This window comes from Marinomonas spartinae (assembly GCF_016461715.1).
Lineage (GTDB): Bacteria > Pseudomonadota > Gammaproteobacteria > Pseudomonadales > Marinomonadaceae > Marinomonas > Marinomonas spartinae_A.
This window is the reverse complement of record NZ_JAEMUI010000007.1, coordinates 57,672-165,813: the sequence shown is the minus strand read 5'-3', so window position 1 is coordinate 165,813 and position 108,142 is coordinate 57,672. Positions and strand designations below refer to the sequence as shown.

Annotated in this window: 105 protein-coding genes, 1 pseudogene and 2 riboswitches; of the genes and pseudogenes, 22 read left to right on the top strand and 84 right to left on the bottom strand. The window is 44.3% G+C overall.

Features of this window, described 5'->3' with window-relative positions:
- Positions 1-218 precede the first annotated feature (218 nt).
- The 19 genes from JHD45_RS09215 to JHD45_RS09125 form a co-directional block, all read right to left on the bottom strand.
- Positions 219-503, bottom strand: coding sequence for a MazG nucleotide pyrophosphohydrolase domain-containing protein (locus JHD45_RS09215; protein ID WP_017449629.1), 285 nt, complete (start codon positions 501-503; stop codon positions 219-221).
- Positions 504-543: 40 nt separating this feature from the next.
- Positions 544-1,203: a hypothetical protein gene (locus JHD45_RS09210; RefSeq protein WP_199476217.1), complete on the bottom strand. Its 660-nt coding sequence runs from the start codon at positions 1,201-1,203 to the stop codon at positions 544-546.
- A 103-nt stretch (positions 1,204-1,306) separates the two neighbouring features.
- Positions 1,307-2,050, bottom strand: a complete 744-nt coding sequence (locus tag JHD45_RS09205; protein WP_199476216.1) for a DUF4145 domain-containing protein — start codon at positions 2,048-2,050, stop codon at positions 1,307-1,309.
- 79 nt (positions 2,051-2,129) lie between these two features.
- A complete protein-coding gene (locus tag JHD45_RS09200) occupies positions 2,130-2,726 on the bottom strand; it encodes a class I SAM-dependent methyltransferase (protein ID WP_199476215.1) in 597 nt (198 codons plus the stop codon).
- A gap of 75 nt (positions 2,727-2,801) precedes the next feature.
- Entirely contained in the window at positions 2,802-3,098 is a 297-nt protein-coding gene (locus JHD45_RS09195; RefSeq protein ID WP_199476214.1) for a DUF1889 family protein, read from the bottom strand.
- A gap of 80 nt (positions 3,099-3,178) precedes the next feature.
- On the bottom strand, positions 3,179-3,643 hold the full coding sequence (locus tag JHD45_RS09190; protein ID WP_199476213.1) for a hypothetical protein: 465 nt from the start codon (positions 3,641-3,643) through the stop codon (positions 3,179-3,181).
- An 87-nt stretch (positions 3,644-3,730) separates the two neighbouring features.
- Complete coding sequence (locus JHD45_RS09185; protein ID WP_199476212.1) at positions 3,731-4,414, bottom strand: HAD family hydrolase; 684 nt, start codon at positions 4,412-4,414, stop codon at positions 3,731-3,733.
- A 77-nt stretch (positions 4,415-4,491) separates the two neighbouring features.
- Positions 4,492-4,920: an SMI1/KNR4 family protein gene (locus JHD45_RS09180; RefSeq protein ID WP_199476211.1), complete on the bottom strand. Its 429-nt coding sequence runs from the start codon at positions 4,918-4,920 to the stop codon at positions 4,492-4,494.
- 68 nt (positions 4,921-4,988) lie between these two features.
- Positions 4,989-5,615 (bottom strand): LysE family translocator, encoded by a 627-nt coding sequence (locus tag JHD45_RS09175; protein WP_199476210.1) that lies wholly within the window; start codon positions 5,613-5,615, stop codon positions 4,989-4,991.
- A 26-nt stretch (positions 5,616-5,641) separates the two neighbouring features.
- Positions 5,642-6,262 carry a transglutaminase-like domain-containing protein gene (locus JHD45_RS09170; protein ID WP_199476209.1) on the bottom strand — a complete coding sequence of 207 codons (621 nt, stop codon included), beginning with the start codon at positions 6,260-6,262 and terminating at the stop codon, positions 5,642-5,644.
- Positions 6,263-6,859: 597 nt separating this feature from the next.
- Complete coding sequence (locus tag JHD45_RS09165) at positions 6,860-7,831, bottom strand: transposase (protein WP_199476208.1); 972 nt, start codon at positions 7,829-7,831, stop codon at positions 6,860-6,862.
- 131 nt (positions 7,832-7,962) lie between these two features.
- Positions 7,963-9,276 carry a DUF4062 domain-containing protein gene (locus JHD45_RS09160; protein WP_199476207.1) on the bottom strand — a complete coding sequence of 438 codons (1,314 nt, stop codon included), beginning with the start codon at positions 9,274-9,276 and terminating at the stop codon, positions 7,963-7,965.
- 440 nt (positions 9,277-9,716) lie between these two features.
- The gene (gene atzF, locus JHD45_RS09155) at positions 9,717-11,546 is read right to left on the bottom strand and encodes an allophanate hydrolase (RefSeq protein WP_199476206.1); all 1,830 of its coding nucleotides are present in this window, start codon (positions 11,544-11,546) and stop codon (positions 9,717-9,719) included.
- Between the two features lie 23 nt (positions 11,547-11,569).
- Positions 11,570-15,211 (bottom strand): urea carboxylase, encoded by a 3,642-nt coding sequence (gene uca / locus JHD45_RS09150; protein ID WP_199476205.1) that lies wholly within the window; start codon positions 15,209-15,211, stop codon positions 11,570-11,572.
- 266 nt (positions 15,212-15,477) lie between these two features.
- Positions 15,478-16,122 carry an urea amidolyase associated protein UAAP2 gene (locus tag JHD45_RS09145; RefSeq protein ID WP_199476204.1) on the bottom strand — a complete coding sequence of 215 codons (645 nt, stop codon included), beginning with the start codon at positions 16,120-16,122 and terminating at the stop codon, positions 15,478-15,480.
- Positions 16,123-16,124: 2 nt separating this feature from the next.
- Positions 16,125-16,865, bottom strand: a complete 741-nt coding sequence (locus tag JHD45_RS09140; protein ID WP_199476203.1) for an urea amidolyase associated protein UAAP1 — start codon at positions 16,863-16,865, stop codon at positions 16,125-16,127.
- A gap of 20 nt (positions 16,866-16,885) precedes the next feature.
- Positions 16,886-17,743: an ABC transporter ATP-binding protein gene (locus JHD45_RS09135; protein ID WP_199476202.1), complete on the bottom strand. Its 858-nt coding sequence runs from the start codon at positions 17,741-17,743 to the stop codon at positions 16,886-16,888.
- Positions 17,740-18,558: an ABC transporter permease gene (locus tag JHD45_RS09130; protein WP_199476201.1), complete on the bottom strand. Its 819-nt coding sequence runs from the start codon at positions 18,556-18,558 to the stop codon at positions 17,740-17,742. The genes JHD45_RS09135 and JHD45_RS09130 overlap by 4 nt, the downstream gene beginning before the upstream one ends.
- A gap of 99 nt (positions 18,559-18,657) precedes the next feature.
- The gene (locus JHD45_RS09125; RefSeq protein ID WP_199476200.1) at positions 18,658-19,710 is read right to left on the bottom strand and encodes a putative urea ABC transporter substrate-binding protein; all 1,053 of its coding nucleotides are present in this window, start codon (positions 19,708-19,710) and stop codon (positions 18,658-18,660) included.
- 62 nt (positions 19,711-19,772) lie between these two features.
- A riboswitch (guanidine-I (ykkC/yxkD leader) is annotated at positions 19,773-19,881 on the bottom strand.
- A 343-nt stretch (positions 19,882-20,224) separates the two neighbouring features.
- On the opposite strand from JHD45_RS09125, the gene JHD45_RS09120 reads away from it, so the two are divergent.
- Both JHD45_RS09120 and JHD45_RS09115 read left to right on the top strand, forming a co-directional pair.
- A complete protein-coding gene (locus JHD45_RS09120; protein ID WP_199476199.1) occupies positions 20,225-20,530 on the top strand; it encodes a hypothetical protein in 306 nt (101 codons plus the stop codon).
- Positions 20,531-20,619: 89 nt separating this feature from the next.
- Positions 20,620-21,261 (top strand): AAA family ATPase, encoded by a 642-nt coding sequence (locus JHD45_RS09115; RefSeq protein ID WP_199476198.1) that lies wholly within the window; start codon positions 20,620-20,622, stop codon positions 21,259-21,261.
- A gap of 35 nt (positions 21,262-21,296) precedes the next feature.
- Here JHD45_RS09115 and JHD45_RS09110 read toward each other — a convergent pair whose 3' ends face one another.
- The 15 genes from JHD45_RS09110 to JHD45_RS09040 form a co-directional block, all read right to left on the bottom strand.
- Positions 21,297-22,502, bottom strand: a complete 1,206-nt coding sequence (locus JHD45_RS09110) for an ROK family protein (RefSeq protein ID WP_199476197.1) — start codon at positions 22,500-22,502, stop codon at positions 21,297-21,299.
- Between the two features lie 329 nt (positions 22,503-22,831).
- Complete coding sequence (locus tag JHD45_RS09105) at positions 22,832-24,307, bottom strand: carbohydrate porin (RefSeq protein ID WP_199476196.1); 1,476 nt, start codon at positions 24,305-24,307, stop codon at positions 22,832-22,834.
- Positions 24,308-24,800: 493 nt separating this feature from the next.
- Positions 24,801-25,049 carry a GNAT family N-acetyltransferase gene (locus JHD45_RS22605; protein ID WP_418903774.1) on the bottom strand — a complete coding sequence of 83 codons (249 nt, stop codon included), beginning with the start codon at positions 25,047-25,049 and terminating at the stop codon, positions 24,801-24,803.
- A 384-nt stretch (positions 25,050-25,433) separates the two neighbouring features.
- Positions 25,434-25,751, bottom strand: coding sequence for a YciI family protein (locus JHD45_RS09095; protein ID WP_199476195.1), 318 nt, complete (start codon positions 25,749-25,751; stop codon positions 25,434-25,436).
- 4 nt (positions 25,752-25,755) lie between these two features.
- Positions 25,756-26,253: a GNAT family N-acetyltransferase gene (locus JHD45_RS09090; protein WP_199476194.1), complete on the bottom strand. Its 498-nt coding sequence runs from the start codon at positions 26,251-26,253 to the stop codon at positions 25,756-25,758.
- Between the two features lie 59 nt (positions 26,254-26,312).
- Positions 26,313-26,900 carry an HD domain-containing protein gene (locus JHD45_RS09085; RefSeq protein WP_199476193.1) on the bottom strand — a complete coding sequence of 196 codons (588 nt, stop codon included), beginning with the start codon at positions 26,898-26,900 and terminating at the stop codon, positions 26,313-26,315.
- Positions 26,901-26,933: 33 nt separating this feature from the next.
- Entirely contained in the window at positions 26,934-27,401 is a 468-nt protein-coding gene (locus JHD45_RS09080; RefSeq protein WP_233407729.1) for an ASCH domain-containing protein, read from the bottom strand.
- A gap of 63 nt (positions 27,402-27,464) precedes the next feature.
- Positions 27,465-27,935, bottom strand: a complete 471-nt coding sequence (locus JHD45_RS09075; protein WP_199476192.1) for a protein-tyrosine phosphatase family protein — start codon at positions 27,933-27,935, stop codon at positions 27,465-27,467.
- Between the two features lie 88 nt (positions 27,936-28,023).
- Positions 28,024-28,572, bottom strand: coding sequence for a shikimate kinase (locus JHD45_RS09070; protein WP_199476191.1), 549 nt, complete (start codon positions 28,570-28,572; stop codon positions 28,024-28,026).
- 264 nt (positions 28,573-28,836) lie between these two features.
- A complete protein-coding gene (locus tag JHD45_RS09065) occupies positions 28,837-29,373 on the bottom strand; it encodes a GNAT family N-acetyltransferase (RefSeq protein WP_199476190.1) in 537 nt (178 codons plus the stop codon).
- Between the two features lie 39 nt (positions 29,374-29,412).
- Entirely contained in the window at positions 29,413-30,195 is a 783-nt protein-coding gene (locus JHD45_RS09060) for a methyltransferase domain-containing protein (protein ID WP_067344171.1), read from the bottom strand.
- Positions 30,196-30,315: 120 nt separating this feature from the next.
- Positions 30,316-31,299: an N-acetylmuramoyl-L-alanine amidase-like domain-containing protein gene (locus JHD45_RS09055; protein ID WP_199476189.1), complete on the bottom strand. Its 984-nt coding sequence runs from the start codon at positions 31,297-31,299 to the stop codon at positions 30,316-30,318.
- A 247-nt stretch (positions 31,300-31,546) separates the two neighbouring features.
- Positions 31,547-32,440 (bottom strand): 5'-nucleotidase, lipoprotein e(P4) family, encoded by an 894-nt coding sequence (locus JHD45_RS09050; RefSeq protein ID WP_199476188.1) that lies wholly within the window; start codon positions 32,438-32,440, stop codon positions 31,547-31,549.
- 142 nt (positions 32,441-32,582) lie between these two features.
- Positions 32,583-33,449: a TauD/TfdA dioxygenase family protein gene (locus tag JHD45_RS09045; RefSeq protein ID WP_199476187.1), complete on the bottom strand. Its 867-nt coding sequence runs from the start codon at positions 33,447-33,449 to the stop codon at positions 32,583-32,585.
- A gap of 29 nt (positions 33,450-33,478) precedes the next feature.
- Positions 33,479-33,838, bottom strand: coding sequence for a Fis family transcriptional regulator (locus JHD45_RS09040; protein WP_199476186.1), 360 nt, complete (start codon positions 33,836-33,838; stop codon positions 33,479-33,481).
- Between the two features lie 177 nt (positions 33,839-34,015).
- Between JHD45_RS09040 and JHD45_RS09035 the strand changes: the two genes are divergently transcribed.
- The gene (locus tag JHD45_RS09035) at positions 34,016-35,629 is read left to right on the top strand and encodes an NAD(P)/FAD-dependent oxidoreductase (protein WP_199476185.1); all 1,614 of its coding nucleotides are present in this window, start codon (positions 34,016-34,018) and stop codon (positions 35,627-35,629) included.
- A gap of 2 nt (positions 35,630-35,631) precedes the next feature.
- Here the strand turns inward: JHD45_RS09035 and JHD45_RS09030 are convergent, their stop codons facing one another.
- From JHD45_RS09030 to JHD45_RS09020, 3 genes are all read right to left on the bottom strand, one after another.
- Complete coding sequence (locus tag JHD45_RS09030) at positions 35,632-37,056, bottom strand: MATE family efflux transporter (protein ID WP_199476184.1); 1,425 nt, start codon at positions 37,054-37,056, stop codon at positions 35,632-35,634.
- Positions 37,053-37,622, bottom strand: coding sequence for a DUF2239 family protein (locus JHD45_RS09025; protein ID WP_199476183.1), 570 nt, complete (start codon positions 37,620-37,622; stop codon positions 37,053-37,055). The genes JHD45_RS09030 and JHD45_RS09025 overlap by 4 nt, the downstream gene beginning before the upstream one ends.
- Positions 37,623-37,870: 248 nt before the next feature.
- Positions 37,871-38,272 carry a carboxymuconolactone decarboxylase family protein gene (locus JHD45_RS09020; protein ID WP_199476182.1) on the bottom strand — a complete coding sequence of 134 codons (402 nt, stop codon included), beginning with the start codon at positions 38,270-38,272 and terminating at the stop codon, positions 37,871-37,873.
- A gap of 158 nt (positions 38,273-38,430) precedes the next feature.
- On the opposite strand from JHD45_RS09020, the gene JHD45_RS09015 reads away from it, so the two are divergent.
- Positions 38,431-39,294, top strand: coding sequence for a LysR family transcriptional regulator (locus tag JHD45_RS09015; protein WP_199476181.1), 864 nt, complete (start codon positions 38,431-38,433; stop codon positions 39,292-39,294).
- Positions 39,295-39,356: 62 nt separating this feature from the next.
- On the opposite strand, the gene yccS is transcribed toward JHD45_RS09015, so the two are convergent.
- Positions 39,357-41,567 (bottom strand): YccS family putative transporter, encoded by a 2,211-nt coding sequence (gene yccS / locus JHD45_RS09010; RefSeq protein WP_199476180.1) that lies wholly within the window; start codon positions 41,565-41,567, stop codon positions 39,357-39,359.
- Between the two features lie 242 nt (positions 41,568-41,809).
- Here yccS and JHD45_RS09005 point away from each other — a divergent pair, with 242 nt between their 5' ends.
- Positions 41,810-42,607 carry a transglutaminase domain-containing protein gene (locus JHD45_RS09005; RefSeq protein ID WP_199476179.1) on the top strand — a complete coding sequence of 266 codons (798 nt, stop codon included), beginning with the start codon at positions 41,810-41,812 and terminating at the stop codon, positions 42,605-42,607.
- 92 nt (positions 42,608-42,699) lie between these two features.
- Here JHD45_RS09005 and JHD45_RS09000 read toward each other — a convergent pair whose 3' ends face one another.
- From JHD45_RS09000 to JHD45_RS08970, 7 genes are all read right to left on the bottom strand, one after another.
- On the bottom strand, positions 42,700-43,926 hold the full coding sequence (locus JHD45_RS09000) for a phospholipase D-like domain-containing protein (RefSeq protein WP_199476178.1): 1,227 nt from the start codon (positions 43,924-43,926) through the stop codon (positions 42,700-42,702).
- Between the two features lie 147 nt (positions 43,927-44,073).
- Positions 44,074-45,330: a sirohydrochlorin chelatase gene (locus tag JHD45_RS08995; RefSeq protein WP_199476226.1), complete on the bottom strand. Its 1,257-nt coding sequence runs from the start codon at positions 45,328-45,330 to the stop codon at positions 44,074-44,076.
- Between the two features lie 81 nt (positions 45,331-45,411).
- Positions 45,412-49,296 (bottom strand): cobaltochelatase subunit CobN, encoded by a 3,885-nt coding sequence (cobN, locus tag JHD45_RS08990; protein ID WP_199476177.1) that lies wholly within the window; start codon positions 49,294-49,296, stop codon positions 45,412-45,414.
- 162 nt (positions 49,297-49,458) lie between these two features.
- On the bottom strand, positions 49,459-50,541 hold the full coding sequence (cobW, locus tag JHD45_RS08985) for a cobalamin biosynthesis protein CobW (protein WP_199476176.1): 1,083 nt from the start codon (positions 50,539-50,541) through the stop codon (positions 49,459-49,461).
- Positions 50,542-50,556: 15 nt separating this feature from the next.
- Positions 50,557-51,336, bottom strand: coding sequence for a precorrin-4 C(11)-methyltransferase (gene cobM, locus JHD45_RS08980; protein ID WP_199476175.1), 780 nt, complete (start codon positions 51,334-51,336; stop codon positions 50,557-50,559).
- Between the two features lie 28 nt (positions 51,337-51,364).
- Positions 51,365-52,141 carry a precorrin-3B C(17)-methyltransferase gene (gene cobJ, locus JHD45_RS08975; RefSeq protein WP_199476174.1) on the bottom strand — a complete coding sequence of 259 codons (777 nt, stop codon included), beginning with the start codon at positions 52,139-52,141 and terminating at the stop codon, positions 51,365-51,367.
- A 282-nt stretch (positions 52,142-52,423) separates the two neighbouring features.
- The gene (locus tag JHD45_RS08970; RefSeq protein WP_199476173.1) at positions 52,424-52,783 is read right to left on the bottom strand and encodes an MliC family protein; all 360 of its coding nucleotides are present in this window, start codon (positions 52,781-52,783) and stop codon (positions 52,424-52,426) included.
- Between the two features lie 360 nt (positions 52,784-53,143).
- Positions 53,144-53,306: riboswitch (FMN riboswitch) on the top strand.
- A 142-nt stretch (positions 53,307-53,448) separates the two neighbouring features.
- Here JHD45_RS08970 and JHD45_RS08965 point away from each other — a divergent pair.
- A complete protein-coding gene (locus JHD45_RS08965) occupies positions 53,449-53,946 on the top strand; it encodes a 6,7-dimethyl-8-ribityllumazine synthase (protein WP_199476172.1) in 498 nt (165 codons plus the stop codon).
- A gap of 374 nt (positions 53,947-54,320) precedes the next feature.
- Complete coding sequence (gene cfa / locus JHD45_RS08960) at positions 54,321-55,538, top strand: cyclopropane fatty acyl phospholipid synthase (protein WP_199476171.1); 1,218 nt, start codon at positions 54,321-54,323, stop codon at positions 55,536-55,538.
- A gap of 137 nt (positions 55,539-55,675) precedes the next feature.
- Here the strand turns inward: cfa and JHD45_RS08955 are convergent, their stop codons facing one another.
- From JHD45_RS08955 to JHD45_RS08945, 3 genes are all read right to left on the bottom strand, one after another.
- Entirely contained in the window at positions 55,676-56,863 is a 1,188-nt protein-coding gene (locus tag JHD45_RS08955) for a leucine-rich repeat-containing protein kinase family protein (RefSeq protein ID WP_199476170.1), read from the bottom strand.
- 107 nt (positions 56,864-56,970) lie between these two features.
- The gene (locus JHD45_RS08950; RefSeq protein WP_199476169.1) at positions 56,971-57,345 is read right to left on the bottom strand and encodes a DUF1304 domain-containing protein; all 375 of its coding nucleotides are present in this window, start codon (positions 57,343-57,345) and stop codon (positions 56,971-56,973) included.
- Between the two features lie 146 nt (positions 57,346-57,491).
- Positions 57,492-59,675: a malate synthase G gene (locus JHD45_RS08945; protein ID WP_199476168.1), complete on the bottom strand. Its 2,184-nt coding sequence runs from the start codon at positions 59,673-59,675 to the stop codon at positions 57,492-57,494.
- Positions 59,676-60,231: 556 nt separating this feature from the next.
- Between JHD45_RS08945 and pstS the strand changes: the two genes are divergently transcribed.
- The 4 genes from pstS to pstB are packed head-to-tail and all read left to right on the top strand — an operon-like array spanning position 60,232 to position 63,962.
- Positions 60,232-61,281, top strand: coding sequence for a phosphate ABC transporter substrate-binding protein PstS (gene pstS, locus JHD45_RS08940; protein WP_199476167.1), 1,050 nt, complete (start codon positions 60,232-60,234; stop codon positions 61,279-61,281).
- A 3-nt stretch (positions 61,282-61,284) separates the two neighbouring features.
- Positions 61,285-62,286 carry a phosphate ABC transporter permease subunit PstC gene (gene pstC / locus JHD45_RS08935; RefSeq protein ID WP_199476166.1) on the top strand — a complete coding sequence of 334 codons (1,002 nt, stop codon included), beginning with the start codon at positions 61,285-61,287 and terminating at the stop codon, positions 62,284-62,286.
- Positions 62,287-62,295: 9 nt separating this feature from the next.
- Positions 62,296-63,141 carry a phosphate ABC transporter permease PstA gene (pstA, locus tag JHD45_RS08930; protein ID WP_325097280.1) on the top strand — a complete coding sequence of 282 codons (846 nt, stop codon included), beginning with the start codon at positions 62,296-62,298 and terminating at the stop codon, positions 63,139-63,141.
- A 14-nt stretch (positions 63,142-63,155) separates the two neighbouring features.
- The gene (gene pstB / locus JHD45_RS08925; RefSeq protein ID WP_199476165.1) at positions 63,156-63,962 is read left to right on the top strand and encodes a phosphate ABC transporter ATP-binding protein PstB; all 807 of its coding nucleotides are present in this window, start codon (positions 63,156-63,158) and stop codon (positions 63,960-63,962) included.
- A gap of 6 nt (positions 63,963-63,968) precedes the next feature.
- Here the strand turns inward: pstB and JHD45_RS08920 are convergent, their stop codons facing one another.
- Genes JHD45_RS08920 through JHD45_RS08910 form a run of 3 tightly spaced genes read right to left on the bottom strand, consistent with a single transcriptional unit; the run spans position 63,969 to position 65,212 of the window.
- The gene (locus JHD45_RS08920) at positions 63,969-64,397 is read right to left on the bottom strand and encodes a GNAT family N-acetyltransferase (protein ID WP_233407728.1); all 429 of its coding nucleotides are present in this window, start codon (positions 64,395-64,397) and stop codon (positions 63,969-63,971) included.
- Positions 64,397-64,852 (bottom strand): GFA family protein, encoded by a 456-nt coding sequence (locus JHD45_RS08915; RefSeq protein WP_199476164.1) that lies wholly within the window; start codon positions 64,850-64,852, stop codon positions 64,397-64,399. The genes JHD45_RS08920 and JHD45_RS08915 overlap by 1 nt, the downstream gene beginning before the upstream one ends.
- A gap of 36 nt (positions 64,853-64,888) precedes the next feature.
- On the bottom strand, positions 64,889-65,212 hold the full coding sequence (locus JHD45_RS08910) for a DUF1294 domain-containing protein (protein WP_233407727.1): 324 nt from the start codon (positions 65,210-65,212) through the stop codon (positions 64,889-64,891).
- 123 nt (positions 65,213-65,335) lie between these two features.
- On the opposite strand from JHD45_RS08910, the gene JHD45_RS08905 reads away from it, so the two are divergent.
- The 3 genes and pseudogenes from JHD45_RS08905 to JHD45_RS22595 all read left to right on the top strand — a co-directional run bounded on the left by JHD45_RS08905 (position 65,336) and on the right by JHD45_RS22595 (position 68,172).
- Complete coding sequence (locus tag JHD45_RS08905; protein ID WP_199476163.1) at positions 65,336-66,640, top strand: alpha/beta fold hydrolase; 1,305 nt, start codon at positions 65,336-65,338, stop codon at positions 66,638-66,640.
- Positions 66,641-66,864: 224 nt separating this feature from the next.
- Positions 66,865-67,623, top strand: a pseudogene (locus JHD45_RS22600) (PAS domain S-box protein); the annotation flags it as partial.
- Between the two features lie 12 nt (positions 67,624-67,635).
- Positions 67,636-68,172, top strand: coding sequence for a methyl-accepting chemotaxis protein (locus JHD45_RS22595; RefSeq protein WP_418903776.1), 537 nt, complete (start codon positions 67,636-67,638; stop codon positions 68,170-68,172).
- A gap of 96 nt (positions 68,173-68,268) precedes the next feature.
- On the opposite strand, the gene JHD45_RS22250 is transcribed toward JHD45_RS22595, so the two are convergent.
- The 21 genes from JHD45_RS22250 to JHD45_RS08790 all read right to left on the bottom strand — a co-directional run bounded on the left by JHD45_RS22250 (position 68,269) and on the right by JHD45_RS08790 (position 86,237).
- Positions 68,269-69,066: a pentapeptide repeat-containing protein gene (locus JHD45_RS22250; RefSeq protein WP_233407726.1), complete on the bottom strand. Its 798-nt coding sequence runs from the start codon at positions 69,064-69,066 to the stop codon at positions 68,269-68,271.
- A gap of 66 nt (positions 69,067-69,132) precedes the next feature.
- Positions 69,133-69,654 carry a GrpB family protein gene (locus JHD45_RS08885; protein ID WP_199476161.1) on the bottom strand — a complete coding sequence of 174 codons (522 nt, stop codon included), beginning with the start codon at positions 69,652-69,654 and terminating at the stop codon, positions 69,133-69,135.
- Positions 69,655-69,724: 70 nt separating this feature from the next.
- Entirely contained in the window at positions 69,725-70,138 is a 414-nt protein-coding gene (locus JHD45_RS08880) for a GNAT family N-acetyltransferase (RefSeq protein WP_199476160.1), read from the bottom strand.
- 88 nt (positions 70,139-70,226) lie between these two features.
- Positions 70,227-70,625, bottom strand: a complete 399-nt coding sequence (locus tag JHD45_RS08875) for a GFA family protein (RefSeq protein WP_199476159.1) — start codon at positions 70,623-70,625, stop codon at positions 70,227-70,229.
- Positions 70,626-70,903: 278 nt separating this feature from the next.
- Positions 70,904-71,437 (bottom strand): cytochrome b, encoded by a 534-nt coding sequence (locus JHD45_RS08870; protein WP_199476158.1) that lies wholly within the window; start codon positions 71,435-71,437, stop codon positions 70,904-70,906.
- A gap of 500 nt (positions 71,438-71,937) precedes the next feature.
- Positions 71,938-72,348: a GNAT family N-acetyltransferase gene (locus JHD45_RS08865; RefSeq protein ID WP_199476157.1), complete on the bottom strand. Its 411-nt coding sequence runs from the start codon at positions 72,346-72,348 to the stop codon at positions 71,938-71,940.
- Between the two features lie 89 nt (positions 72,349-72,437).
- Positions 72,438-72,920, bottom strand: coding sequence for a GNAT family N-acetyltransferase (locus tag JHD45_RS08860; protein ID WP_199476156.1), 483 nt, complete (start codon positions 72,918-72,920; stop codon positions 72,438-72,440).
- A 110-nt stretch (positions 72,921-73,030) separates the two neighbouring features.
- Positions 73,031-73,369: a hypothetical protein gene (locus JHD45_RS08855; RefSeq protein WP_199476155.1), complete on the bottom strand. Its 339-nt coding sequence runs from the start codon at positions 73,367-73,369 to the stop codon at positions 73,031-73,033.
- Positions 73,344-73,466, bottom strand: a complete 123-nt coding sequence (locus JHD45_RS22590) for a hypothetical protein (protein WP_418903773.1) — start codon at positions 73,464-73,466, stop codon at positions 73,344-73,346. The genes JHD45_RS08855 and JHD45_RS22590 overlap by 26 nt, the downstream gene beginning before the upstream one ends.
- A gap of 222 nt (positions 73,467-73,688) precedes the next feature.
- Entirely contained in the window at positions 73,689-74,561 is an 873-nt protein-coding gene (locus tag JHD45_RS08845; protein WP_199476154.1) for a DUF2806 domain-containing protein, read from the bottom strand.
- Positions 74,562-74,996: 435 nt separating this feature from the next.
- Positions 74,997-75,383 (bottom strand): type II toxin-antitoxin system YafO family toxin, encoded by a 387-nt coding sequence (locus JHD45_RS08840; protein WP_199476153.1) that lies wholly within the window; start codon positions 75,381-75,383, stop codon positions 74,997-74,999.
- Positions 75,374-75,538 carry a hypothetical protein gene (locus JHD45_RS08835; protein ID WP_199476152.1) on the bottom strand — a complete coding sequence of 55 codons (165 nt, stop codon included), beginning with the start codon at positions 75,536-75,538 and terminating at the stop codon, positions 75,374-75,376. Before JHD45_RS08835 ends, JHD45_RS08840 begins: the two co-directional genes overlap by 10 nt.
- 10 nt (positions 75,539-75,548) lie before the next feature.
- Complete coding sequence (locus tag JHD45_RS08830) at positions 75,549-75,911, bottom strand: hypothetical protein (protein ID WP_067018389.1); 363 nt, start codon at positions 75,909-75,911, stop codon at positions 75,549-75,551.
- Between the two features lie 141 nt (positions 75,912-76,052).
- The gene (locus tag JHD45_RS08825) at positions 76,053-76,430 is read right to left on the bottom strand and encodes a hypothetical protein (RefSeq protein WP_199476151.1); all 378 of its coding nucleotides are present in this window, start codon (positions 76,428-76,430) and stop codon (positions 76,053-76,055) included.
- A 779-nt stretch (positions 76,431-77,209) separates the two neighbouring features.
- Positions 77,210-77,650, bottom strand: coding sequence for a GNAT family N-acetyltransferase (locus tag JHD45_RS08820; RefSeq protein ID WP_199476150.1), 441 nt, complete (start codon positions 77,648-77,650; stop codon positions 77,210-77,212).
- A 148-nt stretch (positions 77,651-77,798) separates the two neighbouring features.
- Positions 77,799-78,440: a glutathione S-transferase family protein gene (locus JHD45_RS08815; protein WP_199476149.1), complete on the bottom strand. Its 642-nt coding sequence runs from the start codon at positions 78,438-78,440 to the stop codon at positions 77,799-77,801.
- 1,484 nt (positions 78,441-79,924) lie between these two features.
- The gene (locus JHD45_RS08810; RefSeq protein WP_199476148.1) at positions 79,925-81,589 is read right to left on the bottom strand and encodes an amino acid ABC transporter ATP-binding/permease protein; all 1,665 of its coding nucleotides are present in this window, start codon (positions 81,587-81,589) and stop codon (positions 79,925-79,927) included.
- Positions 81,561-83,336, bottom strand: a complete 1,776-nt coding sequence (gene cydD, locus JHD45_RS08805) for a thiol reductant ABC exporter subunit CydD (RefSeq protein ID WP_199476147.1) — start codon at positions 83,334-83,336, stop codon at positions 81,561-81,563. Before cydD ends, JHD45_RS08810 begins: the two co-directional genes overlap by 29 nt.
- A 5-nt stretch (positions 83,337-83,341) precedes the next feature.
- On the bottom strand, positions 83,342-83,452 hold the full coding sequence (cydX, locus tag JHD45_RS08800; protein ID WP_012069220.1) for a cytochrome bd-I oxidase subunit CydX: 111 nt from the start codon (positions 83,450-83,452) through the stop codon (positions 83,342-83,344).
- A 69-nt stretch (positions 83,453-83,521) separates the two neighbouring features.
- Positions 83,522-84,658 carry a cytochrome d ubiquinol oxidase subunit II gene (gene cydB / locus JHD45_RS08795; protein ID WP_199476146.1) on the bottom strand — a complete coding sequence of 379 codons (1,137 nt, stop codon included), beginning with the start codon at positions 84,656-84,658 and terminating at the stop codon, positions 83,522-83,524.
- Between the two features lies 1 nt (position 84,659).
- Positions 84,660-86,237 carry a cytochrome ubiquinol oxidase subunit I gene (locus tag JHD45_RS08790; protein ID WP_199476145.1) on the bottom strand — a complete coding sequence of 526 codons (1,578 nt, stop codon included), beginning with the start codon at positions 86,235-86,237 and terminating at the stop codon, positions 84,660-84,662.
- Positions 86,238-86,813: 576 nt separating this feature from the next.
- On the opposite strand from JHD45_RS08790, the gene JHD45_RS08785 reads away from it, so the two are divergent.
- Positions 86,814-87,446 carry a glutathione S-transferase family protein gene (locus JHD45_RS08785; protein ID WP_199476144.1) on the top strand — a complete coding sequence of 211 codons (633 nt, stop codon included), beginning with the start codon at positions 86,814-86,816 and terminating at the stop codon, positions 87,444-87,446.
- Positions 87,447-87,547: 101 nt separating this feature from the next.
- Here the strand turns inward: JHD45_RS08785 and JHD45_RS08780 are convergent, their stop codons facing one another.
- The 4 genes from JHD45_RS08780 to arfB all read right to left on the bottom strand — a co-directional run bounded on the left by JHD45_RS08780 (position 87,548) and on the right by arfB (position 89,999).
- On the bottom strand, positions 87,548-87,958 hold the full coding sequence (locus tag JHD45_RS08780; RefSeq protein WP_199476143.1) for a GNAT family N-acetyltransferase: 411 nt from the start codon (positions 87,956-87,958) through the stop codon (positions 87,548-87,550).
- 100 nt (positions 87,959-88,058) lie between these two features.
- Positions 88,059-88,565, bottom strand: coding sequence for a GNAT family N-acetyltransferase (locus tag JHD45_RS08775; RefSeq protein WP_233407725.1), 507 nt, complete (start codon positions 88,563-88,565; stop codon positions 88,059-88,061).
- Positions 88,566-88,609: 44 nt separating this feature from the next.
- On the bottom strand, positions 88,610-89,503 hold the full coding sequence (locus tag JHD45_RS08770; protein WP_199476142.1) for a cation diffusion facilitator family transporter: 894 nt from the start codon (positions 89,501-89,503) through the stop codon (positions 88,610-88,612).
- 82 nt (positions 89,504-89,585) lie between these two features.
- Positions 89,586-89,999: an alternative ribosome rescue aminoacyl-tRNA hydrolase ArfB gene (gene arfB / locus JHD45_RS08765; protein WP_199476141.1), complete on the bottom strand. Its 414-nt coding sequence runs from the start codon at positions 89,997-89,999 to the stop codon at positions 89,586-89,588.
- Positions 90,000-90,136: 137 nt separating this feature from the next.
- Here arfB and hisA point away from each other — a divergent pair, with 137 nt between their 5' ends.
- Together hisA and JHD45_RS08755 are read left to right on the top strand one after the other, a co-directional pair.
- On the top strand, positions 90,137-90,901 hold the full coding sequence (hisA, locus tag JHD45_RS08760) for a phosphoribosylformimino-5-aminoimidazole carboxamide ribotide isomerase (protein WP_199476140.1): 765 nt from the start codon (positions 90,137-90,139) through the stop codon (positions 90,899-90,901).
- Between the two features lie 492 nt (positions 90,902-91,393).
- Entirely contained in the window at positions 91,394-92,161 is a 768-nt protein-coding gene (locus JHD45_RS08755) for a hypothetical protein (protein WP_199476139.1), read from the top strand.
- 157 nt (positions 92,162-92,318) lie between these two features.
- Here the strand turns inward: JHD45_RS08755 and JHD45_RS08750 are convergent, their stop codons facing one another.
- Positions 92,319-92,792, bottom strand: a complete 474-nt coding sequence (locus JHD45_RS08750) for a hypothetical protein (RefSeq protein WP_199476138.1) — start codon at positions 92,790-92,792, stop codon at positions 92,319-92,321.
- A 235-nt stretch (positions 92,793-93,027) separates the two neighbouring features.
- On the opposite strand from JHD45_RS08750, the gene JHD45_RS08745 reads away from it, so the two are divergent.
- Positions 93,028-94,380 (top strand): sigma-54 interaction domain-containing protein, encoded by a 1,353-nt coding sequence (locus tag JHD45_RS08745; RefSeq protein ID WP_199476137.1) that lies wholly within the window; start codon positions 93,028-93,030, stop codon positions 94,378-94,380.
- Positions 94,381-94,465: 85 nt separating this feature from the next.
- Here the strand turns inward: JHD45_RS08745 and JHD45_RS08740 are convergent, their stop codons facing one another.
- The 5 genes from JHD45_RS08740 to JHD45_RS08720 all read right to left on the bottom strand — a co-directional run bounded on the left by JHD45_RS08740 (position 94,466) and on the right by JHD45_RS08720 (position 99,456).
- Positions 94,466-96,148 (bottom strand): diacylglycerol kinase family protein, encoded by a 1,683-nt coding sequence (locus JHD45_RS08740; RefSeq protein ID WP_199476136.1) that lies wholly within the window; start codon positions 96,146-96,148, stop codon positions 94,466-94,468.
- Positions 96,149-96,281: 133 nt separating this feature from the next.
- Entirely contained in the window at positions 96,282-96,584 is a 303-nt protein-coding gene (locus JHD45_RS08735) for a hypothetical protein (RefSeq protein ID WP_199476135.1), read from the bottom strand.
- Between the two features lie 89 nt (positions 96,585-96,673).
- Complete coding sequence (locus JHD45_RS08730) at positions 96,674-96,928, bottom strand: hypothetical protein (RefSeq protein ID WP_199476134.1); 255 nt, start codon at positions 96,926-96,928, stop codon at positions 96,674-96,676.
- A gap of 497 nt (positions 96,929-97,425) precedes the next feature.
- A complete protein-coding gene (locus JHD45_RS08725; protein ID WP_199476133.1) occupies positions 97,426-98,145 on the bottom strand; it encodes a glutamine amidotransferase-related protein in 720 nt (239 codons plus the stop codon).
- A gap of 12 nt (positions 98,146-98,157) precedes the next feature.
- Positions 98,158-99,456, bottom strand: a complete 1,299-nt coding sequence (locus tag JHD45_RS08720) for an NAD(P)/FAD-dependent oxidoreductase (protein ID WP_199476132.1) — start codon at positions 99,454-99,456, stop codon at positions 98,158-98,160.
- Between the two features lie 276 nt (positions 99,457-99,732).
- On the opposite strand from JHD45_RS08720, the gene aguB reads away from it, so the two are divergent.
- The 3 genes from aguB (at position 99,733) to rsgA (ending at position 103,208) form a co-directional block, all read left to right on the top strand.
- Entirely contained in the window at positions 99,733-100,620 is an 888-nt protein-coding gene (aguB, locus tag JHD45_RS08715) for an N-carbamoylputrescine amidase (RefSeq protein ID WP_199476131.1), read from the top strand.
- Between the two features lie 148 nt (positions 100,621-100,768).
- Positions 100,769-101,896 carry an agmatine deiminase gene (gene aguA / locus JHD45_RS08710; RefSeq protein WP_199476130.1) on the top strand — a complete coding sequence of 376 codons (1,128 nt, stop codon included), beginning with the start codon at positions 100,769-100,771 and terminating at the stop codon, positions 101,894-101,896.
- A 337-nt stretch (positions 101,897-102,233) separates the two neighbouring features.
- Positions 102,234-103,208, top strand: coding sequence for a GTPase RsgA (rsgA, locus tag JHD45_RS08705; protein ID WP_199476129.1), 975 nt, complete (start codon positions 102,234-102,236; stop codon positions 103,206-103,208).
- Between the two features lie 403 nt (positions 103,209-103,611).
- Here rsgA and JHD45_RS08700 read toward each other — a convergent pair whose 3' ends face one another.
- Entirely contained in the window at positions 103,612-104,949 is a 1,338-nt protein-coding gene (locus JHD45_RS08700; protein WP_233407724.1) for a peptidoglycan DD-metalloendopeptidase family protein, read from the bottom strand.
- Between the two features lie 614 nt (positions 104,950-105,563).
- Here JHD45_RS08700 and fdhD point away from each other — a divergent pair.
- Positions 105,564-106,415: a formate dehydrogenase accessory sulfurtransferase FdhD gene (fdhD, locus tag JHD45_RS08695; RefSeq protein WP_199476128.1), complete on the top strand. Its 852-nt coding sequence runs from the start codon at positions 105,564-105,566 to the stop codon at positions 106,413-106,415.
- Between the two features lie 49 nt (positions 106,416-106,464).
- Here fdhD and JHD45_RS08690 read toward each other — a convergent pair whose 3' ends face one another.
- Positions 106,465-107,919 carry a TrkH family potassium uptake protein gene (locus JHD45_RS08690; protein ID WP_199476127.1) on the bottom strand — a complete coding sequence of 485 codons (1,455 nt, stop codon included), beginning with the start codon at positions 107,917-107,919 and terminating at the stop codon, positions 106,465-106,467.
- Positions 107,920-108,142 lie beyond the last annotated feature (223 nt).

Sequence of the window (108,142 nt, the reverse complement as noted above, 5' to 3'; positions counted from 1 at the left end):
CTCTCTTCCATAAGAAATATACTGGTTAAATATACAGTATAGAGAAGAATCGTCAAGTTACGATGGGTGTCCCATTAAGTTAAAGCTGTAGAATGCCTTGTTAAGGGGTGAAGCACGCAACACCGATGCTACCGCATACCACCTTAATCACTTAAACCAACGCATAGTAAAAATGCCACGCGTGCTGAATCCCTCTTGAACAATTTGTTATACGCGTCCTATCGGTTGTACTTAACCTTATTCAAAACTTCTTTTAGTTCATGCGTTTTCTCAAGGTTTACATCGTGAATATTGGCTAAAGCACAAACATAGTACAAGACGTCATATAACTCTTCTGCGATTGAACCTTTGAGTTCATCTAGCGTTGGTTGCCCACGTTTACCTTTGCGAATTGATTCCGATAATTCGCCAACTTCTTCGATTAGTTTTAAAAAATAGTGTTCAGATTGCTCTGGCGCATAATCGAATTCTTTTATATGACTTTGTAACTCAGATAACTTCATAACATCCTTTTTGTATCATTTTCCATTAAGCGTATAACGCTTAATGCATAGGTGTGGCTTTTTCGCGTCCCTTGCCTTTACTTGTTACTTTTGACTTGATGTAAGCCTCAACGACATCAAATCCTGGCTTCTTAGTCAGAACTGTTTTCTCAATATTACGGCAGTAATTACCAATAGCCATTGGAGAAGTTGCGTCTATGAAACTAACCCCTTCATGCCCACCTGATAGCAACGATTCAAAGTATTCACGTTGAGGCTCTATCAAGCGAAAGTGCATATCAAAGTTACTTCTCTTTCGACTCTTATCGTTATCTTTCCTAGCTCGCAATTCATCAATACCAACATGCAATAAAACGTATGCATCGGGAAAATCTAGTAAGCCTTGCAGAAATGCTTTTGAGTAAAAGTCTAAAACCTCATTCACAGGCTGAAAATTCAGATCATCGAATATCCAGTTATACCAAACTGGCTGCAAATGATCTCCATCCAAAATGGCTACTTTTCCTAACTCTGACTCTGTTTTCGCTAACTCCCAGCGCTTTACTTGCATCCGGAAATACCAATCATCTGGCTCATTGGATGAACGCTCAAACAACTCATTCACTTCAGGTATCCGGACATATCCATACTCACTTTCCATAAATTTGGAAGCAGTACTCTTGCCAACTCCACTAGCGCCTTCGAGACATATTATGGTCATTTAACTTCCTTGAAAGTAACGCCAAGCTAAAGGGCGCAAATGGAGCGCAGCGGAATTTGCGTCCATTTTGAGCGCCGTGTTATGTGGGACATTTTTGATGTATTTATTTACCGTCTCTCTCATTGATGTGCTGCTTTGTTTCATCTGGCACGATATCTGTGTAAAGCAACGCAAGCTCTTTTGGCTTGGTAATCATTTCATCAGCAATAAAATTAAGAACATGAAATAGTTTCAATGCGATTTCTCGACCATCTTCGAGGTTTATTTGGCCTGGATGCACTGCGTTATTTCCCACGACACGAAGCAAATCCAATGCCTGTTGAATTTTTGGACTTAATCCCTCGGCTACTAGTTCTTTAATGTCATTGTTAATATTTTTCCCAGACTTTCCAAGTTGTTTGAGAAGGAGTTGTAATGCCAACCTCAATAGCGCAGTTGCCCCTTTAGGTGAATCCGTAACGATAGTAGACGCTTCAAGGTATAAATCTTGTACCTCCTGCATCATATCATTATTGGGTGGCGCCACTGACATTTGTTTTGGGTAAACAATTTCTCTGTTAACCCAAAGTGTTACTTGGTTGCATGTTGAGCATGTGGCGACAGCGAAAATATCTGGCACAAACTCTAGCATGTGCCTATCATTGGCCACTTCTACTTCGCCGATAAAGTTACTAATAGCTTCCTGCTGGTAGTCCCTAACGTGAGTTCTGTAATCATAGAAAACATGTTTAAGAATGCTGTTTGCGGCATGGCTGGCGCTATTCGCGTCGAACCAGTTCTGTTGTGATACCACGCCACAATGGGGGCATTGAAATTTTTCGCTTTTAAATGTTGGTGTTAAGTCCAAGTGTGTTCTCCAATTCATCTAAGCACGTAACGCTCGCGTAATAGGCGCGAGCTTGCGAGCATCCTAATTGACGCGTTTGTTATGTACGTTTCACCGCGACCACGGAATATGTATGCCAATGCTTCATTTTACCCAATGGAGTCTTCGATTTTTCATCACGCTCAAAGAACCTGACAATTTCAAAATCCGAGAACAGCCCCTTGACCTCAGACTCCGTTAAAGGTGTTGTTGGACTACGATAATTATTAGCCCAACTGTCTTTGAAACCCATGAAGTCACCAGCAAACACCCCACCGACTTCAATTGAAGATTTAATGTTGCCCCAAGTCGATTCAAGTTTGCCTGGGTCAGCGAAGAACAAGCTTGAGTTTGCGATAACTACCCCAGATTTTGGATAGTCGAACAATTCAAAAGAAGACTCTACGATATCCACCAATGACTTTAACCCAAACCTGTCTCTACAGATAGCTACCGATTCAGGATTAATATCGAAGCCATGAACTTGAAAACCCTGTTGCTCTAAGTACTCGATATCACTGCCTGTTCCACACCCACAGTCAGTGGCTACTTTGAGGTTTGATTCATTGAGTTGGGCTGCAAGTTCAGTACGTTTTGAATGTGGGCGAGACAGTGCCTTTTCGTAGTACTGACGCCAAATTTCAGCATTTTCATCCATAATCTTATGATTTTCCGTAAAAGTACATAACGCCCCAAACAGCCGCGTGCATTTTACGTCGGTTGCTTTGGCTTGTTATGCATTTAACCGTGCCCATACTTCTTTTTCTTTTGGGGCGCTGTCTTTGAATTTGAGACGAACACTGCCACCACTACCAATGGTGCTAGCCCACTGTACGACACTTTTAATTGGATTAGGCTGCCATTTGTTAGCTAACAGCCAATTTTCAATAAGTTGCGGCGGCAAGCCAACACCATTTTTATGAAGAGTTTTTAGCGTGACTTTAATAGTGTCTTCGTCGCTAGTATGAAGAGCAGCAATATTCGAAGTATTAGTTAAAGACTCTAAAGCTTTAATGAGAATTGGATCCACTTTATGACTCCTTCAGTTTTATAGATGCATAACGCTTGCGGCAGTTGCGCGGTCTTTTTCGCGTCAACTGCCCGTGATTGTTAAGCATCGGTAGCCAGTGAAGCAACTTCATACTCCGTTTCATCACTCACTTCCTTTGCAGAAAATTCAGGTGGTATAAACGCTAGAGCTTCGGTTTCAGTTTTGAACTCTGCTTCAAGTATCGTGGGAATACCGTTACCAACGTTTATCGACATCTCGACTCCATTGTAAGGAAAGTAATATCGATGCCTAATAACTTTTATTCCTTCCATCTTAGATAAAGAGCCATATTCAATATCCGATAGATATATATTCGTTATTGGCTCGCAAATATCCGAAGTTTTCCCATATTTCTTACAAAGCTTATATTTAGTACCAATACTTGATTCTTCTTTCCGAAGACGCAGCCGTGAATCCGCTATATATAGATCAGTAAGCACTTTAGCTTTCAGCTCAGATAAATCTGGTAGTTTGTCGTCATGTACTAACCACCTTCTTTCAATTTCTAACTCAGAGTATTTCATTCTTTAGATGCTTAACGCAGAGCTTAGCGGCGAGTGGACGCGAGTCCACAGCCCGCCGCGAAGCGGTGTATTTAAGGCTGAACTGCTTCAGCGTCTTGTTATTGCTTGCCATATGTCTCGAAATTCTGAGAATGAAGAAAGCTTATAGTCGACGAATTCTGGTTTTAAGTTGCTCTTATTATTAACCCAAATAGTCCTCATTCCTAGTTTCTTAGAGGGTTCCATGTCAGCCTTTAAATTGTCACCTATAAAGACAGAATTATCCGAACTTGCACCTAATTTTTCTAGCGCGGCGTTAAAAATAATAGGATCAGGCTTTTTAATGGAAAGCTCACCTGAAGTAACAATAACGTCGAAAAAACATTCAAGACCAAGAGCTTTTATTTTATTTCTTTGAAAGAAACCCCGCCCGTTTGTGACACAAGCTATTTTTACACCTTCACCCTTGAGGTAATTCATGCACTCAAGGACGCCATCGAATCGTTTAGAGTAGTTCTGAAAGGACTCATCAAAATACTTGAGCATATTAGCTTCAATATCCGGCTCAATATTAAATTTACTCGCTAAGTTCTCAAAGACTTTTGCTTTTGGCTGGATGATGCAGTTTTCCTTCACAAACTCGTCAATGAATTGATTGGCGTCACCACCACTATCAAGGAACTTGTTGTGCATTGACTCTGCACATGCTTTTAAGCTCTGCGCTTTATCATGAACTGTACCGTCTAAGTCGAAAAGTGCATACATCCTTTTTCCTTGCAATAACGCCAACATAAGCGGCCGCCTTGGAGTGCAACGTAAAGGCGGTCCGGTGGAGGGCCTTCAGGCCCGGAACAAACTTGAATGACTTGTTAAACGAGGCCATGCTCCCGAAGTTCCTGGAGCCACTCTTGGCCATAAAAATCACCACCTTTCTCGCCCATGAACACTTCATTTAGAAACTCATCGACAGATTCGGCCAACCACCGCATATCCCCACCATCTGCAGACTCTGCGAACACCTCGCCGCCTTGGTCGTACTTGAAAATATACCCGTTATAGTCGTTGGCAAATTCGACAAAACCTCCGCTATGCGAGACTTGGTCAAGCCCGTAAATCCGGATTTCATCGAGGTTTGAGCCACCCCATTCCATGAGTAATGCCCGGTGTTCGTTGGAAAGCCGAAATCCTTGGACCTTACAAAATTCGTCGAGCTGAGCGCGAGTAGGCGGGGCAACAACCTCACAGAGATCTTCAGCGAATAGTCCAGAATTGATAGCTTGCCTCAACTTTTCGTACATAGCGGATCTTTACGTTTAACGTTTGTGGCACGGGCGAGGAACGAGTCCTGTGCCCACATTTGTTCTATTTAGTTCGTAGATGAAAGTAATTTCAACCCCAAACCACCATAAACAACTGAAAAAATCTTTAATATTTTGCTTCTCGATTTTCGATAAAACCTTACAAATGATCTACTTGAAAATATTGACGCATACGCCACGTGAATAATTACTGAAAGAGTGAAAGTGCCAACGATTGCAGCAATTGAAACCCAAGCTGGAGCGTTGTTAAATGTAGATAATGATACTATTGCAACCCAAGCTAGCGCAGCTTTAGGGTTCGTCATCATCAGCGCGTAACCTCCGGTAAAATATCGTTTGGGTATTAACCCATGTGTCTTAGAGGTCCTATCTGAGGCTTCAGTCTTAGCTGACTTATAGGCTTTGATGGCGAGATAAATTAAGTAGCACCCTCCAAACACCTTTATCAAAAATAGTAATTCAGCGTATTTAGCTATAATCTGAGTCAGGCCTAAAACACTTAGAGTCGCCCACGTCAAAGAGCCGAATGCGATACCAAGACCAAACAATAAACCCGCAGCTTTACCTTTTTCTAGCGAGATATTAAGAACACCAAAAACATTTGGGCCTGGTGAAAGTACTGCAAAAATAAACGCAGTATATGTTAGTAACAACGCATTTATGTACTCAACCATTTCCAATTCCCTTTAAATAGAATGCCTCAATTTGCGGCGAGCGTTAGCGAGTCCAGCAACATTGACTTGTTAGCCGTGACCAGCTCGATATCTGGTAAATTATCTGCGACTTTTTGATACGTCGTACTGTTAGCAAGGATGTCCGTAACAACTTGTAATGGTTCAGCCCATATTTCGGGTAAATCAGCTTCACCTGGTGTCACTATGGGAAATGCCAATTTCTCAACTGGCGGACAAAACTCTGCCGAAACTCCTTGTTTGTTGCCCCTAGCGTCTATGCGATACCAGCCATAGCGGTCTAGATACACGGCGTTTAGGCCATGGAGGCAAAAAGGTGGAATATCTGTAATAGTTAAACGTTGATAGCATAAGCCCGCTTGAATTCCATTAGCACGCAGCAATGCCGCCAGTAGATGGCTTTTGGCATAACAATAGCCAGTACCATGTTTAAGAACATCTGATGCTTTGCAAGTTACGGGGTTTTGCTCGTAATCCCAGCTATGCTTTATCTCGTCGCGCACAAATTCAAAGCACCTACGCGTAACTTCCTCTGGCTCAGAAAGCTCACTTGCAAGAGCCTTTGCCTGTGCGAATACATCTGGATTTTTCCAATCTATAAATTCTGATGATGCTAAATATTTGTTCATAATCTCGAACTCGAAAGACGGCTAACATTTTAATAGTGCGCATGCGCGTTTAGACAATTCCAAAAAGTTCTAATGAACGCCGTAAGTAACTGAATCAAAGTTACTTTACGAAATTACTCACAGAAACTAAAACTGGAAAAACGAGCATGCGTGTTTACAGATTTATCCACAGCACGTTATTTCTGATGCGTATATTCTTATTCATTGATACTAAAAGACTTTAAGGCATGCTGCCAGTGCAGACACGCAATTTTTTGATTATTTTTCAGACAATCCGTGCCAAAAATTGGCAAGCTGAAAAAATATACTGTATATTTATACAGCTTTAGGTCAATTATCCACAAGGAGTGTGTGATGTCTTCCAGTCCTTTTCTTAACTTTATTCGTAAAGATTTTGCGGGACACCCATATTAAATACCTAGCTACATCATACAAAACTATCTTCTTCGCAGAAAGAATTTATATGGAATTCATCTTTTATCGTTTCGTTAAGGGATAACTAACTGATAAAAAAGGCTGGTTATTGGATTTTTGGGCGAGTAAATTTACTAATACATGATTGGTATATAAAGAAAGACTATGAATGCTGGAATGAAGCTAAGTGAGTAGTCGGTTATGACTGGATCTTGGTTTTCTATTTAGTTTGTTTGAATCACAATAATGCACAATAGATTGTTCGGTACCAACAACAGCACCGGTTCTTGCGCCAAATTCTGTGGCGATACAAAGCCAATTTTCTGAGGATATATTGAGTCGTTGAAGAATCGGCAACAGAGAGGCATCTATTGAACCTCGCTTATCTTCTCGGATGATTCGCCCAGTTATATCAACCAATTCAAGGTAATCTGATAATTCAAAAGGTAGGCCATCCGGCATGTTTTCTCTGGGGTTACCGACAAAAGGATAAAGCAATTTTGGTTGCTTTTGATGTTTAGCTGCGACCACACGCTTTTTAACGCTGGTAAATTCCGAGGCTTCAGGCGTTTCACTTATTTTTGCCCTTAACGGATTAAGATCAACATAAGCCATACAAGCCGCTAATGCGGCTTCATCAAGTAACGCTTGAGACTTAAATCGTCCTTCCCAAAACCTACCAGTGCAGTTGTCTTCAAAATTTGCTTGTCGAGCAATTGGCTCATTAAGCTCTTTCATGAACCAGCTAATGTCCATAAGGCGGCTTCTATAAGCTTCAGCAGACGCTTCTACCAAAGCCATTGCACAGTCTGGCAATGATTCCCCTCTTACATATTGCTGTGTAAACAAGGTGCCTTTATGTAACTTATGCCATCTTTGTAGAACCTCCAATGTAGACCACTTCGCCGCTTTTTCTGCATTGATATGCAACACCACATGAAGGTGGTTACTCATTACCGCATAGGCACAAACATCGATAGCAAAGACACTGGCTAAGAATAACAAACGCTCTTCAACCCAGCCACGGCGGTGCTCAAAGCTTGCACCAGAAACCGGATCTTCTCCACATAAAAATGCCCTACGAACACAACGAGAAACACAGTGATAGTAAGGCGTATCTTGTAAACTAACTTGCTGACTTCTAGCTCTTGGCATGACGAAACCTCTCTTCCATAAGAAATATACTGGTTAAATATACAGTATAGAGTAAAATCGTCAAGTTCCGATGGGTGTCCCATTAAGTCCGCTAGGTGTCCCATTAAGTCCGCAACTTGTTATAGCCCAACCTAAATTTCGAATTCTATGCAATTGGTTTCTACTTCCCCATATTCTTCACAAATAATCTGAATATCAATCGTATGCTTACCTGACTTCAAAGGAACTATCATATATTCGTCATCAAATACCATTCGTCTCGTATGGAGCAAATTGTCAACTTTTACTGTGATTTTCTGCCCATCTAGCTTTGTCCACCATTTCTGATTAATAGGACGAATGCGCTTCCGATTAAATGCAGGAGTTAAATTCGATAACTGAGCGAATGTACTTCCAATCCCAAGCTGGGAATGCAAGAGTGATGTTGCCGAACTCTGCTTTCTATATTCAGATTGTGCGCGATTTAAGGGATTAAATGGGATGGGAGATTTTGGCTCACTATATTTTTCGTCATTTTCATATATATAGAGTCCTTCAGAGAACTCTATATCAATGTAGACATTATTGGCCTTTGTTGTTCCGCCGTTGGAAACCTCAATTTCTAGCGGGACCGAATAGTTTTTTATTCTAAAAATCTTCTCGCATTCAATATTGTATTCATCTATCTCACTCTGACTTGGAAGTGTGTTATTATAATTCTCTATATCTTCCTCAGAAATGAACTCTGATAAATGAGCATCTACATCGTTCATGCTCAACGTGACAGGGATCACGACCTTTTCATACGAATCAAAATTATCATCGACAACTGGCTGCGTTATATCAAGTTCTATTACAGGAGCCTTTAATGAAATCTTTGATTCAAGCTCTGCCACTCGTTCTCTTAGCTCTCTATTTTCTTTACTCAGAGCTGATAACTCCTTCGAAAGAGCTTCGTCGGTGTTAGCAGTATCTCCTCTAATCCATCCTACCCCTGGCTTTTGCATAATTTGCTTCATCAGCGATATTGAAACACTTTTAATAAGCTGATCTTTTGTCTCCCAAAATTGCGCCATTTTTGAGTTCGTTAACACTAGCTCTCTAAACTTATTTATGTCAGACAGGTCATCATCTCTCTTGTTCCTAGACAAGGAAACCGTGTCATTCATTACAAATGCAAGAATTGGTATTTTTTTCTCTAAAGCATACTCGTATTCTTTTTGAGTAAAGCTAATGCCGTCAGATGTTTTTGAGCCATATCTCAAACCTAAAATGAGAATGTAATAATCGCTCACTTCAATGGTTCTTCTAATTATTTCCCATTGATCTTCATCTTCCGCACTAAACATCTCCATACCGATTGGGATGTGGTACATCTCTAAAATAGCTTTAATGATGTTTTCTCTTTCATCTGCTAAATCAGAGTAAGTTGAACTCAAAAACACTTGATATTTTGTTGATTTCAAGACGGCTCCTTGAATTCTTCTTGATAGCTATAACTACTAAGCGGTTATACAGTGGCGAAGCCATGGCTATAACCGTCTGTTGAACGGCCGCGTTATCTATAGGGGATTGGCTTTTTCAGAATTGGCGACGTCCCTGTTAATATCGCAGTGCTTTTTCTCCCTTACTAAGGGATATTCCCAAAATTTAGGCGGAATTTACGTTTATTTTTTATCACAGTACGACCCTTTTTACTCGAATCCTAAGCATTAGGCAATACTCGATCCTCAGGCTCCATGACCTGATCCGCTTTCAAGGCAATGTATTTATGCCTGAGTCTGTTAACGACTATTCAAGCCCAACTGAGGGGAATATCTTATCTCTCCAAGATAAACCACATTAGGTTCACCACACACGGAGCAGAGACACCTCATTTTTCGTTGTCTCTGCGCTTACCGTCTTACTATTCCAATGACGCCAAATACGCTCGCCAGCCTTTAAAATGGGTGATGTCTTGCGCGTCTTCGATTCCATATGGCTCACAGATAAACCCTGCCACTTGGCTGCCATCGGCGAGTGTTATTTTGCCGATGCCGAGGGGCGCGGGGATGCCGGCAACAAAGCTGCCGAGGTGTTGTGTTGGCACAGACCAAACTTCCACGTCGATGGCATTACCATTGTCTTTATCGAGTATCAACCCAGGGCGAAGCGGAGGCCCGCCCGCTAATGCGTACATGCGATACATGGTGGCGGTGGTGGTTTTGGCTTTTAGGGTGGCGCCGCGTTCCGTTAGTTGCCAGTTAAGTGGCTGGCCTGCTAAATGCGCGCCGCAAACCATGACGTCGATGGTTTTCGGGTTGCCTACAGGGGTTGTGTTGCTTGGCGTTGCCACGACCTCTAAAGCCCCTTTGTTTAGGGGAAGCGCTTGCTGAATGCGGTTGGCAATGGACATTAACATACGGTCGCTAAAAGTCGGCCCCACAAGCGTGATACCAAATGGCATGTCGTTGTCTGTCATCACAGTGGGGACGGCAATGGAAGCCAGATCAATCAGGTTCATAAAGTTGGTGTAATAGCCCAACTCGCTATTGTGCTTAATCGGCTCAGCGAGCATTTCAGCTATGGTGAAGTGGCGCCCTGCTGTAGGCGTCAGCAAACAATCCACCTTTGCCATTTGAGCCAAACAAATTTGCTTCAAATCGTTAATGCGATATTGGGCTTTAAACAAGGCCGTTGCCGGCGGTTTGCCACCCGGCGCGATGATTTCCCGCACGACAGGGAAAATCGCCTCTGGATTCTCGTCGATCAGAGGTTGTGTGGCAATGTAGCGCTCGGACACCCAAGGGCCTTCGTATAACAGTTGGGCGATTTCATCAAAGGGAGCGTAGTCGATTTCTTGAAAGGCAAAGCCCTGCTCTTTAAGCAATGCTAACGTCTCGAAATAGGCTTTTTCATAGCTTTCATCACCAAAAAATTTCAATTGATGAGCAGGAATCACACCGACGGTTAACGGCCCCGTACGTAAACCATAATGGCGAGCTTGATTGTCGAAGGGGTTCTGGCGGCTGTAGCCGTCTTGTTCATCAAAGCCTTCTGCGGCCGCGAGCGCGATATTGGCATCATCGGTGTTGTAAGCAAAAATGGTAATACAATCCAAGCTACGACAAGCGGGTACCAAACCCGTTGCCGATAACAAGCCTATGCTCGGTTTCACACCAACTAAGTTATTAAAGCAAGCCGGAACACGACCCGAGCCAGCGGTGTCAGTGCCTAAGCTGAAACTGGCTAAACCAAGGGCCACGGCAACCGCTGAACCTGAACTGGAACCACCACTGATGTAATCGTAATGAAACGAATTATGACAAGCACCATAAGGCGAGCGGGTACCGTTCAAGCCTGTGGCAAATTGGTCTAAATTGGTTTTGCCAACGGGAATCGCCCCCGCATCGATCAGCTGTTGAACCACTTGAGCCGAGGCGCTCGGTGTGTAAGCAAACGCATCACAACCTGCCGTGGTCGGAATGCCCGCCAAATCGATGTTGTCTTTAATAGCAAACGGAATTCCCCATAGGGGGTGTGTGTCCATGTCTTTGCTTTTTAAGCCTTCCAACCAAACTGCTTGTTCCGTTTCAGTTAAAAGGTGAATCCAAATGTTGTGATCTTTGTAATCGGCTGCGCGCGCTCGGATGTCCGCCATTACGCTTTCAGGGCTGGTTGTACCCGCTTGATAAGCGCTGCGCAGGGCAGAAAATCCCATGTCCAATCCACTTTGTGTTTCTAATTGCATGCCCATAGTTTGCTCCTCAATCTTCTACTTTATTCTTCAAGAACGACAATCGCTTGCCCTGCATTAACGCGGCTGCCGTCTTTTAATAACAAATTCGCTACCGCGCCTGCGCTAGGGGCATAGATGGGAATTTCCATTTTCATGGATTCTAAAATCACTAGCAGTTGCCCTGCTTGCACTTGATCCCCTTCTGCCACTTGAGTTTGCCAGACACTACCAGAGACGGGGCTATCAACGACGGTCGCGTCTTCGCTCCAGGTGATGTCGGTGGAAACGGCTTCGGCTTCGTCTGTATCAAAGTGGAATTGACCATTGGCATGCCAACGCGCTAATTCGTCTTCAAAAGCTTTATTACGACCTTGTTTGAAGCTCTCAATGCTGTCTTGGTTGTCATCAATAAAGCTTTGATAGTCAGCCAAAGAGAAGGTGCTCTCTTCGATGCGTATTGGGCTCTTATTTCCAGGGAAAGTATCATGGGGGAAGTCTTTACGGATCTGCTCCAGTTCTTCGTGGCTCACTTCGTAAAAACGAATTTGGTCAAAGAAGCGCAATAACCAAGGTTTGCTGAACGCGCTGGTCTGACGATAGCGGTTCCACATTTGTAATGTTCGGCCAACAAATTGATAGCCGCCAGGGCCTTCCATGCCATACACACACAAGTATGATCCACCGATGCCCACCGAGTTTTCCGCGGTCCAGGTACGTGCTGGGTTGTATTTGGTGGTCACTAGACGATGACGCGGATCCACTGGCGTGGCCACGGGAGCACCAAGGTACACATCCCCCAAGCCCATCACCAAATAACTCGCACTGAATAGGATGTCTTTCACCTCGTTAATGCTGTCTAGACCATTGATACGACGGATAAACTCTAAGTTACTTGGACACCAAGGGGCATTAGAGCGTACGGATTGGGCGTATTTGTCGATGGCTTCTTGGCAGGCTCTGTCATCCCACGACAAAGGCAAGTAGACAATTCTTGATGGCACGGTGAGTTCATCAAGCTGTGTGCTTAAGGCTTGCTCCGCCGCTTCTAGATGGCTTAATAAAGCCGTGTAGCTCAGTTGTTGACTGTCGTAGTGAATCTGCAAAGAGCGAATCCCCGGTGTCAGTTCGCGCATTCCGGCTAATGGGTTTTGCTCTAGCCATTGCATCAAGGCGTGAGCACGAAAACGCAAACGAATATCCAGTATTTGCTCGCCATATTCCACCAGCAGGAAGTGATCTCCCGCCGCACGATAGACGATTTCATCACCAAACCGATCCGCCGATAGCGTTTTCAGAATCGGTGTCTGCTCTTCACAAGGGAAATCACAAGGGGCAATGTCGCGTTCAAACGCGGTGAGATTTGCCAAGCCGTTATTTTGGGCGGCTTCTAAGGCCACGGCGTCTTCCAAGGTCACAGGAATAAAACGGATTTTATCCCCTGCGCGAAGTTGACCCAGCTTCCATAAATCCGCTGTAATCACCGTAGCAGGGCAAACAAAACCACCAAGGGATGGACCGTCTGGCCCTAAAATCACCGGCATATCGCCGGTAAAATCCACACTACCAAAAGCGTAAGCGTTGTCATGAATATTGGACGGATGAAGCCCTGCTTCGCCACCGTCGTTACGTGCCCATTTCGGTTTTGGGCCGATTAAGCGCACCCCGGTACGGCTGGAGTTGTAATGGATTTCCCAGTCTGTGCCGAAGAACATCTTGATGTCTTCTGGGGTGAAGAAATCTGGCGAGCCATGGGGGCCGTAGATCACCCGCAATTCATGGTGATTGCCCAGCTGGGGCACCAATTCGCTTGGGGCATGTGTGGGCAAATTATCCAAAGACGCAGGTAACGTGTGCAAGACATCGCCTGTTTGAATGGCTCTGCCATTGTGACCACCAAAGTGTCCCAGTGTGAAAGTGGATTTCGACCCCAAATAATCGGGACAATCAAAACCACCCGCTACGGCTAAATAGGCCCGTGCGCCCTGCTCTTTGATGCGACCCAAAGCTAGCGTCTCGCCCGCTTTGATGGTCACTACTTGGTTTTGCTCAATGGCTTGGCCATCGATTGTTGCATCAATCATCGCCCCACAAATGACCAGGCATGTTTCAAAGCTGAATTTCAAACTTGGCCCTTGCAGGGTAATTTCCATGGCGGCGGCAGAGTCTGGATTATTCAGCAAGCGGTTGGCGAGACGGAAATGGTAATTATCAAAAGGGCCAGATGGAGGCACGCCCACATTCCAATGATGTTGGCGACCAGGAAAATCTTGCAAGGTGGTTTGTGTACCGCCACTGAGCACATCGATACGCTCGGGCTGGTAGACATACTGGTTGAGATAACGTGTACTCACTTCTCCGCGCAGTAAAACTGGGTCGATAACCAAGTTTTTCAGGTAGTCTAAGTTGGTTTCTGTGCCATATAGCACACAGTCGTCGAGGGTGGCTTTTAACTGGGCAAAGGCGCTCTCGCGATTCGCCTGATGGATAATCACTTTCGCCAGCATAGGATCAAAATACGGCGACACTTCAATACCAGTTTCGATCCAAGTATCAATGCGAACACCCGCGTCAGCAGCAGCATTAGTATTAGCCAAAGGCCACTGAACCTGACTCAACAAACCGGCACAAGGCTGAAAATCTTTATACGGGTCTTCCGCGTAAAGGCGCACTTGTACCGCATGACCATTCGGTTTTAACGCTTCACGTTTAGTGTCTAGGGCAAGGTCTTCGCCAGCGGCAAGGCGTATCATCCATTCCACCAAGTCCACACCGTAGACCATTTCGGTGACGCCATGTTCCACCTGCAAACGCGTATTCACTTCCAAAAAGTAAAACTCGTCCGTGTCCATATCGTAGATAAATTCTACCGTACCAGCATTGCGGTACTGAACAGACGACAATAATAACTCAGCGGTTTGATGAAGCTGTTTGCGCACCTCATCGGTAAGGTTTGGCGCGGGGCATTCTTCGACGACTTTTTGGTTACGACGTTGGCTAGAGCAATCGCGCTCCCCCAGTGCTAATGCGCTCCCTTTGCCATCGGCAAAGATCTGTACTTCAATATGACGAGCGCGAGCAATGAACTTCTCTAAAAAAACGCCGTCGTCCGCAAAGTTATTGGCACCTAAACGACGCACAGAATCAAAGCTGTCTCGTAAGCCTTTCTCATCGTGGCATAGATGCATACCAATGCCACCACCACCCGCCGTGCTTTTTAGCATCACAGGGTAGCCAATAGCGCTTGCGGTTTGGCAAGCGCTGTCTAAATCGGTGAGCAATTCAGAGCCTGGCGACAGTGGTACATTGGCTTTTTCTGCCAATTCCCGTGCTCTGTGTTTCAGGCCAAACTCAATCATTTGTTCGGCGGTGGGGCCAATAAAAGCAATACCTTCTTCTTCACAGCGACGCACAAAGGCCGCGTTTTCACTCAAAAAACCGTAGCCGGGATGGATCGCCTGGGCACCCGATTGTTTGGCTATATTGAGTATTTTGTCCATATCCAAATAGGTGTCGCTGGCACTGCCTTCGCCTAAGGAATAGGCTTCATCCGCGCGTTTAACGTGTAAACTTTTGGCATCGGATTCGGCGTACACGGCCACGGAGCCAATCTGCATGGTGTTAAGCGTGCGAATAATACGAGTGGCGATGGCGCCTCGATTGGCTATTAAAACCTTATTAAACATGGTTCAACCTTGTCCGGGCCGTCCCGGAGTGAGATAAACCTCAGTGGCCGTCCACTGGGCTAACTAAAACGATCAGCTCTATCGGTCGTGACAGAGTGCTTCATGAACAAAGCCTGTATTAAACAAGCCAGAATGTCTGAGTAAAAACAGGTACAGAAAACGCTCAGTCGAAATACAGTTCCTACATTTAACGACCTGCCGCCCCCATCCATTGGGCTGCTTATTTCGTAAGCTGTTTTCTCTATCAAGCATCTCAGACTACCAATTTAGTGTTTATCCCAGACCAACATATCCACTGGCGTTGGGTTATAGCCGTTACAAGGGTTATTTAATTGTGGGCAATTAGAAATCAGCACGATAATGTCCATTTTGGCCACCATTTCCACGTATTTGCCGGGGGCTGAAATCCCATCTTCAAAGGTCAAACCACCCGCTTGCGTCACAGGCACATTCATAAAAAAGTTGATGTTGTGGCTAATGTCGCGCTTCGATAAGCCAAATTCTGGGTTTTCAGTAATCGCTAACATCCAGCTATCACGACAAGCGTGCATACAACGTTTTTCTAGGTCATAACGCACAGTATTACTTTCTGTTGCGCAGGCTCCACCTAGCGTGTCGTGGCGACCACAGGTATCCGCGACGATCTCCAACATAACGTTGTTTTGATTGGAGCGAATTTCTGAGCCAGCGGTTAAATACACGTTGCCTTGCTCGCGAATGGTGTCCGTGGCGCTGTAGCGCTCGGCAGGATCATTGGCGTTGTAAAACAAGGTATCCGCCGCTTGGTTGCCTTCTAAATCGACAAGACGAAACGTACTGCCCGCTTTTACAACACCAATAAAATAATCCCCCGCATCAATATGGTAAGTGGTATTGGCATGCTCTGGGTTTAATAGGCTTTCTTTGATCATGATTAGGCCTCCGCGCCAGTGTCTGTGCTCATATCAGCACCAAGGTAATAAAGTTCGTTATTCGCAAAGCCACGTTGGTTTTCAGGGCGAGACATTTTGCAAAAATCGTCTTCCGCCACAGGGGCGGCTTTTTCTAACAGGATGGCAATCGGCTTTTTCGGGTAGCTGGCCGCGTTGCTCAATGGATGAGGGCACGTATGTAGCATCACCAAAGTGTCCATTTCAAAACGCAGAGTGACACTTGAACCAGCAGGACTGTTGCCTTCCACTAACGACATATTGCCGTCAGCATCGGTACCCACTCGACTAAATAAGTTCAAGTTTGCGGCGATGTCGGCTTTGGTCAGTCCATATTTGGCCATTTCCACCAGCATGGCATCGTGGCCATTTTGCATCCAATCATTACGATCATTTTGGTAGTCGCGCTTGCCCCACTTGGCGGCAATATGAGAGGCGTGACTGTTACCGCTGACGGTTTCATGCCAGCCCACGGAGTCTTCGATAATGGAAGCAAAGATTCGCCCCATGTCAGAATACAAGCAATGACCTTTGGTAAGTTTGAAAGTATGCTGCCCTTTTAAGGTGTCTGGCGCGTTGTAACGCTCCAATAAGTTTTCTGGGTTGTAAAACACCATGCCCACATTGGCATCGCCTTCGATGTCTGTGAGGGTCATTTGCATACCACGGCGCACACGCAGTGACCAGTGGCTAGCGGCCGGAATAATGGTTTCGTACTTTTTCATAATAAATGTTCCTCTGCGTTCTATTCCATACTCGAAATGGGCTGTTCCATTTTAGTAAGCGGTCGAAGCTGTTGATCGATTTCGTCATAAAGCGGCTCAGGCATATGACCTACCGGTAGGTCATAGGTGATTGAAGCGCCATAGGCATTGGGGGAATGGGGGTCATGACGCAGTTTGTCGAATACCCATAAGCGTGTGCCGAGGTAGAAGCCTTCTTTTAGATCATGGGTGACCATAAAAATGGTCAGTTTATGTTTGTGCCAAAGGTCCAATACCAAGGCATGCATATCCGCCCGAATGCCTGGGTCTAATGCACCAAAAGGCTCATCCAGCAGTAAAATGCGAGGTTTACAGATCACCGCTTGGGCAATGGCAAGCCGCTGCTTCATGCCACCAGATAACTCGTGGGGATAACGATTCAAGGCATGACCCAACCCTACTTGTGCCAGCATCTCAGCGGCTTCCTGCTTGGCGACTTTTTTTTCTTTGCCAAATAAGTAGCCAGTGATAGAGGATTTTTGAAAGCCCTTAGCCGCGATGACATTCTCCAACACGGTCATATGGGGAAACACTGAATATTGCTGAAACACAATGCCACGATCGGAACCTGGTTCGTTGGGAATCGGCTTACCATCCAACAGCAATTCCCCTTCGGTGGCCGTTTCAATCCCTAAGATCATTTTCAAGAAGGTACTTTTGCCACAACCAGAAGCCCCTACTAAGGTAATAAACTCCCCTTCTTGCACCGAGACATTGACCCGTTCGAGAATAATGTCTTGCCCGTAGGATTTACCTATGTTGGTACCTTGAATAATGGGCGTCACAGCGGCCTTCTTCACGTTGGATGCGGCAGTCTTTGTCTGAATAGATTGACTCATGCGCCCCCCTCCAGACTCCAAGGAAAGAGTCGTCGATTCAATCGAGCCAATAAGAAGTCAATCAAGAATGCCAGTAGAGTAATCCACGCCACATAAGGCAAAATGATGTCCATGGCAAGATAGCGACGTACTAAGAAAATGCGATAACCCAAGCCATCGGTGGAAGAGATGGCTTCTGCGGCGATTAAAAACAGCCAGCCCGAACCCAATGACAAGCGTATCGCATCAATCAGTTTGGGCATGATTTGCGGTAACAACACGCGAATTAAAATTTGGCTGGTGCTTGCTCCAAGTGTTTGTGCTTTCACCAGTTGTTCTGTCGGAATTTCCTGCGTTCGCCGCTGAATATCCCGAGCAATAAACGGGGTAATCCCGATGGCAATCAAAGTGATTTTCGAGGCCTCCCCTAATCCCACAACAATGAATAAAATCGGCAACAACGCCAAAGGCGGCACCAATGAAATCACGGTCAGCAAAGGGGAAAAACTGGCATTAACCACGGGTAAGGCACCTGTTAATAAACCTATAACCAATCCCAGCAACGCCGCAATCAGCACCCCCGCCCCTAAACGCCCCAGACTGCTCAACGTATCCTGCCAGAATACATAGTCCCCCGTCCGACGACTGGGCTCAAACGCCATACGGTAGATCGCATCGCCCATTTGACTGAACGCAGGCAGCATTTTATCACTGGGGTTGATCGCTAAGCGGGCATCCGAGCTCACCATATAGATCACCAATAACAGAACAAAAGGCAGTAGGCCGATAATAATCGCACTGGTTCTGCTTGGTTTTAAATTAATCATTTTTTTCATGTTGAGTCCCATGACCACTCTCTTCGCTCTTCTTCCCTTAGTTTTCTCAATGAAAACCAAGGGAAGCCAGACCTCCAGAGAATGCGTTTGTCAGGTGAGTTACAGTTTTCCGTCGGCTGCCATTTGCATATAGGTAGGGTCAAAGCGCAGTTTGATATTGTTTTTATCGCCAAATACGCCAGCCGGCATTTGAATACCAACCGCCCCTGCACTTGGCGCCCCATCACCTAATAAACCGTGCGCAAACGAGAATTCAGCAACGTGCTTCATGGTGGCGTAGAGTTGTTTACTATCGACCAACTTAAGAGCTGATTGTGGCGTATAGAACATGTGGGTTTTTGCCAATTGCGCATCGTAACCAGCAAGGTTTGTTTCCGCTGCCTCGGCCATGTCTGTACGAACTTCTTTGGCTTTCGCGCTGTTACCTTGCATCAAGCCCATGATTTCATACCAAGCACCAACAAGGGCTTTACCAAAATTAGGGTTCTCTTTAAGGGTTTTAGTATTGACGACCATGGTGTCTAGGATTTCGCCTGGGATTTGAGAAGAGTCAAACACATCATAGGTGTTCGGCATTTGTAGAATCTCACTGACAATGGGGTTCCATGTCACAGCGGCCGTTACGTCACTGGTGCCAAACACCGATGCCATGTCTGCATCTGAGGTGTTCACCACGTTCACGTCTTTTTCGCTCATTCCCACCGAAGCTAAGGCGCGGGCAAGTAAATAGTGAGACACACTAAATTGAACCAAGTTGACGTTTTGGCCTTTAATGTCTTTTAGATGCTTTTTGCCTTTCAAGATAACCGCATCATTACCATTGGAGTAATCACCGACAATCAACGCCGTACTGTCTACGCCACTGGCAGCGGGAATCGTCAAGGCATCCATGTTCGCCATAGTACAGCCATCAAATTGACCTGCGGTATATTGGTTCATGGATTCAACATAGTCATTGATTTGTACGACATCGATATCGATACCGTATTTGTCGCCCCATTTTTTGATAATGCCGGACTCTTGAGCATAAGCCCAAGGCATCCAACCCGCATAAATGGACCAACAGACTTTGAAGTGGTCTTTTGCCAAGACATTGGCAGACAGTAGAAGAGAACAAAGCAGAACGGTTAACTTTTTCGCGGAGTATTGCATAGCGGTCACCTTTTCAGTTTTTACATTACACACGGAGTACCCTTGGCAAATATCGCCATGTGGTCTCCCGGGCTTTTGTCCCGCCGTGTAACCTTGAAACTGACAAGGTCGAATGCTCTCGGACCAGTCACTATATTTTTCTATATAGCCGGAACCCTAGCCTTCTATTACATCAAATTGTGAAGCTCGACTTCCCAAGGGTACGAACTTGACTTACATAAAGCAGATAGTGTGCCAATTGCGCAATCCTCTTGTTTTAACAGGATTAATGAAGAATAGCGGCCTCAAACGTCAAAAAATATGCATAGAAAGAATGAAACATCTTGGGTCATAGAGCAAAAAACGCACTGCTATAGAGCAACCATATATTAATTAATTCATTTAAAATTAATTATTGACAGTGTTAATGCTCTTGTACTATTTTTTGATCTGCCCAAGAGGCCCGACAGATGCATGATTCCATTTTGATCAGAAAAGTCACGCGATCTGTAGTGCTTAAAACCGGAGGAAAATAATGATGAAAACGAAAGCCGGAACGATGACAGCCATAGCAGAAACCTTGATGGCCGATAATGTGTTTGCTATTCGCCAACGAATTAAGAGCCATTTAACTCTCAGGACAAATAGCCACCCACTTTTTATAATAGTGCGAGAGTTAGTCGCAAAAAGATCAAAAGTTCTCACAGCGCTTCTTTTATTCTTCCTATTGATTGCTGGCATACCGTTAGATTCGAACTTTTTCTCGCCCTACAACTTAACTTTTACCTTACAAAAACTGCAATTAGTCGGCATCACTGCCCTCATTTTTTTACCAAATTGATGCGTTACGCAACAAACCATGTTGAATACAGGGTGAGCATATCACCTGTTTGAAAACCCAAGCCCTTTTGACCAAGGTTAAACTCGTTGATGGATACCTTAAAAGACAATGTAGAGAGCATTCTAAAGCTCATTTATCAAAAACATCAAAACCAACAGCGCATTTTGATAGGCATTGCTGGGCCTCCAGGTTCCGGAAAGTCAACGCTTGCAGAATCCGTTGTCTCAGAATTAAATAACCAATCGATAGACAGAAATACATCCGCTTTATTGCCCATGGATGGCTTTCATTATGACAATGAGATTCTGATTCAGCGTCATTTACTCCCTCGCAAAGGATCTCCTGAAACCTTTGATGTCAATGGGTTAAGTCATTTACTGACGAATGTGAAAAAAGCAGAAGGAGATATTCGCTACCCTATTTTTTTTAGAAAGCTGGATCGCTCTTTTATTGATGCTGGGCTACTTAAGAAAGAGGTTGATATCATCATTGTTGAAGGCAATTACCTGCTACTGGATGCGCCAGAATGGAGAGACATTGCACAGCTATTTGATATGACTGTATTTTTACGGTCTTCCTTAAGTATCTTAGAAGAAAGATTAAAATCAAGATGGCTTGGTCTTGGTTATTCTTTAGGAGATGCGCTAAAGAAAACCCATGATAATGACTTGGTCAACGCAAAACTGGTGCTTAACGCCAGTCTCCCAGCAGACCTGACGCTCTATGAATAATCTTTAGTTGACCTGCGACTTAATCACTTAAGAACTTAGTCATTTAAGAATGTGGTGGGGGACTCTCGTAGCAGAGTATTTTGATTAATCATAAACTCTGTTGAAATTTGATAACCCGCCGCTCCTAAAGCACGAGCAACATGAGCAAAATGCCCGGCATTGATAACCGGTCTCACAATACCTTGTAAATCCAGCTTATCCAATTGTGCTTCTATTTCCCGAATAAGCCTCTCCCGAATCGTCGCAGGAAAAGCCCCATCAATGACAACCGTTTCAAAATCAATCACAGCCAAGGTTGAAACGATAGCGTGGCCTAAGCTACGGCCAGCGCGTTTTAACCAAGCACTCACCGCTTCTTCCCCTTGTGACCAATCAAACGCTTCTAAATAAATATCTTGCGCTATGGGCAATGTTTGCTCTGTCATCATGTGTTCTAACGTCACAAGGGATGCGTGATCAACTAAGCGCTCACCGCCACGCTCATCCGGTACACGTAATGGGCCAAATCCGCCGGCTCCGCCTCGTAATCCTGGGAAAACACTTCCATTTAAGACCACACCACCACCAATAAAAGTGCCAACAAAAAAATACACAAGATCTTGAGCTTTTAAATCTGGACCAAAAAGAAGCTCTGCTCTGGAGGCCGCTGTCCCATCGTTCTCAATAGAAACAGGCCATTCCACGATCTCTTTGATCGACTCCTTTAGATCAAAATCACGCCAAGTTTCCATTTCTTGTAATGGCGCATCAAAGTCCGATGCCCAATTCCATAACTCAAAGGGACAGGCAATATTAAACGCACTAATATCCTCATGCAGTAGCTGCGCCTCTGATAAAAGTGTCGATAAGTTCTCTTCGATAAATCTAAGAGTATTACTCGGTGTAGGATAGCGATGGTAGCTCACTATTCTGGCTTTAATGTCACCAATAAAATTGATAAGAACAAGATCAAAAGAACGCCGCCCCACTTTAAAACCAATATAATGCCGGACGTCTGGATTTAAACGAATCTCTGTCGATGGCTGGCCTCGTTTGCCTCGAATAAGATTACCTTTTAATAAAAACCCTTCTTTTTCCAATGCCCGAAAAATCATCGAAATGGCATTCGCTGACAGCCCTGTCATTCTGGTGGCTTCTGCCTTCGTCAAGGTTTTATGCACTCGCATCAAGTGCAGTATTAAGCGCGAGTTAATCCCTTTTACCGTCGTTAAATTCGACCCTTTTAGTGGTTGTGAGTGCATGAAAATCTCTTAAAAAATAAAGGCATATAACGCGTTACCAGAAAAATCTATCCTAACACAGGAGGCTTCCTCTGTAGCAAGCATCATCATACACAAATTTGAGACCATGATCCGCTCAAACGAACCTCAACAACGTGCTCCACTCCTCGTCCTATACCTCTAAAAAAAACGTTAAGAGAGACATGCAAACGCAATAAATGGAAATAAAAAAAGCCCCTACTTTTCAGTAAGAGCTTTTTCATTGTCATCATCATTATAAGTTTTGTGTTACTTTTTAACCGTGCTTCCGTACACCGACATTCGCTTATGTGTCCATTTTCCTATTAGAACTAGAACCAAGTTTCCATTTGTAGGGCGAATAACGTTCTACCACCTGAACCCATAGGTTTAGCGGTATTATCTAAGCTGATGGTGTAGTTATCTAACTCTTTACTCCAGTTCACATAGCTCACCGCGAAGCGCAATTCTGGGCGAGCAAAAAAGCCACCAGCCGTCGACATTTTCAGCGTTGGAGCAATGGTAGCTTTATAGAAGTTACCATTGGCACTGCTTGTGCCGTTATTGAGATCCATGTATTGGTAAGAACCTTCGTACACCATTTCAAAGTTATCGGTAAAGGCTTCAGACAAACGCACATTTAACGAGGCCCATTTGAATTCATCACCTGTTTTAATCCGGTCTTTGCTGTATTCTGCCATGAAGGCTGGAGCCACTTTCCAAGTATCGTTTAAGTTAGCCACACCAAACGTGAAGAAACGCACCGCTTTGGCTTTGTCATTCAAATCGCCGTCTGCGCCGATTCGTTTTAGCTCAGCACCCAGACCCTTACCAAGTAAAATACCTGTTTTCGAAAAGCCCTTAGATACACCATAAAAACTTCCGCCATGATAAGCGAACAAGGTATGTATACCACTGTTTGCACGTACCGTTGGCGAACTCACTGTTGAAGCACGTTGGTCGTTACCAGGCGAGGTCATACCACTGACCATGAATTGCCATGGACCAATGTGGTTATTCATGGTGGCAATATAGTTTTTAATATTGTTACTAGAGGTATCGGTGCCAAAATCACGGCCATAAATGGAGAAATTTGACTTCCAGTTATCACCTAACTGCACATCATAAATACCCGCACCCGTACCGGATAAGAAAACGATATCTGAGTCGAAGAAGTGGATGTCAAAGTTGTCGCGGTCGAAGCGCTTACCTGCCCATACTGTGGCATTTTTGAATGCGCCCGTAAAAGAGCTGATATCAGATAACTCCGTATAGATTTGACGAACGTTGAGCTGGCTCTCACTTGAAGTCCAATCATTGCTGCTTCGGTTACCATCCGCAATCATGATTTTATAAAGTGATTTGGTGCCGTTGTCGGCAACACTTTTGTGGATTAAATCCGTTTCTACATAGTTGTCATCTTCTAGTCCTAAACGGCCCACTGGCGCACCAAGGGCACCTGCCGCCGTCATATATGGGCCAGTTCCAATCACCTTGCCATCACCGGTAGCAGCACCATAACCGTGATTGTTCATCAACAACCCAGCACGTGCATAGGCATGGAATTCAAAAGAAGAGGCATCATCTGATGCTTTAGTGGCCGCTACCTTTGCTTGAGATGCTTTGTCTGACGCTTGCTCTGCCGTTTTTTCTGTCTTATTCAGGCGAGCCTGAAGCTCATTAATCTGTGTCTGCAAAGACTGAAGGCTTGTACTCGTACTTGCATTTGTATCAGCCGCCCATGCTGAAGACATTGGAAATTGCGCTGCTAGCATTGCGATTAGTAGAGTCTTTTTTGTTGTTATCATTTTTTTCTCCATCACATATCAAAATATGACAATTCATCAGGGTAAACATCATCATAAAAGTGCACAGGAGAAATGCGTTCACTGCTTTGATTTGAGCATTAATCACAGTCAACGCAATTCAATAAAAACAACATAACCTTAAGAGCGAGGTGGGTTTTATGTTGTTTTTATTCCCCCAAACATGCATGACGGAGAAGATACTCTAAAGGTTGACACTACGACCATAGTGTTTCCTTATTTATTGCAAATTAAGTTGAAATTAAGCCTACAACCTGAACTTTAAGGTACTTTTAAGTACATTTCACATCATTTTAAGATCATATTAAGATGAAATAGACTATTTTCAGACTTCCTTAATTAGCCAAAATTCAAGCAACAGATAAGAGAAGGTCAAAAGAATGGAGGAAAAATATCAAAGAAAAACAGGTCTAGGGAGGCTTCCCTAGACCGGGAGACATGTCATGGGGTATGAATGGCGCTGGCCCATCTTTTGTTATATATGCCCAACAACGCGAGCCATATGGTAGACGTTAACAAAACTACCATTTCTAAACGCATACGCCTTGGACTCACCTTCAATTTCAAAGCCGAACTTTTTGTACAAAGTGATTGCTCGTTCGTTATCCACATAGACGGTTAATTCGATTCGTTTTAAATTGAGCCAGTTGTCCGCTAAATCAATAGCCGTCTTCAGTAAAGCACTGCCCACACCCAAACCTTGGGCATCGTCTTTTACCCCCATACCGAATGTACCGACGTCTCGGGCTAGTACCTAACTCAAAGCCCAATTCCCCCACGACGTCACCATCTACTAATGCTACATATCGATAAACGTGATCTGGCGTGTTCTGGAAACGTTTTTCCCATGTATCCAAGGAGGGAAACGGTAGTTGTAATGTGCTGGTATAGGCATTTTGACACTCATAAATTCTTTTTACCGCTTTCGCGTCTGACGGCTCTGCTCGCCTTACTTCAATCATCCTAGTTCCTCTTTTCCTAAAAATGCATAATGCCTGCTATAAACAGCCGAATGAACCCAAACCCTGCACTAAAGCCAGCTCCCCATAGAATCTATGGGGAGCGGAAAAAAACACCCTCTTACTGTCGACTCTCCATTGTGGGGTCCCTAACGCCGCTTTTCTTCTGTCTGAGGGTGATTCGTCAGCCAATTATTACCTGAGTTGGCTTCGATCAGTTCTTTAACCGCCACGGTTTTGTAATACCCATGCTGTACGAAAGGATCTTGTTGAATAAGCAGATTCGCCTCTTCTAGGGTATCCGCAATCAGTATTTGAATGGCGGAGTCATCATCCTTAAAAGGGCCACATAAGTGGAGCTTGCCTGAATCATCAAGCTGCTGTAGATGTGCAACATGCTCGCCTAATAACGCTTCGCTAAAAAGGTTTTTATTTTTTCCTGAAAGCAACGCGACAAACTTGCTCATTATTTTATTCTCCTATCGTTACATTTAGCGACTTATGCATAATGTAACAATCCACATACCCAAGTTTGCCATGCCGATAGGCCAACGGGATGGTACCGATGATGTTGAAGCCAAGCTTTTTCCATAACGCCACAGCGACGTCGTTGGTAGAAACCACAGAGTTAAACTGCATTGCCTCAAACCCCAATTCCATTGCGATACGTTGGGAATGCTCGCAAAGCTGGCGAGCAATGCCTTTTCCTCGCGCCTTTGAGTCAACCATGTAACCACAGTTACAAATATGATCGCTTGGTCCCATACCATTAGGCTTGATGTAATAGGAGCCTAAAATTTGCTCACCCTCGACGAACACAAAGGTTTTCAATGGCAGTTCACACCATAATCTATAGGCCTCTTCTAGGGTGATATTTGGGTCAAAAGCATACGTTTCTTGAGCCTGAATGACCGATTTAAAACATGGCCAGAATGACTCAAAATCCAACCTCGTCATTTCTCTGATCATCCTGTTTTCTCCCAGCAATCTAATCTTGCCACAAACCTCTAAAAGGCTTTGGCTATCATTTATAACGCTTTATTAAGAATGCCTTGCTCGAAGGCTTCTTCCAATTGCTTTCTAATGACGTGCCATAGCTCAGTACTGCCCAGCCCAATCCGAGCGTTAAGGCCCAATATTTTTTCTTGAGATATATCATGAGCTCGCCAACTATGGCCATTTCCATGCAGGTTATGCAGCAATGGTGGGACACGATCTATCGCTTTGGCATAACGAGCATCGGGTGTTTCGCCTGCTTCAAATTCGTTCCAAAGCGCCAAAAACTCAGCACTCATTCCTTCGGGTAACATAGCAAACAACCTAGCCATCCCTGCGGCCTCTGCTGATTTCAATTCCGCTGTTTCGCTCGAATAAATGATGGTGTCTCCCGCATCAATCTCGCCAATATCATGAATCAATAGCATCTTAATAACACGATCAATATTAATCGCCTCATTCGCATAGTCTTTAAACATAAGAGCCGACATACACACATGCCAACTATGCTCAGCCGAGTTTTCAAAACGCTCCAAACCAACGGGCATCGTCTTTCGCAGTACATTTTTTAGTTTTTCGATTTCAATAATAAAATTAAGAACTTTTTCGATGTCTTCCATCCAACTCTCCACACGTTTGAGGCTTATCTTTTGTTAGTGGTAAACGACCTTAAAGCGTTCTAAAACCAGCAGCATATCGTCCTTTGGTTTGATACCTAACGCTTCGCACTCTAGCGAGAAAAACGCCCAATGGGCCTCTCGCCACCATGCCAATGTTTTGTCACCTTCCCCTTCCGATGCGGCAAATTCTGGCGTCACTTCGTTGTACTGACACTTAGAAACGGATGTAATTTCTATGATGCACACTGGATCGCCTTGCCAGTTCGTCACAACCTGAAGATGACCCACTACTGGCATGGGCTCTCCCTCGTGGCTATACCAATAATCCATGCTACAGGATGCTCGTTTCTCACCACGCAGAATTAAATCCGCACAGATATTGGCATTGTGTTCGTCTGAGCAAAAGTAATCGGCACTAAAAGAGGTGTATTTTTCAGCAAGGTCACGGGGTAAAGAGCTAAAATATTGTTCTAAAAATACTTTATGTCTCTCTTCCATCATTATTTCAACTCCATACTCTCTAATTTGGTCAAAGGTCATCTGCCGCTATTTACGACCAATTTGTTATGCCTTTTTCAGTGCGCTAAGGACAACGACCGAAAATTCATCCCACTTCGGCGCGCTAAAAGCAATGTCTCGTACGCTTTTGACCGCCTCAATCGCCTGATTAACCTCATAGCCTTTCGACTTAATAAGATAAGCGGCTAACGCTAAGCCGGTTCGATCTTTACCTGATCGACAATGAACAAGCACGATACCACGTTTTTTGTGGTGATCTATAAAATTGATAATACGAGGCAAAGACGTCAAACAAAGCTCAACATCCCCCTCTTTGGCGGGCGCGTTACTCGACAATGGTATATGTCCATAAGACATCCCCAATGCGGTTAACCTTGAAACATGAACCATCTCTCCGTCGTTTACCGAAAGAATGGCAACGATATTTTGCCGCTTCAGCGCTTCTAGATCCCACATCTGTTTGTCGGGACCACACCTGCCAGCGACAGACTCTTCTATGAAAAATAAATGTTCCATGAATTCTCTTCCTTCGCTCGCCCCATAACAACAACATCAAAGTACAAACAGCTTGTTAAATAGGGCCGTTAGTTATTTCTCCAAGAATTTATGAAATGCCTTGTGGTATGCGCAGCCCATCTACAAACTGCTTAGCCTTTTTGGGGCTTCTAATACGAACGAATTTGATATGACCATACTTAGGATCATTGATCATTTCTGCGTAGCGAATACGATTCTTTTTGTACGTTTTCAGTGTCCACAAAATAATAGAATCCTTACTGAAGAACACCTTACTAAACGTTTCGACATTTCCGGTTTTGTCCCACAATTCTTGTTTGGACAACGAGCGAAGGAACGCCCGCTTTACAGCTTGATAAAGCGTTCGAGTAAACGAATAGTCAACCCATAGGACAGTATCAACATTTACCCATTTGATTGGAGCGGTTCTATGGTAGTTACCGTCTAACACCCATTTTTCTTGAAGAAGTTGATGTTCAAGCTTGGCAAAGAATTCTTCATCGGTAGATTCCTGCCAGTCTGGCTTCCAGAACATAGCGTCCATTTCAAGATATGGGTAACCTAATTTCGTTGCTAACATACGACCCACGGTGGATTTGCCACTCCCACTGGTACCCACAATGTTAATTCTCTTCATAACTCCTACCGGAAAAATTTGAATGATTGAATAATACAAAACTTAGCTACGAGTGCATTCGTTAACGTGGAATCAGGCAAAAACTATACTATTTTTCATTTACTAATATTCATCAACGAGCCAATTGATAACGCAAGACGAAAGGATCTCGCTGATAATGTCGAAGTCCTCTGGATTTGGTTTTCTAAGCAGCAGTCGAGACGTTTCAATCAAAGTATAACTCCTGTACAAAATATTTTGTCTAAGGTGTTACTCTTAAACACTTTATTTACGGCGTGCTTGCCACTCAGAACGCAATACACCATATTTGACCGAATCATAATACTTGCCGTCATAGTAACGAACTTTACGCAAGCGTGCTTCTTGCTGAAAACCGAGTTTCAGAGCCAATGACATCATGCGAGGATTACCCGACCATGTCGTCATTCCTACTCGCTCAATGTCTTTCGTTTGAAAGAGATACGAGACCCATAAAGGAACCGCAATCGCAGCAATGCCCTTTCCCCAATAATTCGAGTCATAAATGACAATGCCCGCTTCAAGCCAACGCGTTTCCTCACATTCCCAGTAGCAGTTCACGGTTCCAACTGGAATATCATTCACGGTAATTAACTGTAAATCTAAACCACTCAATAACCTTTGAAAGGACGTTTTTTCAAACTGGTCTAGGGATGGATGGGAATAGGGAAAATACGGTGCATTAAATTGAGTCCATTCGTCATGCTTTGTTATCAGCGAAAAAATAAACGTCAGTTCATCCTCTCTAGCAGGTCTGATACCGACAGAAACGTCACTCATCATACTGAACCTATCCACTTGTTATGGGCTTACGGCTAATGGTTATGAACTAATTTTTTTATAAGCGACTATGTGTGATAGAAACAGTAATGAATACCTTTCGTTATACCTAACTTTATACTCAATTTCTTTTTCAGACAGTTTTACCCATCCATGATCAAAGTAATCATTAATATCATCAACAGCCTCATTTTCATCTTTTAAATGCTTTTTGTTCCATTGGTAGGAACAAGATACAAACAAGATGCCATTTAAAACCGTCGCTTCTTTTAATGCATCAACTAAGGTTTTAGGAGACTCACATTGGTCTAGAACATTTAAGCAAATTGCTAAATCAAACTGTTCTTCAAGCATTCCACGAGAAAAAGGACGCTCCAATAGAGTAAAGTTTACGTGTTCACAGCGAGCGGCAATTGATGAAGTATCAAAACTCAACTGTCCTAACGCCTTCAAACTTTTAATGTAGGGAAATTCGCACTTAACACCGTCAATAAGTATGCGCTTAAAATTCGATAACAATCGATTTGATGGCTCGACAACCGTAATGGAATGAATGCTTGGAAAGCATTGAATGAGCTCATAACAATTTCGACCAAGGGCGGGACCGACTTCTAAAACCTCCGTCGGCGATGCGTTTTCATTGCCGACAACATCTGCAATAAAGTGGGATACTTTTTTCGAGTGTTCAGACACTATAAACGAATCTGGAACAGACTTAGACTGACTTTCTAATGGCTCGGTAACGCCACTTTCTCGAAGTTTATCTAACCATTGCATCTCAAAGTAGGCGGCTAACCCCTTTTGATCCAAGTAAAAATCATCCAAAAGTCAGTCCTTCTAATCAGCTGTGCTTATCGGAGGAGGCATAACGCCTTACCAAGTGACAATAAAATAACCGAATTTACGAAGCACAATGCTATTCCATCGAATTGAATACCCGCAGATTTAAGAATTTGCCTTTAATACGGCCACATTAAAGCCTTTTAATGTGGGGCTGTTTCGGTAGTGGAATAAGTATCGTACAAAGTTTTGATCCACTACTTTGCCTTTAATTTCACTGGCATGACGTAGATAGAGTTTTCCTTCTTTACGCACCAAAATGGCTTGATGGGAGACATTCATGTTGGTGCCAATCACTTTTTTCAAATTCCAGTTAGGACGAATCATGCTGATGATGCTTCCTGTGGGAATTTTTTTCAGTATGGCAAGGTTAACTTTACTGCCGACTACCTGACCTGAGTTGTTTTTAACCGGGACGAATAAAGCGGTAAGGGGGACGTAGTCTATTTTGGCAATTTGTGGTTTAAACCCATCCCCTGCGTGGTGAAGGGCATGCAGGAATAATCGCTTTTGAGCCTCATTGGCAGACGTTAATTGCAAATTGTCCATGGTCATGTGTCGATACCATGATTTTTTATCAATAACGGCTCTGGCTTCTTTGGTTTGTTTTCCTGCTATTTTTTTGGTGATGTCAGTCAGGATATTACGATTATTGGGAAACCAATCGGCACTTGGAAAATGATTTCTTTTGACAAAAGCTACATCACCATCTTTGTAGCGTATATGGTCTAGGTTGGTTAAAAAGTCACTCGGACTATTGGATAACGCCCCCGCTAAAACCGTTTCCACATAGGTAGTACAGTCAAATTCATCGAAGCGATAAAGCGGATCTTGATCAAATAACCCCTCGCTGCCTTCGCCCAACGCCCCATCGGCATATGGAGCGCCAAGCAAGATGGAGCTTAAACGGGTGATTCTATCGACTAGGGGTAAAGACTCGCTATTATTGACCTGAATAGTGGTAAAGAATGTCGCTTCACGACGCGTAAAGCCATCTTTTGGCTGTGTGGGGGCCGCATTGGCCTGACTGATTCCCAGCAACATGGCTAAGACAAGCCCACCCGTCAACATCATCGTTTTTACGGTCACTCATTACTCCTCAACACGTCAATAAATTAATTTATTAAGATTATCGTAAATAGCCTATTAATGGGGATACCTTTACACTTTACCTCTTTTTCATTATTTGTTTTTGCACACTCGCTTTACCATTTATCTGGTATAAGCCATCTGCATAAAAAAACGACTTAACTACCTCACATTAAGAAGCCATTAAGCCGTTTTTCGTTATTTAACTCTGTGGCATTTAAAAACGCCTTAGAGGTTAAACAAAGCCTTATTCACCTTTAGGGTGCCAAGCATGCAAATGCGCTTTGCGCATTTTGTCTTTCTCTGCTGCAGAAGCGCCCCAGTCATTGTTGTAAACCTTGCCTTCCCAATCACCATAGGTTGGGTTAGGAAGCATAATAAATTTGGTGCCAAATAAATTCTTATCCTTCTCTACCGCCGCATAGGTTTGCTCTAGCGTTTTGGTTTTAAAGTCTTTGGAGAAGTCATTTAGGTTATCCCCCATCAACAAAGCAACATCGTAGTGTTTTTCAACTTCTAGACGACGCGGCTCTTTATTACTGGTGTCAGAGCGAAGCAATACATGCGAGTTGGTTACTTGTGGGAAGCCTAATTCACGCAAATTTTTCATGGTAGCATTACGACTGCTTTCTTTGCGGTTGGTAATGTAAAAGACACCAACCCCTTTTTTCGCCGCGTATTGTAAAAAGGCAACTGAACCAGGAATGGCTTTAGCTTCTGCAGCATTCATCCATTGCCCCCAAGTTTTACTTGAGTAGCTTTGATTTTTACCAATTAACCAAGACTCGTAAGCACTGTTGTCTAAAATGGTTTCATCGGCATCCACGATGACGGCGACTCTTTTCTTACCTTTATGATGGGCAAGGTAGTTATCTAGCTGCATTTTCGCGAGGTTAAACGCTTGGTAAGCCAATGCTTTATATTCGCCTGATGCTTGTACCCACAAGTTCGCCATCACCAACTGTTCATTTAAATCTTTGGTGTCATAGCTTGCTTCATTTGGCATGGGGGATTCAGCTATTTGCGCATTTAGCGCTTTAGTATCGCTACTGGTTTCATCTGCCCAACTAGGCAGCACCATACAGCTACCTATAACTAACGCGGTGGAAACAACAAAAGAACGAAGTTTTAAAGTCTGCATTGCTTAACTCCCATGGTTCATCCTACAAAGCCATCGTGAAATGGACTGTTTCATAAAAAATGCTCACACAATGTGAACATATGCGTCACAATATACCCCCAACCTCATTTTAGTTCGAGTGGAAAGTGTTTTAAAAGCGACGTTAATAAACGGTTTTGAGATAATCGCAATCCCCTTGCACCGTCACGCGATGCAGCCTTCTTGGTTGATCGTCATAATCTGTCACGGCAAAATGCTGAGTGACTCTATTATCCCAAATAGCCACTGAACCCGCTTGCCACTGGAAACGGACATGAAACTCAGACTGACGCGCAACGGCAAAGAGCCGCTCTAACAAGGTTTGGCTTTCTGCATGGCTCAAATCAGCAATTGAGCGAGTGAACTGCTCATTAATAAACAGAACGTCTTCTTGGGTTTCTGAATGACAAGTCACCATCGGACGAACAATCAGTGGGTAAGCTTGAGATTTTTGCGCCACTCGGCTGTTACCCGCCTCGTCTATGTCGTCGTAGCGGCTGCCTGCAAAGGCATGTAACCCATGAATGGCCGCCATGGAACGAAGCCTGTTTTGTTCGTCTTTTGCTAAGCTGGCAAACACCGCCGCCATATTGCACCAAATGGTATCGCCCCCTTTGGGCGGAACGTGTTGAGCATGCAAGATAGAGCATTTAGGAGGGGTTTTCTGCCAAGTCATGTCCGTGTGCCAAAAACTCTCGCCAGGTGGGTTTCCGCGAGAGGTTTCGATAACGACAACTTGATCAAACTCCGCTAAATGAGGGAAAAAAGGATGGGCAGGCTCTAACTCACCAAAGCGTTTACCGAGGGCTAAATGCGCTTCCGGCGACAGTTTTTGATCACGAAAGAATATGACTTTGTAGCGTAAAAAAGCCTGATAAAGCGGGTCAAAAACCGTGTCGTTCAACTCAGCCAAGTTAACGCCCTCAATGAGAGCCCCCAGTGAATCTGCTAACGGCGTGATGGTGAGTTTGTTATCAGTCGAATCCGTCATAGTGACCTTTGTCTCAAAACCTAGTTACTTTAATGCAGCGTAGACAGCCGCTTAAAGCGCTCTTCCCATTTGCCATCGTGCAAACGTTGACATGTTTCTTCACTATCAAAAAATACATGGGAATGAATGTTTTTTATTTTAATATTCACAACACTTAACTGTGCTTGAATGTGATCGTAAAAGAAGACATTTTGTTGCGCGTCTAAAGCTTGCTTTAGTTCATCGTCGGTTTCAAATACACAAACGATTTTTAACGATTGGGGGAACACATCGAAGTTGACCAAGTGCGTCAACCATATAAAGCCCTTAATCGTACCCAAGGCTTCATCACAAACGGCAGTTAACGCTTCTCTTAGGGTCTTCTCAATTTTTTTATCCGTTTTTTTCATCTCACCATATACCACAAACTAAGAGTTAAGAGTGTAACCGCTAAAATATGACTGACAAGTCTACTGGTCTCATTCTATCCGTGATAAATGACACAAGTTTTACCAGCTTTTTCTTCCGAAATATCGTATCATCCGCGCTATTTACTTTCGTTCACTCTTTAGACCTTGATACCTCTTATGATACGACTTTCGAATATCCAATTACCGCTAGACCACAACGAAGCGGCACTGGAAAACGCGATTTTATCGACCCTCAATATCGGTGCAGAACAACTCATCCGCTTTAATATTTTCCGTCGTGGTTACGACGCTCGAAAAAAAACACGCATCTTGCTGATTTATACCCTAGATGTGGAAACCCGTTGTAACGAGGCACTATTAAGCAAATTTGCTGACCATCAGCAAGTCAAAGAGACACCTGATTTAGAGTATCACCCCGTCGCACAAGCCCCCGCAACTCTCACCGAACGCCCTATCATTATCGGTTTTGGTCCTTGTGGCTTGTTAGCCGCCCTAGTGTTAGCACAAATGGGCTACAAGCCAATCGTTCTAGAACGAGGCAAAGAAGTAAGAGAACGCACGAAAGACACTTTTGGTTTCTGGCGTAAGAAGATTTTGAATACTGAATCCAACGTCCAGTTTGGTGAAGGGGGCGCGGGAACCTTCTCCGATGGCAAACTCTATAGCCAAGTCAAAGACCCGAAACAATACAGCCGTAAAGTCCTTAACGAGTTTGTGGCCGCCGGTGCACCAGACGAAATTCTTTACGTCAGTAAACCACACATTGGCACATTTAAATTGGTCGCTATGGTGGAAAAAATGCGCGCTCAAATTTTGGAGCTAGGCGGTGAAATTCGCTTCAGTTCCCGGGTGGAGGATTTACACATTGAAAACGGTCGAATTACGGGCGTCACTCTAGCAAATGGCGAACAACTGCACTCCAAACATATAGCCATCGCCATTGGTCACAGTGCGCGTGATACCTTTGAAATGCTCCACAATAAGGGCGTTTACATCGAGGCTAAGCCGTTCTCCGTAGGTTTTCGTATTGAGCATGAGCAATCGACCATCGATAAAGCCCGCTTTGGTCCGAATGCAGGTAATGAGATCCTTGGGGCGGCCGATTATAAATTGGTTCATCACTGTAAAAATGGTCGTTCCGTTTACAGTTTCTGCATGTGCCCAGGTGGAACCGTCGTTGCCGCCACATCGGAAGAAAATCGCGTGGTCACTAATGGCATGAGTCAGTATTCTCGCAATGAACGTAACGCCAACAGTGCCATTGTCGTCGGCATTGACCCTTCGGATTACCCCGGTGGACCGCTTGCGGGCATTGAATTCCAGCGCAAATTAGAAAGCCTTGCTTACGAACTTGGCGGCAGCAATTACGACGCACCAGCGCAAACCGTCGGGGCATTTTTAAGAAATGAAACGCCAAAAAAACTCGGCTCAGTCACGCCTTCTTTTAAGCCAGGTATCAAGCTCACGAACCTTGCTGATGCCCTACCTGACTTTTGTATCGAGGCGATTCGTGAAGCGATTCCCGCTTTCAACAAGAAGATTCGTGGCTTTGCCCTAGATGATGCCCTGCTCACAGGGGTAGAAACACGCACCTCGGCGCCGATTAATATCAAACGCGACCCTGATACCTTAGAAAGCATCAATATAAAAGGCCTGTACCCTGCAGGTGAAGGGGCAGGCTACGCTGGCGGCATCATGTCGGCCGCCATTGATGGCATTAAAATCGCCGAAGCCATGGCATTGAACATCAATAAGACAACAATCGGCTAAAATCATCCATTTTCAGGCTGCTTGGTCACAAGCAGTCTGTCGGCGGTATTTTCTTGGTAAAACAAACCATATGGAGCATTGTGGGCATGGCTACGTTGACTCAATACCAAGATGGTTAACAGCAATGCCAACCCTTCCGTAATGGGAGCCGCATACCAAATTCCCCATTCTGAAAAGAACAATGGCAAAATAAAAATTAACGGCAGAGAAAACGCATAGGTTTTCATAATTCCCAAAATCCCTGCTCTTCTTGCATCACCAATGGCCTGAAAAAACATGCTGATCATCATCTGTGGCCCCACTAAAAACAGTGCCAACGTTGAAAAAGGTAAAATCCGCACTACGCCATTAATGACCGCCTGATCACTGACAAATAACGCCCCTAAATCACGTCTAAAAACAAACGTAATGACTTGAAAAAACAAGCAATAGACAAAGGCGGCAGCCAGAGCGATTTTGATACTGGTATTGACTCGGGCTAATTGATTGGCCCCGACGTTATTCCCGACGATGGCTTGAAATGCCATACTCAGCCCCAGTAAAGGCAGAAAAATAAATGTCATTAAACGGGTGATAATGCCATAAGCGCCCACAGTCGTTGCGTAATTCGCTGCGTCCCACGTTTGCAAATTGTATAAAATAGCACCCGATGTGAGCGCCAGACCGATATAATTTAAGCTAGAAGGTGCCCCTAACGCCAAAAACGTCAACCAGTGCTGGCGAGATCTAGAAAGCAGAATAACCTGAAGCTTAATCTCATTGCGGTGGTATTTTCGGTACAAAAAAACCATTACTAAAGACACTGCCTGCGCTAAGACCGTTCCCCATGCCGAGCCTGCAACTCCCCAATGCATGCCAACAATCAGCCAATAGTTAAATAGACCATTGAACAATACCGAAGCAAGAGACACCACCGACATGAACAACACTTGGCCTTCACAGCGTAAGCTATTGCTATTAATGGCTAAAATAAACACCAGCGGTGAGCAGAACACTAAAATGGCAATGTAGCGATAACCCATGTCGGCAATTTGGCTTGAACTATAGCTGACCGCTGCCGTTAATGCGTGCCCTCCTATCAAAAAAAGCCCGATCAACACCCCAGACACCACTAACGACAAACTAATGGCTTGGGAGAAAACTTCCACCACACGAGAATACTCTCCTGCCCCTAATTGCCGCGCCATCAAACTGGCAAAGCCATTCGACACAAGCGTTGATAAGGCAACGATCAATATAAACGCTGGAAACATGGAGGTGACGGCTGTTAATGCGTCAGCCCCAACAAACACCCCCAGAAAATAGGCATCCACTAACGAAAAAGACCCATTTACCAACATGATCAAAATAATAGGGGCTGCCGTTTTTAGAAACACGATAGGCAGAGGGGAATGTAAAAAATAATTCGTTTTATGTGCTTCTGTCATGAGAAATCCTTTCCATTATGTAACTCAGAGAGATGCAGAAACTTCTCTATTAGAAAAGCTTTAATGTCATCAGGCCATGAGTCAATCGCTGTTTCAAAGCTTATTTTGCTATTGCGGTATAAGGCACGACTTGCTTCTTCGAAACCCGGTTCGTCCGCTAAAAAGGCTAGCATAAATTTATCTAACTGCTGTTGCTTAATGGCCACTCTATCTTCAATGGAAGCCTTTCTTTGCGCCTCATCCACTAGCCTTCTTAGCGCCGCTGATGCACCGCCTTTTTGCGCCGATAGCCATTCCCAGTGACGAGGTAACAAGGTCACCTCTTTGGCTTTAACCCCCAACTTGGGACGACCGCGCTTTCCCGTCTGTTCTTTATCTGAGGATAGGTTATTGAGCACCGTCTCTGTATCACCATACCAGCTAAAATCCACTCGTCGGCAACTCTCTTCCTCAAAAACCATGGGCTCGATATTGTCACCCAACTGCTTTACCTGATTAACAACCTCTTCCAGTGATCCTCTAGCAAGGATTTTTTTATCGTAGATGGCTAAATATTGTGCACTCATTATCCGCTCTCACTCGCGTTACTTATATTTTTACCCAGATATAAATATAATAGCAGGGTAATATTTTTTATCCAGATAAAAATATAATAGCAGGGTAATATTTTTTATCCAGATAAAAATGTAGCGAACTCCGTAAACATCACCGCAAAAGCTTTCAAACGCAAAAAGGGCCATCTAATCAAATAGACGACCCTTTTATGTAACCCTTTATAAACGAGGGTTACAGATGCGTTATAGACATTATTTTCTTAGGGAGTCGGCGCTTCTGCTAACGCAATCCCTCGATCAGCAAACACTTCTTTGGCTGCAAATAGCCCGTTTAGCGCCGCAGGAAACCCAGCATAGAGGGCCATTTGCATTAAGACTTCAACAATTTCTTTTGGCGAACATCCCACATTCAGGGCGGCATGGAGATGAACTTTCAGTTGCGGGGCGGCATTGCCCAGTGCGGTTAAAGCGGCCACCGTCGCCATTTCACGTGACTTTAAATCCAAGCCAGGGCGGCTATAGATGTCTCCAAAACCAAACTCGATCATTAACGTTGCGAATTCTGGAGCAATAGGCTGTAGTGCATCCACCACTTTTTGACCCTGTTCACCATCTATTTCGGCCAATTTTTTCAATCCTAATTGATAACGATCTTCACTCATTTCTGGCTCCCATTTCGTACCCATGTTTCGTGCTCAGTTTCATGATTGGTCCGCGACACCAACCACAATGGTTGCTACTATGACATTTTTCATAAGCGAAATATTTACCAATAAAAGAAAATCAGTTTTTCATAAATGAAAAATTCAAGGAGTCTGTAATGCGAGAATTAATGTGGGACGATACCAAAGCCTTTTTGGCATTAGCACGCTTTGGTACCTTAACGGCGGCGGCTAAATCGCTCGATATCGGGATTGCAACGCTATCGAGAAAAATAGAGCGCCTTGAGCACAGCCTAGAAACCCCTCTCTTCTTACGTTTTCAAACCGGCTATCAACTGACGGATGAAGGTAAGCATTTACTCAGCAGTGCAGAAGAAATGGAAAACGCTGCGTTTACACTTACGCAAAGAGCGGAAAAAACCACGCAATTGATAGGCAGAGTCAAAGTGGCCACCGCTGAAAACCTCGCGACTCAACTGGTGTTACCCGCATTAGGCCTCTTTCAGCAGGCTCACCCCCACTTACATATCGACATGGTTACCGACATTCATACCGTCAACTTACATCGTCGCGATGCCGACCTTGCCCTGCGTATGGTACGTCCAACCAATGGCAATGTCAGCTTTCAACGAATTGGAACACTAGGCTATGGTCTCTATGCCAGTCACCAGTATCAGGCAGAATCCAGTGACCATCATGAGAAATTTATTCAATGGGGAGAGCACTATGAGCAGTTACCCGCCGCACAATGGATAACTCAACGCTTGGCAGGAAAAGCTCCCGTTCTGACAACAACCTCCGTGGCCACTCAAGTCAGTGCGTGTCTGGCCAATGTGGGCTTGTCAGTCTTACCGCACCTTGTTGCACGACCAGCAGGACTGGTCTGCCTCGCTGATACTCCCGAGGTGAATCAAGAAATCTACTTGGTTATTCAAAGCGATTTAACACAATCCAAGCGCATTCGTGCCGTAGCGGATTTTCTGATTGAATTAGTCAAACAACATCAAGATGACTTAATCTAATGTATTTCTTCTGGAGTTTAACAGCCCCCTGCTGCCTGCTAGGAGAAGCATAAATACTCACCCTAGTTTGCCGATTCCACGCCCTTAATGTTACGACCATGTACTTGAACCTGCAGTTCGTGAGTTAACAGACGAATTTGCCTGAGCTCCCCTAGTAAAGACTGTAATTGGGATAAAACAAAGTAATGACGCTCATCATCCTCTGAGGGACAGTCGTCCAATAATTTTTTCAGGCGCTCAAATTCTGCTGAGCTATCGGATACCAAACTTTTTTGCTCAAGACTCTGGGCCACTTCGTGCAAGCTTTCCACAATATAGTTGCCAGCCGACACCAATAACTCATTACTGGGCTGCTCAATCAAAGCACCACGATGGGCCCCAAAAGCCGCAATGTAGTTAAATAAGGTGTGACTTCGGATCACCAGACGTTGCCATAACTCAGCATCACGCCGGAAATGCCCAGGCTCTTGTAGCATACTCACCAGCGTGGAGGTTAACAAAGCGTCTGCATTATAGGCGCGACGGCGGCTACGACGATAAGCTTGTTCGCTCATGTTCTCTTCGCGATAGAAACGCATCAGCTCCTGTAGATATTCCGCACTACGCCGCAGCCCTTCTGCGAAGGTCATCGGTAATTGGCGATAGAACCAATCGGGCAAAATAAAAAATACCGCTAACCAAGAAATCACACTACCAATCAAGGTATCGAACAATCGCGGCCAAATGACTGCATAACCGTCCGCAACCTGATTAAAGCAACAGACTACCATCAGTGTAATCGCGGCAGTTGCCAGCACGTAACGATTATTTCGCGAAAGGAAGAACACCACGCCCGCCACAACGGCAATCATTAACTGAATGACCTCCACTGGGAAGAGCGTTATCAGAGACCACGCTGCCACCAAACCGAGCACAGTGCCAGCCATACGCTCATATAAGCGTTTGCGGGTGGAGCCAAACGTTGGCTGACAGACAAACAAAGTCGTCAGCATGACCCAATAGCCTACATCCAAATGCATGTTTTGAATAATGGCGTACCCACAGGTCAACGCAATCGACATCCTTACCGCATGTCGAAATACCTGAGACTTTGGCGTTAACTGATCAAGAATTTGGCTTAAAATAGACCGAAATGTCACGCGTGGCTGAGGAATTTGTTGTGATGCATCCGTTAAAGATACGTCCTCTAGCTGTCGGGCTTTATCAAGCTCTTGTTGCAATGCCGTCACGTTATCGGTCAGCTGTCGCAACGAGCGAAAGAGACGCCATTGTGTTGGTAAAGCCTCTCTCTCTAAATAGGCCATAGAGCGTTGAACGCCCGCAATGGCCTCTTCACTATCATGAAGATCAATGGACTGACTGGTGCGGATGGCTTCACCAATTTGTCGGCAACTGGCCCCTGCAGCCGACAACTGACGCTGTAAGCGAAACAAAATATCGCTGTGGAAAAAGGTTTCGGCTAAATCCGAATAATTGTAGTGAGAGGAACTGGCTCGTTCATGAATGGCCTGAGCAATAAAATACAAACGGATGTAACGGCCTAATCTAGGGCTGGTTGGCTCATTACCAATGCGACTCACTAAAATTTCTCGCACTCGGTTCAAGGCGATCACAACCTGTCCATGCTGCCGAGCTAGATCCAGTCGTAACGCATCCATCGAAGCGCTACTGAGTATCGGAAACAGTCTAGATTTCACTTTGAGATACAGGCCCACTTCAATATAAAGCGTCGCCAAGGCTTGACGTAATGGCACATGGACAAACAATGCTGCCCAAATAACCGATAACACGCCGTACCACAAGGCCCCCAAGGTTAATAACACTGGCTCATGCCAAATAGGGACTTCATGGGTAGCTTGATTTAAACCTATCATGGTGTAAACAGAGAGGATCAATGTCGCTTGAGAGATCACACCATAACGTCGACCTAAGGCGCCTCCCATTGACAAGCAAAACGCGACCACAGAAAGACTGATACCAAATGCCCACGGATGCGGCATCAATAATCGCACGCCAAACGAGACAATAATAAATAACAATAAGGTAATGGATAATGCGCGGATTCGCCCCAGCCAATTGTCTTCCGTTTCCGCTAACGCGCTGGCAATGATTCCAAGAAACAGCGGAATCACTAAAGAGATATAATCCAGCCCCCAGCTTAACGCCATGGCCCCACACAGAGCGATAGACACACGAATACCGTAAGACAGTTGTCCAACGCCCCCGGCCTTAGTTAACGCCTGTAGAGATATCTTAAAGCGACCAATTGCCAAGAAAACTCTCCTAAAACAATGACAAAAAATGCCGTATTGGGATACAAAGTTGAAGTCTAAACGGACACTGATTGGACTACAAGCCAGCTGTGGCAATCCTTTAATGAACAGCAAAAAAATCCGCATTCTTAACCAGAAATAGGAATTTAACGGCTACCGCAAAGAAAACACAAAATTAAACAGCGCTTAGTGCAAAGAGATGTTAGTGTGAAAAACAGACAATCAATCGGTGGGACATGATTATGTGGTTACAAGCCTCCAGTACTCTTGAGTTTTATATTGAAACCCCTACCCCCTTTTTGCTTATGCTGCGTCCTCGTAGTGGCATGCAACAATGGATTGCCCGTGAAGAGTATGTTTTGTCACCCAGTGTGCCAGCGGTAGAATTTACCGATTCATTTGGCAATCTATGCCAACGTTTAGTTGCGCCGGCAGGCCACTTCACCATTCGCACGTCCGTGGAAATCGAAACCGCCGATGCTTCCGATTCAGCGCCAGGTGCGCCTTTTGTCGACATACAAAAACTACCAAACGACACACTGCCGTTTTTACACCCAAGTCGTTACTGTGATTCCGATCACTTTACCGAGATGGCGTCATCCATCGTAGTAGGGTTAGCACCAGGATACGACCAATGCTGCGCTATTGTGGATTACATTCGCCGTGCCATCGAATACACACCAGGCCAAGGGGAGCAGAATATCAGCGCCTCTCAGGTCAATGAAGCTGGCCGTGGTGTGTGTCGAGATATGGCCCATTTAGGCATTGCTTGCTGTCGTGCGCTCGCCATTCCGGCACGCATGGTAGTGGGCTATCTGGAAGGATTAGAACCCATGGATCTACATGCTTGGTTTGAAGCCTATGTGGGAGATCGTTGGTACACATTTGATCCCACTCAAGCGAACTTGCTTGGTGGCCGTGTGGCGGTTGCCTTTGGACGAGATGCCGCAGATGTTGCCATCTACACGCAATTCGGCCCTCCTGTGGAATTGCTCGATTTAAAGGTTCAAGTCACCAAGACATCAGAGCCAATAAACTAAAACCTGACCGTACAAGTAACGAATCGTTTTAATAGTAACGGAACGTTCAACAGTAAAAGAGCCGCTTAAGCGGCCCTTTTGGCTAACAATATTTATTTTTCCGAGCCAGGATGGGGGGTTGGGTAATCCTTATCCACCTCTAATGGCTTAGCGTATTGACTATTCCATAACTGCTGATGCAACTCAGCGATACGATTGGCCATCGCATCGTTTTGCATCACCATTTCTAAGTTACGTGAATTATCCATGTAACCACCTTCCCAGTTACTGGTCCCAACCCAAGCGATTTTATGATCAATTTCCATTGTCTTACTATGCAAAACGCGGGCATATGGAATAAAGCCTTCTTTGGCTTGAGGAAAGGTCACAATCTTAACTTGAATGTTTGGTAAAACCTGTAGGCTTTTTAAATAATCAATATCCGGTTTGCCCGTATTCCAACTCGACACCATTAACTCAATTTTCACGCCTCGTTGAGCGGCGGCGCGAATGGCGGTATCAATGATCGGATAATAAGGTCGTGGTCGATGAGTCGAATAAGACAAGGGGGCGTACGTCATCACCATGATTTTGACTTCGTGTTTTGCTTTGGCTAAAAGACGTGGCAGCTCACTCTGGGAATCCCCCACTCCAGGTGGGTTAAAGGCATTTGGGCTAGCAACCAGATAATCAGGTTGAGATTCATCCGCTAGCACAGTCGTGGTATTGAGCACGATAGGAGGTTGGCCTTGCTGAACCAGCGCTTGATTCATCCAGTCCACCTCAAAGATCGCCTGCATTTCACGAGCGATGGTTGTATTGGTTACCAACAAGCCTGTTTCATGAATCTGTTCTAAGGAACGCCAGTCGAAATTTTGACTGCCCATATAAGCACTCTTTCCACCGTCGATCACAAAATACTTCGCATGAATAATACCACCACCAATTTTATTGTAATCAATCAATTTAAACGTCAAATTGGGGATGGCTTTTAATTCTGCTATGGTCTTTTTATCGGAGATTCCTAAACCATGTTGATCCATTAAAAAGCGGATTTTAACACCACGCTCACCCGCAGCTCTTAGATGCTGGATTACTTTTTGTAAAGGACCATTTTTACTATTAGGCTCACCCGACACATAAAACTGAGCAATATCAATAGCGGTTTTTGCCTGATCAAACTCACTGCACCATACAGTGACAGCATTTCGTAAATCAGGCGTCGACAAACTGGTTCCACTGGGAATGGTATCCACCAGCTCCATACCAGACTGAACAAACTTGGCCTGCGCTCCAACACTCCATAACACCATCAAACCTACCAAAAAACGAAACTTCATCGATTGATCTCCTACTGTTCATTTGATGTTTATGGCACAAATAGATGACATTTAAAAGTCTATTTTTTGACCGACGAAACAACCCATAAAAAAACCAGCTCAGAGGCTGGTTTTTCGTGTTTAAATAAGCGTTTTTCGCTAGCAGGATCAACGGTGAGCAAAGGCTGTTTTGCTGCAATCCCCATCGATTTTGTTTTTCTCTTCTTCCAAAATCTCATCGGTAAACTGACTCATAAAACAGCAACAAATTCCTTCGCCAATCATGGTACGGGGCCCCATTGGGTGACCAATGTGCTTATAGACACCATGGCTGTGACCATGTGAGTGATCGTGGGAATGCCCATGAGAGTGATCATGACTATGAGAATGGTCGTGTGCGTGGCTGTGTGAGTGACCGTGATCATGAGAATGGTCGTGATGTTTGAGTAACACTGAGTGCTTTTTCTCCGAGTGATCCAAGGACTGAACTAAGTTAGTAAAGTGCTTAGTATCGAACTCCGATGGACCTTGGGTGTCATCTTGTGGATCAACAAATTCTGCATGGTGATGGTGAATATCTACTTCCCCGGCGGCAAGGCGGCGTTTAAAGGAACTCATCAGCGTTTCTTCACCCGTTGGCAATTCCCCTTGCATGATCTCTTCCACACGATGTTGGAATGCATCAATGACTTTCGTGTGGTCACTTAAATAATGGGCTTGAACGAAGGCTATCTCAGGGTTTGCTTCGGCGACTTTGTTCACATACCCTTGAATCCGTTTGATCAAGCGGCCAGTAAACAGGAAGTATGGTGCCACGACAATACGCTTAAAACCCAATTTCAGTAGCTTCTCAAGACCCACTCCGACAGAGGGATAAGTTACGCCAGAATAGACGGTATCCGCCCAACCAAACCCCATGTTTTCATTGACAATACGCGTTAATTTAGCTGCTTCAGCATTGGCAGAGGTATCAGACGTACCGCGTCCGACCACCACCAGCATGGTGTCATAAAGATTTTCGGGCGGGTTTTCTGGGTCCAAGCACAGGGATTCATAAATACGTGCTTGAAATGCCTCGATCATGTCGTCCTGCAGCCCTAATTCACGGCCATAGGTTATTTTTAAACCTGGATGCTTTTCTTCGTAGGTTGTCAGAACGGAAGGAATATCGTTTTTGGCGTGCGTCGCGGCGAACAACATACCCGGTATGGCATAAATTTCTTCGACCCCTTGATTCACCAAACTGTCTAAGCCCATATGAATATTCGGTGCAGAAAATTCCAGAAAGCCATATTCCACTGGAATATCAGGGTAACGTTCTTTGAGTCCCTTTGCTACAAGACCAAATTCACGTTCAGCGTCTTTATCTCGGCTGCCGTGACCACAAATCATAATGCCCTTTTTGGCCTGTTTTTTATTGCTCATCATTTCTCTCTACTTTATTCATCTCAGCTAGTCGTAGTCTAAATCCAACCAGCAAGGTTACAAGAGATCTTCTGCCCAAGATCACTGACGTTGTTCTTGTTGCTGATCTAGATCAAGCAACAAGGATTGAATTTTTTCCTGGTATTCCTCAGCGTTCTGCCACATACCACGCTGTATCGCCTCTAACAAACGCTCTCCCATTTCCTCAAGCGCATGGGGGTTATTATCGCGCATAAAGGCTTGATTGTCCGGATCAAGCAATAATCGATCCGTCACCTGCTCATATTGGTAATCCGCTACTAGATCGGTTGTTGCATCGTAAGCAAACAGGTAATCCACCGTAGCAGTCATTTCAAAAGCGCCTTTGTAGCCATGGGTTTGCATAGCCTCGATCCATTTGGGGTTCAGCACCCGAGAGCGCACCACTCGATTAAGCTCTTCTTTCAAGGTACGAATTTTGGGTGAACTGGGGTTAGAATGATCGCTGTGATACACACTGGGGGCTTCCCCACGAAACGTGGTCACCGCGTTGGTCATCCCCCCTTGAAATTGGTAATAATCATCCGAATCGAGAATATCGTGCTCACGATTATCCTGATTTTGCACCACCACATCCAACTGAGACAAACGCTCAACAAACGCTTCTTTCGCTTCTACGCCTTCGCCCTGGACCTTAATACCATGATTATCACTATCTTTATCAGTGCCATCACTATAGGAACCATAAGCGTAACCGCCCCAGTTCACATAGGCTTCTGCAAGATCCGCTTTGGTATCCCAACATCGCTCGTCAATCAAACCTTGCAACCCTGCACCATAAGCCCCCGGTTTGCTACCAAAAACACGGTAAGTAGCCTGACGATTGGCTTGCCCGTCGCTCATGCCTTGAGCAAGTAACTTGCTTTTACGTGCTTGCACATTAGCACGAATTACATTCCCCGTTCCGGGCTCTTCAAACTCCGCAATGGCTTGCACCGCCGCATCGTACAGTCGCATCACATTAGCAAATGCATCGCGGAAAAAACCGGATACCCGCAAAGTCACATCTACCCTAGGTCGACCGAGTTGCATGCAGGATAGAATCTCAAAATCGGTCACACGGTTCGACCCTGGTGCCCAAATAGGACGAACGCCCATTAGAGCAAAGGCTTGAGCGATATCATCCCCACCGGTTCGCATGGTTGCGGTTCCCCACACGGACAAACCCAAGTCTTTCGGGTAATCACCATGCTCTTGCAAATGTCGCTGGATTAAAGCTTCGGCCGATTGCTGACCGATTGCCCACGCCGCTGGGGATGGGATCGCCCGATTGTCCACTGAGAAGAAATTACGCCCCGTTGGCAACGTATCCAGCCGACCTCGGGTTGGTGCGCCACTTGGTCCAGGAGGAATAAAGCCACCAGCTAAACCAGTCAATAAGGCCTGTATTTCATTATGGGCACTTTGTCGCAACGCCTCCAGCAGACGCTGTTTACTGTGGACCAATAACACCGCTGTTTGCGGTAGTCTTGTGGCCAATTCATCTACCGATTCATCACCGATGACGTAACTCAACACTAACGCTTTAGCCAATAGCTCTAAACGCTCTTTCGTATCGGCATGGGTTCGCCAAGTCGATTGGCTCACTGATTCTAACAGTTCAGGCCGATTACCTAACCATAGTGCGCGCTCACTTTTCATTGGATCAAATCCGTCTTGCTCCAATGATAAATCGTTTACCAACCCATGAAGAATCCCTTGACTGGTCATATCGCTGCCTCGCGGTAAACGCAACAAGGCCACTAAGGTATCGGCTAATTTATCGGCTTCTGGTAATTCACCTAAGCGGTGCAAACCATGGCGAATTTGCGCCTCTTTGATGTCACATAAATAGGTGTCTAACCCTTCCAAGACCGAATCATCATTGCTGGCTTCAACCCCAACAAGCTCTTCCAATAAATGGGACTCTTGGACTTTGTTGAGGATCTGTTCGCGTAACCAGGTTTCTCGACGTATGTCCATGCCCATGGCTTGGTAATATTCGTCGACGAGATTTTCCAGCTCAGCCATGTCTCCATAGGTTTCAGAGCGGGTCATGGGTGGCATCAAATGATCAATAATCACCGCTTGTGCACGTCGTTTGGCTTGCGCGCCCTCTCCTGGATCGTTCACGATAAAAGGATAAAAATGCGGCATAGGGCCAAGGGCGATATCCGGCCAGCAAGACGCTGACAAAGCCGTGCCTTTGCCCGGTAACCATTCAAGGTTGCCGTGTTTACCTACGTGCACAAACGCGTCCACTTGATAAACGTGACGCAGCCAAAAATAGAACGCCAAATAACTATGGGGGGGAATCAAATCGGGATCATGATAATTCGCAGCGAGATCCAAGTTAAACCCTCGGGCGGGCTGAATCCCCACAAAGGTTTCCCCTAAGCGAATGCCCGCCAACATAATGCGACGTTGGCCATTTTGCTCGCGGCATTTATGATCGTCTTCTGGTGGTCCCCAGCGATCCCAAACGGCATGCTGGCACTCTAATGGCAGTTGATAGAAATATTGTAAATAGTCTTCTAAGGCGAGGCTTTGCCAACAGCCTCGTTCATGCAAGGTATTGGGATTATTGGTCACCGCGCCAAGCAATTCTTCAATCAAGGCATTACCGTGAGCGGGAATATTCTCAATCGGATACCCGGCACTCTCTAGCGCTTTTAATAAATTGACCGTCGATGCGGGTGTATCCAAGCCCACCCCATTACCAATACGTCCATCTTTGGTGGGGTAATTGGCTAACACAAAGGCAATGCGTTTTTGATGATTGGGTTTACAGGCCAAATGAGTGAAGCGCTTGGCAAGCTGAGCGACAAAACGCGCACGTTCTTGGTGTAATTCGTAACGTACCAAATCCACTTGAGCAATGTCGTTGTAATGACTTAAGGCTTTAAAGCTGACCGTACGCGTAATAATGCGCCCATCCATTTCTGGCAAAACGATTTGCATAGCCACATCTCGACTGCGCAAACCTTGGGTTTGTGCTTGCCAATCCTCTTCGGTACTGCCTGACAGAATCAATTGCAACACCGGAATGGGAGCAGCAAAGGCCGATTGAAAATCCGTCGGCTCAGAAGCCAGATCGGGACTGCCGACGCGATTGGCCGCAAAGCCTGTGGTGTTTAGAATCACCTTGACTTGAGTGCGTTCTACTAGCGACTCGATCAAGCCCACCGACACATCGTCTTTTAAAGAGCTAACCGCTACGGCCAACGGCACCAACCCTTCTTGCTCTAAAATCTCGATCAAGCCATCAAACATGGCGGTATTACCACTTTGTAAATGGGATCGATAAAAGGCCACAATAACAACTGGACGTTCCTCTGCCAAACCGTCAGCATAGTGGCGAGACCATTGCAAAAAGCCAGACGCACTGCCCCCATGATAAATCAACGCATTGGGTAAAGGGGCTGGTTCTTGCCATGGATAAGGCTGATCGAAATAACGATCCGCGAGGAAATACAATAATTGCTGAGAGTTACTTTGGCCGCTTTCGCGCAGATAGCGCCACACGCGGTGGCCGTCTTCTGGTTGCGCGGTGGAAGCCTTCATTAAAGAAGGATCTTGCGCATCATCTCCCGGCACAACAATGAAGGTTCGGCCTCTTTTGGCACGCGACCAATCCTGTAAACGCTGAAAACCATAGGCCCAATAATGCTCGCCGCCGAGCAATGACACCACAACGACTTTCGCGTGATCAAGTACCTTGTGTTCGTATAAATCGTACGCGGCAGGTTTCACCAACTGCATCCAATTGGCAAGGCGAACCGAAGGTAAGAGCGCCCCCTGATCAGACAATTGCTCCAAGGCACTGCCAAGCGCACCGAGCACACTATCTGCAGCGGCCAGAATCACTAAGTCGGCAGGAGTTTGTCCAAGATCGACAATCCCTTCATCGTCAACAAAGCCCCCTGGTTTGGCTGCTAATAAGTGCACTCTTTCTCCAATTGCTTTCTTGTACTCACTCGTTTTCCCGCGAAGGCGGGAATCTATAGGTTTTTCATTACGAGCTTAACATCGCTCTCTTAACCCCTCCCCTTATCAAGGGGAGGGAATATCTAGCTCCTCCCCCTTTTCAAGGGGGAGGCTGGGAGGGGGTTAAGCGCTCATCGCATCATGCAAAATGTTCTCAATGCGCTCTTTCTCAATACCTTTGCCGATAAACACCAACTGCGTTTTACGCACTTCTTCCGGTTGCCATAGGCGATCAAAGTAGCGATCCAATCGAGTACCAACGGCTTGGAACACTTGACGCATTGGCTTGCCATGAACGGCTGCAAAGCCTTTTACACGGAAGATGTTGTACTCTTCGATGAGTTGCGTCAGCGTGTCTTGCAATAGGTCTGACGACACTTCACCCAGGGACACCACAAATGAATCAAAATGATCGTGGGCATGATCATGGTGCTCACCATGGGCGTGATGATGATCATGATGATTATGCACCTCATCAATGCGGCTCTCGGTGGCAGCATCAATGCCCAATAACATATCCAACGCCGCTTCGCCGTTTTCGATGTAGACCGTTTTTACCGTTGTTGGTACTTCATGGGCGATAATGGCCTGCACGCGAGCACGCTCTTCATCGTTCAGTAAATCGTTTTTACTGACCACCACCAAGTCAGCAGCACTCAACTGGTCATCCAATAACTCTTGTAAACTTGGGTCATGGTCTAAGCTGTCGTCTGCTTGGCGCTGTGCTTGTACTTTTTCTTCGTCATGGGCAAAACGCCCTGCCGCAACGGCGGGACCATCGACGACGGTAATAACCGCATCGACCGTACAATGTTCTTTAATACCCGGCCAGTTAAACGCTTGAACCAAAGGTTTGGGTAACGCTAAGCCACTGGTTTCAATCAGGATATGATCAATATCACCACGGCGAGCAACAAGCTGCTCCATAACGGGAAGAAACTCTTCTTCTACCGTACAGCAAATACAGCCATTGGCTAATTCGTAAAAGCCATTATCGCTACGCTGGCCACCCTCTTCCACCCCCTCAGGGCAGTCCAGAGGACAAGAGCGAAGCAGATCGGAATCGATGTCCAACTCGCCAAACTCATTGACAATCACCGCAATGCGTTTGCCTGCGGCTTGCTTTAATACATTCGATAATAGTGTTGTTTTACCACTGCCCAAAAAGCCAGTCACAATGGTTGTTGGGATTTTATTGAGCTGCATAAGGAATCCTTGCTGTTATTTTTTAGGGTCACGTTGACGGTGAATTTTTCGAAAAATGTGTGCCTGGCCTTTATCGTAAAGGTAAGAGTCGGCAAAGTCGTCAGTATCTAACACATGGCCCACTAAGATAAGACTGGTTCGAGTAAATTTTTTCTCACGCACTTTCACTACGATATCCGCTAAGGTGCCCACCACATAATCTTGGTCTGGCCAACTGGTGCGATAACACACGGCCACAGGACAATCCGCCCCATAATGGGGAAGCAGTTCTTCAACGATTTTATGGATACGCGTCACCCCAAGATGAATGGCTAAGGTGGCCCCACTTTGTGCTAAAGCGGGCAATCTTTCACGTTCCGGAAATGGCGTTTTACCTTCATAGCGCGTCATAATAACGGTTTGAGAAACACCCGATAAGGTTAACTCTTTGCGAAGCAACGCCGCCGAGGCTGCCACGGCGCTGACGCCTGGGATGACATCATAATCAATACCTAAGGCTTCAAGACGGCGAATTTGCTCACCAATTGCCCCATACAAAGCGGGATCACCAGATTGTAAGCGGGCCACATCTTTGCCTTCTTTGGCGGCTTGTTCGATGACGGCAGTGGTTTCATCCAGATTCATTTGTGCCGTATCGTAAATCGCTTCAGCGCTGCCACGCACGCTGTCAATCACTTGTGTGGGAATCAAAGAGCCCGCGTAGAGAATAATCGGACAGCGCTCAATGGTTTTGACGGCTTTTACCGTCATCAAATCTGGGTCGCCTGGGCCTGCGCCAATAAAGTAAACCGTCATGTATTTCCCTTATTATCTTTTCACCAGCTTAAAGCTTCTTAGAATAGCCGCGTGGGGTGTATATCCAATGTTTCTCACCATTGACGATGTGTTTGGAGTCAGAATTTCCGACGCTGACCATGGTAAACATATCCACGTCTTTGGCATCCAGTTCGCCCAAGGTGGTAAAGGTAATCTCTTCTTCAGGGCGTGTTAATTGACGCCCAATCATCACAGGCGTGCTCGCGGGACGGTACTTCAATAACACATCGCGGGCGTGGTTTAATTGCCAATCGCGTTTTTTTGAAACGGGGTTGTAGAAAGACACAACAAAATCACCCGCACCACAAGCATGCAAGCGCTTATCGATGGTTTCCCAAGGGGTGAGTAGGTCTGATAATGAAATCGTACAGAAATCGTGCCCCAGCATCGCGCCTACTCGGCTGGCTCCCGCCTGCATAGCGGAAATGCCTGGGATGACTTCAATGTCCACGTCCAGCCACTCAGGATGGTTCTCTTTGCCCTGCAGTTGCAAATCCAGCAATTCAAATACCAAGGTCGCCATGGCATAAATACCAATATCGCCACTGGAAATTAATGCGGTATTTTTACCTTGTGCGGCCAGATCCAGCGCCAAACGCGCCCGTCCAATTTCTTCACCTAACGGCAAATTATGAAACGTTTTACCCGCGCTCAGCTCACCTAATAAATCCAAATAATAACCGTAAGCCACCCAATCACTGCATGCGGATAGCGCTTTTGTAGCATTGGGAGCAACCAAACCAAGGTCACCAGGCCCCATGCCCATTACAAATAATTTGCTCATTACATCTCTTCGTTATCGTCAAGCACACTTCACTACCACACGCACTCTATCAATAAGCGCCCTTAGAGCACGGAGCGCTTGTGTAACTGAGTGAAACCCAAGGGTAAATAGGACATATTGTACACCTGATGGGGATGAGACGGGATGAAAAGACTCCGTTTTATCGTGAGAGATATTCAGGTAAGTAACGTCGACGAGGCGTCGACAACAAAGCACAACTGAATCGGACAAGCATGAGACAGCCAGCCGCTACTTAACAGCAGAAAAAAGGTTAACGTCGAATTAAGATTCGACGCGAATAAGTTGGCATTTCACTTCTTTAAGATCGTCAATTTCGATGGCGGCTTTATTTTTCTCAGACCAAAAAGACACATCTTCTCCCAAATAGTAGGCGCCGGAGGCACTGATCGCTTGAGTTAAGTGATAATGTTTGTTTTTCCAATTCAACAGTGCTTCTTCACCATGAAATTGAATTTCCATAGGCTCCCCTTCACAAAGATAATGGACGACATTCGTCTGGGTATCGATCTGAGACACCTCATTATCCTTCACTTGCTTAGGTGGTGGCGTACTGCACGCCGTTAGCCCCAACATTAAACACACCATCATACTGTTGCGTATCGAAAACACCTTGATTCGCATAGAGACTCCGCTCATATTCTTTGGCTCACGTGTTCATGGCCACTCATAAAATCCTGCAGTTTGGTATATGCCAAACTCCCTGTTTACTGTGTATTAAAGCCCATCTTAAGCTTACTGGACAAGTATCCTGTCAGGTAAGCTGATTGCTAACGTCGATTTTATCGACTGTCACTAACACAGAATAAATTATAGCTGACCACGGGGTTAACCACTACAACATAGCGTTTCTTTACAGTACATATCTGCCTTCTACGGACACAGGAAATGTCAAACAAAGTGGATAGATCAACATTTTTACCATCAATCTCTTTGCAAAAAACCATGAAATCCGTATATTCTCAGGTACCCGGATGTATCCGGTTTCGTTCTCGGGGCGGGGTGCAATTCCCCACCGGCGGTATAGAGACAATCTAAGCCCGCGAGCGCTCAGTATTGGTTATGTTTATCATAGACAATACTGAGGTCAGCAGATCTGGTGAGACTCCAGAGCCGACGGTAATAGTCCGGATGATAGAGAGCGCGTCAGACAAAGTTTATATAGTCAATGTATCCTTGGATCTACTCAGTAGAATCCAACCGCAACTATTGTTATTAGAGATAGCTCATTGTATGAGTTATTTGTCTGTCCGTTCGCCCTGATTCACTCGTTTTTAGGAAAGTAAAAAATGAATCAGAGCTCAACGAATGTCGTAGACTTCAATCCAGCAAAACAACGTATTGCCTTTATCCATGCTTCTTGGCATAGCGACATCGTTTTAAAATGCCTTGAAGGCTTTAAAACAGAAATGGCCGTTCGTGGTTATAACCTAGACAACATTGATATTATCCCTGTGCCAGGTGCCTATGAAATCCCGCTACAAGCCAAATTATTAGCCAAAAGTGGTCAGTATGCCGCAATCGCTGGCAGCGCCTTAGTGGTGGATGGTGGTATTTATCGCCACGATTTTGTCGCTCAAACGGTCTGTAGCGCTTTAATGCAAGTCCAACTTGAAACAGAAGTTCCTGTCTTAACAGCGGTGTTAACACCCCATCATTTCCATGAACATGATGAACACTCTAACTACTACAAACAACATTTTGTGAAAAAGGGCATAGAACTTGCCAATGCGTGCGATGAGACCATCAAACTCACCGCCACAGCAAAGCAGTCTCTAAGCGCGTAAAGCAAATAGATAGAAGCAACTAGACAGTCCCTTCACCCATAGCGCATTTGTCTGTACAAATGCGCTATTTTTCACAACAAGAACCGTACCCTCCCTCGAAAACACCTCTTTTATTTATTCAAATTTTATGCTTTCGTGCAATTAGAAAGGATTTTAAATAAATCGTAAAGATGCCATTTTGGCAGTATAAAAGAAGATCCCTGCTTTTAGCTTGCTTTTTTCGCCATTTATTAACATTTTTCAACTTGATAAGATTTACCAATAATCTTAATAGTATTCTTGAGTCTAGGCTTTATTTTTCAAAAGATTATTATCTAAGAGATTGTTTCCGATTTATATAAAACCATATCAGTCAGTATGATAAGGAGATTTAAATGGGTGCCACAACAGAACAGCTCAACGAAGAAAGCACAATGTCACATAGCAGTGAGAGCATCGAACAAACGCTACATTCTTCCACGAAAGCTTCTTTTTCCTCTCCTGTTGAACGATGGATGGCCACCAACCTTGCAAAAGCAGGCATTATCATTAATGGGCCAAACCCTTGGGATCCGCAAGTACATAACACAGCCCTTTGGGACAGAGTCATACGTCAGGGGTCTCTCGGTCTAGGTGAAGCCTATGTAGATGGCTGGTGGGATTGCGAGCAAGTTGATGAGTTTATTTCTCGCATCATCAGCGCCAAATTAAATGAGCAGGTCACAGGACGCTGGGTCGTGTTACGTCACTGGCTTATGGCCACCCTGTTCAATCGACAATCCGAGAAAAGAGCCTATCAAGTTGGCGAGCAGCACTACGATGCTGGCAACGACTTATATCAAGCTATGCTGGATCCAACAATGGCCTATTCATGCGGGTATTGGCATGAAGCGAAGACTCTACATGAAGCACAATTAAATAAGTTGCGCTTAATCTGTGAAAAAGCACAGCTTAAACAAGGCGAATCGGTTCTTGAAATTGGCTGTGGCTGGGGGAGCTTTGCCGAGATAGCAGCCAAAGAATATGGCGTTAGTGTAACTGGTGTGACCATTTCGAAAGAGCAAAAGAAATTAGCGGATGAACGCTGCCAAGGCCTGCCCGTCGATATCGAACTAAAAGATTATCGCAGCATGGAGGGCCAGTATGACAAACTAGTTTCCATTGGTATGTTCGAACACGTGGGCCCAAAAAACTACGATACTTACATGAGCACAGCCCATCGTTTAATGAAAGAAGATGGCACATTTGTACTTCACACCATAGGCAGCGATCAAAGCAAAAATGGCACCGACCCCTGGATCGATAAATACATCTTCCGCAATGGTGTGATTCCATCTTTGAAACAAATCAGCGAATCAGTAGAGCCATACTTTGTTATTGAAGATGTACACAATTTCGGACCCGATTACGATAAAACCTTAATGGCATGGCATCAGAATTTTGCCGCTGCTTGGCCTGAACTGAAAGACCAGTACAATGAGCGCTTCTATCGTATGTGGTCCTACTATTTAAAAATTTGTGCCGGTGCTTTCAGAAGTCGCTCTTTACAGTTGTATCAAGTTGTCCTAAGAAAACGCCTGGATAGATTACCTCGCTATCACAGTGTTCGCTAATAGCATACTTTGTATAAAACAATCCCTGTATAAAACAAATAGAATAAGCCATATGCAGATATCACTCATAGAACAGACAGCCTAACGAATTATTATTCGTTGGATGTCTGAGTCTATCGTTATTAAGTCATCTTAGCTCACACCACCAACGACAACATATCCTCAATAAAGAAATCCAAAGAACGTTGCTCGATACGCTCAATGCCTTTTTGCTGATGCTCAGGCAGGTTGGCGTATTTAGAGGCCGCGCCAAAATCACCAAATAAGATATGTCCTTCTGCATTGATCAAGACATTATGTGCATATAAATCCCCGTGGGAGACTTTCTTTTGCTTGAAATGCGACACCAAACTTTGCATCTGCTCAATAATATAATCGACCGTGGCTTTGGAAAACGCCTGACCTTGAGTAAAAGTGTCTCGAGTACAAGACGCCAAACTCGGAGGTTGCCCTAAGTTAACATAATCGCTCGGAATCAGATCCATAACCAAAGCCGAGCAAACAGTTTCACGTATTTTTGCCAGTGGCCGGACAAGATTGTCATGGGCACCAACGGACAAACAAGCATCCAGTTCATCTTCCGGGTAACCATCGCTCGTGACCTCTCCTTTAAAAACTTTCACCGCCACCGTGTCAGCAAAGAGAAATGGATTATGACGCCAAGACGCTTGCCATATCATCCCCGAGGCGCCCTGCCCTAATAAATTATGCAGAACAACATCGTCATAGGCGACCGTCTTAAACTCATCATGTGTGTCTCTATCGGCGCAAAATGGATTACCAGAAAAAGCCAACCATGCTAAACGTGGTAAAGAGAGCAATACTTCAGGAAACGATGTCAGTCGATTCGCAGACAAACGAATCAACTCCAGGTTATGACAATTTGCCAAAGAATCAGGCAGTGATGTTAAACGATTACCCGCCAATGCCAGCTTTTGTAGACGAGACAATTCACCCATGCATTCAGGCAAGGCTTCAATACAATTGTCGGTTAAAATCAACCAACGAGTTATCTTGGGTAACGAACGGGCAGGAACCTCAACGATCTTGTTGTGTTTAAAGCCAATCATCTCCAACTTTTCACATTGTCCAAGCACATCAGGCAAACGCGTAAACAGATTGTTTGAGCAGAAAAGCACACGCAACTGCGTTAAACGGTGGAGATCCCCAGGCAGTTCGCTAAGCTGATTACCAGAAAGATCCAATATTTCCAGACTGTCAGCTAGGTCATAAATCGCCTCAGGAAAGTCCGTTAAATTAGCACTAAGCTGAAGGCGGGTAACGCCTTTTAGTTCGCCACTATTCAGTTGTTCTAGCGTATGCAAGAGAGAGCTCCATTAAAAATTTTCGCCATTATAGCGACTTCTTGTTAATCGAGCGACGCTTGTCTCCTTTACCATCCCTGTCAGCCGCTAAAACAGCTAAAAGAGACTCAACTTAACAGGACCAACACCAATGCCACGGCCCCTGGCAATCCCTGAACAAAGAGTATTTTTTTACTTGATGTGATCGCACCAAACACACCCGCCACCACCACGCACGATAGGAAGAAAATCTGAATGGCTTGACCCTGTGCAACCGCTTGCTCGAAGGTCGTTAAGATTAGCCCCCAAATAAGGCCCGCCGCTAAAAAGCCATTGTACAAACCTTGATTGGACGCCATGACTTTTGTTGCTTGCGCAAACTCTTTTTTCAGCCCGAAGACCTTCATCCCTTTTGGTTTATCCCATAAAGCCATCTCTAACACCAAGATATAAATATGTAACAAAGCAATCAACGCGGTCGCAATGCTGGCAATAACAAGCATAAAAAATCCTTTTCCAAAAGTTAAAAATTCACTTTAGAGCAAACTTACAAATGAATCACGCTTTTACATAAGGTTCAAGCCAAGAAAAAGCGAACCACTTGGGTTCGCTTTTAGGGTTTTCTTTCTAGCGTTTAGAAAAATGAGAGTTATGCAGCTGATTGAGTCGCTTTTTTCGCGATACGGTAAGCATGCAACAAGGGTTCAGTGTAACCAGATGGCTGCTCTTTGCCTTTGAATATCAGATCACACGCCGCCGTAAAGGCAATGCCACTGTAGCTAGGCGCCATGGACTCATAGAGCGGATCATCCGCATTCTGCTCATCCACAATCTTCGCCATACGCTTTAATGACGACATCACTTGATCGCGACTGCACATACCATGCTCTAACCAATTGGCAATGTGTTGCGAGGAAATACGCAAGGTGGCTCGATCTTCCATTAGCGCCACATTATTAATATCTGGCACTTTGGAGCAGCCGACACCTTGATCTATCCAGCGCACCACATAGCCTAAAATGCCCTGAACATTGTTATCCAGTTCCGCCTCAATCTCAGCAGAGGATAAAGCACCAGGATTCGTCATAATAGGCAGCGTTAAGATATCGTCTAAGCTGGCTCGCTCTCTGCTCATTAACGCTTGTTGTCGAGCGCGCACATCCACCGTGTGGTAGTGGGTGGCGTGCAAAATGGCGCCATTAGGAGAAGGTACCCAAGCTGTATTCGCCCCAGACATTGGATGAGCAACTTTCTGCTCCAACATGGCCGCCATTTCATCCGGCATGGCCCACATACCTTTACCAATTTGCGCTTTACCAGACAAACCACATTCAAGGCCAATATCGACATTCCAATCTTCATAGGCTTTAATCCAGGCTTGCTGCTTCATCACTGTTTTAGGAACAAAAGGACCCGCTAGCATAGAAGTATGAATTTCATCCCCCGTGCGATCCAAAAAGCCGGTATTAATAAAGACCACTCGATCTTTCGCAGCACGAATACACTCTTTCAAATTGACGGTCGTCCGTCGCTCCTCATCCATGATACCGATTTTTAAGGTATTACGTTTCAGCTGCAACACGCTTTCAATGCGCGCAAATAATTCAACCGCAAAGGCCACTTCTTCTGGTCCATGCATTTTCGGTTTAACAATATTGATACTACCGGAACGACTGTTTTTGTGAGTGGTATTACCATTTAAATCATGCATTGCTGCAAAAGCCGTGATAAAGCCATCCATTATGCCTTCTGGAATCTCATTACCTTCTTTATCCAAAATGGCAGAGCTTGTCATTAAGTGACCCACATTACGAATAAACAGCAAACTACGACCAGGTAACGTGATCGTCTCGCCTTCTTGTATGGCTTTGTAGGTGCGATCAGGATGCAAACGACGAATCATCGTCTGACCATTTTTTTCAAAGCGCTCTTCTAAAGAACCATTCATCAACCCAAGCCAATTGCGGTACACCTCTACTTTGTCTTCGGCATCAACCGCGGCAATGGAGTCTTCACAATCCATAATGGTGGTCACAGCGGCTTCGATTAATAAATCTTTGACGCCCGCTTTATCCGTTTGACCGATCGGCGATGTTCCATCAATTTGGATCTCAATGTGCAACCCATTATTTTTCAATAAAATCGCACTCGGTTGATTTGCCTCACCTTGGTAGCCAACGCATTTTTCGGGTGATGCAAGGCTTGATGTTTCCCCTGAAGCCAACACCACTTCTAACTGACCACCGACGATTTTATAAGACGTGACGTCCCCATGACGACCAAGCTTAAGAGGAGCAGCTTGATCTAATAATTGACGACCAAAGGCAATGACTTTCTCACCACGGATCGGGTTGTAGGCTTTGGTAATCTCTGCGCCCTCGTCTTCAGAGATGGCATCCGTACCATAGAGAGCATCATATAAACTTCCCCAGCGAGCATTGGCAGCATTTAAAGCAAAACGTGCATTCTTAACAGGAACAACCAATTGTGGACCCGCTTGCTCAGCAATCTCTTGATCTACCCCTTGCGTGGTAATCGTAAAATCTGCTCCTTCTGGTAATAAATAGCCGATCTCTTTTAAAAACTGCCGATACGCCTCGGCATCATGCTCTTCTTCTCGATGGGAAAGATACCAATGATCAAGCTGTGATTGCAGATCATCACGCTTAGCCAACAAGGCTTTATTTTTCGGAGCTAACTCATAAATCGCCTCTTCAAAGCCTTGCCAAAACTGCACTGGGTCAATGCCTGTCTCTGGAGCAATCTCGTCATTGACTAAACGCCACAGATTCTCATCAACCTGCAGGCTACCTTGCTGAACTCGCTGCGTCATAACCCTCTCCTTTATTTATTTTTTAAACCGTTTTGGTTTGATCAAGTTGTATCAGTTTATATCTAACTGAAACATTTGTAACGGACTAATCATTGCCTAGATGTACCATTATTCCACTAAGATAGAATCAAAAAAGCCCGTATTGTGACAAAAAAACTTTGCAACATAACAGCACACTGACTTGCGTTTTTTTTACACTTTTATGCAAAGATAGCGAAAACCTTCCTTTAAAAAGTAAATGCCACACGATACATAAAAAATAATCACTTAAAAATCAAAAAGTTAAAAAATCATCATTGCCAATTTAGCCCTTCTTAAAAGCGCCTCAGTAATGTGCAAATAGCAAGATCACGAAAATTTTTTCTCTCAATCGGACACTATATGACAATTCGGTCATGAAACTGTCACAAAAGAAATCCATTATTTATCACCAGGACGGCAACTCAAGAAGACTCGCGTCCTTGGATAAATAAAGCTATTAGGACAAGCCGCCAAATGATGGCTGCAATGTTAGTTCTCGAATGACAATTTGAAACGATTTTAGGAGATAACTCTGATGAAACGCATTATTGCAAGTCTAGCTGTTTGTGCAGCGGCAAGCGCAATCACGGCAACGTCTGCTTTCGCTGCTGACCAAATTACTGGTGCTGGCGCAACCTTCCCATACCCTGTTTACTCAAAATGGGCTCAAGCTTATAACGAAGAAACAGGTGTTCAGCTAAACTATCAAGCAATCGGTTCTGGCGGTGGTATCAAGCAAATCAAAGCAAACACCGTAGACTTTGGTGCATCAGACAAACCTCTTACTCCAAAAGAGCTTGATAAAGCGGGTTTAATGCAGTTCCCAACGGTTATGGGCGGCATCGTGCCAATCCTTAACGTTAAGGGCATCAAACCTGGCGAACTTGTTCTTGACGGCAAAACCATTGCTAACATCTACCTAGGTAAAATCAAGCGTTGGAACAACAAAGAAATCCAAGCGCTTAACCCAGGCGTAAAACTTCCTGATAGCCGCATTTCTGTTGTTCACCGTGCAGATGGTTCTGGTACGACTTTCAACTTCACTTACTACCTAGCTGATGTATCTCCAGCTTGGAAAAAAGACGTAGGTGTTGATGCCTCTGTTCAGTGGCCAGTGGGTACTGGTGGTAAAGGTAACCAAGGTGTTTCTAACTACGTATCTCAGTTGAAAAACTCTATCGGTTACGTTGAGTATGCTTATGCTCTACAAAACAAACTGACTTACGCTCGCATGAAAAACAAAGATGGTAAAATCGTTTCTCCTGCGATGGAAAACTTCCAAGCAGCTGCCGCTGGTGCAGACTGGAAACATGCTAAAGGCTTCTACCTAATTCTAGCAAACCAACCTGGTGCTAAGAGCTGGCCGATGACCGCTGCAACCTTTATCTTACTTCATAAAGATGTTAAAAACCCTGACGCAACGAAAGCCGTGTTAAAATTCTTTGACTGGGCATACAAAAACGGTGACCAAGCGGCCGCTAAACTTGACTATGTTCCATTCCCAGCTAGCGTGAAAACATTGATTCGCGATGCTTGGAAAAAAGATCTAAAAGCTGACGGTCACTCTGTCTACATGGGCTCTTAATACATGAGTAATACCAACATGACGCTCGTAAATAATCGTACGAAAGCGCATGCCGAGACCGCTGGTGAATTCCAGCGGCCTCCACGTTTTCTAAACGGCGAAGCCTTTAACAAAACATTTAAATGGCTTTCTATTGGCGCTGCCTTATTCATTCTAATGATTTTAGGCGGCTTCTTTGTGTCTTTAACCATTGGTGCGTGGCCAGCCTTAAAACAGTTCGGTATTGGTTTTATTTGGACATCCGCCTGGAACCCTGTTACCGAAAAGTTTGGAGCCTTACCCGCCATTGCTGGTACACTCATCACCTCCGCTATTGCCATCATAATAGCTGTACCCTTGGCCTTTGCCATTGCCGTTTATATTACTCAATTAGCACCTAAATGGTTACGTCACCCTTTAGGCATTGCCATTGAATTGTTAGCCGCCATTCCTAGTATTATTTATGGTATGTGGGGACTGTTTTACTTTGCCCCGATGTTTGCAGACTACGTTCAAGGCCCGATCATTAATTTGTTTGAGAATGTGCCAATACTGTCCACCATTTTTCAAGGCCCTGCCATTGGTATCGGCATGGCAACAGCGGGCATTGTACTGGCCATAATGATTCTTCCCTTTATTGCCTCTGTTATGCGCGATGTTATTGATACCGTACCTAAGCGACTAAAAGAAAGTGGCTTTGCCATTGGTGCAACGGATTGGGAAGTGACTAAAGCTATTATTATTCCGCACTGTCGTACTGGTTTGGCGGGGTCTATTTTCCTAGGATTAGGCCGTGCATTGGGTGAAACCATGGCGGTTACCTTTATTATTGGTAACGCGAACCGTATTACGGCTTCCATTTTTGCGCCAGGTAACACCATAGCCTCGACCATTGCCAATGAATTCCAAGAAGCCTATACAGAAATCCATTCATCTTCTTTGATGGCACTTGGTCTATTGTTGTTTATTATCACTTTCATCGTGCTGGCCATTGCCCGTATGATGCTTAATCGAATTTCAACCTAGGAGTTGACCGTGAACGCAGTCGTTAGACGTCGTCATTTTGCCAACCTCGTATCTCGTATGCTAATTCTTGCGGCCACGTTATTCGTGCTCGCGTTTTTAGTTTGGATTTGTGGTGTTCTTCTTTATGAAGGTTTTTCTGCTTTTAAACCCACATTATTCACCGAAATGACGCCTCCTCCAGGAGAATCTGGCGGTTTAGCCAACGCCATTGTCGGTAGTTTAATGTTGGTAGGGGTTGCCATGCTTGTTTCTACGCCTATTGGCTTACTGGCCGGAACCTATTTAAATGAATATGGCAAAGGCACTTGGTTAGCTTCTGTCGTTCGCTTTGTGAATGACGTTTTATTAGCAAAACCCTCCATTCTTGCTGGCCTTTTTGTTTACGAAATCATCGTTGCCCCGATGGGAGGATTCTCTGGTTGGGCAGGTTCTGCTGCGCTTGCCATCATCGCGATTCCTGTTGTGGTACGTACCACAGAAGACATGATGAATTTAGTCCCTAACAGTATGCGAGAAGCCGCTTATGCATTGGGGGCAAGCCGCTCACGAGTTATTCTAAGTGTGAGCTATCGTGCGGCACGAGTGGGTATTACAACTGGGGTGATCTTGGCTGTAGCTCGTATCTCTGGTGAAACGGCACCACTCTTGTTTACGTCGCTAAACAACCAGTTCTGGTCTACGGATATGTCACATTCTATTGCTAACTTACCGGTAATGATCTTCCAGTTTGCAATGAACCCATACCCTGATTGGCAAGCTCTTGCTTGGGCTGGCGCATTGTTGATCACGCTGACGATCCTTGTTCTATCCATTATTTCGCGCGTGTTTTTACGCTCAGCAAACTCACAACATTAATTGTGGAAGTGACCATGACTCCTTCAGAAATGCTAAATATTGAATCATCACAAAGCACTTTGACGACAGACATTGATATTACTGTACGTGATTTAAACTTTTACTACGGTAACTCACACGCGTTAAAAAACATCAACTTAGAATTCGGTAAAAAAGAAACCACCGCTATCATTGGTCCTTCTGGCTGTGGTAAATCGACGCTACTGCGTATTCTTAACCGCATTTACACCTTATACCCAGGACAAGAAGCGAAAGGCGAAATCATCATTAACGGTGAAAACATACTTGATCCGAAGGTTAATGTAGCGGCATTAAGAGCGAAAGTTGGGATGGTGTTTCAATCACCTACTCCTTTCCCAATGTCTATCTACGACAACATTGCTTATGGTATTCGTTTGTACGAAAAACCCTCTCGCCGTGAAATGGATGAGCGTATTGAAAAAGCCCTACGTGGTGCCGCACTCTGGGATGAAGTGAAAGATAAGTTACACGCCAGTGGACAAAGTCTCTCTGGTGGTCAGCAGCAGCGTCTTTGCATTGCTCGTACCATTGCACTAAAACCACAAGTACTGCTATTGGATGAACCTACGTCAGCACTTGACCCAGTATCCACCACCAAGATTGAGGATTTGTTAGATGATCTTCGTGATGAATACACCATCGTTATCGTGACGCACAACATGCAACAAGCCGCCCGTGTTTCACAAAAAACCGTGTTCATGTACATGGGTGAAGTGGTGGAAGTCGCGCAAACCGATGAAATGTTCCTACGCCCTAAAGAAGAGCGCACTAAGAACTATATCACCGGTCGCTTTGGTTAATATGAGCTAGTCTGCGGCCTGATACACATTAGGCCGCAGATACTGCATTAAACGATCCGGTTCCGCGATCGCTTCAAAACCAAACTGTTTGTATAAGCCATGGGCGTCTTTCGTGGCGAGCATCATACGTCGTAAGCCTTGTAAGTCCGGATGCGCAAGAATGGCAGACATCATCTTCTTACTAAGGCCAAGCCCTCGATAAGACTCCAACACAAACACATCCGCTAAATAAGCAAACGTCGCTCGGTCAGTAATCATGCGAGCAAAAGCCACCAACTCTCCCTCACCAGTTAATACACCAAAACAGAGTGAGTTCTCTAGCGCTTTTCGTAAGGTCACCTCAGGAATACCTTTCGCCCAATAACTATTGGCGATAAAACCATGAATCACAGAAAAGTCCATGTCGTCCAGATCCGTGGTAATTCGATAGGTCATCACTTTTTCCTTTCTATAAGGTTTTTATCAGGCTGTAATAAGGTCATAAACTCATCATCAGGTGGCATAGCCTCATAACTAGGAGGACTCGTTTCTTCTAACACCCCATCCCAGCTCGCTTTAGACGCCGTATATACATGCATAGCAACCTGAGTATCTGCAGGGTCGTCTAACAATCCGGCAGGAATCCAATAGCTCTCGTTATCTCTTGTCATATTGGGTACAGGACTGCCACACTGGGAGCAAAAATGCGATTTAAACCCCGTTTCTGTACGGTATTGACGGATCACATCTTGCCCCTGTTGCCAGGCAAAATGCGCCATTGGAACAATCATTGCGGCATTAGAAGAAGAGCCAGACACCCGACGACACAGAGAACAATGACATTGATATAGTTTTGGCAACACGCCAGAGATGGCAAACTCAACCGCACCGCATAAACAACGACCTTTCATCCTCTCTCCTTAAAAACGAGTTCTACTAGAAAAACATCAAAGCCATAAAGCAAGCGCTTGCCAGCCTTTCGCTATCCCCTCTTGGAGGAAAAAACACAACCCAGCCAAGATAATCAAATTGAAAAAGACCGTTAGCCAGAACACAAACCGAAAGCGTCTCTTTTGGGTTTTATGACGAAACACCTTTTGCCCAAGTAACGCTCCAGGCCAACCACCAAGAAGAGAAAACCGATGCAACGTCTTTTCTGGCGTTCGTTGCCGCTGCTTTTTCGCGGCGGATTTGTCCCATCCATATAAGCCAAACGTCACCGCACTCATCGCACCATAAAAACACAGTAAAACAATAGGATAAGACAACAAGATTTCACCAAGCCAATCTTCGAGCCAATAAAATTACCCCGCTAAGGAAACGAGATCAAGAACCATCGTACCTATGATAATATCCTTCTATTGAACGATTGACTAACAAGGGGAATGAAGAAGATGCAAACACATCAGTACCAAATGAAAGGGATGCTCATTACCGACTATCAACTAGCAGTACCGCTCGATTGGCGCACTCCAGACAAGGCCCCGACGATTACCCTGTTTGCCCGTGAAGTGGTCGCTTCTACCCAAGCACATAACGAAGCTCTTCCTCTGTTATTATTTTTACAAGGCGGACCTGGTGGTAAATCCCCTCGCCCCATGCCCGACTCGCTTCCTTGGCTGATTGAAGCCCTTAAAACCCATAGAGTCATCTTATTAGACCAACGAGGCACAGGTCGAAGCAGCCGTATAGACCGTCATCTCATCAGCCGTATGACCGCGGAAGAAGGTCGGGATTATTTGTTAAAATTTCGTGCCGACAGCATCGTGGCAGACTGCGAACACTTACGAAAAACCGTCTACTCAGGTCGTCGATTCGAAACTCTGGGCCAAAGTTACGGCGGCTTTATTACATTGGTCTACTTATCAAAAGCACCAGAAGGCTTGGCAGCTTGCTACATTACCGGAGGGCTTGCAGGGCTAGAAGCAAACGCTCAGCAGGTCTATCAATTAACAACAGAGCGACTCATTGAGAAAAACCAAGCCTATTACACTCGCTATCCAGAGGACACTCATACCATAGAAAACATCGTTCAAGTACTTTGCAAAGACAAGGTACTATTGCCCGATGGTGACCAACTGACTGTGGAGCGTTTCCAAACTCTCGGTATTGGTTTAGGGATGGGCCCAGGCATTGACCAGTTCCATTGGTTGATCGATGAAGCCTTTGCAGGCAGTCACCCAGATACGCTCTCTGACACCTTCTTAGAACAAGTTATGCACCTAACCAGCTACTATGAAGGCCCATTGTTTGCGGTGATCCACGAAAGCATCTATGGCCGCCCCAACGAGGCCACAAACTGGGCAGCACAGCAGGTTCGTCAGCAAGATAACACATTTGATACAACACAAACGCCCCTAATGTTCACAGGGGAAATGATGTATCCGTGGATGTTTGATCAAATAACATCCCTACGCCCGTTTAAAGAGGCTGCTAACGCCTTAGCCGCATACAAAAGCTATGCGCCACTTTATGATCTAGACAAACTCGCCAATAACAAAGTGCCCGTTGTGGCCGCCGTCTATTACAACGATATGTACGTACCAAGGGAGCTGTCGCTAAAAACCGCCAAACAAGTCGCTAACACCCAAGTCTGGCTCACCAACAGCTACGAACACGACGGTGTTCGCCAATCGTCTGAGGTGTTTTGTACCTTACAAAAAATGCTAAAAGACAATGGCGGCCCACTTGTCGATTAAACAGAAGATGACAAAAGCAAAACATCAAACCCACTGATGATCAGCAAGAGACGAAAAATAGCCTGTTTTTCGTCTCTTGCTGATCCTTCAGGCCGAAAATCTCAAACTCCGCTATAGAAGACCCTCAATTATGATTTTAATTAATTGCTACAAAAATAGTATCGTGTTCATAGAAACCATCCACTACGCTGAAGACAACAAAACTATATTTAAGGGGTAAGCGGATGTTTGGTAGCAAAAAACTATTAGCTCACATTGCCGAATTAGAAAAAGAGTTAGCCTCATTTCAAGAGACTCAGAATGGACTTCAGCAGGAAATGTTGTTTTTCGCCATGTCTCAAGAGGGAAAAATCCTAGACGTCAATTCATTATTCACCGCTTCCATCGGCTATGAAAAAAATGAACTCGTCACAAAAAACCTTAAAGACCTGATCCTCAAAAAATCCTTAGAAAAAGAGCATTGTAAAAAAATGCTGTCTGCGATGAGTGAGAAGAAGCATTGGCATGGTGCTTTGCAGATTAAAAACAAACACGGTAAAGAAATGTGGTACCGTTCGACCATTCAGCCTAAAAAACTAGCGGATAATTCTGTCATTTTAGAGGTCTATAGCGCTGAATTAACCAAAACCATTTCACAATCCAAGGAAATGGAAGACATTTTAAGCGCACTGCATCGCTCCAGTGCCGTCATTGAATTCAGTTTAGAAGGCATCATCTTAAACGCTAACGACAATTTCCTGAAAACCATGGGCTACTCAAAAAGCCAAGTAATTGGAAAGCATCACAGAATATTTTGTGAGCCAAAAGAAGCCGAATCTCAGGAATATCATGATTTTTGGCAGCAACTTCGCTCTGGTGCTTTTGTTTCTAATCGATTTAAGCGATTAGATAGCAACGGCAATGTTGTTTGGTTAGAAGCCTCTTACAATCCCGTTCATGATGACAGTGGCCAATTGTATAAGGTTATCAAATTAGCCACCGTGATCACGGAACAAATGAAGAGAGAATTTGCCGTCGCAGAAACCTCTGAAATCGCCTATGAAATATCCAAGAAAACAGATGAAAACACACTCAAAGGTATGAACGTTTTAGAATCCACTATCCAGACGATGGATGAACTTTCAGCACAAATGGGGGATGCGAGTAAAGGTATCGCTGAGCTCAACACTCAGTCCATCAAAGTATCCAGCCTAGTAGAGAGCATACGAGGCATCGCGGACCAAACAAACCTGCTTGCCCTTAATGCAGCCATCGAAGCAGCGCGAGCAGGCGAACAAGGCCGAGGCTTCGCGGTCGTGGCTGATGAAGTCAGACAGTTAGCTTTTAGAACAAGCTCTGCAACAGAAGAAATCATTCAGGTTGTAGGAGACAATAAGCTCCTGACTGAAAAAGCCGTATCACTGATTGAAGAAAGCATGGGGAAAGCGCATAAAGCGCTCGATTTATCCAACGAAGCAGGCAATGTGATGAGCGAAATACAGACAGGAGCAAGGCAAGTTGTTGATGCTGTCAGTCAATTAAATAAGTTATAGCGTCGACAACAGACACTGCTTTTTGATCGGTGACAACAGCCTTATTAAACTGTACTAGCTCGTCTGTACTGGCTCAGACCTAGTCTGACAACTTAATTAGGCCCATTTGACAGATGAGGGCAATGACTCACCCAAGGCTAACAGATGACGAATAAGCTGGCCTTCATGAGTGGTTTCATGCTCAAGCAGACTTAACAACAACGCCTCGCGTTCACTTGTCCAATCGTCAATGTCTGAAATCGCCTTTTCAAATACGGCGGCAGAAGCCGTTAATTTTTCCACGGCTTCAGACTGGTTCTCTGTTGAGTTCAGTGAACAGGAGAAACCGGCCCACTGCCCCTCAATCAGCGATTTTGAATAGCTTTCTCTCGCCCCAACAATACACCATATATGGTCACCAACGGACTTATTCTTCGCTACATTAAGATAAGCAGTATAACTCTCTGGGGTTAGTGAATTAACAATATCCAATACTGAAGAAAACCTTGCACGAATATTATTTAAAACCATGTCCCTCATTGAGCTCGCCTTTTTTTCATAGGCTTCAAAAAGGTCAGTAACAAGCACCCCGTTAATTTTCATGCCTTCCAAGTTCGCATCATTTATTTCAGTATTTGCTAAATTCAAACCACTAAAAGACACACTAGACATATTTATATTATGAAATGAGGCATGACTTAAGTTGATATTCTCATAGCGACTGCCGGCTAGATTAGCGTCATTAAACACACAAGACTCTAAATCACAGTCAGTAAATTGAGCATTTTTTAAAACGGCCCAATAGGATGAGTCAGTTAAATCAACAGCATTAAACTTAGCACCAGTCATATCTGATTTAGAAAACTCAAAGCCTTTGAATTTAGTGTCTTGAAATGGATTATGATTCTCTGACATTAAACTTTCCTTATTTAGGTCGTTTTTAAGAAAAAATAAAACTATTTATCTTTCATGGATGGGTCGTTAAGCAAATTTCCAATCTAACGCTTTCGCTTCATGCTCTTTAACAAAGCTATCTTTGTGGTCGCAATAAATATCTACATCATTTTGACATATTGCCGCACCTTCTCGCTTAATGGAAGCATACTCCGACGCAATATGAGGAAAAGCGATTAAATAATCTCGAAAAGCAAGATGCCTTTTCGCATCTACCGAACCTGACAAAAAAGCATGTACCTGATGACTTCTCTGTACATCACCTTTTTGGAAGTAGCGTCTACCTGCAATCCCAAATTCACCTTTTGCAAGATAGCCAATCGCCCCCATCAAATGACTTTCATCATCTAGCACTTCCAAGTTTTTTACTTCCATAAGAATATCAATGATTGGTTTAGCACAAAGCCCTTTTACCGATGTGCTACCAATGTGATGAATGGCCTCAACATTATCATTCGTGAATACAGATTGAATCAGTGCTTTCTCTTGACTGAATTGATCAGGCCATTCATCTCGGTAATCAACAACTTCAATAATTCTGATACTCATTTATCCTCCATGTAATTAGCAGAATGCAGAGATAAAAGCCTACAACCATGCTGGGTAGGCTTTCACCCACTCACAGCACTTTAGTCATATAATAGCGCCTACTTTCAATCGGAAAGTTGTTTAGCGTCATTTGTACACTATAACCCTGCTTTTCGTAAAATGGTTTCGCTTGGAAACTGAAGGTATCAAGAAAACTGGATTGACAGCCCTTACTGCGAGCAAATTCCTCAGCTTTGTTTAATAGTTGACGGCCCAGCCCCTTGTTCAAGTGGTGTTCATCGACCCATAGAAACTTAACCATTAACCAATGTCCCCAAATCTCCCCCACTAAGCCGCCTAATTTTTTTCCATACTCGTCATGCAAATAACAAGCGACATCCGTATGATAAACATCACCGAGAAACGGACTATTATGCTTACGTAACCCGGCACGAATTTCGTCAATATCAGATGGATCTGGTTGGGTAGTTACTTCTACATTCATATTATGATCCTATCCTATTAAAATAGAACGACAGTCTAAACCTGAAGGTCGAAATTAAAAAACCATCTATTATAATGACAATATAGCATTAATTAAAAACCGGAATATCTTTTTCAACCTCAACCCAATCAGCCTTAAACTTTGTAAATACCTGTATCTCAGCAGGAATATCGAAGTGAGTGGACACATTCCCCTTTGCAATATAAATATGGTTAGGGAATTTATCGTCATTAATACAGTTAACGGTTGAACCACACTTTTTACAAAAGGACTTCGAGAAGGATTCCGTCGCTTGATACTCTGTCACATATTCATGACCAAGCAGTATACTAAACTGCTCTGACGGAATGACAATCCAAGAGCTGTAATCCGCACCACTTAGAGAGCGACACATATTACAATGACAATTGAGTGCACGTTTATGCGGTAACGTTGCTGTCCATTGAATGGATCCACAATGACATTGCCCTGATATAGACTCATTCATATCGAACTCCTAAATATTTCTAGTCAGCAGAAGAAAGCCTATCATACCCGCCCCTTCAAACAACTCTTTTTATTCGTTTTTAAAATAAAGTTTTACCTGTAAAAATCAGATGACAGGACACATACAAAAGAGTGTTAAAAGCTTCCTTCTTTCGAAGAGTAAAATGCAAAAAAGCGGATAGACTGATCCGCTTTTTTTGCTTAGAAACGTTCCTTGATTATCCATATTAGCCATCATCCAAGACCGACATAGGATATTATGAGTATGCTATACAGTTTTTAAAGCATTCTGCCTAATACATCATTATCTTTGTTTTTATCAAAAAATCGATGTCTTAATGCCCCTAGTACATGAGCAACAATAAGACCTATCAATACAAAGGCTAGCCATTTGTGTAGTGCATTGGCTATTTCATATATATGGTTGTTTTTTGGTATCACTTCAGGTAAATCAAAGAAGAAAAAACTGACCCCATTACTGTATATATAGCTACTAGATTGAATATATCCCAATATAGGAATAACAACCATTAGAATATAGAATAATATGTGAGCTAGTCTTGCTAATTTTCTTTCAGGACCTGATATACCACTGGGCAAGGCGGGTAAAGAGCGTTTTCTTCGATAAATAAGACGCCCTATAACAATAATAAAAAGCAACAACCCGAATGATTTATGCCAAAAATATAATTTATCTTCGAATACCGCATTTGCTTCATCGTAAGGGGTCATATAGATGCCAACAGTGAGCAAACCTATTATAATTGCTGCACTGAGCCAATGTATCGCTCTGATGGATTTAGGATATTTCAATTTAACGCTCCTCTGTGTTTTTTATTTATACCGACAACCTTTTTGCTTTAACAAAGCAAAGCCGTCAGACACTCGTCAGAATTAGCAGACCACCCAATAGATAGATGACACTTTGGGGGATGCTTTCATAGAGTAAGTTCGAGTATACGTCGACGGTTTCACTGAAGTTATCAAGATTTGGCACCTTTTCTATTTGACTTAATCAACCATGAAAATACACCTTAAGTAGTTGATATACTCTATTATTTTCGAATATTTAGACTCTATGACACAGAGGGAGTTCATTTATTTTTATAAAAACTCATCATTTTTTTATCAAAATATGGCACATTTTTTCAATGTATTTGACTTTATCATCAGTCAACATCTAATAGATTGAAATAAACAATAGCTTCAATAGATTTATTAAATGGCGAGGAAAATAATATAAATGAGTGAATAAATACTACGCGTGAGAGAAACGAAATCGTAAAGCACTTTTATCGCTTTCTAATATTCAATCATGCGTGTGGTTTGAATTTTTTTGTCATACCCTGACAAGAGGGAGCAACAAGTTTGTATCCCAATTTTTCGTAAAAAGCGGGTTCATCCGCAATCATTGAAACATATGACCCTTCTAAAGCAACGGATGATAAATAGTGATCAATATACTCCATCACTTTTCGCCCCAACCCTTTCCCTTGATGCATTGGGTCAACGGCCACATCCACGATCTCAAAGTTACAGGCACCATCACCAACGACACGCCCCATAGCAATCAAATCCCCACCCTGTCGTATTGAAATTCCATACAGGCTATTTGGTAGGGCAACTGTGGCCGCCTTTAAAGACTTGGCTGATAAGCCCGCTTTTACGCGCAGTTCGCAGAATTCCTGCGGACTCGGAACGGATTCTTCGTATGTTATTGTCATGCTACTTCACCTCACTCTCTAGCAAACGTCACTGATGGCCTCATAGTGTCGTACTGATTATCTAAATTTAGGAGCACCCTAAGCAGAGTTTATAACGAATAAATATACCCTATCCCACTGTATTTAAAGCCAAAGATGGCAATCTCTCTATTCGTGATGTCAACAGGTAGCAGACTCCTATAAAACGGGTTATTAGCCGCCCCAAGCAAAGTCCACACAATCATTTGTGATTTATTTAAAGCAATAGATTGAGTTTTCATTTCTAAAAACAATTTACGCCCAATTCCTAAACCCTGAGCATCCGGATGAACATACAACCGCAGTATCTCGAAATCAGAACGCTCAGAGGGACACTTCCCAGCGGCATAGCCAAGAATTTCATTATCTTCTTCATAAACCACGACGCAAACAACATCACAAGCTATGTCTTCCTTTAATGCCTCAGCAAACCACCCAACAGACAACGAAGAGACCACTTCTGGATGGAGCAGAGGAAACAAACTCCCCTCCCACGCTTCATAGGTTAACACTGATAATACATCTACATCGGAGACATTTGCTGGCCGAATCATATAACCTCATTTATAACACACTTTTACTAATAGACAGCCAGAGAATTAATCTCAACAGGTGGTTGTCCCAATTAAGCTAAAGTCCGGTACAGGCTACGTGCTACTGTTTTTTAGTTGTATAGGTGGAATGCTGTACTAAGAGTTATTACAACCAAAAAGGAATCACCAACAGTATTTATAATGCCACTCAGTATGTTTAGTTTCAATTTTGCCCTAGCCACTAAAATTAATACTCCAGAAAATAAAATCCAAACGGACATGACCGCCACATGCAAAGAAGACAGAATTAAATAGTTAACTAGCTCCCTACCTGCGAATATTGGAACAACAGTAAGATAGAGGATAATGGCTTTCGCATTAAATAGATTTAACAGCAGAGCTTCTTTGAAACCGGCCAGATTGCTACTTAGTTCCGTTTTATTTTTAAAACTTAAAATTCCATTCAACAATAGCCAAATAACCTAAGAATAAAACACCAGAAATCTGAAATGCACTCATAGCAATAGAACTATCGGAAATTAAACTCGAAACACCAATACCTACCAAAAAACCATGAATAAGAATCCCAACAGCAGTTCCGAGAATTATACTAAACGCGCTACGTAAATCTGATATTGAAATATTTTACACGGCTAGGGTGAAGCTCGCGCCAGGTGACATTGCTATAGGCATGATTGCAACTATAAAACCCATAGTGTCTAGCAAGATCAAATCACCTCAAAGAGTACGACTAACGCCCGCGTAATAGGCGCCGAGCTTGCGAGCATCCTAATTGACACGATTGTTAGGTAACACACTGGAAAGACATATGTTTTGTTGAGATAGCTTTTTAATAGCGTATTCATAGAATTCTTGATTTCTTTTAGCTCCGCAGATATTGACGAGCTCTTTACCTGCTTGAGTGAAAAGTACTTTCCCCAATATTATTTGATTGTCTTTGTCCTTGTTAAATTCGATTAACGTTGGTAAACCAAAGTAAAAAATAACAGCATTTTTTCCGAATCCCATATTTATGTAGCCTGAAGTCGACTCAAACGAAATGAGACCAATTGCGTCAAGGTGTTTTATATCAGAAAAACTGATGCCATTTTTGGTATATATTTCATCTGATGTTTCAAAGATCAATGGTACCGGACCTCCAATCATCCAAGTGAACTGGCAAAATTTTGTGAACAACTCTGCATCCTTTTTATCCATTGATGCCACAAAATCGATGGTTCTCTTTGAGTAAGTTCCTGGAGTTGTTGCCTCACCTGCCAAGAGACTTGACCACAGCGATTGCATATGTGTATCAGATACTTTTTCGCATCGATCAAAGAAGTGGGCTACCCAATCCTCTTCTAAATCCTCTGTTTTAGCGTTGGGGGGCAACGCTGTAGCTGCTTGAGCAGTAATATTCTCTATATTTTCTTGCTTCCTAGCTTCTTGGTGCACTAGTCTTTCGATTCCTCGTTGCTGAATTTCCGTTAGTTCTATTCCAGCTAACGTTTTTATTTTTTCCGCATCTGCTTCCGCCTCAGCTTTTTTCCTAATCCTTCGTGGTTCGTAAAGCACCCCAACCGCATTTGAAACTTTTTCAATAAGAACGGTAGCAGGCTTTGCTAAATCGCCGAGATTTATAATTGAGTTTCCGTCAGACATAATTTCTCTCTGCTTACCTAACTACTAAGCGGTTATACTGTGGCGAAGCCATGACTATAACCGTCTGTTAAACAGCCGCGTTATCTATAGGGGATTTGCTTTTTCAGAATTGGCGACATCCCTGTTAATATCGCAGTGCTTTTTCTCCCTTGCTAAGGGTATTCCCAAATTTCAGGAGAGATTTACGTTTATTTTTTATGACTATATAACTCTTTTTACTCGAATCCTAATCATTAGGCAAGACTCGATCCTCAGGCTCCATGAGATCAATGGGGGTCGCCCATAAGTCAGCCTGTCTCAGAGTTATTGGTTTTAATCTAACCAACCGATAAACTTTTCGAAAGTAAAATTTACCGAAAAAAACACCTTAAAAAGACATTATTTTCAAGGCTCTAGAACAGTTAAAGAACAATCAATAACACTGACCCTTTTGATTCATACTTTTGATCGAAAATTCTCTGCAATTTCGGCCATATCCAGCATGAAATTAATGTTTCGTGCCCTTTCATGCGCTCTATCTATGACTGCAATTAACAAGTATGCATTTGGATTCATGAAGCCACGACAATAGATGAGGTGGAGATTGCTCAGCCTTCTGAACTGAACAATTTTTAAAGTCCATTTTTCATTGCCCTTTAGGTGAATATGATGCATATCAGCCTTAAGAACTGCATCTGGACGATTATATGAAGCATCTCGACCAAAGAGTAGCGGAGCATTCCCAGATTTTTTATACTCTCTAAACTCTGATACAAGGTTGGCCAACTCCGAATCTGGCATGGTGTCTCTTATTAGAGAAGAGGTAAATACCTTTACTTCCATTCGGTAAACTCCTCAGCATTATTTTTTTCTTTCTTCCTCTTCTCTAAAGCTTGATCAATTTTTCTGGATGAAACAATTAGCGATGAATCCGATGTTGGCTTTTTAGTATTATTACTGGACACATTTTTTACGGTAATTCTGATACTTTTCTTCATTGTTTTCTCCCTAGTTTGATACCACATTTTCTTTGAATATTTTTATACCTTTAACAGATGCATAACAGCCAACATCGTTCTCTACATAGTTTTGAAATGGCAACTTTTCTAGAAGCTCTTTTAACGAAAAATTGAAGCTTCTCACACAAGAAATAAGTGCCATCAATCCATTTTCTGTGTCGTCAGGTTTAAAATAGTACTCAGTTGAATTTGTGTCGCTTCCGTAGACATTAATCACCAAATAAGCGTCATCCCCGTCACCGAAAATTTTCAAATTGCAATCTATGCTGCTCATATCAATATCCTTTTCATTTACGATGAAATCCATCCATTGATAGAGGCTACTTAGATCTTCATAACTATTAGCTTTCATTTATATTCCTCGATATTCGATACTGATTATATGCTAACGCCCTGCTTAGGGGTGGAAACACATGGGCTAAAATTTAGGAGCGAAGCGACGCAGCCCATGTGTTTGCGGCCCAGCGAGCCTGCGAGCGACTACAGCAGTTTGTTATGTCTGTACTAGCATCACCATACCCCCAAGCTCACGTTTCGAAACCTTTACTGGATACTGGTACTGCTGGTTACCAAAAGTTATCGCCAATTTACAAGATTCGAACTCACCTCGGTGGTTTTTGACGTAACGAGCAAACCTTTCCAAAATTCTTTCGTCAGTTACAACTATTTGTGTTACTTGATCCGGATTACGAAAAATTGATTTAGCATCTGAGAGTTGATTGGAGTCGACTGGCTTAGCCACACAAGACAATACTAATTTTTTAGATTCAACAAAAACCTTGGAATTAATAACATTTATCTGGTCTTCACCAAATTCACGCCAAAATTCAAAAGGAGTTGTACCGATTCTTAAATCGACTGAAACTGTCATTTTTCCTCCTAAGGCATAACATTTTTAATAATACGCATGCGCATTTATCCAATAAATCGGTGTGCGCGTTATTCTGGTATTAGCCATTCAGATAAATTTAGCTAACATCATGATTTATATAAAATAATAGATCATAATGAGCGTTCAGACTTCAGCTTAAACAAACATGCTTGTTTTGTCTAATAACCGTGCATCAGGAGGGGAGAAATATGTGGCTTTCGTCTTCCTAGACGCCATGTTGACACTCTAATATATTTTCAAATAAGTGCCAATTAGAACATGTTGATATCTGATTGAAATTGAGCTGCGGCAAGCAAACAGTAGAAGCGCCTTCGACGCAACGAAGTTGCGCGACCCTATGGTGTTTCAGAGTCAGTTAAAAATGCCCTGTCCCCTATCCTCAAAACCAATCCATGCCTTACAGCCTAAAGCGTACCGAGAAAGTAAGTTGTATAAAATGTCGATCACACGCTTGGGCTGAAAGCCCGATAAAAGATCTTTTGGTTACTTTTGTATCATTTGACAAAAGTTACCCGCTCAGCAGAGCGGAATAAACGAGCAGCTCAAAGTAATTGAGAGGAAACAGAGTAATCCCATCCCTTCCCCTAGCCGTCGGGGTCAAAGCCCTTTTCGTGAAAGTACATCAGAATAGTTAGCTTGAATCAGGTCGAAAAGGTGTTCGACCCCATAGATCTCATTGTACCGTAAACACTAAAGCTGAATGGAACCGAAAATACCGTGAGTTGGGAATCCGTCTTAAACGCCTGTTATGTTTGGAGTTAAAGAGATAGGCACAGCTCTATTTCACGCCCTTCCACTAAGCGACCTGTTGATACAAAACCACAATTTTCGTAGAAACCTTGAGGGCTGTCTGATCCTACAACAACACTTGTATATAGAGCCGATATTCCGAATTCATTAACCAACGCTGACTTCAATAAATCGATAGCAAGACGACCATAACCCTTTGACTGTTGAGATTTATCGATCATGAACCGCCAAAGCTCAAATTTATCCGAAACTGTGTCTGCGTTTACTAAAACAAAGCCAATTGGATTATTATCAGAATAGATACCTTTAAACCAAGGAAAGCTCATAAAGTTTGCTTCAGCCAATGAAATAGCATTGCTATCAACATGATTTAGCTGATGTTGAGCTACCTTTAACTGGCAAATCTCATAGAAGTTCGTTTTGTCTATACTTCTTAATTCTAGGTTCATACTACCAATTTCCTTCGAAAACGCTTTGCTCAGCGGCGTTTGCGGAAGCAAACGGGAACAGTATGGTATGCAAGCGTCCGTTGCAGCATATTGTTATATGATATTTCGTTAGAACTCATCAATTCGAATCGACAGACTATTGACCATCTCACCGTCTATAGCGGCCCAAGTCGATATTCTCAATTTCACAGACCTTTTGAACAGCTGTCCTCTGGGACATTTCACACATGAAACGGTAAAGATTCGAAAATGATGTTGGTGGTCGAGAAATATTTTCGCACCACAACGCCAGCATGAACAGAAAGTGATCGCAAGCGCTCACGCTTGAGCCTAACAAGAATGGTTTCTTGCTAAGTTCTTCGTCCAACAGACCAAGAATTCCTACTAATCGCAAATCTTGGGCTGCTTTGATTCCTTCGACACCCTCGGGATGCGTAGTGTGACGGTCAGGGTATCTCCACACCATAAATTCCGCTTGGAGAGTGTTATTAAGGTAGGTTAACCATTGAAAAAATATCGGACGATTGGAGTGGCCAACCGGTGGAATAAATTGCGAACTGGCGTCTAGTTCACAAATGTAGATACAAATGGCAGGGCTTTCGAACAGGACAAGTTCGTTATGTACCAGTGTCGGGATACGCCCTGCCGGATTCAGCCTTAAATATTCTTTTGATTTTTGCGCGTTTGAATCGCGGTCGACAAGCCTTAGCGAATATTCGATTCCCGTCTCAACTAAAAGCAAGTGAGGAGCAAGGCTTGCATTATCAGGAAAATAGTAAAGCTCAAGCATGAAAACCTCTCACGATAATTTTTGGCATATAATTTTAATAGTGCTCATGCGCGTTTACCCAATAAATCGGTGTGCGCGTTATTCTGGTCTTAGACATTTAGATAAATTTAGCTAACATCATGATTTATATAAAATAATAGATCATAATGAGCGTTCAGGCTTCGGCTTAAACAAGCATGCTTGTTTTGTCTAATAACCGTGCATCAGGAGGGAAAATATGTGGCTTTCGTCATCCTAGACGCCATGTTTACACTCTAATCTATTTTCAAATAAGTGCCAATTAGCACATGTTGATATCTGCTTAAAATTGAGCTGCGGCAAGCAAACCGTAGAAGCGACTTCGACGCAACGAAGTTGCGCGACCCTATGGTGTTTCAGAGTCAGTTAAAAATGCCCTGTCCCCTATCCTCAAAACCAATCCATGCCTTGATAAGGCTCTGCATTGACAACATGATGTCTCCATGAGGAAACGAGGCGATGCTCTTAAAAGCGAATTTTTGGTTACTTTTTGGGTGCTTGCAAAAAGTTACCCGCTCAGCAGAGCGGAATAAACGAGCAGCTCAAAGTAATTGAGTGGAAATAAGTACACAGGAAGGCCCAAAGAACAACCCCATCCTAGCCTTCCCCTTAAAAAAGGGGAAGGAACCTGGATCCGACGCCTGCGCGGGGATGACGGCAAGCAAACCGTAGAAGCGACTTCGACGCAATGAAGTTGCGCGACCCTATGGTGTTTCAAAGTCAGTTAAAAATGCCCTGTCCCCTATCCTCAAAACCAATCCATGCCTTGATAAGACTCTGCATTGACAACATGATGTCTCCATGAGGAAACGAGGCGATGCTCTTAAAAGCGAATTTTTGGTTACTTTTTGGGCGCTTGCAAAAAGTTACCCGCTCAGCAGAGCGGAACTAAACTCGCCAAAACCAAGCTAATCAGAGGAATACCATCAAATCGGTAACACCAAATAACCCCATCCTAGCCTTCCCCTTAAAAAAGGGGAAGGAACCTGGATCCGACGCCTGCGCGGGAATGACGGTAAGCAAACCGTAGAAGCGCCTTCGACGCAACGAAGTTGCGCGACCCTATGGTGTTTCAGAGTCAGTTAAAAATGCCCTGTCCCCTATCCTCAAAACCAATCCATGCCTTGATGAGGCTCTGCATTGACAACATGATGTCTCCATGAAGAAACTAGGCGCTGCTCTTAAAAGCGACCTTTTGGTAACTTTTGTGTCGCCAGACAAAAGTTACCCGCTCAGCAGAGCGGAACTGAACTCGCCAAAACCAAGCTAATCAGAGGAATACCATCAAATCGGCAACACCAAATAACCCCATCCTAACCTTACCCCTTAAAAAAGGGGAAGGAACTTGGTGATTAGCTGCCCTCACCTTCTGTGCTGATTAGCGGGGTCAAAAAAGGGGAAAGAACTTGGCGATGACGATATGCCCCGTCAAATCCCCTAAAAAAAGGGGAAGTAACGGGGCATGTTTAAACATTGATAATAGTGGCTTTCTCAGAAAGCGGGCTATTGATATGACTGATAAATACCAATATCTCAGGACGGTAAATACGCTGTAATGAAGTACAAATACATTGGATACTCTCACTGTCTAAACCGTCAAACGGTTCGTCCAGCAACAATACCGGGGCATTACGCAGTAATAAACGCGCCAAGACCAAGCGTTTGCGTTGACCACCGGATAAGTCACGACCTTGTGCGCCTAATAGTGTATCCAAGCCTTTGGGTAGACTACGGGCCCAATCGCCTAAGGCAACGGCGTCCAATACTTCCCATAACGACTCTTCAGTGGCATTTTCATCCCCTAATCGCAAGTTAGCCGCTAAGGTTTGTTGAAAGACATAAGGGGTTTGTGGCAAGTAGCTGATTTGTGCTTGGTAGTCTTGGTTGTCGTATAAATCTATCCGTTGATCGTTGACCAAAGCTCCCCCTTCGGCCAAACAGTCCCCTGCTAATGATGCCAATAGGGTGGATTTACCACACCCACTGTTACCCCGTAACCAGATGGTTTCGTTCGTTGCGACTTTTAACGAAATCGGTTTATTCCCTAAACCAGATGATGCGTGGTATCCGCGCCAGTTGATCAACTCAAGAGATTTTACACGGGCAAGTGGCAGACCTAACGCGACTTTTTCCTCTGAAGCATCAGTATGCAACTGATTCATACGACGTAAGCCCACTTGCGATTGTCCTTGTGCCACAAAGGATTGTGCCAAGGGCAATACTAATTCGTTGACGGCTAAGACAGACAATACTAACGCCACCAGCCAAGCCCCATCCACACCAGGGATCAAAGAAAGCCCATTGGTTTGTGGCTGGTAACGCATAACAAGTAAGAAGAAGCTGCACAGCAAGGCGATGGTCACACTGTAAGAAGCCAAGCGACCTAGGCTGATCGCTTTTTGGATACGCAGCTCTGCCTGTTTCTGACGGGTATCTAATTCATTAAGGCGCTCGGCATATTGCTGCCAGTGGCCACGAATGGTCAGAGTAATCAACGCCGAGAATAAGCTTACAAAACGACTACGACGGTGTGTCCCTAAAATTTGCCCAACATGAACAGCGCGGCTAGCAAAATGACCACACAGATACGGTACGACCAAAAGATGAATCACCGCCGCGATAATAATAGGCCATAACAAAGTAGTGGATATCAATGACGCCAGTATAAGGACTGATAAATACGCCAATGTGGCATATACCCAAGGCATTAATACCACCAAGGGCCAACGAATAATTTGGTCTAGGTCACTGACCAAACGCTGCAATAAGTCTCCACGACTTTGTTGATGCAAATTCGCTGAGTCTTTTGCGACACGTTGATCCCACACCCACAAGCGCAATGTTTTTAGCAAGCCTAGTAAGTGATCGTGAGCAAATACTTGTTCGCCATAACGACCCGCAGTGCGCAAAATGGCCATCAAGCGGACCAGCGCCCCAGGTAGAAAGTAATTAAACGCTTTGTAGGTTCCTAACACTCCGGCTAAACCCGCTGCGGACAGGAACCAACCGGATATACCTAGCAGTGCAACCCCGGCAAGGCTCGCGACCACGCCCAGAAACAGAGGGAGTGCAAATCCTCGTGGGTTTGCCCATAGAAGACGTTTAAGCGATAGCTTGGATTCGTTGCTCATGCAAGCCTCCGTGTGTCAAAGTCCAATGTCTATCAGCCCAAGCAATAGGATGGGTATCGTGACTGACAACCAATAATGTTTTGCCTTTTGAAGCCAGGTTTAAAGTATCCAACACGGCCGTAGCCGTCTCTTCGTCCAAACCGGAGCAAGGCTCATCAAGTAACCAAACATCCGCCTTCGATAATAAAGCACGGGCAATAGACAAGCGCTGCATTTGCCCACCCGATAAACCTGCACCGAGTTCCGTCAATTTCGTTTCTAGGCCATCGGGCAATGCCTCAATAAAGACATCACATTGGCTTTTTGCTAGTGCTGTTTGCAGAGCCTCGTCCGTTGGGGGATCAATCCCCAATAATAAATTCTGGCGAATTGAGCCATTCACCCACTCAGGAGTTTGCGGTAACCAAGCCAAGCGGGCACGCCATTGGGCCAGGTCGACACTGGAAAACTCTTTGTCTTCAACAAAGCATTCTCCCTGATAGCCTTCTTCAAAGCCCAACAAGAGATGTAATAGGCTGGATTTCCCTACGCCAGATTCGCCACTTAACCAGATACGCTCACCAACACGTATTTGGTTGCTGATTGGTGCTAAGCGAGAACGCCCAGCCTCTTGCCAGCTTAATTTATAAAAGGTTAACAAGGAGGCTGGATGGGTTTTGACCACAGATAAGTGAGAAGGTTTGCTAACCGTTTGAGTGTCTTCTTTGGCTTGCTCTTCTGAGCGCGACAAGGAGGTATTGAAAATATCTAATAATGCAGTCGCCGCCGCTTCGGCTTTTTGTTTGGCGTGGTAATCGTTGCCCAGCTGACGCAGCGGCAAATAAAACTCTGGCGCTAACAGCAAGATGAAAAAGGCTTGTGTCAAACTAACGGGTGATACGCCTTTAGACCAGGGTAGCTGTTCCAACAAACCAAGGCCCAAATATAAGGCAATCATCGCAATCGCAAGGGAAGCGAAGAGTTCTAATGTTGCGGTTGATAAAAAGGCCAAACGCAATACACCCATAGTGGTTTTTTGATAGGCGCTGGCACTGTCTGACAAGCGTTCTTTCGCTTGCCCTGTTCGTCCAAGGCGCTTAAGTTCAGCCAAGCCTTGGTTTAAATCCATAAATTGATTCGATAACATCGCCAACACGTTAAATTGTCGACGATTCGCTTGGGCAGCCTTGTGGCCCACAAGGATCATAAAGAATATGACCAATGGGGCGGTGACCATAAAAATAGCAAAGGCAATCCAAGACACTGGCAACATTGCCAGCAAAATAACGCAAGGAATCAGCGACACCATAAACAACTGAGGTTTATAGCGGCTGTAATAATCATCTAATGCGTCTACTTGTTCGTAAACACGCGTAGACAGTGCCGCATCTTCTTCAATTCTCAGGCGCGCAGGCCCAAGTTTGGTCAAATGCGACACCAGTTTTTCCCGTAGAGAATAGCGAATACTACGACTCGCACTGGCACTTAATCGCTCACGGCCAAAGCTGGCTAAGGCACGGATAAGCAAAGCAGACAACGCGATGCATAAAATCGATACTGAGAAAGCCCCATGAATCACCATGTCGGAAAACACATTAGCAAGCGACCAAGCTTGCATAACCATCGCCACAGTGAACACAACCCCTAATAATTGAACGAGACGGTAACGCTTCGATTGTTGCCCAGCCCATTCATTCAAAAACATAAGTTCAGGGGGTTTAACTCGTCCTTGACGAGTTTTTTTTGGAGCTTTCTCTCGTTTAAACATAAGGCTTACTTTTGCTCCTCTTCGCCTTCGTAACCTTTAAACTCTAACCAAACCGCATTAATAATGCCGAATGAACAGGCGAGTAACACACCTAAAACCCAAGCAAAATACCACATAATGTTTCTCCTTTATGAGGTGCAGTAGGCTGCACCTCACATATGATGAATTAGTCTTAATCTACACTACTAGTAGAGAGAGTGTTTGTTCTTCTCAATGTGTTCTTTGCTTAAGCGGCCAAACATCACTAAATGGCTCCATAAGGTGTAACACAAAATGATAGGTACAAAGATACACGCCACAACAAACATAATTTCCATAGTATATTGGCTAGAAGTGGCGTCCCACATAGTCAAACTCATACTTGGGAAAGTAGAAGAAGGCATTAAGAACGGGAACATAGAACCACCCGCTGTGAAAATAATACCCGCAATCCCTAATGAAGAGCCGAGGAAAGCTAAACCACCTTTTTTCATGCGACTTGCAAACGCAGCCACTAGCAGACCCAATACGCCAATCACAGGAGCCAACATCAATAGAGGCACTTTACTGTAGTTAAGCAACCATGCGCCTGTTTCCACTTTTGCTGTTTTCATTAAAGGAGTCAGTACTTCGTTACCATTAATAGCGCTAGTAAGAACATAACCTTTAATATCATACGCTAGCCAAATACCAGCCAATACAAAGAACACAGCCCCAAGTATTGCAGTAATAGTGGTCGCTTTGCTCACTCGACGCAGCAAATCTCCCTCTGTTTTCATGAGTAACCAAGAACCGCCTTGGGTCATAATCATCATCAAGCTGACCAAACCACATAAGATGGCAAAGGGGTTCAACAAGGCAAAGAAAGAACCTGTGTAATCAACACGTAGGTATTCATCAAACTGGAATGGCACACCTTGAAGCAAGTTACCGAATGCTACACCGAAAATAATCGGTGGCACAGTGGAACCAAAGCCGATACCAAAGTCCCAGTTTCTTCTCCAACGTGGTGTCTCGATTTTAGAGCGATAATCGAAGCCGATTGGACGGAACCAAAGCGCAGCCAATGTCAGAATCATCGCGAAGTAAAACCCTGAGAAGGAGGTGGCGTATACTACAGGCCATGCAGCAAATAACGCACCGCCTGCAGTAATAAACCATACTTGGTTACCATCCCAGTGAGGAGCAATGGAGTTGATCATCACACGACGTTCACTGTCATCGCGGGTAATGATGTTTAAAAGACTCCCTACCCCCATGTCATAGCCGTCGGCAATAGAGAAGCCGATCAGCAATACGCCCATCAATACCCACCAAATGATTTTTAATAGTTCGTAATCCATCTTACAACTCCTTAGCTTGTAACTGATCGGTTTCTTTCTCTAGTGCGTAACGACCGGTATGCAGACTAGAAGGACCTTTTTTGGAGAAACGAATCATCAAGAACATTTCTGCGATCAGGAAAGAGGTGTACAAAGCGATGATTGCCACAATCGAGATCCAAAGATCGGTCTCTGTCAAACCTGACGCAGCCAAATTAACCGGTAAAATCTCACCAATCGCCCAAGGTTGACGGCCATACTCAGCCACAAACCAACCTGTTTCACAGGCAATCCAAGGCAATGGTAAACAACATGTCACAATCCGTAAGAACAAACGATTCTGGCCGATACGACGACGCGCGTTTTGGTAGAAAGATGCCGCAAAGACAATCAACATAATGAAGCCACATGCCACCATGATGCGGAAAGAGAAGAAGATAGGCGCAACATTTGGAATACTGTAGTTCACCGCTTCATCAATTTGCTTAGAAGTCACGTGGTTCATGTCATTAGTAAAGGCTTTCACTAATAGACCGTAACCTAGATCCCCTTTCACTTTTTCGAAGTTTTCTTTGACAAGTGGATCGGTAGAGCCGCTACGTAATTTCTCTAGCAACTGATTTGCGTAGATACCATTGATAATACGTTGACGGTTATGCGCTTTAAGCTCACTAATCCCCTCCACTTTACCAGTAAGAGAGCGAGTTGCGATAAGGCCAAGAACACCAGGAATTTTGATAGCGTATTCTGTTTCACCTAGCTTCTGATTAGGAAAACCGATCAAGGTAAAATCTGCTGGGGCTTTTTGAGTATCCCATTCGGCTTCAACCGCTGCTAATTTTACTTTTTGAACGTCACCTAATTCATAACCAGACTCGTCACCCAAGATAATGACACTGAGTACAGACGCCAAGCCGAAAGCAGATGCAATGGCAAAAGAACGACGAGCAAAGGCTAGGTCACGACCCTTAAGCATGTAGTAAGCCGAAATCACCAGTACAAACATGGCACCCGTACAGTAACCAGCAGAGACGGTGTGGACAAATTTCACTTGGGCAACAGGGTTAAACAACAAGGCGCTGAAATCCACCAACTCCATTCTCATGGTTTCGTAGTTGAACACAGAGCCGACTGGGTTTTGCATCCAACCATTCGCTATAAGAATCCATAACGCTGATAAGTTAGAACCTATAGCCACCAACCAGGTAACAGCCAAGTGTTTTCCTTTGCTTAAGCGATCCCAACCAAAGAAGAACAAACCAACCAACGTTGATTCTAGGAAGAAAGCCATCAGACCTTCAATCGCCAAAGGCGCACCGAAAATATCACCCACATAGTGCGAGTAATAAGACCAGTTAGTACCAAACTGGAACTCCATAGTGAGACCGGTTGATACCCCAAGAGCGAAGTTTATGCCAAACAACTTACCCCAAAATTTCACCATGTCCTTGTACACTTGCTTTCCTGTGAGCACGTAAACGGACTCCATAATGGCAAGTAAGAAAGACATCCCCAATGTTAAAGGAACAAACAAAAAGTGGTACAAAGCAGTTAGAGCAAACTGGAACCGCGATAAGTCCACTACAGTTTCATTAATCATAATGACTTCAACCCATTCACTTGATTGAGAAAAAGGCGAATACCGGCACTTTATCCTTAGAACATGCTCTTATTGTGATACGCCCACCGTAGCACCAAACATTTGGTACTTACTATAAGGACGGATTATAGGTTAGCCATAATTGCGAAACATTGCGTTAGATCAATATAAAGAGACCGAAAAGAAATGGAGTGCACAAGAGCGCCGTTTATAGACATAGATCAAAAAAATACGAAGTTTCATTAATTGATTGTTTTACAACCCCTTTAATACGGTAAGAAAGGCCAATTTTTCACCTATTCCAACGCAAACCTCCCTATATTGGAACAAACACTTTTTTAATAGAGAAGCAGAAGACAGAAAAACTGACACAAAATAGACACTGTCAAACACATCGCCAATGACAACTTAGAGACGTCGGTATTTTTTCCTTTGTAAAAGCAAATTTCTCATAAAGTTCTGGTGTACCATGCGCTGACACATGACTAACCGAATCTGTCATTCACGCGCTTTTATGTCGCCCGTTAACAAGTGAATTCATCTTCAAAAGCGCCATTACACATAGAGGACTGTACTATGATCACCATCCATCATTTGGGTGTTTCCCAATCTGACCGCATTGTTTGGCTAATGGAAGAGCTTGGCTTGCCATATAAACTGACATGGTATGACCGGGATCCTAAAACAGGAGGAGCACCTAAAGAGTACCTTGCACTGCATCCCACCGCTACCGCGCCCGTTATCACGGACGGTGACCTCGTGCTGACCGATTCTAACGCCATCGTAGAATATATTTGCCAACGTTATGCACAAGGCAAACTTTGCATTGCACCTGACAATGTGTTGTACCCTGATTACCTTTACTGGATGCAGTATCATAACCACTTGTTGTCCGTGTTTTTTGGCAAAAGCGGCCTTAGTGACGAGACGGCCGAATCTGGCTTTGCGAAAATCCTCCAACGTCGTGAAGACAGCTACTACCAGCATTTAAACAACCACTTAGCGGCCTCTGACTTTTTAGTCAGCAACGAACTAACCTGTGCTGACATTCTTATCATGTTTGACCTAACCACCTTTCCTCTTTTTGGTGGCAAAACCTTAGAAGGGTTAGACCATGTGCAAGCCTATGTCGAGCGTGTTTCCGCTCGTCCAGCTTACAAAAAAGCCATGGCGTTAGCTGGCCCAAGCGCGAAAAACCCAAACGCTTAACCTAGCATTTATTGCCTTATCATGGCTTAGAAAGAAAAATAGAACAGACATAAGAAAGCCCATCGTATGACGGGCTTTTTTAGTTCTCACTGTAGCTAAATTTATAGTATGCGCATGTACATACCAGAAGAGGTCGGCATTGTTGCCTTGGTAAAACCAAATTTTTCATAAAATTCTGGTGTACCATGATCAGCCATTATACTCACATACGCCGTCGTTGGTGCGTTTTCATGTAACCAATTCACCAGCGCCTTCATAATTAAAGAACCAACACCCTGATGCTGATGCTCTGGTAAAACCGCCATGTCAGTGATTTCAAAGAAGCATCCCCCATCACCAATCACTCTTCCAATACCGATTGGCAGGTTATTAGAGTACACGACAACGCCAAAAAGGCTGTTTTTTAAACCTATGGTTGCGGCCTCAACCGATTTTCTGGATAGACCTGCTTGAAGTCGTATGTCGATATAGTCTTCTACACTTGGAATTTCATTACGAACGTCGTAACTCATCAATTTATCCTTTTACCTATTCAATGGGATGTTCCAAACACTTCGCTTTCTACTAGCCCATGGATATCACGACTGTGCGGCGGGATAACGAATACGGTCACTAAGATGCCTTTGGGAAAGTATAAATATCACGACTCAGCCCATCTGGAAATTGACTTCGCCTTGATTTAACGCCTCCCAAACGCTCGACCAAAGCCCTCGCACTCTCATTTGAATCATGCATATAGGTTTCCACTTCATGCCAAGCAAACTCGTTATAAGCATGGGCAACGGCGGCGATGGATGCTTCTTTGGCATACCCTTTACCTCTTGAGGTTGGCAGTAACCACCAAGTCAGCTCTCTTGGCCAACCTAATCCTTGCCAAAAACCACATACACCAATAATGGTTGCGGACTCTTTTTCTTTGATCGCCCAAACACCAAAGCCATCAATATACCAACCGCCCAGGTCTTCTTTTAAACGCCCCAACGCCTTACCACTGGAGATTGGTCCGCCATAAGCTTTAGAAGCTTCACCATTGGTATAAAACGCATTATATGCTTCAACGCACTCAATGCTGGGAGGCACCAATAACAAACGCTCTGTTTCAATAGTTGGAATCATCATTAACAACTTCTTCTATTCTTATATTTCTAAGCTAAGCCTCACCTTCAGTGAGGATGTTCTAAAGCACAGTTCGCTTCGTCCGCTTCATTTTCTATTTGAATGGTGGCATGTTCGATTGAAAACTCATCGTGCAGATGGTGTTGTATGTGGTGTAAGAATCCCTCTGGGGTCACGTCTTTCACAACTAAATGCACGGTTAAGGCTACTTCCGTGGTGCTTAATGGCCACACGTGTAAATCGTGAATACGAGAGACTTCAGGTAAATTTTCTAGATAACGCCGCAATGCAGGCATGTCGATTTTATCTGGCACCGCATCTAGCGTGTAATTCATGGAGTCTTTTAGCAGCCCCCATGTTCCGATGAATATGACAGCGACAATTAGTAGACTGATCACAGGGTCGACCCATAACCACCCTTTCCACCAAATAAGTGCCCCCGCAATCACCACGCCTAACGAAACGGCCGCATCAGCCGCCATGTGCAAAAATGCTCCTTTGATATTCAGGTCGTGATGGTGATCTCCCATAAATAGCAGCGCCGTTACCGTGTTGATCACCACACCAATAGCGGCAACGACCATCATGGTCACACTGGCAACCGGCGCCGGATGAGAGAAACGAGCGATGGCTTCCCAAGCAATTATGCCCAATGCGGCCAATAGCATCACTGCGCTAATCAAAGACGCCATCACGGTGACTTTTCGAAAACCGTAAGTGCGCTTTTCGGTCGCTGCTTTTTTGCCTAATATGCTCGCTCCCCAAGCCAACAATAGACTCAATACATCGCTTAAGTTATGTCCAGCATCCGCAATCAAGGCTAACGAGTCGGCAGCAAAACCGTAGAGAAATTCAATGGCTGTAAAAAAAACATTGAGCGCAATACCGATAGCAAACGCACGGTTATAATGACTAACATGATGACTATGGTCGTGACTCATATAACCTCTTGTGGCAAATAAATGAGATCTATTGCCTTCTAACTTATAGGAAAGCAAAGCTTGAGAAAACCATTTCGTTCACTCAATCCCAATTAGAACGGCGCAGTCTTTTAACTTGTCCTTTTTGTTTTTTTACATCTAGGCGTTTTTTCTGAGCGGAGCGGCTTGGTTTCGTGGGACGACGCGCTTTTTGTTGTTTAATCGCGTCCAAAATCAGCGCCTTTAAGCGCATTAAAGCATCTTCACGGTTTAACTCTTGAGTACGATATTGTTGTGCTTTTATGACAATATCCCCCTCTTTCGTTAGTCGAGAGTCACTGATTGATAATAAACGCTCTTTATGAAATTCTGGTAAAGAAGAGCTTGCGACGTTAAATCGCAGGTGAATGGCAGAAGACACTTTATTCACATTTTGACCGCCCGCTCCCTGCGCTCGAATCGCGGTCAATTCGATTTCATGATCAGGAATGGTCACCGCTAGGGAAAGTTTTAACATAAAAATAAATGATCTTGCTTTATTAACTGTGGAACGCCATTGTATCAGTCTTACAGACTGTTTGCTTTGGTGCATCGTTTCTGGGTAAATTATCGGTTACAATCCCACTCTTATTTCGAACCATTAGGAGCTTTTTTGTGACTCAATTTCGTCCTTGTATTGATCTACACCAAGGCAAAGTAAAGCAAATCGTCGGTGGTAGCCTAAATGACAAAGGCGCTAAAGAGAACTTTATCAGCGAATACAATGCGGCTTATTACGCATCACTTTATCGTGAACATGGACTCACAGGAGGCCACGTGATCGCGCTTGGTAAGGGTAACCACGACGAAGCATTGAGCGCACTTCGCACTTATCCTGGTGGCTTACAATTTGGTGGTGGTGTGACAGCTCGTAATGCTGCCGAGTACCTAGAAGCAGGCGCATCCCATGTTATCGTGACCTCTTATCTTTTTAAGGATAAGGAGTTTTCATGGGATCGACTCGATAAAATCAAACGTGAAACTGGTGTGGATCGCTTAGTATTAGACCTAAGCTGTCGTCGCACAGAAGACGGTTGGTATATTGCCACAGACCGCTGGCAAACCATTACTTCCATGCCAGTGACCCACGAAAGCTTGATAGAGCTGGCAGATCATTGCGACGAATTTCTTATTCATGCTGCTGACGTAGAAGGCTTACAGGCGGGAATTGATGAAGAGTTGGTTGCCCTACTCGGACAAGGCTGCCCAGTGGCCGTCACTTACGCTGGCGGTGCTCGCTCTTTAGAAGACTTAAAACGCGTTAATGAACTGTCAAATGGGATTGTCGATTTAACCATTGGCAGTGCCTTGGATATTTTTGGTGGCCAAGGTGTAACGTTGGACGCTTGCATTCTATGGAACCAAGCACACTCCGCGTGACAGGCGATTTAACAATCGACTTTGATGAAACGGACATAAGACAACATCCAAAAGATGTTGTCTTTATAAGCTAATTGTTCTTTATCAATCGCTGCATTCAATGGCGAACCCACAAGTTGCAAAAAATATGTAGAAAACCGGCAATATGCTTTGCATCGACACTTTGTGCAAGAAATTAGCAAATTAATATGTTACAGTATTTCATTACAATTTCTAGACGGTAAAAGCATTTCTTTTTCAGATACACTCAAGGTCTTTCTATATTCTAGACAAAGGCCATTACATTAAAGCCTTGCACTGGGCTATAAACTAAAAATGTTGTTTTAAGGTTGGCGCTGTCCGAAACCAATCAAATCAACATAGGTGCACAGGATGAAAAGAATTTGATAAAAAAACTGGTGCGTATCCTGATTTTCTACGCATCTCGACATGGGCACTAGCATACCGCATACTAGCAGCCATTATTTTAAACTCTAATCTCAGGATTATACGATGTTACTACTTCGTGCTGGCGTATTAATTTTGCCACTATTACTCAGCGCTTGCTCAACGCCATTTTTAAAAGACATGACACACGCTAAAGGCGAGCAGACGACTAAAACAGAACAGACAGATAAGACGACAGAGCAATCAACACAAAAAACGACAGAAAAAACAGCAAGCAATAACACAGCGACAAAAGTAAAAACGTTTAAAGAGCAAAAAGAAAAACTGGATGCGTTATTAACCACCGCGAAGAAACAATATGACGAACTCCGTGTTCGAGCAGGTATTGCTCCCGACGAGCCACAAGTTAATATCAGCACCCTGACTTCTGCAGACGCGATTGCCAATGCCGAGCAGGATGTTATTGCGTACAACAAGCAAACGGCCGCAAAATTAAGTGCTCTTGATGCCTTGGTTGAACAACGTAAAAACGCGCCTAAAAGAGGCGACTTGCTAAAAATATTCATTCACAAAGCGGATATCTCTTTGCCGAAAGGCAACTTCATGACGCAACCACTCATTGGTCAATGGGTCAGAGGCGAAAGCCGTATGATTCGTTTAAAAGACAGTATTTTATTTGATACAAAACATTCTGAAGACATCAAAATCACCTACTCAGAACGTTACCAGATTTTGGTGAATGGCCAAGTCATCGGTGTGGTGAAACCGTTCTCTGACAAAAGTACAGTCCCTTTCGATGTCAATACTTCAGAAGACGGTGGCAAAATCAAAGGCGAGTTGGATTACAGTGTGGTGACGTCTAGTCAGAATTAATCTCACGGTTCTAACACTTAGGGCAGCCATTCCATAAAAATGCTATCAATAGAGGCGTTTTTATGGTTTGTTTGCTCTAGTTGCGTTTTTTGCCTTAGCAATTGGTTTACTTTAGGCACTTTGCGGCTGTCAGGACACTTGAAACATGTCGACGGGCCTAACCACAAACCAAACCGGCTTGTTGTCGTCGATGGCTCACCTGATCCAGCGTCATTTGAATGCTCGCTAAAAACTCACTAATCCGCAGCGCAAATAAACGATCTTTGAGTTTTGTCACTAAACGCTTGATGCGTTTCAGTGCCTGTCGGTTAATACTCATGATTCGATTCGGAAGATTTTTGTCTGATGCCTTAATAGCATGCAAATAGGCTTTACCAATATAGCCAGCTTCTGGGTTCATACTACCACTGTCTTTCGGTAACTCCCCCAAACAGACTAACAGTTTTTCCGATAACGCAAGATACTGATTCGCTACCATTTGAAACACATGTTGCTCAACAGTATTGGCAACTCGGCCCTGTACTTTTGCATTTGCATAGCCGCCATCGTAACTGATCGAAAAGATATCCCATACTAGGCAGGCATCACTGATTAACGGACTTCCATCGTCTTTCGCTTCACTCGTTTTCATTGTTACTCCCATCAACAAATGGTTTGTTTTGTGTAAATAACACAAATAACAACTAGGTTTTATGAAAAGTCTCTTACAAAGGCTATGCCAACTTACCAAAGCTGTGATTCTATGGGCCTATATTATCGATAAGCGATATTTTGCTAACGATTTTACTAACAGTAATCGGAAGAAATTACAGGTTCGCATGTCAGCTTTACAAGCTCGCGACCTTACCATTTTCAAGGAGAGGTATATGCCATCACCAAAGCTTTTTATGCACACACGTGATCCATTATTGGCCTCAGCGCTACTGGGGTTGTCTGGTGTTCGACAATTCGAATTGTCCATCAGCAACCAAACGGACTCCTGGTTGGAGCAACTGTCTGAATCTGGATGTCAGATCGCCCTTATAGAGATAGACAGCCTTAAAGATCAAGCTCTCGCTAATCTAGATAACAGCTCATTACTGCAAAGCGTGGAGTTTTTATTCTTTAGTCAGGGTGAACCTGACCCAATGCTCGATAATTTGATGAGTAAAGGGGCAGGTTTCCATTATCGTGCGCCATTTAACTACGATCTGGTCAACGCGTCCCTCGAAGAAAGTTATAAAGAGCTGTCGGTGAGAACACACCGTCAACAGAGCAGCACCAGTTACTTGGATCAGTTCTGCTTATTACTAGGCTCTTCCAGTGCGATGCATAGTTTGTACCGTACCATTCGCAAAGTCGCTGTCACGAAAGCCAATGCCTTTATCGTGGGTGAAAGTGGTGCAGGTAAAGAACTTGTCGCCAACAGTTTGCATGTATTTAGTGAACGCTCTAATCAACCCTTTGTTGCGGTCAACTGCGGAGCGTTAAGCCCAGAACTGATCGATAGCGAGTTATTTGGTCATGTGAAAGGGGCTTTTACTGGTGCTCATAAAGACCACATTGGCGTGTTTGAACAAGCCAAGGGCGGGACATTATTTTTAGATGAAATCACCGAAATGCCCTACGAGTATCAGGTAAAACTCCTACGTGTATTAGAAAGTGGTGAATATAAACCGGTCGGTAGTCAAACGATTAAAATGGCCGATGTCCGAGTCATTGCCGCCACCAACCGTTCGCCACAAGAGGCTATAGAAGAAGAGGTTTTCCGCGAGGATTTATATTTTCGTCTTGCGCAGTTTCCCATTGATGTGCCCCCTCTTCGGGACCGTGACGATGATGCCTGCGGGTTAGCACAACACTTTCTTACCTATCGTAATAAACAAGAAAACACTCACAAACAACTGTCTGATTCTTGCTTAACGAAAATTCGCCAGTACCCATGGCCTGGTAACGTTCGAGAGCTCAAATATGCGATTGAACGGGCTTACATTATGTCGGACGACGTGATTGAAGCGGATAACTTGGTTCTTCATGGGGGTTATCAGAAAAAATCATCTGAAATAGAGGCTTGTATACCACAAGGCATGAAGCTGGAAGATTTGGAAAAAATAGCCATTACCCAGACCTTAAAACAAAACCTTGGCAATAAAACTGACACTGCGCAGCAACTTGGCATCAGCGTTAAAACGCTTTATAACAAATTAGATAAGTATGAAAACGCCGCTAGTCAGCTTTAACCCTTATTAGCCTTAATAAAAAATGGCGAACCTAATGGGTTCGCCGTTTTTTATTCACCTTAACGACACATCATTAGCAACCATCTTATGCGTTCTCTGCCGAGGATGCTGTATGCAAATCGCTTGTTTGTTGCATCAAATCTTCTGGCACCACCACACTCAGTGACTGAGGATTGACAACAATCTCAATGCTATCAGCCTCTCGTTCTTCCCCATCAATTACATAACGACCGACACTGCTAATGTCGACTTTAACCCGCTTAGCCGAGCGGTGGAAAACCCCATTATTACCCTCTTGCGCAGCACTGTCTTCATGACGATCCCCTAAACCAAGAAGCGCCAACTCTGCCAAATTAAGAATCTGAGTACGCCCAGGGTCCAGCCAAGTTAAATCTAGCTCGCCATCCATGAAATTGGGCAACCCTTTTCCTTGTGCCAACAAAGTGGTAACCGGAGCGGCATTGGCTATGGTTAAACTTGGCGTGCGAATCACAAAGGGCTCATCATCATTAAGGGTGACAGAAAAGTCATGTATTTCATTTTGGCCAATTGCCTCCCACAGGCCTTGCAAATAAGCAAATTGTCCACTGGTATTCTTTTTAGTGCGATCCGCTTTCTCAATCATTTGTTGCTCAAAGCCTACGCCTGCTAACAACAGCATCAACTCGTCATTGCATGTTGCCGTATCGACACGCAGTTCGCAGCCTTCAATTAAGTTCAAACAAACCGTCTCAAGAGGCGCTACTTTTGACAAGGTTCCACACAACACCTGATTAAAGGCGTTCGCGGTCCCTAATGGTATAATGCCCAATTTAATATGGGTGCCAACCAGCGCACTCGCGACTTCAGTCACGGTTCCATCACCACCACAGGCAATAACCAAATCAGGCGAAGATTGAATGGCTTCTTTTGCCAAAGCGGTCCCATTCACCTCAGGCGTCGTCGTTTTTACCGTGAGGTCATAATAGGCCGATAAATAGCGGAGAATATCGCTCTTTTTTTCTTCCCACTCACGCCGTCCTGCTACCGGATTGGCGATCAACCAAGCGGTATTATGAACCTTCAGTAGTTTTTGATTATAGGAACGTTTTAATCGCTTAAACTGACGTTTATTGAGACGCGCGGTTTGGCGAATCCCACGAATTTTTTGCATGACATCATCTGGAGACATATCCGCATTTTGACTTAGCAAATACGCCGCCAGCATAAATACAGAACGCCCACGCCCTAGGGCGCAATGAATCACTACGGAGCGATCATTTTTACGATGGGTATGGATCCAGTTTAAGGCTCGCTGGATCTGTAAATCCGACGGTACTGAATGATCTAAAATGGGAATATTCAGGTAATCTATGTCGCCTTGATAGGTTACCCAATTAAGTGAACTAAACTCTGCGGTCACATCGAGAACAGCACCAATGTTTTCGTTTTTTATATCATGAACATCAGAAGGAAAAAGGCGTCTTGCTAAGTACAAACCTTCGTCGATTTTCTGCAATGCAGGCACCGGATCGTTATTACGCGCCCAACTGTTATACAGCTGAGTACTCCACAAAAAAGGTAAAAAAATCCAGCGAATATAAATAGGAACCGTACCATCGGAACGCTTTCTAAAGATGGCTGGCTTATTGAGAAGATAGGCAAGACTGACACAAAAAAAAGACAGGGCAAACCAAGCCCAAGCTAATTTAAAATACATGTTATTGGTAAGGATACACAAAAGAGCAAAAACGGCCGTGATAAGCAAATAATAATTTGGCTTAAACAATCACACTCTCCTTTAATCGTTTTGTCGTTCTTTTTACTGGCAACATCAGCCATATAATACACAATAACGAATTTACTCCTATGAGCGAACCCCCTAGCCATTAACAAGCTGGGGGATTGCCCAAAAACACACCCTAGCAATCAGAGTCTTTTGCATTCATGCCTTCTTTTGCTTTTTCACAGGCATCTTCGACGGCATTCCCTGCATCGGTTGCTTTATCATTAATCGCCTCACCCGCCTCATGCGCTTTATCGCTTAAGGCGTCACCTGTTTTTTTCAACTGGTCGCTGGCTTTATCAATGGTTTGCTCTACTTTATTGTCTGTCGTCGCAGAATCATTTTTTGACACACTATCGTGATCATCGCTACAGGCTGTTATAGACATTGCCGTTACTGCCACGAGTGCACCTTGAATTAAAATACGCTTAATGCTCATGAGAACTCCTTGTAAATAAAGTTTAGACTAATTTTTAAAAAAAGCTCTTTCATAAGGAAAGAGCTTATGTTCTTGATCTCTCGCCCTCATTAGTTCGTCGTACTAGATGAACCTGTTGAACCGCCAGAAGTCGAGCCATTGGCCGCTGGTGCAGCAGGAATAGAGCTGGTAGACGTAGACGAATCTGTTGATGCACCACCATTGTTTAAAGACTGTTGTTCAGTCGATGGGGCTTGATCCGCCGCTTTGGCGTCGTCACCGTCGCTAGATCCTTGACACGCAGCCAAGGTTGCTGCAGTCATCACAATAAAAGCACCTTGCAATAATGTACGTTTCATATTCATTGTTCTCTCTCCATTTCTCGGTTTAGTTATCTAAAAAGTAACCTTAAAAAAACAAGTACCAACGCATTTGCAAAAGCAAAATTGAAACTGGTGATACCAAACCATTGTTAACACCAAGCACAAATGACATTGCTTGTTTATCGCTTTCGATGAAGAGTATTGCGAAGGCTGTGCCAACTTCAAAAAAACATCACTAACCAATTGATTTTAAAATATTTTCTATTTTAAAAAAGAAATCTAATGGTCACTTTTCTCACCCAATAAAAGGTACTTTTTACAATAGCGATGAGTAACTGTTTCCGTCGGCGAAATGTAAAGACGCAAATAATGTGACCAAGTGGTCGAATAAGAATCGGCCACTCACGACAATGATCCGCTCAAGGAAGCAACTATCACAGAAACCATGATAGAGAAAGAATAGAAAGGGGCAAAAGTTAGACTCAAAAGCCCCACCAGAGAGTAGGATCAAGCATCTGGTGGGAGAAGAAATTACTTGTTTAGGTGCGCTGGCCTTGTTTTATAAAGTCAGCAATCCATTTCAGAACCGCAGGGGAATCCAGCGTTTCGCGCTCCACACTTTGCAAGCCTTGCTCTGATAATGCTTCTGGAATGGGGTTTGCCTTTAGCATATCGATCAAAGCGACCTCATAGGCTTTATTAAATTCAGGGTGCCCTTGCAAGGTAAAAATGTGATTGTCGTAGAGCAACCCAGCGTATTCACAAAAATCCGATTTAGCAAACACACGCGCTCGCTCAGGCTTGTCCACTACTTGATACTGGTGCATGGCGCAGATCGCAAAAGAGGTCACGTGATCAGGGATATAAGCATCATGACCAACACGTTGATAACGATGAATACCGACGCCCCATCCCCCTTCAAACCGCGCAACTTCCCCCCCCAAAGCATCAGCAATGATTTGATGACCAAAGCAAATGCCAACCAAAGGCTGCTTGTTGGCATCAATGTCGCGAATCAGATCATTTAATCTCAGCATCCAAGGAAGACGTTCATCAACATTTGATTTAGACCCCGTAATGAGCCAAGCATCACATTGACCTGCTGAGTCTGGGAAAACATCGTCACGCACATCAAATGTCTCAAACTCAAAGGAGGCATCCTGCTCTTTTAGTAACGTCACAAACATCTCAGCATATGAGCCAAACTCTGGTAACAAAGCGTCAGAGGTAATACCTGTCGCAAGAATACCTATTTTCATACAACCCCCTTTTTAAATACCTAATTTATCTCGAAAGGCATAATAAGCCGCTCCGAGGGCAGTATAAGGAACACGCAACATCCGACCACCAGGGAAAGGATACTGTGGTAATCCCGCAAACACATCAAAGCGTTCCGTATCACCTTGCAATGCGTCCGCTAACACTTTCCCCATAAGATGTGTGCTGGTCACGCCGTGTCCACTATAACCTTGCGCATAATAAAGGTTTTTACCAATACGGCCTACCTGTGGTAGGCGTCTCAATGTTAATAAAAAATTCCCAGTCCAGGCATAATCTATTTTCACATCCCGCAGCGCAGGAAAGGTTTTAAGCATTTTCGGTACAATTAGGGACTCTACCTTATCGGGCTCCCGAGCACCGTAGGTGGTACCACCACCGTAAATCAATCGACCATCCCCAGATAACCGATAGTAATCCAGCAAATAATTACAGTCTTCAACACAATGGTCAGTTGGTAGAATGGCCTTTTGCTGCTCAGGGGTAAGCGGTTCAGTCGCAATAACTTGAGTGCCACAAGGCATGGCTTTTTTCTCAACATCAGGCAGGATGCCCGTTAAATAGGCATTGCCCGCCACAACTACCTGCTTGGCGGTAACCGACCCTTTTGCCGTCGTTACCTGACATAGCTCGCCTTCAACTACCTTCGTCACTGCCGACCCTTCGTAAATGACGCCCCCTAAGGATTCAAATGCCTTGGCCTCGCCTAGTACCAGGTTAAGCGGATGCACGTGTCCACCCCAATGGTCTAATAACCCACCAGCATAACGGCCACTGCCGATGTGCTCTTGGATGCTGCTCGATGATAATAAAGTCAGTTGATCGTGACCATGAGCTTCCCAAAGTGCCTTTTTCGCTTTCAGTTCGTTAAACTGCTTGTCATTACAGGCGGCAAAGATGGCCCCTTCTTTTAAATCACAATCAATCTCATAAGTAGCCACTCGCTCACGAATAATGCGCTGACCTTCAAATGCCATCGCCGCCATTTGCTCGCCAACCACCTCGCCATAGTGATGCTTGATAAAATCAATATCTCGACTGTAACTGTTTACAAGCTGGCCTCCGTTTCGGCCAGACGCCCCAAAGCCAATTCGGCTTCCTTCAACTACAATGACCTTAAGCCCCTGCTCTGCAAGGTGCAATGCCGTTGAAATACCAGTGAACCCAGCGCCGACAATACACACATCGCAAGATTGCTCACCGATCAGCTCGCTACGCATGGACTTATCATGTGCCGATGCCGCGTAATATGAAGTGGTATGTAACGGATTTTCTTGGTCGGACACGGTCATAGATAGCCTCACACAAAACACATTAAAACAGTCAAAGTAGCGCCATTTGAATGTAGCACAGCGGGAAAGTCTATACCCTAACAGGGGTATGGCTAGACGGCTTAATCCTAGTAAATTCTACTGGCGTATTGAATTCTCGCTGAATTTGCTACGAATCTAAGTTATCGTTATACATAATCACTAGACAGACGTGTTATAAATCGCTATTTAGCAATACGCTGTATCCATAATTAAGCGATGCGAGCAATCATCCCTAAAACTTGTAAGAGAAGTGTTATGAGAAAAGTAACCGTTGCCGCCACTCAAATGGCGTGCTCTTGGAACATTGAAGAGAATCTAAACAAAGCTGAAGCCTTAGTCAGACAAGCGGCACAACAAGGTGCTCAAATCATTTTGCTGCAAGAGCTTTTCGAAACGCCTTACTTTTGCATCGAAATCAGCGAGTCTTTTCATGCTCTCGCTACAACGCTGGAGGAAAATACGGCATTCAAACGCTTTTCAGCGCTCGCCAAAGAGCTCGAAGTAGTTTTGCCATTTAGCTGGTTCGAAAAAGCGGGCAACGTGCGTTACAACACTGTCGCTATGATTGATGCTGACGGTAGTCTAATGGGCACGTATCGCAAAACGCATATCCCTGACAGCGATGGTTACTTAGAAAAATATTACTTTAGCCCTGGTGATACAGGCTTTAAAGTGTGGAACACACGCTATGCCAAAATCGGTGTTGGCATTTGTTGGGATCAATGGTTCCCAGAGACCGCTCGTTGCATGGCGTTACAAGGTGCTGAACTCTTGTTCTTCCCGACAGCAATTGGCAGTGAGCCAAGCCAGCCAGAACTAGACAGCCAGCCCCATTGGCAACAAGTGATGCAAGGGCATGCCGCCGCCAACCAAACGCCTGTTATTGCGTCCAACCGAATTGGTACGGAAACCGCGAAATACCGTGACTTGTCATTAACCTTCTTTGGCTCGTCTTTCATCACCGACAGCACGGGAGCAAAAGTAGCCGAAGCGGATCGTACGACGGAAGGGGTATTAATACATGAGTTCGACTTAGATCAGCTAGCCTTCCAACGTCAAGCGTGGGGGCTATATCGAGATCGTCGCCCTTCGCTTTATCATACCATTCAAACATTAGATGGCGTCACACCTGCTAAATCCTAACAAGGCTTTGTTAGACATTTGATCCGATCAAACACCTCTTTTTGAAGTGTTTGATCGGCTGGATGGAATGCTATACTTTCGTAATAAATGACTTAATAACACGATCATTAACATACAATAAAAACAGACCCAAAGACTGAGGCGAACGATGAGTAAGTTGCTGAACTCAACACCAAGACAAGACGGCTTTCGTATGCCGGGCGAGCACGAACCACAGGACCAAGTTTGGCTTGCTTGGCCAATACGGGAAGACAACTGGCGTGAGTCAGGTCAACCCGCTCAAGAAACCTTTACTGCCATCGCTAAAGCCATCGCCCAGGCCACACCCGTTACCGTACTGGCACCAGCGTCACATGTTATTACCGCCCATCAAGCACTAGGAGACGGTGGTATTCGCGTCATTGAAATACCCTATGATGATTGCTGGATGCGCGATACTGGCGCCACATACGTGGTGAATGATCAAGGCGAACGCCGTGGCGTTAGTTGGCATTTCAATGCATGGGGGGGTGATCTGGACGGTTTGTATAAGCCTTGGGATTTGGACGAAGCCATCGCCCCACAAATGGCGGCAATTACAGGTGACGATTACTATCAAGCACCTTTTATTCTCGAAGGCGGTTCCATCCATTGTGATGGTGAAGGCACTGTGTATACCACGGAAGAGTGTCTACTGCACCCCAGTCGCAACCCTAACTTAAGCAAACAAGATATCGAAGCCTATTTAGCCGATTATTTAAATATCGAAAAAGTCATCTGGCTCAAGCAGGGTTTGTTTAACGACGAAACCAATGGACATATTGATAATCTGTTGCATGTGGTACGCCCAGGTGTTGTCACGCTGACGTGGTGCGAAGACGAAAACGACCCTCAATATGCCATTAGCCATGCCGCTTATGAGATATTGAGCCAGAGTAAAGACGCCAAAGGCCGCTCAATAGAAATCATTAAACTGCCGCTGCCAGGCCCGCTCTATATGAGCGAGGTAGAAAGCAAAGGATTAAAGCCCACTTCACACAACACCATGATGCAAAGCGATGGTATGGCACGCAAAGCTGGAGAGCGTTTGGGGGGATCCTACGCCAACTTTTTAATTACTAACCATGCGATCATCTTTCCTTTATTGGATGAAAATAACGACGCAACAGCCAAACATATTCTAACGAAAGCCTTTCCTGATTATCAGATCATAGGGGTTCCAGCGAGAGAAGTGTTACTTGGAGGGGGTAACATACATTGCATTACACAACAGGTTCCAAGTCGCTTAACGCGCTGATTTAAGGTTATATTTTCGTTTGATCTCGTTAAGAAGTTTGTCAGTTAACCATCAGCAAACTTCTTTTTTTTATTAATAAAATCATCATCATACCTAAGCCATTATTGGCCATTGGAAAAACCCTTCTAAAAAGCTCACCAAATACTACAAAACTTTCCTAGATACCTATTTTCCCTATAACAACCCTGTGCTAATCTCACAAATGTCATAATGGCATTTATTGCCTGAAATGATGTATTTTGATTAGCCTTTTGCACGAGAGTCACCCAATAAATTGTGTTCTTATGTACTGTGCTCCAAATTAAATTTTTGCGTTAAACGCTTAGGGTAATACCAAATGGATACCACGTTCACCTTATTGACTTTAGGCTGGCAACCTTATTTCCAACAACAGCTGTCATTGGATGACTTAGAGTCGAACCAGATTGCACGTATTTGTTCTTGTCAAACTAACCATTATGAATTGATTAGTGAATCAGGATTGTTCCAGCTTGATCATCATGATGATTTACCTGAAATGGTCATCGGTGATTGGGTTATTACCGACGCAAATGGAAACTTCCTACGTCGCTTGGATCGCAGCTCATCCTTTGAGGACTGTGTGGCCAATGTCGATACTGTTTTCATTGTGAGTCCGTTAGATCAAGATCTTAACTTGCCTCTTATCAAGCGCTACTTAGAACTCACCCACGAAGCCCAAGCGGATGCGGTGGTGGTTTTGACCAAAGTAGATGCCTGTGACGATGCCAGCGAAAAGCGCGCTCTTATTGAGCAACTTGATCCCTTGCTGATTGTCGAAACGGTGAATGCATTAGATACTGACAGTCTTTCCTGTTTGGCTCCTTCCCTTAAAAAAGGCAAAACCATTGCACTGCTTGGTGGCGAAGGCGCTGGAAAGTCAGCTTTAATCAACACATTAAAATCCGTTAAGAGTGAGACACCAAGTGTCGAGATTGGGTCTTCTAAAGCCCTACAAACTTTACCTCACGGTGCCATTCTTTTGGATACCCAAGGTTTACGTGATCTACAAATCGCGCAATATAACAGCAGTAAAATCGAAAGCTACGCCGATATTCTCGCACTGGCTGAAGAATGCCGTTTTAGCGACTGCCATCACCAAGGTGAGCCAGGCTGCGCTATCGCGAAAGCAATAAAAGAAAATCGACTAGACGAAAGTCGTGTTGCCAACTTTATGCTGATGCTATCCGAAGACAATGATGATGACAGTTTCAGTAAATCGAAACCACAAGGTAAGTTTTACCGTAGTGCACAGTCTGACATCCGTGCTCGAAAACACAGTGCAGCTGAGTAAACGCTAAAGCCACACCGATATCCCTATTATTAAAAATGGCCCTATTGCAGGGCCATTTTTTTTATTATTTCTGATCCCTTACGCTCTTTTTCCATTCGTTTTCTTTTATCAAACGCCTAAACCTAAAAAAACGGCACTTAACAGTACCGTTTTTTAAAATATCTCTTTTGAATAACACTCACCCGTGATGCATTTAAACAGTTTACGTAAACTATAAAGCAAGTACATTGAACCTTTACAACCCCCTCCCAGCCTCCCCCTTAGTAAGGGGGAGGAGCCTTTTTCGGCAGCATTTCCAGTTCCCTCCCCTTATTTAAGGGGAGGGTTAGGGAGGGGTCGGACGTTTATATTCCTTTTATCTTTCGTTTTGTCATCCAAATGCACCACGGGCCACACCCGTAAACTAATAGGGTTGTTGATTCATCATGGCAATCCAGCGCTTAACATGTTCCTTAAACTCTTTCATTTTCGACTTTGGAATCGACTGCAAAGTCGGAATTTTTGCTGTCATTGGATCAACAGGTTTGCCATTAACGTGTAGTTCATAATGCAAATGGGGGCCCGTTGTTCGTCCGGTATTACCCGACAACGCAATCACTTGACCACGCTTAACATGCTGTCCTTTTTTCACCAATATTTTGCTTAAATGCAAAAAGCGAGTGCTGTAGATACCAATATTATTGATGTCTAAATATTTGCCCGCGTATTTCTGGTAGGCAACTCGTGTCACCACACCATCTCCCGTTGCAAATACCTTTGTTCCAGTAGGTGCAGCCAAATCAGTACCGTTATGAGGGGCTAAGCGCCCGGTTATTGGATGACGGCGATGTGGGTTAAATGGTGACGTCACGCGATAGTGAATTTTCGTCGGCCAACGTAAAAGCGCTGGCGTTAAACTATTACCATGCTCATCGTAAAAACGACCATCAGAATACAAGAAAGCACGATAAGTATGACCTTTAACGGTAATTTGCAAGGCTTCCAACTGATCACTGCCCACTGGCTGACCATCAACATCACCTTTTTGCAACACCACATCAAAAGCATCGCCTGCTCGAATGTCCTTTCTAAAGTCAAAACGCCCTTTGAGTAAATCTCGCACAATCACAATATTCGCATCAGAGAGGCCCAATTTCTTAGCAGATAAATAGAAGCTACCATCGATCGTGCCATGTTCTGCTTCTTGAACGTAATTTATCGGCTTGTTGTATTCTTTATAAGTAAAGCCGCCACCATCATGACGCACATAAGCAATGGTTTTACTCGGGTCTAAGCGACGGGACAAACTCTCTAGCTGACCATCCTTATCCGTTTTAAAGATTAAAGTATCCCCCGGAATTAACGGATCTAATACTAAATACTCTTCATCTGCTTCCAAAATGGCGTACATATCTTGACGCGAAAAACCAAGTTTTTGAAAAATACCATCCAGCGTTTCACCCGGCTTAATAACATGCTCAATCGCGTGAGGTACCGCTTTTGGCGTTGCCACTTGTTGCACAGGATCCACACTGTTGTCGTCTGCAGCGGGTTCATTGAATGTCGACGCAGACAACTCTTTACCCGACACATCAATGGGTTTCTCATTGGGTAAGGTATAAGTATTTGGATCAGTGTCTGAGCGAGGCTCAACTAATATTTGATAAACACACATTAGTAAAATAAACACACCTAGGATCACAATAAGCCAAGCTTTTGGTCCCGATGGCATCCAGCCAGAAAGGCGATTTTTAAAAGACATAAAACAAACTCATTAAAACAACAAAAGCGGTTCTATCAAGAACCCTTACAGCTCCCGTATCAAAAGATACGAGTACTAACAATTACTTATAAAAGCAAACCAAGCGAGCAATCATGCAAACATGACGCTCTTTATTAACACGTGCGCCCGCCGATGAAAAAACATTTTTCAGGGACTCAACAACAATTTTCACTTTCTATACCCACACCACTGTCTGTGCCTGCATTCGCAGTTGCCATATCATTTAGTAAGGAAAATACTGGGCTTGGCTATCAAAATAGTGCCGAGAATACGGCATTATTAGCACTAAGGAAATCCCCGAGACAAAAAAACTCCACAGCGATGACTGTATCACGATCAATATCAAAAATAATGCCTTCCGTCTTGTTCCGGCCATCGATCAAAGCTCAACAAACGCCTGACCAACACTGCCAAGCTCGGTTGCATGCCCTATTATATCGAAAACCAAGCGAGACACTAAAATGATATAAAAGCACCAGGACAAACACCCTGATAGACGCAACAGAATGGAATGATTAAGATGGTGTCTTCGCACTAGGGAAGGTACGAACAAAGGACCTACCATAAAACATTTACCTTATTAGGTTTAGGGCATGACACTTTTCTCTTTAACGAGCACACGACACTGTTATTTCGCTAGACGCGATTCGCTACGCTATGAAGAACAAACCCAACTTGTTGAAGAAATCCCGCTAGCAATCAGTATTAATCAGATCACCCATGCGGTGATGATGGTCACCCCTAACCATCTAGACAATTTTGCAATAGGCTTTGCCTTTAGTGAAGGCATCATTAATGGTAAACAGGATGTGAGAGACATTCAGCTCGAGGAAACCACCATAGCGCATCTTGGTATCACAGGATTAGCTCTTAACCTGGATATCAGCCCAAGGCAATTTGCCCATTTTAAACAACATAAGCAAGCCCACTTAGGGGCCACAGGCTGTGGACTCTGCGGCAAAGACTCCTTAGAACAAGCGCTGCCGCTACTCGAGCCTTTACCCGCAAGCCAAACCTTACCCACGGACATTCTGAAGACACTAAGAGAGATGCTGTTTGCCCATCAGGATTTAGGCAAAAAAAGCGGTGCCATTCACGCCGCCCTGTTGCTCTCTCCTGAAGGCCATCCCATCATTTGCTTAGAAGATATTGGCCGACACAATGCCCTAGATAAAATCATTGGTTACGCGATTAATCACAACATCCCACTTCACAATCACAGTGTAGTGATGTCCAGCCGCTGTAGCACCGAGCTGATTCAAAAAGCCGTCAGGGCAACACTGTCAAACCTGATTCATCTCGCTTCCCCCAGCACGCTGGCGGTTTCTTTAGCACGACGGTTAGGACTTACCTTGATCCACTTACCCAAAAAAGACGAGCCAAGAATCTTTGCCTCGTCTTTTCATGTAGACCACACAGAGGAACAGGGCCTATCTAAAAACTAGAAAGTGATGTGCCTATTGTGAACAACGACGCGGTATTTCAGTCGCCAAGCTATTGTCTCCAGAGTACGGGGAAGAACAGCACCAGCACAGTGAAGTACTCAAGACGCCCCAGAATCATCGCGGCACTCATCAACCAAGTAGCGACATCACTCAATGGCGCAAAGTTATTACCCAGTTCCGCAAAACCTGGACCCAACACGTTCAAACAGGCTGCTGTCGCACTTAACGCGGCCATAAAACTCAGGCCAGTGAACATCAGAAGAATCGTAAAAATAATGGTGGTCAGCGCCGCCAAGCACATAAACGCCATCACCGCATGACGTACCTCTCCGCTGATGGTTCGGCGTTGAAATTTCATGGTAAACACACCATTTGGGTGCACTAAGCGCTTAATTTCTAAGCCTACTGATTTTAGGGCGATGATATTGCGAATCACCTTGTTACCACCTGCCGTTGACCCTGCACAGCCACCAATATACCCCACGAAGATTAACAGCACAGCGGTGACAATAGGCCATTTACTCAAATCCGTTGCGGCAAATCCTGTACTGGTAATAAACGAGATGATATGGAAAAACGAATCCGTCAGAGACTGCCAAAAGCTGTGCTCATTGCCATTGTGATAAAGATAAAGCGACAAAATCACAGAAATCACCAAGATGATGATCAAGAAACTGCGCATCTCTTCATCTTTCCAATAGAGCTTAATGCTATGGGCTAGGTACACACGATAGTGCAAAGCAAAATTTGTCGCGCCAAGGACCATGAAGACATTACAGATCCATAATATCAAATTACTATGAAAGTAACCCATACTGGCGTCGTGGGTTGAGAACCCTCCTGTGGAAACCGTTGAGAAGCTGTGACCAATGGCATCAAACACAGACATGCCAGCTAAGTAGTAACATAGCGCGCACAAGGCAGTAATCGTGACATAAACCAACCACAGATAATGGGTGGTATTGGCGACACGCGGTGAGAGTTTATCGTCTTTAATGGGCCCTGGTGTTTCGGCTTTTAACAGTCGCATACCACCGATATTGAGCATCGGCAAAATGGCAACCACAAAAATAACCACGCCTAAGCCCCCCATCCACTGTAAAAACTGGCGGTACATCAAAAACGTCTTAGGCATACTATCCAAGCCGGATAAAATAGTTGCCCCTGTCGTAGTCAATCCACTAATAGATTCAAATACCCCATCAGTAAAAGACACATGTGCAATCGTGACAATAGGGATAGCCCCAAGCATCCCCACAGCAACCCAAGTCAGGGTCGCAAACAACATGGCTTCACGATTCGTCACCGATGGTAGAGGGTATTTTTTAAAGCCAATCAGGATGATCAGAGAAACGCCTAATGTGATAGAGGCTGGCAAGGTAAAATTACTCGCCACATGATCCTTAAAAAACATAAAGGACAATTCACCAAAGACTAGCTGAACCAACCCCATCCATAAGCATGGCATGGTGAGCAATCTTAGAACTAATAAAGGGCGAATCATAGGCGCCGACAACTCCTTTCAACCAACACGTAAAACCATACATGAAAACAAGGTGATTACCTTGCTGTAGCGGCGTGTTTCATTGAACACAAGCCTACTCTCCAGATAACAGCGATTCTGTATCCGACATACTTTATTTATTAGCGTCACTGTTGTCTTTTGAACAACCGATCATTCGGAAAGCATTAAGTGCTACATTCGTTGAAAAATGACACCTGTTCAT

Coding starts and splice junctions, on each gene's coding strand:
- JHD45_RS08690 (WP_199476127.1), bottom strand. CDS start 107,919: ATGATTCGCCCTTTATTAGTTCTAAGATTGCTCACCATGCCATGCTTA.
- JHD45_RS09175 (WP_199476210.1), bottom strand. CDS start 5,615: ATGGTTGAGTACATAAATGCGTTGTTACTAACATATACTGCGTTTATT.
- JHD45_RS09090 (WP_199476194.1), bottom strand. CDS start 26,253: ATGATCAGAGAAATGACGAGGTTGGATTTTGAGTCATTCTGGCCATGT.
- JHD45_RS09065 (WP_199476190.1), bottom strand. CDS start 29,373: ATGATGAGTGACGTTTCTGTCGGTATCAGACCTGCTAGAGAGGATGAA.
- JHD45_RS22595 (WP_418903776.1), top strand. CDS start 67,636: ATGAAGAGAGAATTTGCCGTCGCAGAAACCTCTGAAATCGCCTATGAA.
- JHD45_RS08750 (WP_199476138.1), bottom strand. CDS start 92,792: ATGAAAACGAGTGAAGCGAAAGACGATGGAAGTCCGTTAATCAGTGAT.
- pstB (WP_199476165.1), top strand. CDS start 63,156: ATGACTCCTTCAGAAATGCTAAATATTGAATCATCACAAAGCACTTTG.
- JHD45_RS09190 (WP_199476213.1), bottom strand. CDS start 3,643: ATGAAATACTCTGAGTTAGAAATTGAAAGAAGGTGGTTAGTACATGAC.
- JHD45_RS08995 (WP_199476226.1), bottom strand. CDS start 45,330: ATGAGCAATAAAAAACAGGCCAAAAAGGGCATTATGATTTGTGGTCAC.
- fdhD (WP_199476128.1), top strand. CDS start 105,564: ATGACACTTTTCTCTTTAACGAGCACACGACACTGTTATTTCGCTAGA.
- JHD45_RS09130 (WP_199476201.1), bottom strand. CDS start 18,558: ATGAAAAAAATGATTAATTTAAAACCAAGCAGAACCAGTGCGATTATT.
- JHD45_RS08865 (WP_199476157.1), bottom strand. CDS start 72,348: ATGACAATAACATACGAAGAATCCGTTCCGAGTCCGCAGGAATTCTGC.
- JHD45_RS08790 (WP_199476145.1), bottom strand. CDS start 86,237: ATGATTAATGAAACTGTAGTGGACTTATCGCGGTTCCAGTTTGCTCTA.
- JHD45_RS08875 (WP_199476159.1), bottom strand. CDS start 70,625: ATGAATGAGTCTATATCAGGGCAATGTCATTGTGGATCCATTCAATGG.
- JHD45_RS08835 (WP_199476152.1), bottom strand. CDS start 75,538: ATGAAGAAAAGTATCAGAATTACCGTAAAAAATGTGTCCAGTAATAAT.
- JHD45_RS09170 (WP_199476209.1), bottom strand. CDS start 6,262: ATGAACAAATATTTAGCATCATCAGAATTTATAGATTGGAAAAATCCA.
- JHD45_RS09215 (WP_017449629.1), bottom strand. CDS start 503: ATGAAGTTATCTGAGTTACAAAGTCATATAAAAGAATTCGATTATGCG.
- uca (WP_199476205.1), bottom strand. CDS start 15,211: ATGTTTAATAAGGTTTTAATAGCCAATCGAGGCGCCATCGCCACTCGT.
- JHD45_RS08700 (WP_233407724.1), bottom strand. CDS start 104,949: ATGTCTTTTAAAAATCGCCTTTCTGGCTGGATGCCATCGGGACCAAAA.
- JHD45_RS08745 (WP_199476137.1), top strand. CDS start 93,028: ATGCCATCACCAAAGCTTTTTATGCACACACGTGATCCATTATTGGCC.
- JHD45_RS09120 (WP_199476199.1), top strand. CDS start 20,225: ATGATGAAAACGAAAGCCGGAACGATGACAGCCATAGCAGAAACCTTG.
- JHD45_RS08970 (WP_199476173.1), bottom strand. CDS start 52,783: ATGCGAATCAAGGTGTTTTCGATACGCAACAGTATGATGGTGTGTTTA.
- JHD45_RS08920 (WP_233407728.1), bottom strand. CDS start 64,397: ATGACCTATCGAATTACCACGGATCTGGACGACATGGACTTTTCTGTG.
- JHD45_RS08830 (WP_067018389.1), bottom strand. CDS start 75,911: ATGAAAGCTAATAGTTATGAAGATCTAAGTAGCCTCTATCAATGGATG.
- JHD45_RS09180 (WP_199476211.1), bottom strand. CDS start 4,920: ATGTACGAAAAGTTGAGGCAAGCTATCAATTCTGGACTATTCGCTGAA.
- JHD45_RS09125 (WP_199476200.1), bottom strand. CDS start 19,710: ATGCAATACTCCGCGAAAAAGTTAACCGTTCTGCTTTGTTCTCTTCTA.
- JHD45_RS08880 (WP_199476160.1), bottom strand. CDS start 70,138: ATGAATGTAGAAGTAACTACCCAACCAGATCCATCTGATATTGACGAA.
- JHD45_RS09050 (WP_199476188.1), bottom strand. CDS start 32,440: ATGCAGACTTTAAAACTTCGTTCTTTTGTTGTTTCCACCGCGTTAGTT.
- JHD45_RS22250 (WP_233407726.1), bottom strand. CDS start 69,066: ATGTCAGAGAATCATAATCCATTTCAAGACACTAAATTCAAAGGCTTT.
- JHD45_RS08845 (WP_199476154.1), bottom strand. CDS start 74,561: ATGTCTGACGGAAACTCAATTATAAATCTCGGCGATTTAGCAAAGCCT.
- cfa (WP_199476171.1), top strand. CDS start 54,321: ATGGGTGCCACAACAGAACAGCTCAACGAAGAAAGCACAATGTCACAT.
- JHD45_RS09030 (WP_199476184.1), bottom strand. CDS start 37,056: ATGACAGAAGCACATAAAACGAATTATTTTTTACATTCCCCTCTGCCT.
- JHD45_RS08885 (WP_199476161.1), bottom strand. CDS start 69,654: ATGAGTATCAGAATTATTGAAGTTGTTGATTACCGAGATGAATGGCCT.
- JHD45_RS08770 (WP_199476142.1), bottom strand. CDS start 89,503: ATGAGTCACGACCATAGTCATCATGTTAGTCATTATAACCGTGCGTTT.
- JHD45_RS08785 (WP_199476144.1), top strand. CDS start 86,814: ATGATCACCATCCATCATTTGGGTGTTTCCCAATCTGACCGCATTGTT.
- pstS (WP_199476167.1), top strand. CDS start 60,232: ATGAAACGCATTATTGCAAGTCTAGCTGTTTGTGCAGCGGCAAGCGCA.
- JHD45_RS08915 (WP_199476164.1), bottom strand. CDS start 64,852: ATGAAAGGTCGTTGTTTATGCGGTGCGGTTGAGTTTGCCATCTCTGGC.
- JHD45_RS09080 (WP_233407729.1), bottom strand. CDS start 27,401: ATGATGGAAGAGAGACATAAAGTATTTTTAGAACAATATTTTAGCTCT.
- JHD45_RS09140 (WP_199476203.1), bottom strand. CDS start 16,865: ATGAAAAAGTACGAAACCATTATTCCGGCCGCTAGCCACTGGTCACTG.
- cydD (WP_199476147.1), bottom strand. CDS start 83,336: ATGTTTAAACGAGAGAAAGCTCCAAAAAAAACTCGTCAAGGACGAGTT.
- JHD45_RS08810 (WP_199476148.1), bottom strand. CDS start 81,589: ATGAGCAACGAATCCAAGCTATCGCTTAAACGTCTTCTATGGGCAAAC.
- atzF (WP_199476206.1), bottom strand. CDS start 11,546: ATGGGCATGCAATTAGAAACACAAAGTGGATTGGACATGGGATTTTCT.
- JHD45_RS09070 (WP_199476191.1), bottom strand. CDS start 28,572: ATGAAGAGAATTAACATTGTGGGTACCAGTGGGAGTGGCAAATCCACC.
- arfB (WP_199476141.1), bottom strand. CDS start 89,999: ATGTTAAAACTTTCCCTAGCGGTGACCATTCCTGATCATGAAATCGAA.
- JHD45_RS09105 (WP_199476196.1), bottom strand. CDS start 24,307: ATGATAACAACAAAAAAGACTCTACTAATCGCAATGCTAGCAGCGCAA.
- JHD45_RS09145 (WP_199476204.1), bottom strand. CDS start 16,122: ATGATCAAAGAAAGCCTATTAAACCCAGAGCATGCCAATACCACTTAC.
- JHD45_RS08825 (WP_199476151.1), bottom strand. CDS start 76,430: ATGACAGTTTCAGTCGATTTAAGAATCGGTACAACTCCTTTTGAATTT.
- JHD45_RS08965 (WP_199476172.1), top strand. CDS start 53,449: ATGAATCAGAGCTCAACGAATGTCGTAGACTTCAATCCAGCAAAACAA.
- JHD45_RS08840 (WP_199476153.1), bottom strand. CDS start 75,383: ATGGAAGTAAAGGTATTTACCTCTTCTCTAATAAGAGACACCATGCCA.
- JHD45_RS09000 (WP_199476178.1), bottom strand. CDS start 43,926: ATGAAGTTTCGTTTTTTGGTAGGTTTGATGGTGTTATGGAGTGTTGGA.
- aguA (WP_199476130.1), top strand. CDS start 100,769: ATGAGTAAGTTGCTGAACTCAACACCAAGACAAGACGGCTTTCGTATG.
- JHD45_RS09135 (WP_199476202.1), bottom strand. CDS start 17,743: ATGAGTCAATCTATTCAGACAAAGACTGCCGCATCCAACGTGAAGAAG.
- JHD45_RS09005 (WP_199476179.1), top strand. CDS start 41,810: ATGTGGTTACAAGCCTCCAGTACTCTTGAGTTTTATATTGAAACCCCT.
- JHD45_RS09020 (WP_199476182.1), bottom strand. CDS start 38,272: ATGAGTGAAGATCGTTATCAATTAGGATTGAAAAAATTGGCCGAAATA.
- JHD45_RS09185 (WP_199476212.1), bottom strand. CDS start 4,414: ATGTTGGCGTTATTGCAAGGAAAAAGGATGTATGCACTTTTCGACTTA.
- JHD45_RS09200 (WP_199476215.1), bottom strand. CDS start 2,726: ATGGATGAAAATGCTGAAATTTGGCGTCAGTACTACGAAAAGGCACTG.
- JHD45_RS09025 (WP_199476183.1), bottom strand. CDS start 37,622: ATGAGTGCACAATATTTAGCCATCTACGATAAAAAAATCCTTGCTAGA.
- JHD45_RS09075 (WP_199476192.1), bottom strand. CDS start 27,935: ATGGAACATTTATTTTTCATAGAAGAGTCTGTCGCTGGCAGGTGTGGT.
- JHD45_RS08905 (WP_199476163.1), top strand. CDS start 65,336: ATGCAAACACATCAGTACCAAATGAAAGGGATGCTCATTACCGACTAT.
- JHD45_RS08720 (WP_199476132.1), bottom strand. CDS start 99,456: ATGACCGTGTCCGACCAAGAAAATCCGTTACATACCACTTCATATTAC.
- cobW (WP_199476176.1), bottom strand. CDS start 50,541: ATGCAGCTCAATAAAATCCCAACAACCATTGTGACTGGCTTTTTGGGC.
- JHD45_RS08945 (WP_199476168.1), bottom strand. CDS start 59,675: ATGACGCAGCGAGTTCAGCAAGGTAGCCTGCAGGTTGATGAGAATCTG.
- JHD45_RS09035 (WP_199476185.1), top strand. CDS start 34,016: ATGATACGACTTTCGAATATCCAATTACCGCTAGACCACAACGAAGCG.
- JHD45_RS09015 (WP_199476181.1), top strand. CDS start 38,431: ATGCGAGAATTAATGTGGGACGATACCAAAGCCTTTTTGGCATTAGCA.
- JHD45_RS08775 (WP_233407725.1), bottom strand. CDS start 88,565: ATGATGATTCCAACTATTGAAACAGAGCGTTTGTTATTGGTGCCTCCC.
- JHD45_RS09095 (WP_199476195.1), bottom strand. CDS start 25,751: ATGAGCAAGTTTGTCGCGTTGCTTTCAGGAAAAAATAAAAACCTTTTT.
- JHD45_RS08735 (WP_199476135.1), bottom strand. CDS start 96,584: ATGAGCATTAAGCGTATTTTAATTCAAGGTGCACTCGTGGCAGTAACG.
- JHD45_RS08860 (WP_199476156.1), bottom strand. CDS start 72,920: ATGATTCGGCCAGCAAATGTCTCCGATGTAGATGTATTATCAGTGTTA.
- cydB (WP_199476146.1), bottom strand. CDS start 84,658: ATGGATTACGAACTATTAAAAATCATTTGGTGGGTATTGATGGGCGTA.
- aguB (WP_199476131.1), top strand. CDS start 99,733: ATGAGAAAAGTAACCGTTGCCGCCACTCAAATGGCGTGCTCTTGGAAC.
- JHD45_RS08820 (WP_199476150.1), bottom strand. CDS start 77,650: ATGAACCTAGAATTAAGAAGTATAGACAAAACGAACTTCTATGAGATT.
- JHD45_RS08950 (WP_199476169.1), bottom strand. CDS start 57,345: ATGCTTGTTATTGCCAGCATTGCGACCGCGTTGATTGCTTTGTTACAT.
- JHD45_RS08755 (WP_199476139.1), top strand. CDS start 91,394: ATGTTACTACTTCGTGCTGGCGTATTAATTTTGCCACTATTACTCAGC.
- pstC (WP_199476166.1), top strand. CDS start 61,285: ATGAGTAATACCAACATGACGCTCGTAAATAATCGTACGAAAGCGCAT.
- JHD45_RS22605 (WP_418903774.1), bottom strand. CDS start 25,049: ATGGGGGTAAAAGACGATGCCCAAGGTTTGGGTGTGGGCAGTGCTTTA.
- JHD45_RS09040 (WP_199476186.1), bottom strand. CDS start 33,838: ATGAAAAAAACGGATAAAAAAATTGAGAAGACCCTAAGAGAAGCGTTA.
- JHD45_RS08780 (WP_199476143.1), bottom strand. CDS start 87,958: ATGAGTTACGACGTTCGTAATGAAATTCCAAGTGTAGAAGACTATATC.
- cobJ (WP_199476174.1), bottom strand. CDS start 52,141: ATGAGCAAATTATTTGTAATGGGCATGGGGCCTGGTGACCTTGGTTTG.
- JHD45_RS09110 (WP_199476197.1), bottom strand. CDS start 22,502: ATGCACTCACAACCACTAAAAGGGTCGAATTTAACGACGGTAAAAGGG.
- JHD45_RS08725 (WP_199476133.1), bottom strand. CDS start 98,145: ATGAAAATAGGTATTCTTGCGACAGGTATTACCTCTGACGCTTTGTTA.
- JHD45_RS09085 (WP_199476193.1), bottom strand. CDS start 26,900: ATGGAAGACATCGAAAAAGTTCTTAATTTTATTATTGAAATCGAAAAA.
- JHD45_RS08815 (WP_199476149.1), bottom strand. CDS start 78,440: ATGCTTGAGCTTTACTATTTTCCTGATAATGCAAGCCTTGCTCCTCAC.
- JHD45_RS09115 (WP_199476198.1), top strand. CDS start 20,620: ATGGATACCTTAAAAGACAATGTAGAGAGCATTCTAAAGCTCATTTAT.
- JHD45_RS09210 (WP_199476217.1), bottom strand. CDS start 1,203: ATGACCATAATATGTCTCGAAGGCGCTAGTGGAGTTGGCAAGAGTACT.
- JHD45_RS09165 (WP_199476208.1), bottom strand. CDS start 7,831: ATGCCAAGAGCTAGAAGTCAGCAAGTTAGTTTACAAGATACGCCTTAC.
- JHD45_RS09045 (WP_199476187.1), bottom strand. CDS start 33,449: ATGACGGATTCGACTGATAACAAACTCACCATCACGCCGTTAGCAGAT.
- JHD45_RS08730 (WP_199476134.1), bottom strand. CDS start 96,928: ATGAATATGAAACGTACATTATTGCAAGGTGCTTTTATTGTGATGACT.
- cobM (WP_199476175.1), bottom strand. CDS start 51,336: ATGACGGTTTACTTTATTGGCGCAGGCCCAGGCGACCCAGATTTGATG.
- rsgA (WP_199476129.1), top strand. CDS start 102,234: ATGGATACCACGTTCACCTTATTGACTTTAGGCTGGCAACCTTATTTC.
- cydX (WP_012069220.1), bottom strand. CDS start 83,452: ATGTGGTATTTTGCTTGGGTTTTAGGTGTGTTACTCGCCTGTTCATTC.